The organism is Pusillimonas sp. ANT_WB101, assembly GCF_008369125.1.
In the GTDB taxonomy this organism is placed as follows: Bacteria; Pseudomonadota; Gammaproteobacteria; order Burkholderiales; family Burkholderiaceae_B; genus Allopusillimonas.
Window position 1 is genome coordinate 402,752 of sequence record NZ_VOAY01000005.1, and the last position, 112,500, is coordinate 515,251.

Consider the following 112,500-nt stretch of genomic DNA (forward strand, 5'->3'; position numbering starts at 1 on the left):
GCCATTCAACCATGCCGATTGTAATTCCGCTGGCGCAGATAATACCTATGCCCAGCCACGAAAACGCGTCTGGAAACTGCCCCCAAACCCACCAGCCCAATACGGCCGCGCTGACGATCTGCAGATAAACAAAAGGCGCCAGCAGCGAAGCCGCCGCATGACGATAGGCCTGAATCTGAAGCAAATGCCCCAAAGCCCCCCAGAAGCCCGTGCTGATCAGAATCAGCCAGTGCCAGGCATCAAGCTGGGCCAACATGGGCAACGCATCGGGCAAAATAAATGGAAGCGCCAGCGTCAGGCAAATACTACCCACACCGCCACTCCAGATCAGGGTGGTAAAGGAGTCGTCGACGGCTACGCGGCGTGTTGTCAAAAACTGCGCCGCAAAAAGACAGGCTGTGAGCAGACCAAACAATGTACCTACCGGATCAAGACCAGCACCCGGACGGATCACAATCAACACCCCGGCAAAACCCACACCGGCGGCTACCCAACGCGACGTACGCGCCGCCTCTTTAAGCAGCCAGGGTGCGAGCGACAGCACGATAAGTGGCGCCAGAAAATTGATGGCAGTCGCTTCTGCCTGCGGTAAATAATGCAGCGTGGTAAAAAACGACATGGTCGCAAGCAGCATGACCGCGCCTCGTGCTATCTGCGCGCGCGGCCTGACACTGCGCAAGACACGTAGCCCGCGCACAGGCAATACCAAGCCCAGTACCAGCAGCAAGTGCACCACATAGCGCACCCAGCACAGCATGAGCAGCGAAACACCGCCCGCCATGACCCACTTACCGCTGGCATCCAGGCCAGACAGCGCCCAGGTAGAAAGCACCAGAAGAACAATACCGGCCAATGGCCGTGTGACGGCTGCCTTCACGGACGCAGCCGCCTGGCCGCGTTTGAGGTCACCACTCGCCACCCTGGCCCCAGCACTCATATTAAAGCTTGACCAGTTCTGTCTTGAAACGCGCAGCCCGATCCACGTAGGTACTCGAATTACGACGCAAGCCTTCAACCTCTTCATCACTGAGTGTGCGTATGGCTTTGGCCGGTGCACCAACAATAAGCGATCGCTCGGGGAATACCTTGCCTTCAGTAACCAATGCGCCCGCACCCACCAGACTGTCGCGACCGATAACTGCCTTGTTAAGCACGACTGCCTGGATGCCGATCAGCGAGCCATCTTCGATAGTGCAACCATGCAGCATTGCCTGATGGCCTATGGTGACGTTTTTGCCGATGGTCAGAGGACAGCCCGGGTCGGTATGCAGCACGGCGCCTTCCTGAACATTTGAACCCTCGCCAACCACGATAGGCTCATTGTCGCCACGGATGACCGCACCGGGCCAAACGCTGGTGCGTGCCTGAAGCTCAGCCTGGCCAATGATGGTGGCTTCATTTGCGATGAAGGCAGAATCGTGGATTTTGGGCGTTACATCATTCAATCTATAAAGTGGCATACCCGAGTCTCTCATTTTTAAAAAAGTTGCAACAAAATCTGCTTAAATCGTTCGCGAGAAACCCGTCAGGGAAGCAGTCTCTGGGACGTCGCGAATATATTACCCAATTGCGTGCTTCCGTAAACATTCAAATGATTGTCGTCGAAATACACGGGGACACCCTTATAAAGGCTGCGTTGATCGAATTCATCGAAAGCGGCTGTCAAGTCTACCCATTTAACACCCGGAATGTCAGTCACGACACTTTTCACGAGTAGGTTTGCTTTGGCTGCTTCGTCTGAGGTGTGGCGCTTCACATCAAGCCCCAGGCTTTCAAAATGAGCTAGCCTGAAAGGCGATATTGTCAGTCGTGGAACATCAGACAGAACATAAACAGGCACCTTCTGCGCAATCGTACGCAAAGTATTGCTGAACTTTTCGAGGTATCGTGGATCCGCCTTGTCTTCGGTCCATCCTAGTTGATACGCCCAGAACGAAGTAAACACTATGACATCATAGTTAATGTAATTTGACTGAAGGTAAACCTTTAGACGCTCACAGGGCTCCCGGGAGGAAGAAGGCAAGACATTTACATCTAATCCAAAAACGGGCGAGCAGGAGCTACCTGTTAGCACTCTTGAGGCCCATCCCTCCTTACGTCCCACTACATCCATGAACGCATTTAGCGAGGCGGCGTGGGAATCGCCCGTAACGAGTACCCGAACTTGCTTGGTGGCATCTCCCCTGACACAATGCTTATCAAACGTGCCGTGGCAAACGTCAACGCCGTAACTTCTCAGGATGATCTCAGCATTATTGGGTTCGGCCTTCGCCGGAAATAACATATGCGGAACTATGTAACCGACCAGCGGCAGCGTCACCGCGCCTGGCAAAAAATAAAACACCGACACTGCGTGTATAAACGACACATGTCGGCGGCGCGTTTTTTGCTCTACAAAAATGTAGTTTAACCCAGCGAGAAAAAACGCTGTAATTACAGCCAAAAGTAACCAGCTGATCGGTAATTCGTAACGCCCATAGACATAGCGCATGTATGCCAATATAGGCCAGTGCCAAAGGTAAAGTGAATAGGAAATTAAGCCAATACCTACCAACCCTTTGAGACTAAGCAGCTTATTTGCCCATGTGTTCGAGTAATTATCACACTGCCCCATGTACAGAATCAAGCCTGTACCCACACATGGAAGAACCGCGTTATAACCCGGATACAGAGAATCCTTGCTCAATAAGAACATTGGAGCTATTACTAATACCATGCCAGCTATAGATGCCGCCCCAGTCCATCGTGTGCTCCTGGGCTTATCCAATGAGCACACAAGTCCACCCATCAACAGCTCGCCAGCCCTGGCCTGCAACAAGAAATAAAGTCGCTGGTAGTTATCAGCATGACTCAACGCATACTGTGTCCAGACGAAACAGATAACAATCAAACTCGCAATTAAACCTGCCAACAGTCTGCGGCGAGTAATGTAACGCGAGATCGCTGTGCGCCGTACTATCAAGAAAAAAAGACCGACTGCCAAAGGCCAGAGCAAATAAAACTGTTCCTCCACGGACAGCGACCACGTGTGAAGTAGCGGAAACTCGTCGGAAGAGGCGTCGAAATATCCTTTTGCTCGCGAGAAGAAAATATTGGAAATGAAGAGCGTCGCGTACTTTGCCGACGCAGTCATTTCACGACTATCTTCCGGTAACAACAACACACAACCCACCGTTACCGAAATCAGCATGACAACGAAGAATGGCGGCAAGATACGCATTATTCGTCTGGCATAAAATGATCGCAAGGAAAATGTGCGATTCTCAAAATCACGTATTAAGATTCGTGTGATTAGATAACCAGATATAACAAAAAAGACGTCTACCCCAACGTATCCCGCCGGAACAAGACTGAAATTAATGTGAAAAAGAAACACTGTAACCACAGCAAAGGCCCTTAGCCCATCTATGTCGCTGCGGTACTCGTTAACTTTTATGAACATTTTTTTCTTCAATGAAGTGCGAGTGACAACAGTGCACCGAACCTAAAGATGTTGACTACAATGACGACTTTCAGAACACCCTACCCTGAAATGCTATAACGCATATAAAAAAATTTTGCCTACTGACTGCGTATAGATTCCTAAAAGGAACTGCCTCGTGGCTAAAAATATACAAACTACCCAAGCGCCGTGGCGGGCCCGTACAATTCGCCGATCTTATGCCAATCAGTTTTCCTGAATTTCGGTAGCGAGATACCCGTCGACTGAAAAACGAGAACTAAATTCGTGCAAATCTGTTAACTGCAATGCGCGAGTATACTGTCAACAAAAAGTGGGGCCGATCGGCGCACTTCCAAAACTACGTTAGCTGTTGTCCGGAGATAAAGTGGCAGACAAACGATCGAACCTTCGCGATTCCAGAAGTGGTGACGTTGACCTCGCTGTTCTGGTCTTGGGTCTGTGGCGTGGCAAAAGATTAATCACCGCATTTACGATCGCTGCGGCGGTAATTTCTTTGCTCTACATATATTTCGCCACGCCCACATATGAAGCCACTAGCAGAGTGATGCCTCCGACCGCTAGCGACCTAATCAGCTACAACGCCGCCAGTCAATTGACAGGTACGGCCATCAACGACATGATGGGGTCATCGAGCGACGCAGCGATTGCCAGCATCAAGATAATTACACCTGAAGATGCGTATGCCGCGTTTATCGTGCAACTGCGGTCCAGAGCGGTCATGCAAAAATTCTTTAACGAATACTACTCCCCGACTTTATCGGACAAATTAAAACTTAGCGAGCAGCGCTTATGGAAACGGTTGCAAAATGACGTCACCGTTACGCCCCCGCAGCAGGGAGATGTCAGCACCACGGTCACCGTAATGGCAGACGACCCTCGTCTGGCTGCAGACTGGGCAAATGCTTATACTCAGCTTGGTATGCAAGCCACCAAAAGCAATCTGATTGCTAACCTGGCAGGCGAAGTGGAAGTGCGCAAAAATGGCGTCAGACAGCAGATCGCGACGCTAAAACGTGTCGCAAAAGAGACACGCGCAACAAGAATAGTCAGGCTGAACAACGCCCTGGAAATCGCAGAGAAGATAGGTCTAGAAGAGCCATCACCCAGAGCGCTGAACATCACGATCAACGAAGCCAGCGTCAACGCCAACGGTGAAGGTTTGCTCTATCTGCGAGGCTCCAAGGCCTTACGTTCCGAACTCGCTGTACTTGAAAGGCGCAAGACCGACGACGCATACATCGAGGAACTTCCAGACTTACTCAAGAAACAGAGCTTGTTGGACAGCATCAAGCTGGACGCCAGCCAGTTGAAGGTCGCTCGCGTCGACTATGCCGCCAGGCCACCCGAGGATCCATCACGCCCGCGAAAGCTGCTTGTGCTGGCATTGGGGACGATCACAGGTCTGATGATGGGACTATTCGCTGCTCTAGCGGCTCAATTTTTCTCGCGAAGCTCTCGCGCAGCTAGCATGTAAACCCACCGGTAGATATTTATCCATGAGTGACCTGCCTACTCGCCGATTTCATCGAATTTACGAGCAAATCCTTCTATCGCCTTGGTTTCTCTTGGTTTTAGGATGGGCTACATCTGTCCTTGTGCCTCTCAGCCTACATGTGAGCTTGCAAGATACGCCAATGTCCACCCAAGGTCAGCGAACTGCCCTTGCAGTTACGACCCTTTCATTTGTAACCTGTCACTTCGCAGTCGAGAGACTGCGCAGGGCATACCCCGGGGGGCGGTCGGGCTTCTTCATCGCGCCACAAGTTATCATAATCTACATGTTGCTCGCATTAATTGTATTACTGATGCGAGCCGATATATCTAGACTTATTCTTGTAACATCGGGAGTATTCGCATTAATCTGGTTTTACCTCGAATACCTGATCACATCTCCGTATCGGCGGCCAAAGCTTGCGTTGGTAGGTTCTGGGGTTACAAGTAATCTGTTGACTATAGCGGACCTGGACGTTCGGATAATAAAAGATTTCAATTTAGGCAGCGTCCGTTATGACGCAGTCGTTGCCGATTTCGAAAATCTAGATGAAGCCACTGAACGATTTCTTACCCAGTGCGCCCTTAGACGTATCGCCGTGTATGATGCAAAAAGAATTTTTGAATCATTTACTGGACGCGTCCGTATCAACCAAATGTCAGAAAACAATATTGGGTCACTGCTTCCAAGCATAAGTTATGAAAGAATAAAATTCGCGATGGACATAGCCATCGTCTTATTGACGTTACCCATAGTTCTTCCCGTCTGTGTCATAACGGCCTTGTTAATTAAGATTGAAAGTCCGGGGCCGATCATTTTTACCCAACAGCGAGTAGGGTTGGGCAACAAAATATTCACAATCTACAAATTCCGCAGCATGCGCTTCGACGGAGTTGTCACGCAGCAATTCGCAGACGAAGAAGATCCACGTATCACGAGAGTAGGACGCGTCATACGTAAAATGAGAATAGACGAATTGCCGCAATTTATAAATGTGCTGAAAAACCAAATGAGTATTATTGGCCCTCGTCCTGAGCAGCCGGAATTCGTCGCACGATTCGATACGCTGATCCCGTTTTACAGTTACCGACATGTAGTAAAGCCAGGGATAACCGGCTGGGCTCAGGTTCGTCAAGGATACACAGCGGACGCCGATGCGACGCGAATTAAGATCGAGTACGACTTTTATTACATAAAAAACTGCTCAATCTACTTGGATATTCTCGTCGTTTTTCTGACCGTTAAAATCATGTTAACGGGCTTTGGAGCGCGATGAGCGCGTTGTGATTCCAACTCAGCGTAAGAATTTCAAATAAACGAACTCCCGCAAAGCGGCGGGCAAAAGTCGCGTTGGAATACGCTGCAGACAATTCAGCAACATACGGCCCGGGCCGATGAATCCAAGCTTAAAGAAACTGTACTGCACGGCTAATTCCTGCCTGGCGTATCGTAGCCCCCCACGGCGCTTGTACATATTTGCTGCAGTACGCATACGCACCAGAGGTTCACGAATATTTGCCGCCTGTGCCCCCCCTGCCAACATTCTGACCCACAGCGCATAATCTTCATAGAAATATTCGTTGCCGTACCCACCAAACCGCAGCACTGTTTCTTTGCGAAACATGACAGTCATATGATTGAAGGGATTTCTTTTCTTCGCGAACTTTAATATTGCGTCATGTGTTTCAGGAACGTTCTTGATAGCCCGCACCACGTCTGGCTCTTCAACGAACTCTACAACCGAAGAGCCAAAAACATCAACTGCGGGAAACTTCTCTATCAATTCCAGTTGCACTTCAAATCGATGAGGTTCATTGAGATCATCGGTATCAAAACGCGCAATCCAATCATAAGAGCAATGACGCAAGCCTTCGCTCAACGCTTTGCCCAACCCGACATTCGAGGACAGCGCCACGATCTTCAGGTTTAGCCCCGCCGCGTGCTTTTCAATAACATCTTTCAGCTCAGCCCGAACAGGACCATCCAACACCATTACAACCTCTGTTGGCAATACGGTGGATGCAGCTACGCTCTGCAACGCCTGGTCTAGGTTGGATGCGCTTTCGCCTTCATAGAGCGACATAAGCAAAGAAAACATCATAAACGCTCGCTCCTGGAGGGATACCTGGAATACACAGATGCCATCGCCGCCAACCCAAACCAAATATAGGGATAGAGATAACTGCGAGCCGCTATGATCCCGAGCAATGAAAATATCATCATTGCATACGCCGCCTCGAAATGATTATTACGTCCGCCTTGAATCAAGCCCTTTAATACGAAACTTAATAACAGAAATATCAGCACGATCGCTGGCCCAATTCCATAGGCACTTAGAAACGAAAGGTAATTATGCGCATAGTTTCCGGTGCCACCTGTAGCGACGACATCATACATATAATGCCCCAGCACCCAGTTTTCCCTCAGAAAATTAAGCTCCTGATATAACAGCACAACGCGTTCAGACATCGATGAGTCGTGATGAAAAAGAAATAATCGAACCATGCGGTGATCCGGCCCCAGAACCGACACGATAGTAGGCCCGAGAGCCGCCAGCAGCAAGACCGCAATACACGCCAACACCACTGCCTGAAGCTTATTTCGACAGGCCATAATAAAAAAACATGTCAGAATAAATGCTATAAATGAGAAGCGAGAATTAAGAAAAAACAATACCCATAAACTCACAGCGAATATCGCTAACGATTCTATCTTCTGACGTCTGCCGAGTAAAAAAAGAATGGACACGATAGCATAACAGTCAGAAAGTGTCAGATAAATGCTCGCATCAACTATGGCGGTGTGAAAATTGGGACCAATATAAAAAAAGCTTCCTATATATAACGATGTCGAAAACACCCATGACAGAGTGATTGCAGTGCTGAAACCAGTGGGGTCTTCCGCATACTCTTTGCCTATCAGAACTAATAATAGGGGTGCGACAGCAGTGTTGGACAGGTACCGGCCGAGCGTCCACCAGCTGACGTCCTCGGTCAAGACGAAGAGATAGAGACCCTGAACAGTTAGGATCCAAATTAACAAAAAGACAACTGACGTGAACGAAATACTAAATCTGATCCGTCTAGGAATCACGCAGGCTTTTATCAGGAACAAGAAAATCAGGGCCAAGGTGACGCACAAATAGATAGCGCTCACGTTGATCCGCCTGATGCCGAACATCGTTTCGGCGAATTTCCAGCTCGGGCCGAATGCGAAGAACAAAAAGAACCCAAGCTTTGATATCGTGGAGTAACTGCGACTGAGCGAATAATAATTATTGTTATCGTCCAACTGGAACCTCACCCATCAAATTGAAAGTTTTTTGGCCAATTTTGAGAGAATAATTCCTTTATCGATATACGGACGCGCCGATGCGCTCACGGTCTCACGAGAAGTGCCACGAACTGAGTCGGCATATTCTACTATCGCGCTAAGCTGTGCTGGCCCCTTTCGATAGTGGGGGTATTCTGCCGGGAAAACGTCCTGATGACCACTGTAAACGGGCAACCCTAGCATCAAGTATTCACGCACCTTGAGTGTACAGGCCTCTTGCATTCCTTTGCGAAACAGGGCGAAAGAGGTGAGACCCAACCAGCAGCGGCCTGCAATATCTCGTATATCTTCGGGGCTCCTCAAGCCATGTATGATTACTCGGCTGTCGGCCAGACAAAGCCCCAAGTCGGATGGAAACACGTTACCAACCAAGTGAAGACGAAAGTTTCTTGAGGTATTTTCCAGGTCATCCAGCAAGTAATCAAGGCCATGCCACGATTCAAAATCATTGGCTACGAACAGTAATTCTGGTATTTCGCCCCGTGTGTCAAGTAACGCATTATCTTGATACCTTACGCCATTTGGATAAACGAACGTTGGCTTATCGACGGCAGGTATCCTGGATTTTTCGTACTCACATAACTCCTGCGTTACTCCAACAATGCCAGCTGCCCTTCGAAGCGCCTGCTTTCCTATCAACGTGTCGGCGGCAGCCCTTAGCCTTCCTAACAAAGTGCCCTTACTCTGTAACTCAGCGATTTCCATTGTGTGATGCACCAGATAAACAGGCTTGCGACTGAGCATAATGAAGAAAAGCTGAAAAGGATCATGAACGCTATAGCGTAAGACATACACATCGACATCTGTCTGAGCTCTCAACCATCGCAAGTATGCAATCCTGATGCTGATCCACGTAATCCCCATGGAAAACACATTGTTTTTGGGTGCCTTACTGGAGTTACCAACGAAGATTTCTCCTGAAACAAAATTTGAGTTATTGGTCATTATTCTGCTTTGCCAGCTAAGGCCAATATCCTGGGCCGCCTGTTGTTCCCAGAGCATCTGTTGCACTATTCCCGCCATTGGGCGCAAGAGTAGCGCTGCATGTAGATATCGCATATGTCTCAGAAAATTTATGTCAATTTCAAAGTATTATTTTGCGCCGGTCATGCGTTTATACATTTTCGCTAACATCTGCCAACGCTCGTAGTTGCTGGGATAGTGATCGTGCGCGACCCGAGGCGCATCAAGATACGCATCCAGCTGGGCTCTGGTCCATCCCATCTTCTTCAGGAAATAATTCATATCCAGGTCGAGATCAGCTCGATTAGGGTAAGGGCTATTCTCCAGATCTCTCAACGCATGTTCGCGATCCATCTGCCCTGACATGATTAATGTACTGAGGTGCACTCGACGCTTATCAACGTTGAATTTTCGAGGCAAAATATAGCCTTGATAAAACCGAGTAAAGATTGACTCATAATGCTTGTACGGATATGGCTTATACCCAAATCTGGACTGGAGCTCACTCATAGCATCAAATTTATTAAACTCCATCAAGTCTAGAAATGAAATCCATTTAATCTTTTTAATAATTGCGAACTTAATATAATCTTTAATACCAAACAAAGGAAATGTCGTGATCTTTACCGAGGAGAACTGACTCGCAATACTTTTTATGTTCTTCTCGTCGAATTTAAACCAGTTCCATTCGGAAGGTATATCCAGACCCTCAGTAGCGTGATTCGTGCCGGCCAAGATATGCTTCAAGCCGTACTTGGCTGCTTGCTGATAATTTACAGCAGTCATTGCGTTATCATAAAGAAGTTCCACATCGATAACATTAGCGTCGAAAAAAGACTGCATTAGTTGCCGATACTCATGCCATTCAATAACGTGCGTATATAAATCAACATTCAATCCGTTGATCAGATTTTCAATATTATTTTGTGCGAGCTCCGAATTCCAACCGTTATCCATGTGTACGGCAAGAGGCCTAAGCCCATGCTCCACCGCTTTTACCAATACCCAGGAACTATCTACCCCGCCCGACACGCCTATAATGCAATCGTATCGCTTTCCTCTCCCTTGATGTTTCACTTCAGAGATAAGTTTATTCAGCCTCTGCTGTTTTTGCTCCGCATCAAGATGCTCGACAGTTTCCGACTTTAATTCGAATGATCTACAGTAATTGCATACCCCATGCTCATTGAACTCAATATCATTAGCGCTTTCATCCATCACGCACCGGCTGCAGACTTGCATTGTAGTCACCATCAAATAATTACTGGAGTTCGAAAAATATTTCTTTTGGATAATTAATTAATACCGCTCGATGAGGCCCCTTGAAAACAAAAAGAGCGCCGGCGGCGGCGGCAGACGCTCCGACGCGCAGGGCATTTTTCAGGTGTTCGGCGGAGCCGGCCCCGCCTAAGGCTATCAATGGTACTGCGACAGATGACGCTACGGATTTGATCAAATCCAGATCATAGCCATCCATCACGCCGTCATGATCCACGGAGTTAAGCAATATTTCCCCTGCTCCCGCATCGATTCTTGCCTGGATGTACTCGGAAAGGTTGGCGGTTAACAATTTTCGAGTTCGCGCACAATAAACCCAAGGTTTACGGCGCCAATCTCTTTTGATATCTACAGACAATACAACACTTTGTTGTCCGTATTTACGCGCAAGCGCAGATATTAAAGAAAGATCGTCGAGCGCAGCCGTCTGCAGACTCACCTTCTCGATTCCAAGATCGAATATCCTGGTGGCTTGAGAAAGTGTTCTGATGCCTCCGCCATAAGTAAGCGGCATAAAGCATTCTTCGGCAAATAGTCTTATTACTTCAAAATCCGGCTCCGAGCCGTTTTTTGATGCGGTTATGTCTACAACTATTAGCTCGTCAACTTCTTTATCATTAAATATCCTGATAGCGTTAGTGGGGTCGCCCACATACTTCGGATTTTTGAACTTGGTGGTTTTTACCAATCCGCCATTGCTAAGAGAGAGAACGGGAATGATACGAGGTCTCATGCTGGTATATCCATAAAGTTCTTCAAAAGCATGAAACCGAAACGATGACTTTTTTCGGGGTGAAACTGTACTCCCATGACGTTATCTCGTTCGAATGCCGCCACGAAATCTTCTCCGTGAGTAGCAGTGGCGATCACATCCGACGTACACGTTGCCTCCACTTTGTAAGCATGCACAAAATAGAAACGCACTTTCGCTTCACCCAAAGGCAGGAGATGATTGGCTCTTATAACTTTCAGATCTGCCCATCCCATGTGCGGCACTTTTAGCTCCGGTGTTTTTCGAGTATCGAAACGACGAACGTGAGCGCTGATCCACCCCAGCCCCTGCTGCTCCCCCTCTTCGCTGTCCAGACACATCAGTTGCATACCCAGACAAATGCCGAGCACCGGTTTCTTTCGCTGATGAGCAAAAACGTCCAACGGTTTCAGTAGATCTCTGTCTTTTAGCTCGTGCATGCCATGATCAAACGCACCCACGCCGGGAATAATCAATTTATCAATTTCGGATAGCTGCGCTGCAGTGCCAACTTTTCTTGCTTGCCCTCCATTTTTCTCGATCATCCGGATGACGGAATTTATATTTCCGCACCCATAATCCAAAACTCCGATCATTGCAGTTCGTTCCTTAAGGGTTGATTCCCCTTACTATATATATACGATATTATTAAATACACTATATATAAAACTGAATATCCCCATGAGTAAAGCAGAATGGCGCCATGAACACTCGATGAGTAACTTAAACTCACCACAGTTACCAACAAGAGGGCGATCTGCCAAAACAGATCAACCTGCTGTTTATTAACTATATAAATGATATAACTCAGGGGACTAGCGACGAATCTGAATGCAAACATTGGCAACAATAGAACGCTGTAAGTACCAGCTGTCAGCCATTCAGCTCCGAATGCCAGACCAAAAGCTGGTTCAGAAAGAAAATAAGCAGAAAGCACAAAAATCAGACTACCCCCAGACAATACGAAGAAAGTACGCATATACTCCGAGCGGCACTCTCCTCTATCCCTGTATGCGACAGAGGCTTGGCGCTTAAACACATCCAAAACGGCCTTCCCCAAGAACGACAGTGGCATCCCTAGCACACGGATCGCTAACGCCAGGAAACCAGCACTCTCCGCCCCAAAACGGGAGGCAACTATCAATACAGGAAGCTGTATAGCTAGTGCGTTAATTGTGTCGGCAGGAAGCGAATATATCGGAAACTTTTTATGTCGCCTCCAATAACCGACCGTCAGCTTTTTCCATTTACGCAGAGGGGGTATCGACAGGGTCATAATCTTTACAGCGACTATCTGGCTTGCCAACAACCCTATTCCGAACGCGAAAGCAAGCGAGCTTGCTGAAGCTATTAATTCACCGGCGATTATTTGGGGAACAACTACGCATACTGCTTGCGTAACCCGCAATATGTTTAGTTCTCGATAACGACCATCTGCAGCTGCCCAAGATTGCCATATCTGATTTAATGAAAACAGTATAGAACAGGGAATCAATAACCCAAGCAGATAAATGTTGTTGAAGTATTCGTTCTCGATCAAAAAGTAGTAAATGGCAACGCTACCTGCGCCTAACAAGCCTAATAGAAAAGTAGTAATCAAGACAACGAATGCGGCGATATTTCTAAATCGTCCATCTCTTTCAAGAACCAAAGAGATTTCAAGACGGGCGGTTAACATTGTCGACGCGACGACCACTACACCCAGCCATGCTGAAAATTTACCAAACTCTTCAGGACCATATTGGCGTGCAATGATTAACGCGCCGAGTACCGGTATAAGCTGTGCAACAGCAGAGCCAGTGAACACGGAGAGAACGTTCCGCCAGTAATTAGGCATCATTGGCGTCACCTGAGTCCGCAGCCATATTCAGATAGCCATCTCATTAGAAATGCGAAGCAATGTTTCAGCGATCTCTCGCATATCGCGCGATGTGAGGTAAGGGCTCATCGGAAGACTCAGCACTTCACCCGCAGCCCCGTCACCCTGAGGCAGATGCGCAGTAAGATCCTCCACCGCGGGCTGTTTATTCAGCGGCGTTGGGTAATGAATGGCATAAGGTATGCTGGCGCGCTTCAAGCCCTTCTCAAATTGCTCACGGTCTTTAACACGCACGGTGTATTGTGCATATACGGAAACATTGTTAGCTGAAACATGAGGAAGGCCGAGCAACTGGTTGTCCTTCAGAGTTTCAGCATAACTACGTGCCACTTCATTTCTCAGTTCAATTTCCTCAGGAAATATCTCCAACTTAGGCAGCAAAATGGCCGCCTGCAATGTATCGAGCCGGCTGTTCACGCCCACGCGAATATGATGATAACGGCGATCCTGCCCGTGACGTGCCACCTGGCGTATCACCTTGGCCAGCTCTTCGTCATTGGTAAAAATCGCCCCGCCGTCCCCGTAGCAACCCAGCGGCTTGCTGGGAAAAAAGCTGGTACAGGCGACGGTGGTCAGGTTGCACGAGTTGCGCCCCTTGTAGGTCGCGCCAAAGCTCTGGGCCGCATCTTCGATGACAGGTATACCGTGACGCGCGGCAATTTCATTGATGGCGTCGTAGTCGGCACACTGGCCGTAAAGCGAGACCGGGATAATGGCCTTGGTGCGCGGGGTAATGGCGGCTTCGAGCAGCGCAGGGTCCAGGTTATAGGTGCGTGGATCAATATCCACGTACACGGGCTTGGCGCCCAGCACCGCCACCGTCTCGGCAGTCGCAATGTAAGTAAACCCGGGCGTAATAACTTCATCGCCCGGCCCTATGCCCAGTGCCATTTGCACAATTTGCAGCGCATCGGTGCCATTGGCACAGCTAATGCAGTATTTGGCACCCACAAAGGCGGCCAGTTTTTCTTCGAGCTCAGCAACCTCTGGCCCAAGTATGTATTTGCCATGGGCCAGCACGCGCGCAATGCCCGCGTCGATCTTGCCCTTAATGCGGTCTTGCTGCGCTTTCAGATCAACAAATTCAATCATGGTTCAGGCTTCCTGCTTGTGGAGTTGTTTGCCCTTAAGCACATACTGGGCGCTGGTATGCTGGCACTGCACCTGGCCTTCGCCTTCAATGGGCAGGTTTAGCTGCTCGCCAAATTCGCTCATCCAGCCGATTTGGCGTGCCGGCACCCCGACCATCAGAGCATAATCAGGCACGTCTTTATTTACGACGGCGCCAGCGCCCACAAAGGCGAACTGGCCTATGGTCACGCCGCACACAATGGTGCAGTTGGCCCCCAGCGTGGCACCTTTTCTGACCAGCGTATCGCGGTACTGATCTTTACGCTCGATGAGCGAGCGTGGGTTGTAGACATTGGTAAACACCATGCTGGGGCCACAGAACACGCCTTCTTCCAGCGTAACGTTGTCGTACACCGACACGTTGTTCTGCACCTTGCACTGGTCGCCGATGACGACCTTGTTGCCAACGAATACGTTTTGGCCCAGCGACACGCCTTTGCCGATACGCGCGCCCGGGCATACATGCACAAAGTGCCAGACGCGTGAGCCTTCACCTATCTGCGCGCCTTCGTCCACAATGGCGCTCTCGTGTTGGTAGTAGCTCATTTCTTCAGAAATGGATGGTAGTCGCCCTGCAGCGGGGCAATGGTCGCATTGCGGATGGCGGCCACGGTGGTGATCGCCGTGCGGTTCTCTTCCAGCCCAAACCCGCGCCCGGCCAGAATCTCTTCGTAGCTGCGGTTGTGCAGATCGGTAAAGCCACCGGAAAACTCGATTTCTTCGCCATCGACGGTGATGGAGCGGTAGGTGCGCTGGCCGTTGTCGCGCGCGGCCTGAGGCACGTCTTCGATGTCTACCGACAAGAACCAGCGTACGCGGGCGTTTTCGTATTCGAGGTAGCCGGCCGCTTTGGTGTCGCTGGAGTGATGCACCACATTTTGCTGCAGCTCGCCAAAGATGAAGTGCAGCATGTCAAAAAAGTGAACGCCTATGTTGGTGGCGATACCGCCGGCCTTTTTGGCATCGCCCTTCCACGACTGCATATACCAGGCACCACGCGACGTTATATACGTTAAGTCTACTTCGTGTTTGGTGTCTTTTGCAGCAGCACGCACCTTGTCGCGCAAGGCCACGATGGATGGATGCACGCGCAGCTGAAGTATGGTGTTGATCTTGTGCCCTGTATCGCGCTCGATATCCATCAGCCCATCGATGTTCCAGGGGTTGAGCACTAACGGCTTTTCGCAGATGGCGTCTGCACCCGAGCGCAGCGCAAAGCGCATGTGCGAGTCGTGCAAATAGTTGGGCGAACAGATTGAAACGTAATCAACCCGTCTGTTATCAGTCGATCGACGAATTTTATCGAGATGGCGATCAAAACGCTCAAACTCGGTAAAAAACGACGCCGTCGGAAAATAGCTGTCTATGATGCCTACCGAATCGTTGGGATCAAACGCCGCAACAAGGTTGTTGCCAGTGGCCTTGATGGCTTGCATGTGGCGTGGTGCGATGTATCCAGCCGCACCGATAAGCGCAAAGTTTTTCATTTTTAGTGTCTATGTAAAAAAAGGCAGATAACTAGAACAGGCATGTTGTCACTGTGTGCTTGCTTTAGCGATGCCTCTCGTATTCATCGGTCACATCGTTTTTTGACATGGCTTCGTTTCTTAACAGCTCAATATCTGCCTTCAAAACTTCATATTCATACATTTTTTGCTTAAGGAATCGGGCTGTAAGCTCGGCTTTGGCAGCAATGCCTGCCGGTGTCAACAAATAGGCATAGGCAACCTTGTTGCGGCTGTTGCGAAAGTTGTTGATCTTGAGCAGGCCTTTGTCGAGCAGATGCCTTACGCAATAATTGGTTTTTCCCAGGCTAACTCCCAACCGCTCTGCCAGCTCGCGCTGGCTTAGTTCTGGATGAGCCTCGAGCAGCCGCAATACCTTCAGGTGGCTCTCTTCGTACAGGTCTGAATGGGGCACCATTACACTCATGTTCAATCAATGAACGGATCGTAGCATGTCATAGTGGAGCCGTAAGCACAGAAATGTTACAAAGCGTGGGCATTGTGTACGGGCTGGGTTTTGATTTGCCAGCGCAACGCGCCCCAAAATGTAATCAGCGAAATGATGAAAAACAATAACGTGTTATTGCGGCCAAGCATGATCTGCGTCTGGCTAAAAATCACGAAACAGCCCACCAATGACACACCACACACAGCAAGATACTGTGCAACTGGGTCTGCCGACCTCAATTGGCGTACGAAATACACCAGCGACAAGGCCAGCAGCGCCAGCACAGGTACCAGTCCCAACATGCCCTGAAGCACCCAAAGTTCCAGAAACGTATTGTGTGTATTCGCGAGTTTTGTTACTGAAGAGGTGAACGCGCCGCTCGTCACTAAACGCTCTTTCTCTTCTTTGTAGCCTGCCTCACTCCACCCCATGTAGGGTTTCTGCGGGATGATGACCGTGAGGGCACGCCATACCTCAAAACGAGCCCCCAGCGACGACTCTGTGTTTCCCCGTTGGTACATTTGTACGTCTTTGACGGCCAGCTCGAACCTGGACTCGACCATCGGTACCGTATACACGGCGATCACACTAGCTGCAATAATGCCCACAAATGTGGCTGCGACCCATTTCATATTGGATCGTCGCATGTAGGCTGCACAGAACACCAACATTACGAACGGGATCGCAACCCAGCCACCACGTGCGCCTGACATGATGGAGGCATAGCTTCCGCCAGCGACACCCAACAGCGACGCAGCCCGCCACAAAGCGGGCTTGCGGAACAACCAGTCGCTAGCCACAAAGGCTGCGACACAGAACACAGCCATCATGAGGGCGAGATCACCAAACTGTATGCCGCCGGTAAACCCAGCGGCTCGCTCTGCGCCAAGTGAGTATCTTTCCCACGCTGCAACCGTTCCGGCCGCTATTCCGCCCACAATAAACCCGGCGTTCAGCCAGGACAGCTTTACCGGATGGGCCAGCATCAGCAAAAAAATGGGAATCGCCAACAGATAACGGCTGGGCAGATCCAAGCTCTGCAGATCATTGCCGTGATAGCGCCAGCTGATGGCCCCGACCACAAATATGACCAACATGAGGGCGACCAAGATTTTGTCATCGCGCGTTAGCGAAATGGCTGGGCGCGTGGCTAGGTAATAGATACTGCCCACGATCAGCAATACAGCACCGAGCGCATAGCCTCGAGGGGTACCCAGCATAAACGCGAAAAACAAAAAAACTGAATACGACGCCCACGACGAAAGAGGCGTAGCACCGTCGGAATATGGCGTTAAAGGCTGCATAGGTGAAGGCATGGGCGCGGAGACGAACGAATAACTAAAGACAGCCGGATAATAGCACCGAGATTAATCGCAAAAGTTCAGATTACACTCTGTCATGGCGTGAGGCCTTCGGGCTGTTCAGCGACAATAAGCGAGTGTGGCCCATTGCCCTGCCGAGTTTGCTGCTCGTGCGGGCCCGTTGCTTAATATTATGAACAACCCTGCAGATGGTCCGACGCAATTAGGCGTTTGTAAACGGTAACGCAGTGTATGGCCCGAAGCGGCTCTTTATGAACCCGTCTGTGCCCATGGCGCACCAGAGCTTATGCAGCCTAAGATTATAAAAAGCTAACTCAACGGCTCAAGCACACTTCTGAAGGCCCCAGGTAAAGCAACAGGCCGTCGGGTCTGGCGATCGACATACACATGTATAAAGTGGCCCTGCGCCGCCGCGCTTGATGCCCCTTGCCTGAAAACCGCCAGTTCGTACCGAACGCTGCTGTTGCCAAGATGGGCAACGCGAAACCCGACCTCAATGTTTTCAGGAAAGGATACAGGCTCAAAATACTGACAGCCCGTTTCCACAACCAGGCCAATGACTGCACCGACTTCGATATTGAGTGCACCCTGATCAATCAGATAGGTGTTGACGGCGGTATCGAAGTAAGAGTAGTAGGTAACATTGTTGACGTGGCCGTACACATCATTGTCCATCCATCGCGTCGTGATCGGAACGAACACCTGAAACGCCGAACGCGGTAATGGTTGTGGTCTGCTCATGGTTACTCTTCCTTCTGCGCTGTAAAGTTAAGCCGATGCTCGCACCAATCACGGTTAGCCAGGTACCACTTTACTGTTTTTCGCAGGCCCGTCTGAAAGGTCTCGTGCGGCGTCCAGCCTAGCTCATTATGGATTTTTGACGCGTCAATGCTGTAACGCCTGTCATGGCCGGGGCGGTCATCGACGGATCGGATCAGGTCTTTATAATGCCGTACGCCTGCTGGCCGGGCGGGGGTCAACTCTTGCAGCAGCTCGCAAAGCGTGTGTACAACGTCGATATTGCGCTGCCCGCTATCACCGCCAATATTCCATGACGTGCCTGGTCCTGCATGTGAAATAACGGTGTGCAGGGCGCGCGCATGGTCTTCGACATAAAGCCAGTCGCGCTCATGCAGGCCATCGCCATAAAGCGATAGTGGCCTGCCTTCCAGTGCGTGAGCAATCATCACAGGAATGAGTTTTTCGGGAAACTGGTAAGGCCCATAGTTATTCGAGCAGTGCGTAATCAACGTGGGCAGACCATAGGTGCGATGCCAGGCCCGCACCAGATGATCAGCGCCGGCCTTGCTGGCAGAATAGGGCGAGCTGGGCGCATAAGCACTGGTTTCCGTAAACTGCGCCGTTGATGACCCAAGATCGCCAAACACTTCATCGGTGGATACCTGAAGAAATTGGAACTTCGCCTGGGCGGAGGTATCAAGGCGACGCCAATAGGCATAGGTGGCCTCAAGCAATGTATAGGTGCCGACGACGTTTGTTTCAATAAAGGCAGCCGGGCCAGCAATCGATTTATCCACATGCGACTCTGCTGCCAGATGCATGACGGCATCTGGTTGGTGTTTCTGAAATACACGATCAAGCCCGGCCCTGTTGCAGATATCAAGGCGTTCAAACTGGTAGCGCGGGTTGTCACTGGCGTCTTCGAGCGCCTCAAGGCTGCCTGCATACGTCAGCTTGTCTACATTGATCACGCTGTCGTGGCTGTGGCGGATAATATGCCGGATCAGCGCAGAACCAATAAAGCCAGCGCCACCGGTAACCAGAATTTTCATGCCCATGCTCTATAAGCGCTAACTGTATCGAGGCGCAATAGTGTCTCTGGCCAGCCGCGTTTTCCACAAAAAATATTGCGATGCAGCGAAATTGCACCGCGCCCAAAGCCAGCAGTATAAACTTCTGGTATATCGATACGCCACGTGTTACCATATAGAGGCTAAGCATTTGTTTGCTTTGTGTTTTTAGCAGCCCTACCAAGACCAGTACATAATTAGTCGGGCCACACCTGCATCATATGCCCGCTAGCTTTCGCGTCTAATTCAGATGCCACCGCATTTCAGCTGCAGGTATACCTTTTATGGTCTTGCATGCTGCCTGGTTTTAGTTCCATACACGTTTCTCACGAAACGCAGCACACAGCGCTCCCAGGCGCTAACGAAGCAATCACCATCCTCTAGCCACTTATAGGCGACAGGTATCGCTTGCTGCAGAATAGGCCCCTTCTCTTTGCTTTTTTTCTGCGCGCTTGCAAGATTGCCACGCTGTACATGATGGTCGAGCTTCCACTGGTGGCTCCCACATATCAGCGTGAACCTATTGTTTTTTTGCAGGAGTACACATGGCCAAAGAAGAATTAATTGAAATGGGCGGGCTCGTCACCGAAGTATTGCCCGACTCACGTTTCCGCGTCACCCTCGACAATGGGCACCCCATTGTTGCTTACACCGGCGGCAAAATGCGCAAGCATCACATTCGCATACTGGCCGGTGACAAAGTCTCGCTCGAGATGTCCCCGTACGACCTGAGCAAAGGCCGTATCACTTTCCGTCATATCGCCGGCCGTACACCTGTAGCTCGTACACCGCGCCGCCGCTGATCTGACCTGACGCACACACGTCTGGCGGCGCCGGACGATGCGCGCTCATGCGCTGTAGCCCACACCTTTAGTCGCGGGCCACCTTTGGCACATACTTCGCTATTTTCTTTCGGGCTATACAATGAACCCCCTTCATCTGTGCCCGAAAGGAGTTGTCGTGGCCGACTCATCTATCTTCACTGGCCCGTCCGGGTTTCAACCGCTGCGTCTGCTCCCTGAGTGGGCCGTATTTGAAACTGCGGCGCGCAATTCCCCAATACACGATCACAGCCTGCGCATTATCAATGCAGCCGGGTTGCATGTCGATGTAAGTGGACAAGGTTATTCTGACGCGCTTGCCGAGGCTACCGACGCGTTGCTACGGGCACGCGATTTTGGGCTAATGCGCGACCGCCTGCTGCAGGGCGGCATGGCCAATGTTACCGAGGAGCGTGCGGCCTGGCATACTGCGCTGCGCGAACCCGACCCTATTGATGAGGTCGCTGCTGAACGTCAGCGACTTACTGAATTCGTACGCCAGGCCGACTCTGAACGGCGCTGGCGTAATGTTGTGCATATTGGCATAGGCGGCAGTGACTGGGGCGTAAGGCTGGCCGTCGACGCGTTTGGCTATGCCGGCGCATGGCGTACCGTGCATTTTGTGGCCAATATCGATGGCCATGCCATACAGGGTGGGCTGGCAGGCCTGGACGCCCACGACACGCTTATTGTGCTGGCCTCCAAATCGTTTACCACGGCCGAAACGCTTGAAAATGGCCAGCGTGCGCTCGAATGGCTGAAGGCGGCCGGCGTTGAAAACCCCTATGACCAGATCGTAGCAATCACTGCGCGACCCGAGGTTGCGTACAAATGGGGTATCCCCCGAAATCATGTGTTCACGTTCTGGGACTGGGTGGGCGGCAGGTTTTCGCTGTGGTCTTCGGTAAGCCTTACCACTGCGCTATCGGTGGACACCGATGTGGTTGCCGGCATGCAGGCCGGTGCCTCGGCCATGGATGCCCATTTTGCCGAAGCGCCCGTCCACCTGAACGCACCTGTTCAGCTGGCCATGTCTGGCATCGTCAATCGCAGCGTGCTCGGCTACGGCTCACTGAACATTGCACCCTATGATTTTCGTCTTTCCAGCCTGGTGCCCTACATACAGCAAATGGAAATGGAATCATTGGGCAAGTCTACAGACCTTGCCGGCGGTGCCGTCGAAATACCAACTGGGCCTGCTGTGTGGGGTATGCCGGGCACTGACGCGCAACACACCTTTTTTCAGTGGCTGCATCAGGGCAGCGATGGTGCACCGGTCGACTTTATTGTTTGCCAGCAGGCTGACCATGGCTGGCCAGAACACCACAAACGCCTGCTCGCCAACTGCCTCGCCCAGCGCGAGGCGTTGCTCAAAGGTAAAAGCTACGAGGCAGCGCTGCAGCAATGCCTTGACGAGGGCATGGACAACGACAAGGCACACTGGCTGGCTCATCACAAAGTGCATGCAGGGGGCCGCCCTTCAACGCTAATCGTATTGCCGCGTCTGTCCCCCTATGCGCTCGGAGCACTGCTGGCGCTTTATGAGCACAAGGTGTTTGTACAAGGGCTGGTGTGGGGCATTAATCCCTTTGATCAATGGGGGGTGGAGTATGGCAAAGTGCTGGCCAAAGGTATTTTGGACGAGCTTTCGGGCGCACCCGTCGACGCAAGGCATGATGCATCAACGGCGCACTGGGTGGAACAATTTCGGGGCTGACCGTAAACACAAAATAGAACGTTAGTCAGCCCGGAGAAATAGACCTTCACCGCAAACATGTTGGCATCGGGGCAGCGGGCGTAGTTTGATAGTTGGCTGTCCGGACATGTGCGAATCCGGGCATGTGCTATCTGCGCATCTGGCCATCTGCGTATCTTGGGATTTGAGTATCTGGGCATCTGCGTATACGCGTATTTTGCGCTGCCACGCGCCCTAAAAGCCCGTACCCCAAGAAGCCCTCAAGCCCGCTGTTGTTGCAGTAACTGACACACCACCCGCTGCAAGGCGACGCGCCACGTTCGACTCAGCAATGGCGGCAAGGTTTGCTGACCTGTCAGCCCAACTGCGGCTAACTTCTCGCAAGACAGTGCCGAAAACATCGGGCGTCTGGCTGCAGTTGGGTAAGCGCTGGTATCGATGGGCAACAACACGGGCAGTTGCAGACACGGGCTCACACGGTCTGCGCAGTCAAAAATTGCGCGGGCAAACTCGCACCAGGAAACCGGCGTGGTGTCGTTGCCTGCACCACAATAATGGTAAAGGCCTGCGGCAACATTAGGCATGCGACCAGCAAGGGCAATAAGCACATCTGCCAGGTCGCCGGCATACGTCGGAAACCCAAGCTGGTCGTCAACCACCTGCACCTGCTCTGCGCCATTGACCACCAACCGCAGCATGGTGCGCACAAAATTATTGCCGTATTCGCTAAACAGCCAAGAACTGCGAACAACAATCGCCTGAGGCAGCGCCTGCAACACCGCCATTTCGCCTGCACGCTTGCTGTGACCGTACACGTTAAGGGGCATGGCGGCATCTGTTTCAACGTAAGGCCTGTCACTGCCACCATCAAACACATAATCCGTAGAAACATGCAGCAGGCCGGCACCACTACGGGCTGCCGCCCGGGCAAGGCTCTCGGCGCCGTGGGCATTAACGTCGTAGACCGCCTGCACGTCATCCTCTGCATTGTCGACAGCGGTATACGCTGCCGCATTAATGATAAGTGCCGGCCGCAAGTCAGCCACATAGGCCTGGACGGCCTGCTCGTTAACGATGTCGAGCTCATGCTGCGCGGGTGCCGCAACGCGCCAGGTTGAGGGCATACGATCCAGCAGGCAGCGCCCCAGTTGCCCGCCGCCACCCGTAAGCAGCACAATCACGGCAACCGACCCGTCGCACGCAAGGTTTTCAGGCTAAGGCCGCGCTGGTCTTTTTCTGAGAGTATGGGCTGGCAAGATGGCCACGCGATGCCAACTTCATCATCATCCCACTTAAGACAGGCCTCATCGTCGGGCTGGTAGGTCTGCGTGCATTTGTATTCGACCATGGCATGATCAGAAAGCACCAGAAACCCATGCGCAAAGCCTGGCGGTATCCACAATTGGGTTTCGACGGATGGCTGTGCTGTGGCAGCGGGGGTTTGAGCATTGCCGCCGATGGTGCCGTCTTGCCTGGCTGCGCAGGCAGACAGGTTGATACCATGCCATTGCCCAAACGTGGGCGACGCTGGCCGCATATCAACCACCACATCAAATACCTGCCCATACACGACGCGTACCAGCTTGCCTTGGGGCTGCTTTACCTGGTAGTGCATGCCGCGCAGCACGCCGTGACGTGAATAGCTGAAGTTATCCTGGACGAACGCCACACCAGAACCAAGCAGGCTGGCATAGCTTGATGCACGAAAGGTTTCCAGGAAGAAGCCACGATCATCATGAAACACGGGCGTTTCGATGCGCTTCAAACCTGGCAGCGGGGTGTCAAGCACCATCATTACGGAAAAATCCTGTACGCGGGCAGCAGAAAGCCACCTTACAGGCTTATTTTACGCGGCGGCCGATACCCAACCACTAAGGCCACGTCGTCTGGCCTCAAAGTCGCCCGCGCCTGGCTTCATGCCCTGCAAGCCGACCGGCCCGCCAGCAGTCATTTCTTTCTGTTTTCTGCGCCTTGATGCGTCAGCACGAGCACATCGCTTTCGCCTTCCTGGACCACTTCCCCATGCTGGTTAATCAACTGAAAGCGACGGCCCAGCTTGCCGCTATTACCGCTTTTGCCGAGGTCGACCGAGGTAATGGTTAGCTTTAGATGTATGGTGTCATTCACAAACAAGGGGGCGAGAAAGTTCCAGTTGCGCAAACCCAGCATGGCAATGACGGAATCATGAAAAATGCCCAACTCATGCAACATGCCTGTGCTGATCGCGATGCCCAATGCGCCATGTACAACGCGTTGCCCGAATCGCGTCGTTTTGGCAAACTCGGCATCGACATGCAGCGGGTTCCAGTCGCCTGACACCATAGAGAAAAACGTAAGGTCTGCCTCTGTAATGGTGCGGCCGCCGCTTTGGAAGGCTTGGTCCACGGCAAAATCTTCAAGATAATAAGAGCTCATACTGTTTCCTTGATGCGTTGCGCTGCCATTTCGCGCAGCTTGCCTCGCTGAATCTTCGACCCGTTTGAGCTTTGCGTAACCGGAAACTCCGCCACCGACCAGATACGCACGGGCACCTTGAAGGGCGCAAGCGTCGCCGCTACAGCGGCTTTCAGTGCGGCCTCTTGCAGCACCTCGCCGTGCTCTGCAATCACGAACGCCGCGCAGCGCACCTGGCCGTCAACCTCTACCGACACCACCTGGGCATTGGCGACACCCAGCTGCGCTTTCAGAACGTCTTCGATTTCGGTAGGGCTCACCAGATACCCCGACAGCCGAATGGCGTCGCCCTGACGCGCCACATAGACGAAGCTGCCATCTTCCCGCAGATAGCCTATGTCTCCGGTGTGGAAAAACCCATCTTCGTCGATGACTTTGCGTGTTTCATCCGGATTGTCGAGGTATCCAGTGAAATTGGTGTCAGATTTGATCTCAATTGCGCCACTTTGGCCCACTGGCAGAATCTCGCCCGTATCGATGTCGCGAATCCGGATCTGCGCCGCGCTATTGGCCGGCAGGCCTCCGCCCTTGAGCCGCTCGCTCATTGCGGTGGATTCCCGGCCTATTGAAAACAGCGCCTGCACTTCACTTGAGCCGTACAAACCATATAAAGGGACACCACGACGCCATGCCTCACGCCCGAACTCTTCCATGCGGGGATGGAACGAGGCAAAGCCGAAAACACGCGCTGACGGAAACGGCGTATCGCCGACGCCATAGTCCAGAATGCGCCGAAACATTTCATCACTGCCAAACAAATGCGTAATGCCATGCTGGTTTATCAATCGCGCGGCCTCGGGCCCGTCGAAGGTATCCATCATGACCGAGGGCTTGCCTGCAGCGAAGGCAGCAAACACCGCGTTAAAGCCGAACACGCCACAAAACGGCAACGACGCAAGCAGGCAGGCGCCTGGCTGTTCAAAACCATAGGCCTGCGCAACCCGTTGGCTGTGAAGCGCAACCGTGCGTTGCGAATGCATGACAAGCTTGGGGCCGCTGGTCGTACCCGAGGTTGTAAAAAGAATGTTGAGCGAGTCTGCCGTGCCGGTGACGGGTACGCTATGTGGCGGCAACGAAGCCAGACGGAATGCAACCGTTGGCTTGCCCAGTATGGTTTGGGGTATAGGCTCTTCGGGGTTGAGCACCACGACACGCCGCACCGTCTTTGCGGCCTGGGGGTCAACCCCGGCCAGAACGCCTGCAAAATCAATCTTGCGAAAGTTAAGCTCGAGCACCAGCATGCTGGCCCGGGAGCGCTCCAGGATGTATTCCAGCTCATGTGAACGGTAGCGGGTATTGACGGTTACCAGCGTGGCGCCAATATGCGACAAGCCAATATACAGCGCCAACCACTCTATGCGATTAACCAGCCATACTGCCACCCTGTCGTCTGGCTCTATGCCCTGTGCAGTAAGCCAGGCGGCCGTACGACTGCACAACTGGCTGAACTGCTCAAAGGTAACCGTCTCATCGCCATCAATAAAGGCAACGTCATGGGGCCGGATGGCCACATGGTGCGCGAGCACGTCCGGCAGGGTATTTAGCAGCTGCATATCAATACAGCTCCATCAATTTGGCGTTGTCAGACAGTTCTTCTGGCAAGGCTTCACTAATAATGGCGCCCGACTTCATCACTAGAACCCGGTCTGAAATTTTCAGTGCTTCTTTAACGTTTTGTTCGACCAGCAAAATAGACATCCCGGTTTTTTGCTGCAGCTCGCGTATGGGCAGCACAAGATCCTGGAACAGTTTGGGTGCAAGCCCGATAGAAGGCTCATCCATCAGCAGGCAACGCGGCTGGCTTAATAGCGACCGCCCAATTGACACAATTTGCTGTTGGCCGCCAGAAAGCGTTCCGGCTCTTTGCTGGTAAAAACTGCCCATGGCCGGCAGCACCGACATCACCCAGTCGAGGCGCTGCGATTGCAGTGCTTTCGGAATGCCGGCAGCCCACATGGCCATTTTCATGGTTTCTGCGACGGTTAACCCGGGGAAAACACCCCTGCCTTCGGGCACCAGAGACAAGCCTGCTGCCGTAAGCAACCGGGGTTCTAGCTTGCCTTGGCGCTTGCCGTCAAGAAAGACGGCACCACCCTGATGCGGAATCAGACCAAACAGTGATTTAAGCAGCGTAGACTTACCCGCCCCGTTGTGACCGATCAAACACAAGACTTCATTCTGACGTAATTCAAAATTGAAGTTGTTCAGCACCGGCCGCCCGCCGTACCCCACCACCAGGCCTTCCGTCTTGAGCACGGTATTGGTCATGCTGCCTGATCTCCAAAATAAATGGCCGCCAGATGCGGATCGTTCAACACCGTATCGGGGTCTCCATCGGCCAGCAGCTTGCCTTGATCGAGAAATGCAATGCGGTCGGAAATGCCGATAACGATATCCAGATTGTGCTCGATAATGCAGACGGTGACCCCGTTACGCACTTCGGAGCGCAACAGTTCGAGAAACAGTTCATATGAACCCCGATCAAGACCGGACGCCGGTTCATCCAGCAGCCACAGTTTGGCGTCGGTCGCCATGATGCGGGCCAGGCTCAGAAACTTGCGTTCTGCATACGCCAGGTCTACGGCTCGCACATTGGCCTTGTCCGCCAGCCGTGTGCGTTCGAGAATATGCATGACCTTATCCTGACGCGCCTTGCGCCCTGCTCGGCCTCCCGGCTGCCACAGCCAGGATACGGGCTCGGTGACAGTAAGTACGTTTTCGTAAACCGTCATCTGGTCAAACAGGCGTAAATCCTGAAACGTACGTGCCACGCCTTTGCGGGCGATCTTCCAGTGCGGTTGCCCCACAATAGACTCGCCCTGCCAGAGTATGTCTCCGCCCGATGGGGTGAGATGGCCGGTAATAAGGTTAAACAATGTCGTTTTGCCAGCACCATTGGGGCCCACCAGCGTGGTGACAATGCCGGCCCGCATATCGAGGGTGACGTCATTGGTAACGTGCAGGCCTCCGAAGTGCTTTTGCAAATGGGTAATACGCAGCAACACATCTTGCGTAGAAGAGTCCGTCATTTTGTCACCGCCTTTGCTTTATCAGCGCCAACAATACCGCCAGGGCGAAAAATCATCAGCAGCACCATGGCTGCACCATAGGCGATCTGCTGTATGGACCCGATCTCGGTCTGCGGCAAAAACCACATATAGCTGAACAGGCTGGGCAGCAGCATCAACAGCACGGTACCCACAATAGGCCCCGCGAGCGTGCCCGTACCGCCTATGATCACCATTGCCATCAGCAGTATGGACGTATCAAGCATGAAGCTTTCTACGTTGATAAAACCCAGGTAAAAGGCGTATAGCGCCCCCGCAATAGCGGCCAGCGACGATGAAACCACCACCGACAGCGTCTTGATGATCGCCACGTTTTTGCCAAAAGCGTGAGCCGCTGACTCACTGTCTCGAATCGCCTTGAGATTGCGCCCGAAACTGGACCGTAACAGCGCCGTGGTTATGAATATGACCAGGGCAAGACACGCCAGCGCCAGGAACATGAAGTGCGTTGGATCGCCCACCACAAAGCCAAAAATATCGACCGGGGGAATGCCGATAATGCCTCCCAGGCCCCCGGTAAACGATTTCCATTCGGCAAATATGGTCACGCCCAGTACCTGCAAACCCAGCGATGCCGCCACAAAATACTCGCCACGCACACGCAGTGCCGGCAATGCAAGAATGAGCGACAGTACGCCCGCCACCACCATGGCCACCGGAACCGCCAGAAAAAACGAAGCGCTAAAGTGCAGCGCCATGTACGCTGCCGTGTAGGCACCCACGCCAAAGAAAATTGCGTGAGCAATCGAAAATATCCCCGCATACCCCATGATGAAATTCAGGGTAATAGCCAGTACCGCGTTGATGGATATCAGCGTAACGAGGTTAAGTATGTAAGCCAGCATCTACTCGTTACCTCAGGTAGCAATGGCACGGCCGAAGAAACCGGACGGCCTGAACAATATGAACAAGAACAGCACAATAAATGTGACGGCTTCACTCCACTGAGGGCCCAGATACATCAATGCGATGTTCTCACTTAAGCCCAACAGCAAGCCTGCGCAGGCGGCACCGCGCAGGCTGCCTACGCCGCCCACTATGGTCGCTGCCAGACTGATCAACATGACATGATGCGCCATGGCCGGGTTCAGGCCTGAACTGGCTGCGGTAAGAATGGCAGCCGGTATGACCAGCACCGATCCCAACGCAAAGACAATGGTGGAGAGACGGCGTGGGCTTAACCCATACACACGAATAAGTTCAGGGTTTTCTGCCAGGGCGCGCAGGGCGGTCCCCACATTGGTGCGTGACAGAAACAGACCCAGGCCCCCAAAGAACACCAGCGCACAAACAATGGCAATGCCTGACAATGGCGACACGTACAGGCCGGAAATAACCTCTATGCTGTTGGACAGCGGGGTATTAACCGAAACGAAACCACGGCCAAACACCATGCCGATCACGTTCTGCACAACAATACCCGCCCCCAGCGAGGCAACGAACACCGTAAAAAATGAACCCTCATGGCGCTGGATGGGGGCATACACCCAGCGGTCCATGATGACACCAAAGATAACGGCGCTCGCAGAAGCCGCCAGCACCGCAAACAGCCAATGTGCCTGCGACACTGAATAAACGTAATAAAAAATGTACGCGGCAATGGTAAACGTTGAACCGTGGGCAAAGTGGAAAACCCGGGTCGAGCCGAAAATAAGCGAAAAACCGACGGCGATGAGCGCGTACAACGCGCCCACCTGCACGCCGTTAATCAACAGCTGTAGCAATAACATGACGCAGGGCCTTCCAGGTTATTCAGAAACCACTTTTACGGCCTTGGTACCGCCCTTGGTGATCTCGTTGACCTGCATGGGGCTAACCACCGTGCCCTTTTCAGTAAAGGAAATCTTGCCACCTACCAGATCGAAGACTTTGGTTTCCAGGCGCTGATTCAGCAAGGCCTCACCGGTAACGGGTACTTTTTTTGCCTCTAGCTCGTGTGCCAGCAGACCAAACAGACGCACCGCGTTGTAGTAGTTTGCGACGTAAGCCGTGGGCATTTTGTTGTGCTTGGCTTTGTAATCATCGACAAAACGCTTGGTCACGGGGTCATTGGACTGCCAGTCGACGCTCTGGGTAGTAAACAGAGCGCCCTCTGCTTCCTGCAAGGTCAGCATCTCAGGAATGGCGAATGCAGAGTAGCTGACAATTTGCTGCTTTACGCCATTGTCACGAAACTGCTTTACCATCTGCGCCTGCTGCGCACCATAAGAGGCGATATACACCACGTCAGGTTTGGCTGCCCGCACCCTGGCCGCAATGCCACTAAACTGCTGTGACGTGACGGGTACCGAAAGCGACTCGACCAGCTCCCCACCCAGCTTGGGTACACCTGCGGCAAGCTCTTTATTCACGCTTTCGCCCAGCGGGTCATCCACATAGACCAGCACAAAACGCTTCAAATTACGCTCATTGATAAGGTACGGCAAAACAGCCCTGACCTCATCGTTGACCAATGGGATCACGTTCCAGAAATACGGGCCCAGATCGGCCAGATCGGGGCCAACTCCGCCGCCATTGATTGCTACCGTCTTGGTACGGGTGGCAGTCGTGGATATGGCCTTGGACACGCCCGTAAAGGCAGAAAGCACATACGGCACTTTGGAGACGTTAACCAGTTTGTTCATGGCAATCACCCCTTGCTGGGGCAGCGCCTGGCTGTCTTCGTACTGAATGCTGAGCTTGCCGTTAATGAGGTTATCGGCGTTGATGTGTTCGACAGCGAGGTTTGATCCGCCACCAAAGATATCGCCATAACTTGCATTAGGCCCGCTCATAGGAAACACAGCGCCAATGGTCAGGTCGGCAGCGAAAGCTGTAGCTGTGGCCATAGACGCCAAAGACAGCAGGCCGATCGAAAATACGCGTTTTACAGTCATTTTGCTTGTCTCCTGGGGCCCGTGGCAGTCAGGCTGAAAAGCCCGTCAGTCTGCCACTGACATATTATTTATAGGTATGGGTCGTACAGTATGCCTTTGGCATTCTGCATCATGCCATTTTGTTTTTAGAAAGTGCGGGTTAGCCGCTGACGAATGCGGGTAAACACCATTATGTTCTTATAAAAAGTGGCCAGTCATGGCTGGCCACGCCTGTTCTACACGCGCTCAAAGATTCCAGCGGCGCCCATGCCTGTGCCCACGCACATGGTGACCATGCCGTAATCCAGCTTGCGGCGTCGCAGGCCATGAATAACCGTTGCCGCACGTATGGCGCCCGTTGCCCCCAAAGGATGCCCCAGGGCGATGGCACCGCCCAGCGGGTTGACGACATCGGGGTTCAGGCCCAGATCACGGATAACCGCCAGCGACTGGGCCGCAAAGGCTTCGTTCAGTTCTATCCAGCCCATTTGATCCAGCGTCAGGCCAGCCAGCTTCAGCGCATGCGGTATGGCCTCTTTGGGGCCTATGCCCATGATTTCGGGTGGTACGCCTTTGACGGCAAAGCAGACGAAACGAGCGATTGGCGTCAGGTTGTGCTCCTTCAGGGCACGCTCAGACACCACCAGCAGCGCGCCGGCGCCATCTGACATTTGCGAACTGTTGCCGGCCGTCACCGTGCCTTTTGCCGCGAACACTGGCCGAAGTCGGGCCAGGGCTTCCATGCTGGTGTCTGCACGCGCGCCTTCGTCCAGTGTGACTGTGGTGTGTTGTTCGATGACGTTGTCGCCGGGTACGCCGGCCGCCGCTGCTGCCAGATCAGGCATACGCCGCACGATATCCACAGGCAGTATTTCGTCCGCGAATTCGCCGGCCTTCTGGCCGGCTATAGCCCGCTGGTGTGACCGCAGCGCAAAGGCGTCCTGGTCTTCGCGTGACACTTTCCATTGCTGCGCCACTTGCTCGCCCGTCAGACCCATGCCGTAAGCAATGCCCAAGTTTTCATCATGCGTAAAAATTTCCGGATTAAACGATGTGCTGACGCCCATGGTGGGCACCAGACTCATGGATTCAGTGCCGGCGGCGATCAGCACGTCGGCCTCACCGACGCGAATGCGATCAGCAGCCATGGCGATGGCGGTAAGGCCCGACGCGCAGAAACGATTGACCGTCACGCCCGCGACTGAAGTGGGCAAGCCAGCCAGCAATGCCCCTAATCGCGCCACATTCAGCCCTTGTGGGCCTTCTGGAATGGCGCACCCTACGATGGCATCTTCAATGGCCGCAGGATCCAGCCCGGGTACTTGGGCCAGTAAGCCCTTGATCACGGTGGCGAGCAGGTCGTCGGGTCGAGTGTGAGAAAACATGCCGCGCGGCGCCTTGCCGATGGGAGTGCGGGTCGCCGCGACGATGTATGCGTGTTGCAGTAGTGCCATGTCGGTTTCCTTAATCTTGTACACAATGCAGGACGCCGTTCTGGGCGTCCCTTCCAGGTGAAAGACTTACGCCTGTAGGCGAGAGCCGATCAGTTGCGCACTGGCTTGCCAGTTTTCAGCATGCCGGTGATACGCTCCTGGGTTTTTGGATGGACGAGCAGCTCAAGAAAGGCATCGCGCTCGTGTTTGAGCATCCAGGCCTCATCCACCATCGAGCCTGGGTCTATATCGCCCCCGCACATAACATGCGCCACCTTCCCGGCCACCAGGTAATCGTGGTCTGAAATAAAGCCGCCTACACGCATATTGAGCAGCTGAGCCTTGAGCGTGGCAATGCCGTCGCGCCCCGCTACAGGGAAACGCCGCGCTAGAGGTGGACGCCAGCCTGACTGCGCCATGGTGCGTGCCACACGCGTAGCGACATACAACAACTCGTGGCGGTTCATGACAATGGAATCAGACGGCAGCAAATAACCGATTTCTTTGGCTTCAAGTGCCGAAGCAGAAACCCGCGCCGTGGCGACGGTCAGTGCAAAACGTTTCAGGTAAGCCAGTAAAGGCGCGTCAGGCGCACCCAGCGCCTGCAGCTCGGCGGCCCGCCGTGCACAATAGGTAAGCCCCCCGGCTCCCGGCACCAGACCTATGCCTGCTTCAACCAGCCCGATATAGGTTTCAAAATGCGCCACACGGGCCGCACAATGTACCGAGAGCTCGCAGCCTCCGCCAAGCGCCATGCCCGCAACCGCCGCGACCACAGGCACTTGCGCATAGCGCACACGCATGACCATGTCTTGCATTTCTTGCTCTACAGGCTCTACCGCCTTCGCGCCGCCTTGCTCAAACACCGGCAGCAGCGCCTTGAGATCTGCACCTGCGGAGAAGGGGTCGCCAGACTGACCAATAACCAGGGCACTGTATGACGCTTCGGCAAGATCGACCGCGTGCATCACACCCCGGACCACGTCGGGGCTAAGCGTATGCATTTTGGTCTTGAAGGAAACAATTAGCACATCTTGAGGATGCGGCTGAACCAGCGTCCAGCAGCGCACGGCATCGTTCTCATAAACCACAGTTTGTGCGACATCGTCGTTTTCACCCACCAGACGGGGCGCGCCGATCTGCCGTGCATATACCGGCAGCTCACTGCGCCCCTGGAAGCGCTCTGTGCGTGGGTTCCATGAGCCTTGCGGCGTGTGCACGCCTTGCGCTTCCCACACGGGCCCCTGAGTAACCCATTGCGGCAAAGCTTGGCTGGAAAGTGCTTTGCCCGCCTTGATGTCGTCCGCGATCCAGCCCGCAACCTGGCGCCAGCCCGCGGCCTGCCAGATTTCGAAGGGGCCTTGGGCGTGACCAAAACCCCACTTCATGGCAAGGTCTATATGTGCGGCGGTGTCGGCGATATCGGCCAAATGAACGGCGCTGTAATGAAAGCTGTCACGCAAAATAGCCCACAGAAACTGCGCTTCGGGGTCGCTGGAGTCGTGCAGCGCCTTGAGCTTTTTGGCGGTGTCGCGCTCGGCCAGTAGGGCGGCAACGGCGTCACTGGCGTGGGCGCCGCCCTGCACATACTCCTGTTTGGCGGGATCAAGCCGCAAAATGGCCTTGCCCTCTTTGCGGTAAAAGCCTGCCCCCGTCTTTTGACCAAGTGCGCCGTTTGCGATGAGCGCTGTCAGTACCGCTGGTTCGCCAAAGTGGGCGTGAAAAGAGTCGTTGGGCAACTGGTCGCGCATGGTACCGATGACATGCGCCAGAGTATCCAGACCAACCACGTCAGCCGTGCGGAAGGTGCCCGATTTTGCGCGACCCAGCCGTGTGCCCGTGAGGTCATCAACCAAGTCATACGAAAGCCCATACTTATCGGCCTGTATGAACGTGGACAGCATGCCAAACACACCGATACGATTCCCAACAAAGTTGGGCGTGTCTTTGGCCCGCACCACGCTTTTACCCAGCTGCGAGACCAGAAAGGTTTCAAGCACGTCGAGCAATGCCGGGTCTGTCGCATCGGTAGGTATCAGTTCAACCAGCGGCATGTAGCGCGGTGGGTTAAAAAAGTGAACGCCGCAATATCGACGCCGCTCGCCCTCAGGCAATGAGTTGGAAAGATCGGTAATCGACAACCCTGATGTATTGCTGGCAATCATGGTGTCTGGGCCGATGGCAGGGGCCAGTTTTTTGTATAAATCGCGCTTCCAGTCCAGGCGCTCGGCAATGGCCTCGATAACCAGGTCGCACCCGGCCAGCAGGCCCAGATCCTCATCGTAATTAGCAGGCGTAATCAAGTCTGCCAGGTCTGGCGCCCCCAGTGGCGCAGGCTTGAGCTTTTTCAGCTGGGCAATCGCCCGCAACACAATGGCGTTTTTATCGCCTTCTTTGGCGGCCAGGTCAAACAGCACCACGGGCACGCCCGCATTTACGCAATGGGCGGCGATTTGTGCGCCCATGACACCTGCGCCACACACGGCGACCTTACGTATATGCAGGCGCGCTTTGTGCGGTGTGCCTGACGTCGAATTAATGCTGGACTGCATAGAGCTTTCTCCATAGGATGTTGATCTATGTTGCTTGAGCCATACCGCTATCACTGCATGGCAGGGCTTGTATCCCGCCCTGGGCAGCTGGCCCGGCAGCGAAGCCTGCCGTGGCACGCCATCGTGCCCGGAAAAAGGCATGGGCGCGCATACACTCAGGATAGTGGATGTAGACATACGCTGCACGCGTTAAAATACACGTTCAACTACATAGATCAAACTATTCATGGCGCGTTTGCCTCGACTTTATGCACCCGATGTCCCACAACTCGTGCAGGCAGAGTTCGCACGGCCCCTTGCAGCGGCTTCAGACCCAACGCCCCTTACTCAACTGAACAGGCTGCAAGAATGGCTGCAGCGCGACGCGCGCGAACAGCAGGTGGCATTGCATGGGTGGCTGCTTTTAAATGACCGCATCACCCTGCTCGCTACGCCACCTGACCGTCAGGCACTGTCACGGCTTATGCAAGCCCTGGGGCGACGCATGGCTGCTGGCATACGCCACGGGCGCGTATATAAAGGCCGCTATCGCAGTGCACTCATTGAGCCCGGGCGCTGGGTGTTGCCTAGCTTGGTATGGCTTGAAACCTTGCCCGTTCAGTTGCACGTCGTAGACAAGCCCAGTTCATGGCCATGGTCGTCCGCCGCCGCGCACACTGGCAGCGCCACAGCCCTGGCCTATCTGCTCTCCGACCACCCCGACTACTGGCATACCGGCAACACGCCTTTTGACCGTCAGGCCAATTACCGCAAACTTCTGGAGCATGGGCTCGCCTCATCGCAAATTGAGCGCATTGAGCAGGCCCTTTTTGGCCAGTGGGCACTGGCCGACGATGATTTTCTTCACTCCCTGAAAACACGCGCTACACGGCGCACCTCGCCCGCCCCTCGCGGACGGCCCCGAAAAACACCACTCGTTTCTGACACTGCAGAGTCCGCACCCTGACCAGGCTACTTGCCAGGCGAACCCAGCCCGACTATCCGGTATGGCCCTAGAGCGTCCTGCATGGCCTTGTGGCCCACCTTTAAAGCTGCCCGAATAGCCCTGACGCGTCATTAAGGCTTGCTGCCCACGCGTCAAAAATGCTGCCACGCAACAACAATGACGAATTTCCGCGAAGAAAAACTGCCATGTCTTTGTAGCGAAATATCGTCTTACGGCAATAGGGACATGTTTATCTTTACGTAATATCAATATCTTGAATGCGTCCCGATTTATAAAAAATAAAAGACCACTTAATTAAAATTAGGGTCATACCCTTATATTTTCCTCTTGCGCATCGGGCCTGTGAGCGCTATTTTTCTATTCTTGCTTACGCTTTTTTCACACGAGCCCGCCATGACAGACGTCGCCATCCACAGCGCCCACCCCCAGCCCTGTCCGCCCTCTGATCAGCCCCCTCGCACGCGGGCTCCAGAGGCCCAGGGCCTTTACCACCCCAGTAACGAGCACGACGCCTGTGGCGTAGGCTTTGTCGCCCATATCAAAGGTGGCAAAAGCCACGCTGTCATTCAGCAAGGCCTGAAAATCCTTGAAAACCTCGATCACCGCGGGGCCGTAGGCGCTGATGAGCTCATGGGCGATGGGGCCGGCATTCTTATACAAATTCCTGACGCGCTTTATCGTGAAGACCTCGCTACACAGGGCGTACACCTTCCACCGCCCGACGAGTATGGCGTGGCCATGGTTTTTCTGCCCAAAGAAACGGCTTCCCGCCTGGCCTGTCAGCTAGAGCTCGAACGCGCCGTGCGCGACGAAGGGCAAGTTGTACTGGGCTGGCGCGACGTGCCTGTTGATCACGACATGCCCATGTCGCCCACGGTACGGGCCTGTGCACCGGTTATACGGCAGCTTTTCATAGGCCGCGGGCCCGACATCATGGTGCCCGACGCACTTGAGCGTAAACTGTATGTCATCCGCAAAACAGCCAGCCATGCCATACAGCGCATGCAACTGGCCCATGGCCAAGAGTATTTCGTACCTTCTATCTCGGTACGCACGGTGGTCTACAAAGGCCTGCTGCTCGCCAACCAGGTTGGCTGCTACTACCGTGATCTGGCCGATAGCCGCGCCATCTCGGCCCTGGCCCTGGTACACCAGCGGTTTTCCACCAACACCTTCCCTGCCTGGCCGCTGGCCCACCCCTACCGCATGATCGCCCACAATGGCGAGATCAACACCGTCAAGGGCAATTTCAACTGGCTGCGCGCCCGTGAGGGCGCAATGCACTCGGCCGTACTGGGCGAAGACCTGGCCAAGCTCTACCCCATCGTCTACGAAGGGCAATCAGACACTGCCACCTTCGACAACTGCCTTGAGCTGTTGGTAATGTCTGGGTACTCACTGGCTCACGCCATGATGATGATGATCCCCGAAGCCTGGGAACAGCACACCACCATGGACGAAACCCGGCGTGCATTTTATGAATACCATGCTGCCATGATGGAGCCCTGGGATGGCCCGGCCGCCGTCGTCTTTACCGATGGCCGCCAGATCGGCGCCACGCTTGACCGCAACGGCCTGCGCCCCGCCCGCTATCTGATCACTGACGATGACATGGTTGTTCTGGCGTCTGAAGCCGGCACACTGCAAATACCCGAACACCGCATTGTAAAAAAATGGCGTTTGCAGCCGGGCAAAATGTTTCTTATCGATCTGGAGCAGGCGCGCATTATTGATGACGCCGAGATCAAGTCGCAACTGGCCAATGAGCGCCCGTACAGGCAATGGATTGAACGCCTGCGCTTAAAGCTCGAATCGCTGCCTTCGCACCATCTGGACGAGCCACCCCGCAAACAGGTAGCGCTGCTCGACCGCCAGCAGGCATTCGGCTGGACTGAAGAAGATTTCAAATTCGTGCTGCAGCCCATGGCCACCAATGGCGAAGAAGCCATTGGGTCTATGGGCAACGACGCGCCCATGGCCGTGCTTTCTGACAAGGCCAAACCTTTTTACAACTACTTTCGCCAGCTTTTTGCCCAGGTCACCAACCCGCCCATAGACTCCATACGCGAACAAATGGTGATGTCACTGGTGTCGTTTATTGGGCCCAAGCCCAATTTGCTGGACATCAACAACGTCAACCCGCCAATGCGCATAGAGATGTCTCAGCCGGTGCTCGACTTTGGTGCCATGGCGCAGATTCGTCATATCGCAAAAATAACGTCTGACAAATTTCGCAGTTTTGAACTCGATATTACCTACCCCGTATGCTGGGGCCCCGAGGGCATAGAAGCCTGTATTGCGGCGCTATGCTCTCAGGCTGCCGACGCCGTACGCAGTGGCTACAACATCCTGATCATCACTGACCGTAATGTGGATGCCGATCATGTGGCCATACCCGCACTGCTGGCCACTTCGGCCATACACCTGCATCTGATCCGTGCAGGGCTGCGCACACGCGGCGGCCTGGTGGTGGAAACCGGGTCGGCCCGCGAAGTACACCACTTCGCGCTGCTGGGCGGTTACGGGGCCGAAGCGGTACACCCCTACCTGGCGCTTGAATCACTTTCTAACCTGCCTCAACCTGACAAAGCCATTAGCAATTACATCAAGGCCATCGGCAAGGGTCTGAACAAGGTCATGTCGAAAATGGGCATTTCGACATATATGTCGTATACCGGTGCGCAAATTTTCGAGGCCGTGGGTCTGAACTCAAGCCTGATCAATAAGTACTTTACCGGTACGCCCAGCAACATTGAAGGCATCGGCATTTTCCAGGTTGCCGAAGAGGCGTTGGCAACACATAAAACCGCATTCGGCGACGACCCTGTGCTGGAACATGCCCTAGACACAGGCGGCGACTATGCCTGGCGCGTGCGCGGAGAAGCCCATATGTGGACGCCCGACTCCATCGCCAAGCTGCAGCACTCCACCCGCGCCAACAGCTACAGCACTTATAAAGAATACGCACAACTCATCAATGATCAATCACGCCGTCACATGACCTTGCGCGGGCTGTTTGCGTTCCAGGTAGACCCGACGCAAGCCATTGCGCTCAGCGAAGTCGAACCTGCCAGCGAAATCGTCAAGCGCTTCGCTACCGGTGCGATGTCACTGGGCTCGATTTCCACCGAAGCACATACCGTGCTGGCCGTGGCCATGAACCGGATCGGTGGTAAATCCAATACCGGCGAGGGTGGCGAAGACGAGCTGCGCTATCGTGATGAATTGCGCACCGGCAAACCCACCGTACGCAAAGGCGACACCCTGGCCAAAGTGCTGGGTGCCGACCGCATCGAGGCAGACATCCCCCTGGCCGAGGGCGATTCACTGCGATCGCGCATCAAGCAGGTTGCATCGGGGCGTTTTGGCGTGTCGGCCGAATACCTGAGCAGTGCCGACCAGATCCAGATCAAAATGGCGCAAGGCGCCAAACCCGGCGAAGGTGGCCAGCTTCCCGGTCACAAAGTGTCCGAATACATTGCCAAGCTGCGCTACTCGGTGCCGGGCGTGGGCCTGATTTCGCCCCCACCGCATCATGACATCTACTCCATCGAGGATCTGGCGCAACTCATTCATGACCTGAAAAACGTCAACCCCAAGGCGTCCATTTCGGTCAAGCTGGTGTCCGAAGTGGGTGTGGGCACGGTTGCAACCGGCGTGGCCAAAGCCAAGGCCGATCATGTGGTTATTGCCGGCCATGACGGTGGTACAGGCGCCTCGCCCGTTTCATCCATCAAGCACGCCGGTACGCCATGGGAGCTCGGCCTGGCCGAGGCCCAACAAACCTTGTTGCTCAACAACCTGCGCAGCCGCATACGCGTACAGGCCGACGGCCAGATGAAAACCGGCCGCGATGTGGTTATCGCAGCGCTGCTGGGTGCCGATGAGGTTGGCTTTGCCACCGCGCCACTGGTCGTGGAAGGCTGCATCATGATGCGCAAATGCCATCTGAACACCTGCCCGGTCGGGGTAGCCACCCAAGACCCCGTGCTGCGAAAGAAATTTCAGGGCAAGCCTGAATACGTGGTCAACTTTTTCTTCTTTGTGGCCGAAGAAGTGCGTGAAATCATGGCGCAACTGGGCATCCGCCGCTTTGATGACCTGATAGGCCGTACTGATCTGCTGGACACCCGCCAGGGTATCGAGCACTGGAAGGCGCGCGGGCTAGACTTTAGCCGTATCTTTCACGCGGTCGATTCCGCCGACGACCGACGTCAGACCGCCACCCAAGATCATGGCCTGACCCACGCCCTTGATCATCAGTTAATCGAACGCTGCAGACCCGCCATCGATCATGGTGAAAACGTGTCGTTTATTACCCCGGTGCGCAACCGCAACCGCACCATCGGGGCCATGCTGTCTGGCGCCATTGCGACCCGATACGGCCATCAGGGCTTGCCTGACGACACCATACACATTCAGTGCAACGGGTCGGCCGGCCAGAGCTTTGCAGCCTTTCTTGCCCACGGCATCACGCTCGACCTCGTGGGTGAAGCCAATGACTATGTCGGCAAAGGCCTGTCGGGTGGGCGCATTATTGTGCGCTCTCCCAATGACTTCCGCGGCTATGGCCCAGACCACATCATCATCGGCAACACGGCACTCTACGGTGCCCTGTCCGGAGAAGCCTACTTCAGCGGCGTGGCAGGCGAACGCTTTGCGGTACGCAATTCGGGCGCAGTGACTGTCGTCGAAGGCACCGGCGATCACGGCTGCGAATACATGACAGGCGGTACTGTGGTGGTACTGGGCGCCACAGGTCGCAATTTTGCTGCCGGCATGTCGGGCGGCGTGGCGTATGTCTGGGACCCAGACAATACCTTCAAGCATCACTGCAATCTGTCCATGGTGGAGCTCGAACGGGTTGTTTCTGAAGAGCAGCAGCGCGAGGAAGACAACATGGCCACATGGCACAGCCGCGTACGCGGCAGGGAGCCCGAAACCGACGAAGCCATTTTGCGCGCCCTCATTGAAAACCACTACCGCCACACCGGAAGCTTCCGTGCGCGTGACATTCTGGGCAACTGGAACGCCGCCCGGGCCACCTTCGTCAAAGTGATGCCTGTCGAGTACCGACGCGCACTTGGCGAGCTGTGGCGCGCAAACCATTCACAACAAATTGCTGCCTGAGGACAAGAACATGGGCAAAATCACCGGTTTTATGGAATTTGAACGCGTCAGCGAGAGCTATGAGGCGCCCAAAGCCCGCCTCAAGCACTGGCGCGAATTCGTCGCCCCGCTGACCGACAGCGAGGCCAAACAACAAGGGGCGCGCTGCATGGACTGCGGCATACCTTTTTGCAGCAACGGCTGCCCGGTTAACAACATCATCCCCGACTGGAATGACCTGGTTTACCGGCAAGACTGGCAGCAGGCACTGGCTGTGCTGCATTCCACCAACAATTTCCCCGAATTTACCGGCCGGGTGTGCCCCGCTCCCTGCGAAACCGCCTGTACGCTCAACATCAACAGTGATGCGGTCGGCATTAAATCAATTGAGCACGCCATCATCGACAAGGGGTGGCAGCAAGGCTGGGTGATCCCCCGGCCCCCACGCCGCAAAACGGGCAAAAAAGTCGCCGTGGTAGGTTCCGGCCCGTCTGGTCTGGCCTGCGCACAGCAACTGGCACGCGCTGGTCACGCCGTGACCGTGTTCGAGAAAAGCAACCGTGTCGGAGGCCTGTTGCGTTACGGCATTCCTGATTTCAAGCTGGAAAAATCCCACATTGACCGCAGGTTGGCGCAGATGGAAGCCGAGGGCGTCACGTTCTGCCCTTCCACGTATGTGGGCGAGGCCAAACACGCCTCTGATGGGCTCACCGTCCGCACCGCCGCCTCGCTGCATGAAGAATTCGACGCCATCGTGCTGGCGGGCGGCGCCGAAACACCCCGTGATCTACCCGTACCGGGGCGCGAGTTGTCAGGCGTGCATTTCGCCATGGATTTTCTCACCCAGCAGAACAAGGCCAGCAATGGCGACCGACTGGCCAGCCAGCTCACGGCCAAAGGCAAACATGTCATTGTGATCGGCGGTGGTGATACGGGTTCAGACTGCGTCGGCACCAGCAACCGACAGGGCGCTGCTTCCGTTACACAGTTCGAGCTCATGTCACGCCTGCCCGATGTCGAGAACAAAGCCCTTACCTGGCCCTACTGGCCCGCCAAACTGCGCACCTCGTCTTCTCACGTAGAAGGCTGCGAACGTGACTGGGCGGTCATGACCAAATCATTCGAGGGCACGAAAGGCCAGATACAGAAGCTGATTGCATGCCGTGTAGAGTGGTATTGCGACAAAGTAACCGGCCAGCTCAAGATGCGTGAGGTCGAGGGCTCGCAATTCGAGCTGCAGGCAGATCTCGTTCTTTTGGCCATGGGTTTTGTGTCACCGGTAAAGCAGGTGCTGGACGCCTTCGGCATTGACATTGATGCGCGGGGCAACGCACGGGCCAACACGGATGACTACCACTGCAGCGCCAACAAGGTGTTTGCAGCCGGAGACATTCGCCGCGGACAGTCTTTAGTCGTGTGGGCCATACGCGAAGGCAGGCAGTGCGCCCGCTCGGTAGACGAGTTCTTGATGGGTAGCAGCGTACTTCCCCGCTAGCTAATCGAGCGTGAAAGGATACAATGCACGGCTTACCCTAGGATTTCCCGGCATATGGACACCCAGCCTGTCACCGACTCTCTCGTGAAGTTTACCGGCGTCTCCCTGGGCTACGGAGACTTCACTGTTGTACAAGGCATAGATCTCGAAGTGCGCCGTGGTCAGGTAGTTGCCATGATGGGTGGCTCTGGCTCTGGCAAAACAACGCTATTGCGTGCCATCACCGCACAAATCACACCCCAACAGGGCACTATTGATGTGTTCGGGCAAAGCATTGCCAGCCTGACCGGCGAGCGCCTGCGCCAGACGCGTCAGCGCATGGGCGTGCTGTTCCAGCAAGGCGCCTTGTTCACCGACCTTAACGTTTTCGAGAACGTGGCGTTTCCTTTGCGCGAACACACCCAGGTCTCAGAAGGCCAGATCACCGAACGTGTGCTCGACAAGCTCGAGGCCGTCGGTCTGCGAACCGCTGCCCACCTTAATATCTCCGAAATCTCGGGCGGCATGGCTAGACGGGTCGCGCTGGCGCGCGCGGTGGTACTTGAACCCGAGCTGCTGCTGTATGACGAGCCCTTCGCAGGCCTTGACCCCATATCGCTGGGCGTAACCGCGCAACTCATACGCAATCTTACTGATCGCCTGCAATGCGCGTCGGTGCTTATCACTCATGATGTGGCAGAATCATTCGCCATTGCCGATCAGGTTTATATGGTGGGTCAGGGCAAGCTCATTGCCAGCGGCACGCCGCAGCAACTGTCTGGCTCGCAAGACGCTTTTGTACGCCAGTTTCTTGATGGCAAGCCCGACGGCCCCATTGCGTTCAACTACCCCACGACGCCCGCCTTCAAAAAATGGCTGGGCGAACACACAGGACGCTCATGACATCTCCTGTCAACTCCATTACCAGGCTGGGCGCCCGGGTGCGCAATGGCCTTACCGGCTTGGGTGCCTTCATGCGGCTGGGGGGCGCTATTCTGGTCCGCAGCGGTATTGTGCTGCGCCGTCCGCGCCTGCTAACACAGCAAATCCATTTTATCGGCAACCATTCGCTGCTTATTATTGCCGTATCCGGGCTATTTGTCGGCTTTGTACTTGGGCTGCAAGGCTATTACACCCTCAATCGTTATGGTTCCGAAGAAGCACTGGGCTTGCTGGTGGCGCTTTCGCTTACCCGCGAACTGGGGCCCGTCGTAACCGCCCTGTTGTTTGCCGGTCGCGCCGGCACGTCGCTCACGGCCGAGATCGGCCTTATGAAAGCCGGCGAGCAACTGGCCGCCATGGAGGTTATGGCGGTAGACCCAATACGCCGCGTGCTTGTGCCCCGATTCTGGGCTGGCGTCATCGCCTTGCCGGTACTGGCTGCGGTGTTTTCCATGGTTGGTATTTTAGGTGGCTGGGTTGTAGGGGTACAGCTTATAGGCGTAGACCCCGGCGCATTCTGGTCGCAAATGCAAAATGGCGTTGATATTTTCAATGACATACTCAACGGTGTCATCAAAAGTGTGGTGTTCGGCGTGGCCGTAACGCTCATCGCCCTGTATGCGGGCTGGACAGCCAAGCCAACCCCCGAGGGCGTTTCGCGTGCCACTACCCGTACGGTTGTCAGCGGCTCGCTGGCTGTGCTGGGGCTAGACTTTATCCTGACCGCGCTGATGTTCAGCAATTAACGAATAACGGATCAACCATGAAGCGTGAAAAAACCGATTTTCTCGTAGGGCTGTTTGTGTTGCTAGGCATTATTGCCCTGGCATTTATGGCCTTGCAGGCTGGCAACATGAGCTCGTTCTCGTTTACCAGGTCTACGTATGCCGTACACGGGTATTTTGACAACCTTGGCGGCCTCAAGGTACGTGCACCCGTCAAGATCAGCGGCGTGGTGGTGGGCCGGGTCTCTGACATTGCTTTTGACAACAAACGTTTTCAGGCCAAGGTTACCCTCGACCTTGAAGAACCTTATCATTTCCCCAGCGACAGCTCCGCCTCCATACTTACTTCGGGGCTGCTCGGCGAGCAATATATCGGGCTAACCCCGGGCGGAGAAGATAAAATGCTGAAACAAGGCAGTGAAATCCCCTATACGCAAAGTGCGGTGGTACTTGAAGAGCTCATCAGTAAGTTTTTGTACAGCTCGGCAGGTAGCGAAGGCTCCGCCAAAAACGAGGCAGGCAACAAGTAAAATCAACGCCTTTCTCTATGGCAGATGTGTTCCTGAAACAGACACGGTTGCGCATGGCGACGGGTAATCGCTGACGCTGCAAAGCGAAGCAGCCTATACAATCAACCGATCGACACCCAACAACACTACGCCATTAATAAAATGAAAACATCCCACAACCAGACCTCGGCATACGGACGACGCGCTCTGCGGCTAACCTGCCTGCTTGGCGCGACCGCGCTGGCGACCGGCTGTGCAACCGTCAGCAACCCCAACCCCGACGACCCTTGGGAGAGCTACAACCGTGGCATGTTCAAGGTTAACGATACTGTCGACCGTGCCCTGCTCAAGCCCATAGCCATAGGCTATGACCAGCTTATGCCCAATCCGGCCCAAAACTGCGTCCGTAATGTGTTCAACAATCTGGGCGATGTGTGGTCAGCTGCCAACAGCTTTCTGCAAGCACGTGGCCACGACTTCTTCAACACCCTGGGCCGTGTTCTTTTCAACACGACCATGGGCTTGGGCGGTTGTATCGACGTCGCCTCCATGAACGGCGCCAAACGCATTCCCAATGACCTGGGCGTGACACTGGGTGTGTGGGGGCTCAATGCAGGCCCTTATGTCGTATTGCCCTTCCTGGGGCCCAGCACCGTGCGTGACGGCACGGGTACGGCAGTGTCTTTTGTTACTGACATATCCAACACCACCGCCATTCTGGCCATTGACAACATACCCGTGCGCAATGCCATTCTTGGTTTGCAGGTTGTTGATGCTCGCGCCAACCTGCTTGACGCCGACCAACTGGTCAACGAAATTGCACTCGACCGCTACAGCTTTATTCGCGACGCTTACCTGCAGCGACGCAAGGCCATGGTCAACAGCCGGCGCAACGGCATCTCTGCACCTGACTATTCAGATGACAAGCTGCCTGATTACTCAGACGACGACCTGCCCGATTATTCCGACCCTGCCGACCAGCCTGCCAAACCGGCAAATTAACGGAGAACACATGTCAGCATTTTTTTCATCGCTCAACACCTACCCTCTTATGCGCCGCCTGGCGGCTGTCAGCGTATTTGCCGTGGCCGGGCTGTTCGCCGGGCAAGCCGGGGCCAGCGTAGCCGTCAACCCAAAAGCGGCTCCTAATGAATTCGTGCAGGCCGCGGCTGACAACGCGCTGGCCGCCATCAAGAACGACGAAAAGGCCAAGACAGGCGATACCAAGCGCATCAACCAGCTGGTTGATGAGTACATTTTGCCTTACGTCGACTTTCAGAAAACCACGCGTCTGGCCGCAGGCCGATACTGGCGGCAGGCTACGCCCGACCAGCAAACTGGCCTGGTCGACGCGTTCAAAAACACACTGATCCGCACATACAGCGGCGCACTCAAGCGCGTTGATGACGTGTCCGCCATCAAAATGGAGCCTTTCAGAGGCGATCCCAACGCAGACGACGTTGTTGTGCGCTCCACCCTTTCGCAGCGCAACGGCCCCGCAGTGGCCATTGACTACCGGCTCGAACAAACACCTCAAGGCTGGAAAATCTACGACCTTAATGTAGAAAACATCTGGCTTATTCAAAACTACCGCAATCAGTTTGCGCAGCAAATTTCACAAAACGGCGTCGACGGCCTGATCGACGCGCTTAACCGCAGCAACAGCCAGTAAGCAGCCCGGCCCCCGATACGGTGGCCGGCACAATGCCAAGACCCATCGCCGTTTGGGCGTACCGGGTCACAGGCATGTGCAACGACTATAATGCAAGGCTTGGCTCATCGTGGGCCGAGCTTTTTTTTGTGTGCCAATGTCAGCCCTCAGTCTAGAACACATCAGCAAAACCTATGCCCCCATGCCCCGTACCCTCAAACACTGGGTAACGGGTGCGCCGCGCAGCGCGGGCTTCCAGGCATTGCGAGACGTCAGCTTTACCGTTGAACATGGTGAATTTTTCGGCCTGCTCGGGCCAAACGGTGCGGGCAAAACCACACTTATATCCATTTTGGCGGGCCTGGCGCGAGCCACAGAGGGCCATGCGCGCGTATGCGGCTATGACGTTATCGATGACTTTCGCGGATCACGCCGGTCGCTGGGCGTCGTACCCCAAGAAATAGTTTACGACCCGTTTTTCACGGTACGCGAAACCCTGCGCATTCAGTCAGGCTATTTTGGCCTGCGCCACAATGACGACTGGATCGACGAAATTCTGTTCAACCTGGGGCTTTCCGACAAGGCCGATACCAATATGCGGGCACTATCGGGCGGCATGAAGCGACGCGTGCTGGTCGCCCAGGCACTGGTGCACCGCCCGCCCGTCATTATTCTCGACGAGCCCACGGCGGGGGTCGACGTCGACCTGCGCCGTACCTTGTGGGAATTTATCTCCAGGCTGAACAAAGAAGGGCATACCATTTTACTCACAACGCATTACCTCGAAGAGGCCGAGGCCCTGTGCAAGCGTATTGCCATGCTCAAAGGGGGCCGCGTTGTGGCGCTTGACACCACCCAGGCGTTAATGGCTCGCGTCGGCGGAACCGACCTTGAAGATGCATTCGTGCGCATCATGCACGACGATGACTACCTGGGAGTAACGGCATGAGCTCCAATTCGCGGCTAAAACCACAAGAGGGCCTGGGCTCAGGCTTTCCAACCTTGCTTCACAAAGAACTGTCGCGCTTCTGGAAGGTGGGCTTTCAAACCGTTGCAGCACCAGTGGTTACCGCGCTGCTGTACCTGCTGGTATTTGCTCACGTACTTGAAGGGCGCGTACAGGTGTATGGCTCTGTACCCTATACCTCGTTTCTCATTCCTGGCCTGATGATGATGAGCATGCTGCAAAACTCGTTTGCCAACCCCTCGTCGTCACTGATACAAAGCCGCATCACCGGCAACCTGGTGTTTGTGTTGCTGCCACCCCTGTCACACCGCGAAATATTCAGTGCTTATATTATCGCCGCCGTAACGCGTGGCCTGTGCGTAGGCGCCTGTATCTGGCTGGTTGCCCTGTTTTTTGTGCCGCTGCCCGCCGCCAACTTCCTGTGGGTGCTGGTCTTTGCCATACTATCGTGCGGCATCATGGCTGTGCTGGGCCTGGTTGCTGGCCTGTGGTCCGAAAAATTCGACCAGTTAGCCGCCTTCCAAAACTTTCTTATTATGCCCGCCACCTTTTTGTCGGGTGTGTTTTACTCCATACACAGTCTGCCGCCCTTCTGGCAGGCCGTTTCACGATTTAACCCCGTCTTTTACACAATTGACGGAATGCGTTACGGCTTTTTCGCCGTATCTGACGTTTCGCCATGGCATAGCCTGGCGGTCGTGGCAGCGGTTTTCGTTGCCCTCTGTATCTTTGCCCTGCGCCTGCTGGCCAGGGGCTATAAACTCAGGAATTGATTGTCATGTTGCCTACCCCCGACCAAGTCCGTGAATACATCGCTGCCAACCTGGCATGCGAACATCTCGAGGTTTACGGTGATGGTTCACACTTTGACGCCGTCATCGTCAGCCCCGCGTTTGAAGGCAAACGACTGATCGCGCGTCATCAGATTGTGTATGCCGCACTGGGTGACCGCATGAAAGCTGAAATTCATGCCCTGTCGATGCGCACACTGACTCCTGAAGAATATAAAGCGAACCCGAATGGATAAACTGCTAATCACTGGCGGCAACCGTCTGAGCGGCGAAATCTCCGTCTCAGGTGCCAAAAACGCCGCACTGCCCATTTTATGTGCCAGCCTGCTAACAGCCGATACCATTGCACTGCGCAATGTGCCGCATCTTAACGACATCGGTACTACGTTACGCTTGCTGGGGCAGATGGGGGTTAGTTCTGAACACCATGCCGACAACGCCATGGAGCTATGCGCGGCCCATGTAGAAAAGCTTGAGGCCCCCTACGAGCTGGTCAAGACCATGCGCGCGTCAATTCTGGTGCTCGGGCCTCTGCTCGCACGCTTCGGCGAGGCGCGCGTCAGCCTGCCCGGTGGCTGCGCCATCGGCCAGCGCCCGGTTGACCAGCACATCAAGGGGCTGGAGGCCATGGGCGCCGACATCCGCATTGAGCATGGCTATGTAGTGGCCAAGGCCACACGCCTGCAAGGCGCTTCCATCCGTACCGATATGGTTACCGTGACCGGCACCGAAAACCTGATGATGGCCGCCACGCTGGCAAAAGGGCGCACCACGCTCGAAAACGCCGCACGCGAGCCTGAAATCGTTGATCTTGCCGAGTTGCTCAATAAAATGGGCGCACGCATCAAGGGGCACGGCACAGACCAGATCATTATCGACGGCGTCGACAGCCTGCATGGTGCCGAACACAGCGTTGTGCCTGACCGCATCGAGGCCGGTACCTTTCTGTGCGCCGTTGGTGCCGCAGGCGGTGAGATCATGCTGCGCAATGCTGCCCCCCTGACCATGGGAGCCACGCTCGACAAACTGATCGAAGCGGGCATGACCATAGAACATGGCGATGACTGGATCCGCGGCATGATGAACAAACGGCCACGCGCAACCGGTTTTCGCACCAGCGAATATCCGGGCTTTCCTACCGATATGCAAGCTCAGCTGATGGCGCTCAACACCATCGCCGATGGCACAGCCATTATTGTCGAAAACATCTTTGAAAACCGCTACATGCACGTGCAAGAGTTAAGCCGCATGGGTGCTCAGATCGACATCGACGGCCATACTGCCGTCGTACTCGGTGTAGGGCAACTGTCGGGCACCACGGTCATGGCCACTGACCTGCGCGCTTCCGCCAGCCTGGTCATTGCCGGCCTGGCAGCCTGCGGCGACACCATCATTGAGCGCATTTACCATCTTGATCGTGGCTACGAGCGCATGGAAGAAAAGCTGCGCTCCGTGGGTGCCAATATTCAACGTCTCAAACGAGAAGCCGCATGAGCCCTGCAAGCCTCGACAAACCACTTACCCTTGCGCTGTCCAAAGGGCGTATTTTCGACGAAACCATGCCCTTGCTGGCTGCTGCCGGAATCCAGGTTACCGAAAACCCCGAAACATCACGCAAGCTCATTATCCCCACCAGCAGTGACAACCTGCAGCTTATTATTGTGCGGGCCTCTGACGTGCCCACCTATGTTCAGTACGGTGCCGCCGACTTCGGTATCGCCGGCAAAGACGTACTGCACGAGCATGTGGCCGAGCACCCTGGTGGTCTGTATCAGCCTGTTGACCTCAATATTGCACGATGCCGCCTGTGCGTCGCGGTACGCCGCGGCTTTGACTACGAAGCGGCTGTCCACAAGGGCGCACGGCTACGCGTGGCCACCAAGTATGTACAGGCCGCACGCGAGCATTTTGCAGCCAAAGGCGTCTATGTCGACCTGATCAAGCTTTATGGCTCGATGGAACTTGCGCCATTGGTAGGCCTGGCAGATGCCATTGTTGATCTGGTATCGACAGGCGGCACGCTCAAGGCCAATAATCTGGTTGCCGTGGAAGAAGTTGCGCAAATCTCATCGCGGCTTATCGTCAACCAGGCTTCGCTAAAAACACGCTCTGCCGAGTTACAACCCCTTATGGATGCATTTTCACGTGCTTCGGCCAGCCTCGCCTGAACAAACTGCCCCGGGCAACCCATCTGTGATGGCCACTGCCACCGTGTCGACACACTTAGGTATACACTCAGGCTTATAGATAAAATTTACCGGTTCGCAACATGTCATTGATTAAACGCCTCAATTCGCAGTCAGGCGACTTCGACGCCTGTCTACGCACGTTGTTGGCCTTCGACGCATCGCAAGATGAATCGATCGAGCAGGCAACAGCCGCCATACTCAAAGACGTCGCTCAACGAGGCGACGATGCCGTGCTGGAGTACACCGCACGCTTTGACCGCGTTAGCGCCGACTCTGTCGCCGCGCTAGAGATCCCGCGCCATGAGTGGCAGGCCGCACTGGCGGCCTTGCCCGCCGCACAGCGCAGCGCCCTTGAGAGCGCCGCACAGCGTGTGCGCAGCTACCATGAACGCCAGCGCGCAGAAACCTGGACATACACCGACGAAGACGGCACCCTGCTGGGGCAAAAAATTACGCCACTAGACCGCGTGGGCCTGTATGTGCCGGGCGGCAAAGCCGCTTACCCCTCTTCAGTGCTCATGAACGCCATACCGGCCAAAGTCGCGGGCGTGCAAGAGGTAATTATGGTCACGCCTACCCCCGATGGGGTTCATAACCCCATTGTGCTGGCCGCAGCGGCCCTGGGTGGCGTCGATCGCGTGTGGGGCATTGGTGGCGCCCAGGCCGTGGCGGCACTGGCCTATGGCACGTCAACCATTAAGCCCGTTGACAAAATCGTAGGGCCGGGCAACGCCTATGTGGCCGCAGCCAAGCGCCGGGTATTTGGCGTTGTGGGCATTGACATGATCGCCGGGCCCAGCGAGATCCTCATCATTGCCGATGGCACCACGCCGCCCGACTGGGTTGCCATGGACCTGTTCTCGCAGGCCGAGCATGACGAACTGGCGCAGGCTATTTTGCTGTGCCCCGACGCCGCCTACCTGGATCAGGTCGAGGCTGCCATGGAGCGCCTGCTACCCACCATGCCGCGCGCCAAAATCATACGCACCAGCCTGGGTGACCGGGGTGCCTTGATCCATACGCAGAGTATGGAAGAAGCCTGCGAAATCGCCAATCACATTGCGCCCGAGCATCTGGAGATTTCAACCGAAAACCCCATGCAATGGGTAGATCTCATACGCCATGCCGGCGCCATTTTTCTGGGACGCTACAGTTCCGAATCACTGGGCGACTACTGCGCCGGCCCCAACCACGTGCTGCCCACATCGCGCACAGCCCGTTTTTCTTCGCCACTGGGCGTTTATGATTTTCAGAAACGATCCAGTCTCATCCAGGTATCGCAACACGGCGCACAGCTACTGGGCCCGATTGCATCCACGCTTGCCCATGGCGAAGGGCTTTACGCCCACGCTGCCAGCGCCGAATACCGCCTGACAACCTCTGATTCCGAACACTGAACATGCGTACAGCTGACATTACCCGCAACACCAACGAGACGCGCGTACGCGCGGCCATCAATTTAGATGGCACTGGCCGCCAAACCATTAACACGGGTGTGCCCTTTCTCGACCACATGCTTGACCAGATCGCCCGGCATGGCCTGATCGACCTCGACATTCATTGTGATGGCGACACCCATATTGACGACCACCATACTGTTGAAGACGTCGGTATTACGCTGGGCCAGGCCTTTGCCGCCGCCGTCGGCGACAAAGCCGGCATGCGTCGCTATGGCCATTCGTATGTTCCGCTAGACGAAGCACTATCGCGCGTTGTCATCGATTTCTCGGGCCGGCCCGGGCTGTTTTACTTTGTACCCTACACCCGTTCACACATCGGCCGTTTTGATGTCGACCTGGCACGTGAGTTTTTTCAAGGCTTTTCCAACCACGCCCTGGTCACCATGCACATCGACAACCTTCGCGGTGAGAACGCACACCATCAATGCGAAACTGTCTTCAAGGCCTTTGGTCGTGCCCTGCGCATGGCGACAGAGCTTGATCCTCGCAGTGTGGGTGTTATTCCATCGACCAAAGGTGTGCTTTAAAGCATTTGCACTAAAAAGCCCACAGCCATTCCTTTTAACCTCCTGACGGCTGACTACCGTGAATACAATCGCCATTGTTGATTACGGCATGGGCAACTTCCATTCGGTGGCGCGCGCCTTGAGGGCAGCTGCGCCGCATGCTGATGTACGCATCTGCCGTGACGCCGCCGCCATCGATCAAGCCAGCCGGGTGGTGTTTCCCGGCCAGGGTGCCATGCCTGACTGCATGCGCACCCTTGATGCCTCGGGCCTGCGTGAGGCTGTGCTGCGGGCAGCCCGCAGCAAGCCATTGCTGGGCGTATGCGTGGGCGAGCAAATGCTGTTTGAACACAGCGAAGAGGGCAATGTGCCCTGCCTGGGGCTGCTTCCCGGAACGGTAAAGCGCTTTACGGGCCCGCAGTATGCCACCCTCAGCAGCGAACCGGCTGGTGCAACAGCAAACGCCCAGGCCGCCGCTCAAAACCACGCAACAGACAGCCCAGCCCCTTATTCGCATGCGCAAGAGTTGCTCAAAGTGCCCCATATGGGCTGGAACCGCGTAAAGCAGACGCGGCAGCACCCGCTATGGACGGGCATTCCCGACCTGACGCATTTTTATTTTGTGCACAGCTACTATGCAGAACCGACAGATTCTTCGCTTGCCGTTGGGGTAAGCCACTACGGTCTGGACTTTACCTGCGCTGTCGCAAAGGCTAACATTTTCGCGGTACAGTTCCATCCCGAGAAAAGTGCGGGCACCGGCCTGCAGCTGTACCGGAATTTCGTAGACTGGAATCCATAACATCATGCTACTCATACCCGCCATCGACCTTCAAGACGGGCACTGCGTGCGCCTGCGCCAGGGTGACCTGAACAACGCCACCGTATTCTCTGAAGACCCTGCCGCCATGGCCTTGCAATGGCTCGATCAGGGTGCCCGTCGTCTGCATCTGGTCGATTTAAACGGCGCCGTCGCCGGCAAACCCAAAAATGGCGCTGCCATCAAGGCTATTGTCAAAGCGGTTGCTGATGACATCCCGGTACAGATTGGCGGCGGAATTCGCGATCTGACCACTATCGAGCACTATCTTGATGCCGGCCTGTCTTACGTCATTATCGGCACCGCTGCCATCAAAGACCCGGGGTTTCTGCGCGATGCATGCAGCGCCTTTCCGGGCAACATCATCGTGGGTCTTGATGCACGCGACGGCAAAATCGCCACCGACGGCTGGAGCAAACTCACCCGCCACGACGTGTTCGATATTGCGCGCAAGTTCGAAGACTACGGCTGCGAAGCCATCGTGTACACCGACATCGGCCGAGATGGCATGCTGTCGGGGGTAAACATCGAGGCCACGGTAAACCTGGCCCGCCATGTCAGCATCCCCATTATCGCCTCGGGCGGCGTCACCGACCTTGAAGACATCAAGGCGTTGTGCGCCGTCGAAGACGAAGGCATAGAAGGCGCCATATTGGGGCGTAGTCTGTACGAAGGCACGCTTGATTTCACCCAGGCGCAAGACCTGGCTGACGAGATGGGATCCTGATGACTTCAAGCTCTGTTGCTAACGAAGACATGGCGCTGACGCGCCGCATCATACCGTGCCTTGACGTCACCGCCGGGCGGGTAGTCAAAGGCATTAATTTCGTCAACCTGGTCGATGCCGGCGATCCTGTCGAAATAGCCCGGCGCTATAACGAGCAAGGTGCCGATGAGCTCACCTTTCTCGACATTACCGCCACCAGCGACGAGCGCGACCTGATTCTGCCCATTATTGAGGCCGTGGCCAGCGAAATATTCATCCCCCTTACCGTTGGGGGTGGGGTGCGCAAGGTTGCCGATATACAGCGTCTGCTCAATGCCGGCGCCGATAAGGTGTCAATCAACAGCGCCGCAGTTGCCACCCCTGAACTCGTGCGGGACGCCGCCAATTACCATGGGTCTCAATGCATAGTCGTTGCCATTGATGCGCGGCGCGTCAGCGCGCCCGGCGAGCCTCCCCGCTGGGAGGTCTTCACCCACGGTGGCCGCAAGGGCACGGGGCTGGACGCCATCGAGTGGGCCCGCAAAATGGCCAGCTATGGCGCTGGCGAACTACTGGTCACCAGCATGGATCGTGACGGTACCAAATCGGGCTTTGATCTTGATCTGACCCGTGCCATTTCTGACGCAACACCTGTGCCAGTTATTGCATCGGGCGGCGTCGGAACCTTGCAGCACCTGGCTGACGGCGTAACCAAAGGTCGTGCCAGCGCGGTGCTTGCGGCCAGTATTTTCCACTACGGGGAATATACTGTCAGAGAGGCCAAAGAATTTATGGCAGCCCAAGGAATCAAGGTACGACTACTCGCATGAAGACATCACCCAGCTGGCTGGAAGCCGTTCTGTTTGACGAAAAGGGGCTAATTCCAGCCATTGCCCAAGATGCCCATACAGGCACCATTTTGATGGTGGCCTGGATGAACGCCGACGCCCTGCAAGAAACCGTCGCCACCGGGCGCGCGGTCTACTGGTCACGCTCACGCAACCGGCTGTGGCGCAAGGGCGAAGAGTCAGGCCATGTACAGCAGGTACATGAAACCCGTCTCGATTGCGACGGCGATGTTATTCTGCTCAAGGTTACACAACAAGGCGGCATCGCATGCCATACTGGGCGTGAAAGCTGCTTTTTCCGCCGACTTGACGATACCTCTGGTGAGACGGCATGGTCTGCGGTAGACCCGGTACTAAAAGACCCTGATCTCATATACAAATGAACGTAAGCGATACCTCCACCATACTGGCACGACTGGCCGACACGCTTGAATCGCGGCTCCCCGCAAACGGAGGCGATCCGTCGTCGTCGTATACGGCCAAGCTGCTGGCGCGCGGCCCAGACGCCTTTTTAAAGAAAATCGGCGAAGAAGCCACTGAGCTGGTCATGGCGGCCAAAGACAATACGCCGGACCGCATCATCAGCGAAACCGCCGATTTATGGTTTCACAGCCTGGTCGTACTTACGCATTACGGCCTGCGCCCCGAGCAAGTGCTCGAAGAGCTGGCACGGCGTGAGGGCGTATCTGGCCTGGCTGAAAAAGCCAGCCGTGAACCCCACTGATACACATGAGTCAACTATGAGCGACAATTGCCTTTTCTGTAAGATCGCCCGTGGCGAGATCCCGGCCAAAAAAGTTTACGAAGACGACGAATTCATCGCCTTCCACGATATAAACCCGGCGGCACCTCTGCATCTGCTGGTCGTGCCCAAGCACCACATTACTTCGCTGCTCGACGTTCAGCCTGAAGATGAGCAATGGTTGGGTAGAATGATGACCCTGGCGCCGAAGCTGGCCCAGGAAAACGGCTGTACCCCTGGTTATGAGGGCGGCTTTCGCACAGTCGTCAATACTGGAAAAGAAGGTGGGCAAGAGATCGCCCATCTACACTTACATATACTCGGGGGCCCCCGCCCCTGGAACAAACGCGCGGCACCCGCCGCTTAATCGGAGAAACCTGTCATGGGTAGTTTCAGCATTTGGCACTGGCTTATCGTTCTGGTGATCGTGGCCCTTGTGTTCGGTACCAAAAAGTTGCGTAATATGGGTGAAGACCTTGGCGGCGCCGTCAAAGGCTTCAAGAAGGGCATGCACGATGCCGAGCAAGAAGGCAAAGCACCCGAATCAGTCACTCAGCAGCGTACACAAAACGATGACACCATCGACGTACAGGCCAAAGAGAAAAAAGACGTCTAAGTTTATAGTGCAACACCCGATGCGCGACGCCCCGGCTGGTCTACTTAGCCAGGCACGCGCAAACGGGCTTTTCCATACATATTAAGCCTGAGCGTATCGCCACCTAATGTTTGACATCAGCTTTAGCGAACTTATGCTGATCGGCCTCATTGCGCTGATCGTCATTGGCCCCGAACGCCTCCCCAAGGTGGCGCGCACGGTCGGGCATCTGCTGGGCCGCGCGCAGCGGTACGTCGGCGATGTCAAATCTGATATCCAGCGCGAGATGGATCTCGACGAACTTGATAACCTCAAAGGTCAAATGGAAGAAGCCGCCAAATCGGTCAAATCGTCCATGGAAAACGCGCGCGACAGCCTGAAAGAACCTCTGAAGGAAGCCGAACAGGCACTGGGCGAGGCCTCGGCCTCACTTGAATCTGTCGTCGACCATGTAAAGGCACGTACCGAAGACAACGCCGCCCGCCAAGCGGCAGCGATTGACGCCCCTTCAGACGCAACGGCCACCCCAGCCATCGCATCAACCTCTACAGACAGCCTACCTCAGCGCCCGGTTCAAAGCCCCTCAACAGCAGGACCAGCAGCGCAAGATGCGCCGCAACCCGACAACGACACATTGCCGCTACCGGGCATCAATAACCCGGTCAGCCCAACGAAATCAGAGACCTCAACGTGACGCAGCCGGAAGAAAAGCAAGACACCTTTATGTCGCACCTGATCGAGCTTCGCACGCGACTCATGAAGGCAGTCGCAGCGATACTGGTCGTTTTTGTGGTGCTGTTTATTTACCCTGGCCCATCCGCCATCTACGATTTGCTGGCTCAGCCCATGCTGGCCTCGCTGCCCGCCGGTACGCGCATGATTGCCACCGGCGTCATTACGCCCTTTATGGTGCCTGTAAAGGTCACATTGCTTGCTTCGTTCGTGGTGGCACTGCCTGTGGTGCTGTATCAGGCCTGGTCGTTTGTCGCCCCGGGCCTGTACAAGCATGAGCAGCGCCTGGCTTTGCCGCTTATCGCCTCAAGCACACTGCTGTTTTTGCTGGGTATGGCATTTTGTTATTTTGTGGTGTTTCGCACAGTCTTTCAGTTTATTGCCAACTTTGCGCCTCATTCGATTACGCCAGCGCCTGACATCGAAGCCTATGTAGGCTTTGTCATGACCATGTTCCTGGCATTCGGCATTACCTTTGAAGTGCCAATCGCCGTAATTCTGCTGGTCAAGACAGGCATGGTGTCCGTTGCAAAGCTGCGGCACGCGCGCGGCTACGTTATTGTCGGCGCCTTCATTATTGCCGCCGTCATCACCCCTCCTGACGTGGTCAGCCAGTTTATGCTGGCCCTGCCTTTGTGCCTGCTCTACGAAATTGGTATTCTGGTCGCCGCGTTTCTTGAAAAAGCCCCCAAGGCCTCTGCCAGCACTGAAGTAGACTCTTCCTCGGACTAAACCAGCAACCTTAGCGTTTGCGAATCGGCGGGCGCACACCCACGTCAACTGATAATTTGCGTTTTTTCCCGTCGCGTATAACCGCAACGTCGACGGACTCGCCCGGCTTCAGTGGCGCGATCTGGTTCAGGAAACCGAAAGAGTCATAAACCGTCTGATCGTCAAGCGTCAGGATAATGTCGCCCACACGCAGGCCCGCGCGCCACGCCGGGCCATCGCGCAATACGCTTGCAATAATGACGCCGTGATCCTGCTTGAGCTTAAAGGCTTTTGCCAACTCAGGAGTGACGTCTTGCGGCTCAACGCCAAGCCAACCACGTGTCACTGTACCGGTTTCTATGATCTGGTCCATGATGACGTGGGCAGCCTTGGCCGGTATGGCAAAGCCTATGCCCAGCGAGCCGCCTGTTTCGGAATAGATGGCGGTATTAATGCCAAGTAACCGCCCTTCGGTATCGATAAGCGCACCGCCAGAGTTGCCGGGGTTGATGGCCGCATCGGTTTGTATGAAGTTCTCGTAAATATTGATGCCCAGCCTATTGCGGCCCTGGGCTGAAACAATGCCCATGGTGGTGGTCTGGCCCACGCCAAAGGGGTTGCCAATGGCCAGCACAATATCGCCGGTGCGCACCTGATGGGTATCATTGAAAGCTATCGGAGAGAGATCAGGCAACTTTATGCGCAGAACCGCCAGATCGCTTTCAGGGTCAGCGCCCACCAGCTCGGCAACGGCCTCGCGCCCGTCGCTTAAGGCCACTTCGATGGCATCGGCGGCCTCAATGACGTGAAAATTTGTCAAAATATGCCCATCTGCGCGTGCAATAACCCCCGAACCAAGGTTGGTCGATTCCCGACGACGACTAAAACCCGGGATTTCACGAAAAAGCCGCTCAAGCTCAGGATCGGCAGGAATAGGCAGCAGTGGCACGTTAACGTGCTTGCGGGTATAAATGTTCACAACGGACGGCTTGGCTTTTTCGACGGCGTCGGCAAACGACACAACCCCCAGCGCGGGCGGCGATGCCTGAGTACCGGCAGACGGAGCCTGACCAGCACCAGGCACAGGCGTCACAGCTGCCTCGTGAACAGCCCGTTCGCCCGAGAGCCAATCGGGGCGCAACGTCGCCACGATAAAAAGCATACCCAGGCATACGGTTACCGTCTGGGCAAAAAGCAACCACAATCGACGCATAAGGCTACAAAGGAAAAAAATAGTTCATGAATCAGATTTCTACCCGGCAACTGGCCGAATGGCTGGATGTAACGCTACAACCCCAGCGCTTCAGGGATTATTGCCCTAATGGGCTGCAAGTGGAAGGCAAACCTGTCGTTCAACGCATTATTACTGGCGTAACAGCCAGCCTTGCACTGCTTGAAGCCGCCGTAGAGCGCGGCGCCGATGCAGTGCTTGTACACCACGGGTGGTTCTGGAAGAACGAAAACCCGCGCATTTTCGGCCCCAAGCGCCAGCGGCTGGCCCTCGCGCTGAAACACAACCTTAACGTATTCGGCTTTCATCTGCCGCTAGACGCCCACCCTGTGCTGGGAAACAACGCCCAGCTTGCACGCGTGCTGGGGTTTGAGCCCGACCTTGATGATGAAGGCAATCCGATACTATGTGGCCCTGACAACCTGATCTGGTTGGGTCGTTGTCCGGGCGTTACAACTTTGGGCGACCTGAGCGAGCGAGTTAACAAAGCTTTGCATCGCCAACCGCTGATCGTGGGGAATACGCAACAGAATGTGGGCCGTATTGCGTGGTGTACCGGGGGGGCACAGGGCATGATGGATGCCGCCATTGAAGCCGGAGCCAATACTTATCTGACCGGCGAAGCCTCAGAACCTACTTATCACCTTGCCAACGAAACCGGCACAGGCTTTGTCGGTGCCGGGCACCATGCTACCGAACGCTATGGTGTGCAGGCCTTGGGGCAAGCCATCGCCGACGAATTCAACATAGAGGTTGAATTCATCGACATTGACAACCCGATTTGAGCGGCAGCGGTGTGTTGTGCACACGCGCCGCAATCAGACCGAGCGTTTAAGCAGGTCGCGGATCTCGCGCAGCAGCGCTACGTCTTCGGGTGTAGCAGCCGGTGCGGCGACCTCAACCACGGGCGGTTGCAGGCGGTTGCGCATGGCGTTAACGCCTTTAACCAGCATAAACACCACAAAAGCCAGCAGTATGAAGTTGATGGCTACAGTAACGAAATTACCCCATGACAGAACCACCGCTCCAGCCTTGGTTAAGGCGTCGTAGGTTTGCGGCCCGGCATAGCCTTCTGGTGTGCGCAAAAGCAAGAATTTACTGGCAAAATCGACTTGGCCACCCAATATAAAGTTGACCAAGGGCATAATGATGTCGCGCACCAGAGAATCGATGATCTTGCCAAACGCGGCGCCAATAATGACACCAACGGCAAGGTCTATCATGTTGCCTTTGACGGCGAACTCTTGGAACTCCTGTATAAAACCGCGGGCTTTGCTCATAATGTCCTCTTCTATTGATCTGTGTCGATTCACCCCGAAGTCGGGGTAACGCTATAATACGCGGTTGAAAAGATTGAATGTAGCCAAAATTGGTGAATTGTATGCCCGGCCTGGGCAAGAATTAAGGATACTAGAATGAGTCAGATAACGACACAGCTCGACGATTCCGGCGCGGTTGACCCTAACCTTCCGCCCGATGCGTCGCGCCGTCTCTGGGTTACGACTTGCTGTGCCGTCGGTGGCGCCGCAGGTGTCGCCACAGTTGTGCCATTCGTTTCTTCCTTCGCCCCGTCGGAGAAAGCCCGCGCTGCGGGTGCCCCCGTAGAGGTCGATATCAGTGGCATAACCCCGGGCCAGATGATCACCGTAGAGTGGCGTGGCAAGCCTGTCTGGATTATGCATCGCACCGAACAGCAGCTTAAAGATCTGCCTACGCTCGACAGTCAGCTGGCCGACCCAGAATCTGACCGCCCCGGCTTTACCCCTGAATTTGCCAAAAACGAATACCGCTCACGTCGACCTGAAATCTTCGTCTGTGTCGGCATCTGTACGCATCTTGGCTGTTCGCCAACAGCCGAGTTCACAACGGCACCCGGCCTTCCGGCCAACTGGAAAGGCGGTTTCTTTTGCCCTTGCCATGGTTCCACGTTCGATCTGGCCGGTCGAGTATTTGCCAACAAGCCCGCACCAGATAACCTCGAAATACCGCCTTATGTCTTCTCAGCCGACGGCAACACTGTCACTATCGGTGCAGACGACAAAGCCAAGGCTTAAACGAATACTTGTGGCGCCCGTCACCGGACGCCCAAAGAACTGAACCCGTTATACGCCTCGTACATAGAATAAAGGAGCCGTTTCATGGCTGGCGAGAAAACCGTCGACACGACAGGACTTTTAGGATGGATTGATAGGCGCTTCCCGCTTACCAAGTTGTTCAAAGAGCATATGTCGGAATACTATGCCCCAAAGAATTTCAACTTCTGGTATTTCTTTGGGTCACTGGCAATGCTGGTGCTGGTCATCCAGATCGTGACCGGTATTTTCCTGGTCATGAACTACAAACCCGATGCCAAGCTTGCATTCGAGTCTGTCGAATACATTATGCGCGAGGTGCCATGGGGCTGGCTGATCCGGTACATGCACTCTACCGGCGCATCCATGTTCTTTGTGGTCGTGTACCTGCACATGCTGCGCGGGCTGTTCTACGGCTCATACCGCAAGCCGCGCGAGCTGGTATGGATCTTCGGCGTTGCCATTTTCCTCTGTCTTATGGGCGAAGCCTTCTTTGGCTACCTGCTGCCCTGGGGCCAGATGTCATATTGGGGCGCACAGGTTATCGTCAACCTGTTCTCGGCCATACCGTTCATCGGGCCTGAGCTGGCTATCTGGATCCGCGGCGATTATGTCGTGTCTGATGCCACACTCAACCGCTTCTTCGCCTTCCACGTCATCGCCATCCCTCTTGCGCTGATTGGTCTGGTTGCCGCGCACATTATTGCGCTGCACGAAGTGGGCTCCAACAACCCCGACGGTGTCGAGATCAAAGAAGGCCCCAAAGACCGCTACGGTCGGCCTATGGACGGCATCCCCTTCCACCCCTACTACACGGTGCATGACATCGTGGGCGTGGCGGGCTTTCTCATCATATTTGCCGCCATTATCTTCTTTGCGCCTGAGATGGGTGGTTACTTTCTCGAATACAACAACTTCATCCCGGCTGACCCACTGAAGACACCACCGCATATTGCACCGGTCTGGTACTTCACGCCGTTTTACTCCATGCTGCGCGCCACCACGGCCGACTTCACCTGGGTGCTTGTGGGTGGAGCAGTCGTCGCCGCCCTTGCCTTGTTCGCCAAAGGCAATCTCAGAGGTATCTGGCGCATAGTCTGGCCAGTCGTTCTGCTGCTGGTCGCCGTGCTGCTGCGAGTCATTGACGCCAAGTTCTGGGGTGTAGTTGCCATGGGTGGCGCTGTCGTCATCCTGTTCTTCCTTCCCTGGCTTGATCACTCACCCGTCAAGTCGATCCGCTATCGCCCAACCTGGCACAAGTATCTGTACGCCATTTTCATCATCAACTTCCTGGTACTAGGGTATCTTGGCACCCAGCCAGTTAGCCCGATACATAACCTCATGAGCCAGATTGGGACGTTCATTTACCTGGCGTTCTTCTTTCTGATGCCGGTGTGGAGCCGTCTCGGAACCTTTAAACAGGTTCCCGACCGCATCACGTTCCATGCTCACTAAGGCAACCAATACGTAACGGAATGATCATGATTAAAAAGTTGCTCGGCGCTATCGCCCTCACCTTGGCCAGCTCGGTTACTCTGGCTGCCGGGGGGGCTCCGCTTGACACCGCTCCCAATCGCATCACTGACATGGCAGCGCTTCAGAACGGGGCCAAACTCTTCGTTAACTACTGTCTGGGCTGTCATAGCGCAAACTCCATGCGCTACAACAAGCTCACAGAGATCGGCCTTACCGACGAAATGATCCAGAAGAACCTTCTGTTCACGTCGGACAAGGTGGGTGATCTCATGAAGATCGCCATGCGGCCCGAAGACGCCAAAAAATGGTTTGGTACCACGCCGCCTGACCTGTCAGTCATCGCTCGCGCCAAGTCTGAAACTATGGGGCATTCCGGCGTAGATTACGTTTACACGCTGCTGCGCTCTTACTATCGCGACACATCAAAGGCCAGCGGCTGGAATAACATCGTCTTCCCTAACATTGCCATGCCCAACATCTTGTGGCAGCTTCAAGGCCCTCGCTCGCTCGAGCGCACTACCGTGCACTCCGTCGAGCAGGCCGATGGCAACTTGCAATGGGAGCGTATAGTAGCCAGCTACGACTCGCAGGGCTTTTCCGTAATCAAGACTGACCCATTGACTGACTACGCAGGCTCGGCGCTCGACAAACCGGTGTTCAGCTCACCTGACCGCAGCACGGTCGCCGTATTCGACAACAACGTGGCTGATCTGGCAAACTTCCTGGGTTGGATGGCCGAACCTGTGCAACTTCAGCGCAGAACCCTCGGTGTCTGGGTATTGCTGTTTCTGGGTCTGTTTTTGCTTGTCGCATGGCGTCTGAACTCTGCCTACTGGAAACACGTCAAGTAACCCGTGCGTGGCAGCGCTTGCCGACGGCGCTGCAATACGTTTTTGCGTCCGCAAATGTCGGCCCTGAAATAGGCGTAGGTTGTACGCCTATTTCCCTTTTCAGGCGCGCCCTGTGCGCGCGCCGCTCACGTTTTTACCTTCGATTGGAATCCGCGACATGATGGTGCTCTATTCTGGAACGACCTGCCCGTTCTCTCAACGCTGCCGTTTTGTGTTGTTCGAAAAAGGCATGGATTTTGAAATCCGCGACATCGACCTCTACAACAAGCCCGAAGACATTAGTGTCATGAACCCCTACGGGCAAGTTCCCATTTTGGTCGAGCGCGATCTGGTGCTGTACGAGTCCAACATTATCAACGAGTATATCGACGAGCGTTTCCCACACCCCCAGCTCATGCCCGCCGACCCGGTCATGCGCGCACGCACACGCCTTTTTCTGTACAACTTCGAAAAAGAACTGTTCGTGCATGTGTCAGCACTCGAAGACCGCAGCAGCACCGATACCAAGGCACAAGATACAGCTCGCCAGAACATCCGCGACCGCCTTGCGCAACTTGCTCCGCTGCTGTTAAAAAACAAGTTCATGTTGGGCGAAGACTTTTCTATGCTCGACGTGGCCATTGCCCCATTGCTCTGGCGCCTTGACCACTACGGTGTCGAGCTTCCAAAAAATGCGGCACCTATCCAAAAATACGCCGAGCGCATCTTTTCGCGGCCGGCTTACATAGAAGCGCTGACGCCATCCGAGAAAGTCATGCGCCGCTAAGTCACCATGCAAGAATCGTCGACCAAGCCTTACCTGATACGCGCGCTGCACGAATGGTGCACCGACAACGGTTACACACCACACATCGTGGTTACCGTTGACGCCAACACCACCGTGCCGCCAGCGCACATTCACGACGGCCAGATCACGCTGAATATCGGCACACTGGCTACCAACGGCCTAACACTTGGCAACGAATACATCGAGTTTCAGACCCGCTTCGGCGGGGTTACTGAACACATCTTTGTACCCGTGGCCACGGTATCGGCCATTTACGCCCGAGAAACAGGCCAGGGCATGGGTTTCGACGTGCTCGAATCCCAGCCTTACCCTGGCACCGAAACGGCTGACAGCAGCCCGCAAGAGGGGCCCAGGGCGGTTTCCGAGGGCAAGGACCACTTATCGTCCGATGCCAAGCCGGATCCGTCTGACGACGATCCTAAGCCTCCACGGCTAACGATCGTAAAGTAATCACGCACTTTTAGTCCGTCTGGCAAAAGCGCGCTGCCCATTATCAGGTTGCGCGCGCCAGTACGGCTGTATTCAAGGTTGCCGCAGTAAATCATGTACCTACCGTCCATGCAATAACGGGCTGTACCTGAAAAAAAAATACGAATACATCTAGCATCTTGTGCTGCGTGCGCTGAGGTATCCGACAGCTACCAAAACAATATCCACACACGCAAGGATCTCCACGCCTTAAAAAATAAGCAGAGGCACTACAATGCGTGAACTCCATTCTCACAGCGATCACTGATATGAAATCCATTAAACCATTTGGCGTACTTGCGCTGAGCGCACTGTTAATAACAGGCACGCCTGGAGTTTCAGCGGCTGCAGACTGGCCGGAAGGCAAACCCATTAGCTTGATTATTCCGTACGCAGCAGGGGGCTTTGCCGATACACGCATGCGCCTGCTCGGGCGAGAACTAGCGCAAGAACTTAATGCCAACGTCATTGTTGAAAACAAAGCCGGCGCAGGCGGCATTATCGGCACCGCCGATATTGCCAGATCCAAGCCCGACGGCTATACGATAGGCAGCGGCAATCTGGCCCCGCTATCAGTCAACCCGACCCTGATGCCCAAGAACGTTACCTATAACGTCCAGAAAGACATCGCGCCCGTCATTCTCATCGAAGAAAGTCCCTTGATTCTGAGCGTTAACAAAGACGTCCCTGTTAAGACACTCGCCGACCTTATCGCGCTGGCCAAAAAAGACCCTGGTGCATTGGCCTTCGGCTCTTCGGGTGTGGGCGGCGCCCACCATTTGTCGGGCGAACTCTTTGCCTCAGCTGCAGGTATCAAGCTTACTCACGTGCCCTACAAGGGTGGCGCGCCTGCAGCTACCGACCTTATCGCGGGTCATATCGATATGATGTTCGAAATGGGCTATGCCGCCATGCCAGCCATCCAGGCCAAGAAAGTACACCCTTTGGCGGTTACCAGCGCTCAACGTCTGCCGTTGTTGCCTGATGTGCCCACTGTTGCAGAATCAGGGTTGCCCGGTTTTGAGTCTTATAACTGGCAGGGCATTATTGCTCCGGCTGGTACGCCGGAACCCATCATTCAGAAGTTAAATGCAGCATTTAACAAGATTCTGCAAAAGCCAGAGATCAAAAAAGCGTTTGACCAGACCGGCGGCCAGATTGCTGGCGGTACACCTGAAGATTTCGCAAACTTCATTCAGAGCGAAACCAAAAAATGGGCTGAGGTCATAACAAAGGCCAATATTTCTGTGAACTAAACCACTATCAGGGGGACGGGTGGCGTGCCACCCGTCTTGACTGCACACATCAACTGAACAAAGGGTTAATCACTAGCCATGTAGCACTGGGCTATTACCAGCACTTCTTCTTGCTCCCGCATAATCATTACAAGACTATTGCACGGAGATGGCATGGCAAGACTGATACACACCATGATCCGGGTGGCCAACCTGGATGCCTCGATTGCGTTCTACCGCAAGGCCTTCGATCTAGACGAAAAACACAGGCTAGACTTTCCCTCCTTCACCCTCGTCTATCTGGCGAACGACGAAAGCCCTGCCGAAATAGAACTCACGTTCAACAAAAATCAAAGCGAACCGTACGAACACGGAACGGCCTACGGGCACGTTGCTTTCTCCGTCGAAGATCTGGAAGCCACCCATGCTGCCCTCCAGGCCAGCGGCATACACCCCACCGATTTGAAACAGATAGAACAGAACGGGCATGTGGCGCGTTTCTTCTTTGTGACCGACCCTGACGGCTACAAGATTGAGGTCCTGCAACGCGGAGGTCATTACTGAATTATTGAATGTTTTTAAACATCGCCGGAGACAAAAAGCATGAAACAGATTTCACAGATCACTTCCGTCCCCACGGTACGCCGGGCGGATCAGCCAGCGCGGCGTCAGTTCCTGAAAGGGTCCATCGTGCTGACCGGCATGCTGGCCAGTGGATCGATACTAGCCACGCTGGCGCCCTCCCGATCATGGGCCCTTGAGGCTCAGCATTTGGACAAGACGCAGGCCAACGCACTGCTGTTAATGGCCAAACGACTCTATCCAAACAAAGACATGCCCGACGCCATCTATGCACTGCTGGTAAAGGATATGGATGCTGCCTGTGCCGATGCCACCACCAAACAGCTCGTACTCGACGGAATAGCCAAGCTCAACGCCGCTACGCAAGGCGCCTGGGCAACGGCCAGTGAGGCAAAGCAAGTTGCGGCACTAAAAGCCATGGAATCCGAACCCTTTTTTCAGAAGGTACGTGGTCAGTGCATCCTCTCTCTTTATGACAACCAACTGGCCTACGCGCATTTTGGCTATGAAGGCGAAGTATGGTCCAAGGGTGGTTATCTGGGACGAGGATTCAATGATTTGACCTGGCTGCCAGATCCTCCAGAATCGGCCAGCCCTTCAGTGAAAAGCTGAGCTGTCCCTATAAAAGCACAAGTGAGGAGACACCATGACACACTATGAACACGCAGACGACAGTGTGGTCGTCATCATCGGATCGGGCGCTGGAGGCGGCACCCTGTCCAACGAGCTTTGTCAGCAGGGCATCAAGGTGGTGTTGCTGGAGGCAGGGGCGCGACAAAGTACAGAAAGCTTTATTCAGGATGAATGGAAGTCGTTTGAGCAACTGGCCTGGCTGGACAACCGCGTGAGCTCAGGCTCATTCCAGCTAACGAAGGATTTTCCCAACCTGCCCGCGTGGATATGCAAAACCGTGGGCGGTACAACCACGCACTGGGCGGGCGCAGCACTGCGTATACCAGAGCATGCGTTCAAGGCGCGCAGTACCTATGGCGAGGTCAAGGGCGCCAACCTGCTGGACTGGCCTATCGGCCTGTCGGACATCGCGCCTTATTACGAGCGCGCCGAGAAAAAAATGGGCGTGACCCGCACGAACGGTTTGCCAGGGCTGCCGGGCAACAACAACTTCAAGATTATGTACGATGGCGCCACGAAAATCGGTTACAAGAAGGTGAGTACCGGGCATATGGCGATCAATAGCGTCCCTTATGACGGGCGTGGTGCCTGTATCCAGCAGGGGTTCTGTTTCCAGGGCTGCAAGATGGGCGCCAAGTGGTCCACCCTCTACACGGAGATACCCAAGGCCGAAAGTACCGGAAAACTTGAACTGCGCACGCAATGCCATGTCACCCGCATCGAGCATAACGAGCAAGGTAAGGCCAGCGCTGTGGTGTATTTTGACAAAGATGGCAAAGAACAACGCCAGGCAGCCCGCATCGTCTGCGTAGCCGGAAACTCCATTGAAACGCCACGGTTGCTTTTGCTGTCAGAATCCGGCAAGTTTAAGAATGGCCTGGCCAATGGTTCTGGTCAGGTAGGGCGCAACTACATGCGCCACACCACGGGCTCGGTATACGCCGTGTTTGACAAGCCCGTACACATGTACCGCGGCACCACCATGGCAGGCATCGTGCAGGACGAGGCTGATCACGACCCCAGTCGCGGTTTCGTCAGCGGCTACGAGCTTGAAACGATTAGCCTGGGGCTACCTTTTTACGCCGCCTTCTTGAGCCCGGGCGCCTGGGGCGAAGAGTTTGCCTCTTACATGGATGACTACACACGCACCGCAGGCCTGTGGATAGTGGGTGAAGATATGCCACAGGAAACCAACCGAATCACGCTGGACGACCAGGCAAAGGATCAATTCGGTTTGCCGGCGGCGAACGTGCATTACGACGACCACCCCAACGACGTCGCCATGAGAGAGCATGCTTTCAAGCAAAGTGATGCCCTTTACAAGGCAGCAGGCGCGACACGGTCTTTTCGTACACCACCCTATCCTTCGACACACAACCTGGGCAGTTGCAGGATGAGCGGAAAAGCGGATGATGGGGTATGCAACAAGCACGGCCAGACACACGACATTGCCAATCTGTTCATTTCCGACGGCAGCCAGTTCACGTCCAGCGCCGCGCAAAACCCAACGCTTACCATCGTATCCTTGGCCATAAGGCAGGCGGAATTCATCAGGGACAGCATGGCGCGCAAGGAAATTTAATCCTCTGCAGACTGCAAGGTTTGCTAAGATAAGCATGCGCCCCCAACACGGCGCATGCGCGTATCTGTAACACGCCACCCGCCACGGCCTGCCATGACCACACGGGTACCCAAGGAGGCAATATGTGCAATCTTTACTCGCATACCGACCCGATTATGTACGAATGTCGTAATCGCTCCGTACGCATCGCCAAGGTTGTCACCAGCATCAAGCTTGAAAACCTGTTCTGGGATACGCTCGCCGAGCTGGCCAACGAAAGCAACATCACCACCAATCAGCTTATCGCGACCCTGCACGATGAGGTGTATGCATTTCGCGGCGAGACCACCAATTTCGCGTCGTTCCTGCGCGTAACCTGTATGCGCTATCTGGAAGAGAAAGCACGGTCTATGCAACATGTGCGTAAGGTGCTGCAGGGGCCAAACAAAGTGCTTACGCCCAACGTTGCTGCCCTGCCGTCGGCCGTCTCTGAACTGCAGGTAAAAGCGTAATGCGGGTGGGGTTTAAACCCCTACGGTAACAAGTCCCCCTGAGAGAGCGTGCATCGCAGTACCTCGCGGGTATTTGATTTTATTTTCAGATCTTGAGATACATTCAGGCCTGCACTGGCAGGTCGGCCGGGGTGAATCAACAGAAGCAAACGCACGATTGCCAGGCTCTGCGGCCTGTGATCTTCCGGCTTGAGCACGCCCTCAAACAGGCGTGATTGTGCCAGATTCAGGCCAATTGGCAGAGCATGAATTTTTCGAGTAGAATGGTGCCCTTGCCGGCTTAGCTCAGTTGGTAGAGCAGCGCACTTGTAATGCGAAGGTCGAGGGTTCAACTCCTTTAGCCGGCACCAATAGATTCAAGCATATACGCCAACCTTTCGGGGTTGGCGTTTTGCTTTTCTGGTTTCATCGTACGACATAGCCACTATCACCAAAATCAATTAAAAGGCTTGGCATTAGGATAGGACCACCGAGAATACAAATGAGAATTGTTGTTATTATATAAATCTTCCCACATTTAGCCCGCCCTACTTCTCTTAATGTCTCGTTCCGGCAAATTCCGTACAGACTGGCTCGCCCACTACAGCCAGTTGGTCGATACCTGGCGTCAACGCGCCGACGGGCGCGAAGATGCAGAAGATGCCATGCATGACACGGTTGTGGGTATGCTGGAAAACGGCATTGGCACCATCGACAACCCGCGCGCTTATATGGCGCGAGGCACAAGCAATCGCCTGATCAGTCGGTATCGTCACCTGAATGTGCTTGATTTCACGCCACTGGACGACGTCAGCGAAGCCCAACTACCCACAGCGCCGTCTGCAGACGACGGGCTACGATTTCAACAGCTGGCCGACGCACTTATGGAAGCGCTTGAGGCACTTCCGCCAAAATGCCGGCATGTGTATATTAAGCATCGCCTCGAAGGCTGTAGCCATACCGAAATCGCTAACGAAATGGGTCTGTCACGCAGCATGGTAGAAAAATACATGACGCGGGCCTTGCGTCATATACAGCAGCAGTTGCAATGCCATGCGCCGTACTGAAAACCTGTATTTCGCGGCACGGCCAGTAGTTCCCAGGCACGCAACGCTGCCATTCAACTTGTCAAAACATCTTTGTGACATGTCTGCTGCATAATGCCTCTGCCGACCAAACCTGATAGCCTGGAACACCCACATGATGCGGCGCATTGGTTTGCACGCATGCAGTCTGGTGAGGTGACTGAACAAGATCGAAAGGTGTTTGAAGCGTGGCGCAGTGCCGATCCCGAGCATGACCGCCAGTACCGCAACCTTGACTATATTTGGCAGGCCACGCTAAAGCTGCCAGAGCAAAGATTGCGCAGCATGATGATGACACCCAACACTGCCGGTAAACCACCGCACCACGACACATCCCGGCGACGGTTTGGTCTGGGGCTGGCAGGGGCGTGCGCAATGGCTGTAATCGGCGGGGTCGCCATCATGGCTGGCGGAAGCCAGCAACAGCCAGACACCTTGACGCTATCCACGCAAAAAGGTGAGCGTCGTCAAGCGCGGTTGCCTGATGGCTCTAGGGTGTTCCTTAACACCGACACCATTGCTGTAATGCAATTTTACGAGGATCGGCGTCAGATCGAGCTTCAACACGGAGAAGTCTTTTTCGAGGTCAGCACCGATGCCTCTCGGCCATTTATTGTCGACACGGGCCTGGGCCGCGTCACCGTCACGGGAACGCGCTTTAATGTGCGGCGCGATGCCCATGCCATGCATGTGAGCGTGGCCTCGGGCTCAGTGCGTGTACAGACGGGTCAGTGGTGGAACCCCCGAACACGCCCCCTGACGGCAGGTCAGCAGACCCATATTGGATCAGACCAAAGGCCAGGTAGCACCCGCCACACCAATGTTGATGATGTTGTTGCCTGGATGCGCGGTAAAGTGGTGTTTAACAATGCCCCGCTCGCGTACGTCATCGATGAAATGAACCGCTATCTTGATATGCCGGCACGCCTCGAGGCCCCGCAATTAGCGCAATTTCATGTTTCGGGCATATTCAGTTTGGACGACCCCCACGCCATGATAAATGCCCTGCCTGCCATTGCGCCAGTTCGCCTTGAACGCACACCCGATGGGCGGCTAAGCATTCAGTCGCGCTGATTTTTCCGCAAGCGCTTGCGCAGCCAATTGCAGCCAATAACAATAAATAGTGGTTAACGTCACTTTGCAGCGCCACAACCTGTTTTCAAATCGAAGGCCGCTCCATTGCTACGTGCGCCTTTCATCCTTGTTTTTCAATAAAAATCGAATTATCCATAAAATTACATAATAATAATGATAATTATTCCGGTGATAGCAGGTCTGGCGCGTCTATAGAGGTGTAAGGGTGGTTTCTCTCACTACCCCACCCGTTTCCCTGTCATCAGACAGCGAAACTTCTGTAACCCACAACAACCTCTCATTGGAAAACTGCATTGTGACTATTGCCAGACCACGTCGCGCCCAAGCGCCGACGGCTTACATTGCCCGCATCGGCATGACTTCGTTGGCGCTTTCCCTGGCTTTGGCATTCGGCATGGCGCCTGAAGTGGCCCGGGCTCAGGAAAACCCTGTCAGAGTCAGCATCCCCAGTCAACCGCTGGGCGACGCGCTGCTGCAACTGGGCGAACAGACTCCATTGCAGATTTTCTTTTCACAAAACGTAGTGGCTGGCTTGACCGCGCACAATGTAGCGGGAAACCTGCCGCCAGAAGAGGCGCTGCAGCAGTTGCTGCAGGGAACTGGCATCGAATATGCCAGAAGTGGCGATAACATTACGCTGACAAGCCCACAGTCAGTCGCAACGGCGACGGCAACTGCAACTGCAACTGCAACTGCACAGCTTGCGCCCGTCATGATCAAGGGCGGTATTCTGGGCGATCTGTCAGCCCCGTATGCAGGCGGGCAACTGGCTACTGGCGGAAGCCTGGGCCTGCTGGGCGCCGAAGACATCATGGACTCACCTTTCAGCACCGTCAATTACACCTCTGAATTGCTGTACGACCAGCAGGCGCGGACGCTGGCCGATGTGGTGGTCAATGATGCCTCTGTGCGAACGCTAACCTCGACCGGCGGCTTTGGCGAAGACTTCCAGATTCGTGGTTTCCCCGTGGGCAGCGGTGATGTCAGCGTCAATGGGCTGTACGGCCTGGTATCGTCCAGTCGCGTTCCGGTGCAGATTCTGGAGCGTGTCGAGGTATTAAAAGGCCCGGGCACTCTGATGCGCGGCATACCGCCAAACGGCAGTGTTGGCGGCAGTATTAATGTGGTAACCAAACGCGCCGATGACGAGCCGCTTACACGCGTTACCGGCAGCTATGCGAGCGAGAAAAACCTCACGGCACAGGTGGACTTGGGCCGCCGCTTTGGCGAAGACAATGCCTGGGGCGTGCGATTTAACGGCGTTGTGCGTGGCGGCGAGGCCACCACCCGCGACGGCGAGCAGAAGCTGGGCATGGCGGCACTGGGCGTGGACTATCGCGGCGACCGACTGCGCTGGTCTATGGATGCCATCCACCAGGAAGATGTGCTGGAAAATATACGTTCCCAGCTTGGTTTTGACAAGAGCGTGACTGAGCTGCCCGATCCGCCAGATGGCCGCACAAACTTTTACCCCGGTACCCGATTGACGCAGCGCGACAGCACTATTATGTCGCGGCTCGAATATGATTTTACCGACAACGTAACGGCCCACATCGGTATGGGGTACAGAGAAGGCAATAATCGGCAGATTTTTCCGGTGAACGTTGTGCCTGGCAGCCCACCAAATCGGCAATCCGCCGACGCAGATGGCAATTTTTCGGTCATGACCACGTACTACGATAGCTATTCCAAGACCTTTAGCAGTGATGCCGGGCTGACGGCAGACTTTGACACGGGCATCGTTGGTCATCGCGTAGCACTGGGCCTAACCTATATGGACCAGGAGCTTGGCAATGCCTATTCTGCAGGCACGATAGACGTGCCCTCCAATATCTATAACCCTACACCGCTACCGCCCGGCCCAGCCGAAAGGCTTTCTCCTAAGCGGGCTTCCCAGAGCACGCTGACCAGCTACGCAGTATCCGATACGCTGTCCTTTGCCGACGATCGGGTGCTGCTAACCCTGGGCGCACGCCATCAGACCGTGGATGTGAACAGCTACAGCACCAGCACGGGAGCAAGAACCAGTGGCTACCGGGCGAGTGCCGTGTCGCCGGTTGCCGGCATTGTGTTTAAACCGCTAGATTATGTGTCGATATACGGAAACTTTACCCAGGGGCTTACCCGCGGCACGATAGTGGGCCAGAGCTATGCCAACCAGGGCGAAGTGCTGGATCCGTACAAATCCAAGCAATATGAGACGGGCGTCAAGGTGGACTGGGGTGATATCACCACTACGCTGGCTTTCTGGCAGATCGCACGCCCGGCAGGCCAGGAAGATGATAATAATGTTTATGGCTACTTTGGCGAACAGCGCAACCGTGGCGTAGAGCTGACGGCCTTTGGTGAACTGTTGCCCGGTCTGCGCTTAATGGCCAGCGCTGCTTATACTCAGGGCAAACTTACCAAGACGCAAGATGGCATCAATGAGGGCAATCGTGCGCCCGGCGTGCCGACCAGCACGTACAACCTGGGCCTGGACTGGGATACCCCCTGGGTCGAGGGCTTGAGCCTTAACGGTCGCGTCTTGCGCACTTCATCCGTGTACCTTAACAATACCAACTCGCTGCGCCTGCCTGGCCTGACCCGCTTTGATGTTGGCGCGCGCTATCGCACCAAATTCGCCGGAAAATCTGTGGTGATACGCGCCAATATTGAAAACCTGACCGACAAACGCTATTGGCTTGCGTCCAACTCTTTCGCCACCAATGGAGCAGGCCGTACTTACATGCTGTCGGCGTCGGTTAATTTTTGATGAGCGGGGTTCAAATGTTTAGCCGGTACCCATAAACTCGGCTATTTACACCAACCCTTCGGGGTTGGTGTATTTTTCGCGTGGCGGCAGGAGCGTGCCGCGCAATGTACTCGCGAATCTCTCTGCGGTCAGCATGGGCGTACTTTGTCCACACTAACTTCACGAAGATGAAACGTCTACCTTTTTCCGCAGCAGTTCAGCTCGCCACGCCTGAGCTTCGGCTTCTACTTCGGCCGCAGAGACCAGATCACCTGCGTTAGCCGAATCTAGCCCGATTTGTACTTGACGGCGAAACCAGGCGTCATGCGCTGCGGTTTCTTCTTCCTGTCGCACGTAGTCCCGCATGAAGTCGCGCAGTAGCTGCGCGCCGCTGCGGTCACGGGCCTTGGCCGCCGTCGAGAACTCGGCCTTTAAAGCCTCGTCAACTCGAAATGTGAAAGTGGTGTCGCTCATGTAGATGCCTCTATTGTGTTGCAAACAAAGTGCAATATGACATGCGAAACAAAATGCCGAAACTGTCGTGGTAGAACATCTTATCGCCCAACGTAACCACGACAATCTTTTTCTACAGCAGCACGCCACATGGCCACCGACATGTGTTTTGTCTCTGGCAGAGCTGCGCCCGATCTCAACAAAACGTGACGAGCGCGGCTCCTTGGTCAGCCTTGAATATGCTTCGCAATAGCCTGCCCGACTTCTGTCGTCGATGCCTCGCCGCCCAGGTCAGGCGTACGTGGGCCATGTTCAAGGATTTGCTCGATGGAGTGCAACATGGTTTTTGCGGCGGCGTCGTAACGTTCGTCTATGGTGCCGAAAAACTCGAGCATTAGGGCTGCAGACCAGATCATTCCCACGGGGTTGGCGATATTGCGGCCGTATATGTCGGGTGCCGAACCGTGAACGGGTTCAAACAGCGAAGGGAACAGGCGCTCGGGATTCAGGTTGGCCGAAGGCGCAATGCCAATGGTACCCGCGCAGGCAGGCCCAAGGTCGGACAAGATATCGCCAAACAGGTTAGATGCCACCACCACATCAAAGCGCTCCGGGCTGAGCACAAAGCGTGCCGCGAGAATATCAATATGGTATTTGTCCCAGGTAATGTCTGGGTAGTTTTGCGCCATGGCTTCCATGCGCTGATCCCAATACGGCATGCTGACGGCGATGCCATTGGATTTGGTTGCAGACGTAACGTGCCTGGCAGGGCGTTTTTTGGCAAGCTCAAAGGCATACTTTAGAACACGGTCTACGCCTTTGCGTGAGAACACCGATTCTTGAATAACCATCTCGCGGTCGGTATCTTTGTACATAGTGCCGCCAAGGTCGGTGTATTCGCCCTCGGTGTTTTCACGAACTACCAAAAAGTCGATGTCGCCAGGTTTTTTATTGGCCAGCGGGCATGGCACGCCAGGCATAAGGCGAACAGGGCGCAGGTTAATGTATTGATCAAATTCGCGTCTGAATTTCAGCAAAGAACCCCACAGTGAAACGTGATCTGCAACAACCTCGGGCCAGCCGACTGCACCAAAGAGTATGGCGTCAAAACCCTTTAGTGTTTCAAACCAGTCTGACGGCATCATCTCGCCATTTTTCTGGTAATAATCGGCGCAGGCCCAGTCAAAATGCTGGTACGACAGATCAAGCTCATGCTTGGAGGCAACCGCTTCAAGCGCTTCTAGCGCCTGAGGCATAACTTCTTTGCCAATGCCGTCGCCAGGAATTACCGCGATTTTAAATTTAGCCATGTTCCGCTTCTTTAGTAACTTAAGTTGTTTATAAGATAACGCTGCCTGACATCAGGCTGTTGCGCCGAAGGCGCTGAGCAAAGATGCGCGATCCGTGCCGTTGCCGGCGGCCAGCGCCAGCGTAAGCCTGATGCGCGCCTTTCTTGCGGAAAGCCCGCTGATACCAACCGCACCTGCGGTTTCGAGATTGTGCAATGAGCCTGCAAATTCGTAGGCCTGAAACACCGGCCCATGCAAGGTCGATGAACAAACGATAACAGGCACGCCCTGTTCAATGGCACGTTCGATAGACGGCACCCAGGTTGGCGGCACATGCCCCCGCCCTACGGCGTCAATAACAATGCCTTTTGCGCTGCCCGAAACAGCCGCATCAAGCAGTAGCGGCCGCGCGTCAAGGTAAACAGGAATAATGTCCACGGCTGGCACAGCGCCAGAGGGCGTTAATACCGGCAGCCTGATCGGCTTCTGGTACAGCGTAATCGCCCCATTATCGATAAGGCCCAGAAAGCCATAGCCAGGCGCATCAAAGCCATTAAGCTGGTAGCTGCTTACCTTTCTGACAAAGCAGGCGCTGAAAATGGTTTCGTTAAACACCACCAGCACGCCCAAGCCGCGCGCCTGCTCACTGGCTGCGGTAAGAATGGCATTTTTTAGATTGACATAAGCGTCAGTGCCCATGGCGTGCGGGACGCGTTGCGACCCGGTCACCACGATGGCGACATCGGCCGCATCCAGCGAGCTTTCAAGATAGTAAGCCGTGTCTTCGAGGGTGTCTGTGCCATGCGTAATGACAATGCCGCAGACCTGCCCTTCTGCGATGATGCTCAAACACGCTTCACGCAACGCAGCCACGTCGGCAAGCGTAATGGCATTGCTGGGCTTCTGGAAAACCGAGCGTACCTCGACCTCAATATCTGCATGAAGCTCGATTTTGCTGACCAGTTCAGCACCCTGCAAAGCACCTGACACATTTCTGCCGCCTTCGGCTGGCGCACTTGCAATGGTGCCGCCCGTTGACAACACAACAACTTTTTTACGCATTGCTCAGTCCACCACGACAACGCGTTCGTTCAGAACACGACGACAGTCCATTTCGAATTCCATGTCGACAACGGGCGGCCTGACGTAGTGCCAGTTAAGCCCAAACCGCATGGCGCCACGGCGTGCAAACTCTTGAGCAAGAAACGGATGCGGGTTATGCACAATGTACAGCTGCGTTCCTGTGCAATGGCTCCAGTCGTAACCCAGAACAGCCAGACGCCTTTCCATTTCAGTTAGCACCCAGCGGGCTTTTTCAAGCAGGCCTTCGGGGGAAAGATCTTTATACCGTATGAGATGGTCTTTGTAGTTGGAGCGGCCTTCGGGCACTTCGCTGCTTCCGGCGACCACAAACGTATTTTCTGCCGTTTCGGATGGCACGGTATAACTGAAGGCATAAAACGAAGGTTGTGCAGGCGGGTCGACTTCTGGGCACACGTTGCTGCGTGCCACAGGGTTGTTTACGCCATCGCAAATACCCCAGTCTTTCAGCGTCTGCACATACAGCTCATTAAATGACGAGAAGCCGCTTTCCGTTGCCTGCGCAGGCGATCTTAGCTCGCAGCCACACAGTGCGGTAAGCGGCCTGCCTTCTTCCCGCAAAATATCGGCGATTCTGCGAAAGCCTTCCTCCACCGGCACGGGTTTCGAAAATACGACCCGGCGAATGGTGTAGCCTTCTTCGGCGGCTGCTCCGCCCGAGTACTGCAGAACGCCGCTAGGCACGAACCGGTAATTGCCAGCCTGAAATAAAACAGCTTCTATCATGTTGGGCTTCCTTTAATAGAGCGCATTAGGAATGACCATGCTTATCCATGGAATATAGGTAATCAGGATCAACGCCCCTACCATGAGCATGATGGTCGGCAAGGCGGCTCTGAATACCTCGAACAGTGACATTCTGGCGATACCCATGGCGACGAACAAGTTGAGCCCGACCGGCGGGGTCAGCATGCCCACCGACAGGTTAACCAGAGTGATGATGCCAAAATGAATGGGGTCTACGCCAACCTGAGCCGCAATAGGCTGCATGAGGGGTGCCAGCACAATAATTGCCGAGGCACTGTCCAGAACGGCACCCGCTACCAGCATGATCAGGTTGAACAGGCCCATGACAGCAACCGGCGATGTTGTGCCCGCCAAGACCTTGGTGGCCAGCATGGTGGGAGCGCCGGTACTGGCGAGTATCCAGGAAAAGGCCGCAGCGCCAGCCGTAATCAACAGCAACGTGCCTGACAACAAGCCGGTATTGCGCAGTATCTCGAACAGGCCTTTAACCGAAATGGTGCGATAGATGACGGTGCCGACAAACCATCCATACAGACAAGCAGCTGCTGCCGACTCTGTTGGCGTAAACATGCCCGAATAAATGCCACCGAGCAAAATGACAGGAAGCCCCAGCCCCCAGAGTGATCGTTTTACCGCAATCCATATTTCGCCCACAGTGGGAAATTTCTCGCGCGGATACCCCTTTTTCAAGGAATAGAGGCAGCAGTACAAAATGAGAATGGACGCAATCAAAATCGCCGGAATCAGGCCGGCCGCAAATAGCTTGCCCACTGATGAGCCTGTTACTGAGCCATAAATGATCAGTGCGATGCTGGGTGGAACAATCGGGCCCAGCGTACCCGCCGTGGCGATCAGACCGATGGAAAAATACTTGTCATACCCGGCAGCCACCAACGCCGGAAACATGATGGTGCCAATGGCGATGACGGTAGCGGGGCTTGAGCCTGAAATCGACCCAAAAAACAGGCATGACAGCACGGTAGCGGCTGCCAGCCCACCCGGCATCCAACCGATCAATGCACGAGCAAGGCCGATTAGTCGGTCAGACAGGCCCCCAATGCGCATCAACTCTGCTGCCAGAATGAAAAACGGGATGGACATGAGCGAAAAGTTGTTCATGCCCGAGAACATGCGCATGGGCACGACCAGCGGGTCGATCGCTCCGAAGAAATAAAGCGTGAGAGTTACGGTAAGAGCCAGTGCTGCAAAAATGGGAAGACCAAACAGCAGCACGCTGAAGAAGATGGGTACGAGTGCGGAAATCATGTGTTGTCCTTGCTCACGTCGAGCTGATATCCATGGTCAGAGGCTTGTATTCTTTGTGTTTTATGAGGCTTTCGACAATCCATAGATAACGCAGCAACATTGAAAAGCCAGACACAGGGATAATCAGATAGATGTACGCGACCGGGATCCGCATTGCGGGGGAGAGCTGTCCCATCTTCAGGGTATTTAAATAAAGCCGACCACCGTAATAAACCAGGGTCAGTGCAAAGGCCACCCCCAGAATGGCGGCGATGTATTTCAGCACCATCTGCAGGCGGGGGCCTACCACCAGGGGCAGTACTTCGACGCAAATATGCGCCGCGTACCGAACCCCCATGCTGCCGGCAACAAAACTCATAATGATCAGTGAATACAGTATTGTTTCTTCTGACCAGGACAGCGAGTTGTTGAACACATACCGGGCGATGACCTGCACGATGGCGACAACTGTCGCAACCAGCATCAGCACTATCATCGCGAATCCTTCTATGCGATCAATGATCTTATTTATTGATTCCAGCATTGGGAGCCCCTGTATTGCCTTTAGTTACCTGAAGCCGCCTTGATGGCTTTCTGCATCAGTTCAGGCGTCACTTCACGCTCAAACTGCTTGTAGATGGCCTTGGATTTCTCGACAAATTTGGCTTTGCCTTCGGGGGTAAGCTCGCGAATCTCAATCTGACCCTTGATGTTTTCGAGAATTTTTTTCTCGTCTTGTTCTGTCAGCTCACGTGCGTAATCACGACCCACATCAAACGCGTCGCGCATAACCTGTTGCAAGTCTGGTGGCAGTGATTCCCACGCCGCTTTGTTCACGACGGCGGCGTACGTGTGGTATGCATGACCTGTCAGCGTCATGTACTTCTGCACTTCGTAGAACTTCATCGAGTCAATATTGGCCAACGGGTTTTCCTGCCCCTCTACCACGCCCTGCTGCAAGCCGTTATACACCTCGGTATAGGCCATGGCGGTGGGGTTGGCACCGAAAGTGCGGTACGTAGCAAGAATTGTCGGAGCCTGAAGCGTGCGCATCTTGATGTTCTTGAGGCTGTCAGGCTCTTCGATGGGGCGAATGTTGTTGGTCATGTGACGGAAACCCGCACCCCAGTAGTTCACGCCGTAAAGATTGTTGTCAGACAGCGTATCCAGTAGCTCACGGCCAACATCACCGTCGAGCAGGCGTTTCATGGCAGCCGTGTCTTCCATCAAGTAGGGAAGGTCGAACAGAAACATTTTTGCCTGGAAGTTGGCCAGGTTGCCCGTGGGCGGTATGGCAATCTGCACCAGGTTCATTTGGGTCTGTTCAATAATCTCGACGTCACCACCAAGTTGTGCCGCAGGACGCACATTGATCTGAATACGGCCCTTCGAGTTTTTCTCGACTTCTTCCTTGAACTTGACCGCTGCCTTGGCATTAGGCGTGCTTTCCGTCAGCACGTGCGCAAACGTAAAGTTAAATTCTGCTGCATATGCCGAGCCGCCGGCCAGCATGCTGGCAATGGCTATGGTTCCGATTTTCTTGAGTGTTACTTTAAACATGGTTGCTCCCTTTTTATGGATCGTGTGCAGTTGTGATTACTGCGTCAAAGCGGGTGTACCCAATACATCAATGGGCTTGCCCAGCTTGTTTTCCAGCAAAATTGAAATGGCAAGCAGCTTGGCGTCCTGATCAGGCCCACCCATAAGCTGCATACCTATAGGCATGCCAAGCCCGTCTTTACCCACCGGCATACTGATTGCGCACAACCCCATAAGGTTGGCGATACTGGTATTGCGCAACGTCATCATGTTTGCGTGGCGATAGGCTTCACCGTCTGCCAGCTCGCTAATGCATGGCGGCGAGATGGCCACCGTAGGCGTTACGATGACGTCAACCTCTGTAAACAGGGCAGCGGCTTCGCGTGCGGCGGTATTCAGGGCCGTGCGACGACGCAAGTACTCCACAGACGAAACAGACTCTGCGGCTTCGACCCGCATTCTTACGACGGGATCAAGCTGCTCGAGTTTGTGAGGCATGGTGTCGGCAAGAAAAGCACAAAGCTCTGATGCGGCGAGCCCGCCACGACCGAAAATGCCATACACCTCATCGCAGCGCGGCAAGGTAATGCGGCTTACTTTTGCGCCTGCTGCTTCAAGCTTCGCGATGGCCGCTTCCACTTCGCGAATAATCACTGGATCAGCGCCATCCCAGAAAAAATGGTCGGGTACGCCTATGCGCAGGGCCGACATCGTTGGCAGGCTTAATGGCTCGGCCTGCTTACCTGTCAGCATGGCGTCGATCGCCGTAAAGGCAAACGCTACGTCATCAACAGACCGTGCCAGTATGCCCGGCGTATCGAGCGAGGAAGACAGCGGAACAATACCCGCGCCCGGCCAGCGCCCCCAGGTCGGCTTGAAGCCTACGGCACCCGTCAGTGAAGCTGGTATGCGCACCGACCCGGCGGTGTCCGTGCCAAACGCAACCAGCGCCGATCCTTGAGCAAGTGACACGCCTGCACCCGAACTTGATCCACCCGGAATGCGCGGTTCGCCGACACTCCAGGGGTTAACAGGGGTGCCCCAATGCGCATTAATGCCTATACCGCCAAAAGCAAACTCAACGGTGTGTGATTTGCCCATAACGAGTGCAAGCTGCCGCAGCGCGCTCTGCATGACAGGCCCTGGCTCCTCCCAGGATTTGGACAAGGCCTCGGGCGAGCCGGCAAATGTCGGAAATCCCGGCACGCCGTACAGATCCTTTACTGACACCGGTATGCCCATGAGCGGGCCCAGATCTATACCTGATGCGAAGAGTGTGTCGGCGGCGCGCGCATTTTTTAACGCAGCTTCACCACCCCATGATTTATAGGCATGCAGCGTGGGTTCGAGCCGTGCGTAGTTGGCTATGCAAGACTGCACCAGTGCCTCAGCCGTCAGTTCGCCAGAACGCAAACCGACATGGATGTCTTTGAGTGATTTAAATTTTGTCCCCATGGCTTCTTAAATAGTTTTAAACGTTGAGCCGAACGGCAAGTCTAGGGGGAAAATCACTACAATGCCAAGTTCTACAGGGAAAAACAGAATTTACCCATGGTTAATAATCAATTTTCGCTACAGAACCTGCGCATACTGTGCGAGGTCGCTGATTACCAGAGTTTTGCCAAAACAGCGCAAATGATGGGGGTGTCACCCGCTTTCGTTACCAAGCGCATACAGCAGCTTGAAACTGATCTGGGCACCAGGCTTTTTCATCGCACCACCAGACAGGTTTCACTTACTGAACAAGGCGAGCATGTGTACAGCCAGGCACAGCACATACTGCTGAGCGTGGACGGTCTGCAGAACCAGATTGACCTTATGAAGGGTGAGCCGCGCGGGATACTGCGGGTATCCACCAGTTTTGGATTTGGCCGACGTGTTGTCGCACAGAGCCTGGCACAGTACTCAAGAAATCACCCCGAAGTACAGATAAAGCTTGAGGTGTTCGATCGCCTGGTTGACCTTGCGAGAGACAAATTCGATCTTGACGTACGCATTGGCGACATCATTGACCCCAACTACATTGCCCGAAAGCTGGCCAGCAACCACCGAATTCTGTGCGCCTCACCCGAGTATCTGCAAACACACGGCACGCCGAGAAAAATCAGCGAACTTTCGGAACACAATTGCCTGGTGATCAGAGAGCGCGACCACCCCGTAGGCATCTGGAAACTCAGCAGACGAAACAAGAGCATTAACGTAAAAGTCGACGGCAGCCTGACGACCAACAACGGCGAGATCGCAGTGGCCTGGGCCCTGGCTGGGCATGGCATTATGCTCAGATCCATCTGGGATTCTCAAGAACATCTGCAGTCTGGCCAGCTGGTGCATATTCTTAAAGAGTACCGACAAGAGGCCAATGTGTGGGCGGTTTACCCCGAGCGCCTGAGCGCATCGGCCAAGATCAAGTCTTGCGTAAGCCATCTTGAAGAGTATTTCCACAATTGGGGCAAAGAAGGCGGGCAGCGCCCAGCTTTTTGATGGAGCAGGTCAGGTATGCTGTCCAAACAGCGACAAACGCCCGATAAAATCGGAGACACCTATGACGAAACCCTATCAAGTCCGAGCGATGCGCCGAGATGAGCTTGATTTTGCAGTAGCGCTGGCGGCCAACGAAGGTTGGAATCCAGGTACTCACGATGCCGATGCCTTCTATGCAACGGATCCGGGCGGCTTTTTGGTTGGTTTGTTAGATAACGAGCCGATAGGCTGTATCTCCGCAGTGCGTTACGGGCCAGGTTTCGGGTTTCTTGGCTTTTATATTGTGGCGCCAGCGTATCGTGGCCGGGGGTATGGCATGCAATTGTGGAGCAGTGCCCTCGAACAGTTCGGCACACGCAATATCGGGCTAGACGGTGTACAGGAACAGCAGGCCAATTATAGAAAGTCTGGGTTCAGTTTGGCCTATAGCAATATACGTTACGCATGGCAAAACCGTTTGCAAAATGGGGCTGCCACAACACCCAACATAGTTTCTGTAAAACATGTCGATGCAGACGGCATTGCACGCTACGATCGGCTGTGTTTTCCGGCATCACGCCCCACTTTTCTTGACGCCTGGCTCAACCAGCCCGATTCGGTGGCGCTCGCATGGTCGGAAAACAAGGCGATACGCGGTTATGGCGTTATTCGCCGTTGCCGTGATGGCTGGAAGGTTGGGCCATTATTTGCCGACAATCGCGGCATTGCAGAATCTTTACTGCTGGCGTTGGGCCGCAACACGGCACACCAAGAACCGGTTTATCTGGATGTACCTGAAACAAATACAGAAGGCATGCGTCTTGCCGCCGATCTGGGGATGCAAGAGGTGTTCGGCACGGCGCGCATGTACAACCATTACCTGCCCGATATCGTAACGGACCGTATATTCGGCGTGACGACCTTCGAACTGGGTTAATGGTCTTTTAGTGTGTCCGTTCGACCGCCACGAAGGCGCTCCCAGTTCATGCTGAACCACCACAGACTAATGCATAGCACTGCGCTGCAGCCCATACCCAGGGCCAGCAACAGCGCGCTGTGAAACAGCAGTGGCGCTAACAGGCCTGATACCAGCGCAAAAATAAACATTTGCACAAAGCTTTGCAATGACGAAGCCAGGCCGCGCATGCTTGGAAAACTGCCCAGGGTTACCACCGTCATGCCAGGCAGTGCCACCGACATGCCGACGGCATAGACAAAGATGGGTATTACGGCCCAGGGCACGGCGGCAACCGACATGGCGTTGTACAACACGTTCAGCACGGCACCCAGCGTCATGATGCCCAGGCCAGCGCGTATCAACAGCGCAGGCGCAATACGGCCCGCATTGCGCGAACTAAACATCGACCCGATGACCACCCCGCTGATAAACGGTAAAAACAGCCATGCAAACGCTGTGTCTGGCAGACCCAGTATATTCATGATGAAGCTTGCTGCCGACGAGATGTACAGGGCAAAACCCGAAAACGCAAAGCCTACGGCAAGTATGGCCAAAAGAAATGGCGGATGCATCAATGCCTTGATGTAGTTGCGAAATATATTGCCTACATGTAGTGGCTGTCGGTGCTCTGGCGTGAGGGTTTCGGGCAGCCAACGCACACACATGGCGATCAGTATGGCGACAATAATTACCATCAGGCCAAACGTGCCTCGCCAGCCGGTCAGCGAATTGGCATACCCGCCCACCACCGGGGCGATGGCCGGTGCAAGGCTGAACACCATGGTGATATTGGCAAACAGCCTCTGCGCCTCGGCGCCGTGATACTTGTCGCGCACAATCGCCATCCCAACAACCCGTCCCGCACCGGCAGAGGCGCCCTGCAGGCCTCTGAAGAACAGCAGCCAGCCAAAACTGGGGGCCAACATAGCGCCCACCGAGCCGATGGCAAACAGAATGAGCGAAAACAAAATCACGGGACGCCGCCCGAAACTGTCGGAGAAGGTGCCGTAAAACAAGCTCATGAAGGCAAACGTGGACAGATAAATACTGAGTGTTTGCTGCACCAGGGCCTGACTGATCTGAAAGTCTTCGCCTATGCTATGAAACGAAGGCAGATAGGTATCAGTAGCGAAAGGCCCCAGCATAGCCAGGCCGGCGAGCATCAGAGTAAGTGTACGAATATTCACGTGCGATCAGCCTCCGAGGGCCTGATATGTGGCAACCAGCGCCAAAAGAGCGCGGCGGCCAGAAAACCAAAGCTGCCGGTGACAACAATACCGGCGCCCAGCGACACCAGCGCTGTCATACCCGACAGCAGAAAAGGGCCGGCACTGGTGCCGACATCACTGATCAGGCGCCATATACCCAAAAATTCGGTACGGCCTGTTGGCGGTGAAGCATCGGCGCCCAGCGTCATGGCAATGCCCGAGCCAAAGCCGTTGCCAAACCCAAGCAGCATGGATGCCATGACAAAGGGAGCCAGGCTGGTCGTGAGTGGCATGAGAGCGAGCGCCAGGCCCATGAGCAGGGTACAGGGCAACGCCACCCACAAGCGCCCGTATTCGTCCATGATTTTGCCTGCCGGATAAAACATCAGCATATCAACGGCAGAAGTAACGCCAAAAATAAGCGCGGTCGCAGTCGGGCTCAGGCCAATGCTATCAGCCCACAAAGGGATGACAATTTGCCGGGCGGCTCGCATGGCGCTGATAAGCAAAATACCCACACCCAGTGTCAGGTACACCTTGGCATGCGTCACGGCCATGGTCGCCATTTTGGGCTTGATGGCAAGGCCCGCGCCTCGCCCGGGCGTCAGTTCAAGCTCGGGCACGGCAAATGAAAGTATGCCGGCGCCAATCAACGCCACAATGGCAACCCAATACGCACCCGACAGCCCCATAAAATGCATGGCACCCGCTGCGGCAAATGGCCCCACGAACATACCTATGCGATGCGTGCCACCCAGCGTCGACAGAGCGCGCGCGCGCAGCGCAAACGGAACCGCCTCAATGAGAAAAGTTTGACGGGCAAGATAAAACACCGACGTCGCCAGCCCTATCATCAATGTGCCCAGCGCCAGCATGGCGGGATGGACTGCGAACACACAGAGCAGCAATGCCACGATGGTAAGGATGGAAGCCCCGATGAGGGCTTTGCGCTCGCCAATGCGCGATGTGAGCAACGCGGCAGGGATGTTACCGGTAAGCGAACCCAGCCCGATGAGCGCCACAACCACGCCTGCCATGGCGGGCGATGCCCCCATATCACGCGCGCTCAGCGCAATGACAGGCAATACCGCACCGTTGCCCAGCCCGAACAGTACGGTAGGCCCAAATGCGGGGATGGCGATTTTCCTGAGACTAAATTGGGCATCGCCCATGTTTGACTGGCCTTGAAACGAATTTTGCACAAGCTGCCTGACAGATTTTATAGGAAGCAGAAAGACATGCCCCATCGTATAAGAACCCGCGATTCAGGGAGCAGATCAATCCGAGCAACATATAAACGCTGGTAAGCCTGGTCAGCTTATGGGGTGGCGCTGCCCCAGGCCCGCTGCCGGATATGTTCGTGCAGGTATTGCACAAACGCCTCTGCCGCTGGAGGCAAGCTGGCATGTTGCCGGTGATATACAAAAAACTGGCGGCGAACTTCTGGATCTGCCAGCGGACGCATTCTTAAGCCATACAGGTCTACCAGTGTCTGGGCATAAGGCAGACACGTGGTCACGCCCAGGCCCGAATTGACCATACTGAGGGCGGTACTCATAAAGGCGACTTCATGGGTGGGCCGTATGGGCGGCACGGCTGAAATGCCCTGCAAATCCATGGACAGGCGATCGGTAAACTGACCCTGTAATGAAATTAGAGGGTATCGAACCAGATCTGCCCAGGCGACACGGCTGTTGGCCTCCAGCGGGTGGCCAGGCGGGAAAACAGCCATAAAGGGTAAGTCGAACAGGGGATCTGCGACCAGTTCAGCCACCGCTTCACGCTGAGGGCCAATGCTGATGTCTACCTCACCGCGCAGTGCTTGCGCGATCACGGTTTCAACGGCACAGTCCACCAAATGAATGCGCACATCTGGATAAGCCTGCCGAAACCCTGCAATGACCTCGGGTACCAGCGTGCTGGACATAAGCTGTGGTGCGGCAATCCGGACAATACCGCGACGCAGGCGTTTAAGGTTGTCCACGTTTTCGACGGCAGCGTCCAGGTCGCGTAATACCTGGGTGGTCGCAGAATGAAATTCGCGCCCCACTTCCGATAAGCGGATGCGCCGCGTACTGCGATCCACCAGTCTTACACCCAGCTGGTTTTCCAGCTCTTTGATCAGACCGCTGAGGGCCGATTGCGTGATATGAAGCGATTCGGCAGCGCGCGTGAAGCCACCTGTGCGGGCCAGCGCAGCGAAGGCACGGAGTTGACGCAAAGTGACTTCCATCATAATTTCCTATAAATACATGGGAAAAAACTGTTTGAATGATATCTCGAATCTGGCTCTAATAGAAAAAAATCGCCAGAAGCCAGCCGACCGGAGACAAATCCATGCAGTATCTGACTTTGCGGGGCAATCATGCTTGAACGTATTGCTCGCCTGCTGACTCGCACCTTTGAAGTATTGATCGTCACCGCGCTCGTCATCATGGGCGTGCTGGTCTTTGGCAATGTGATCCTGCGCTATGGCTTTAATTCTGGCATTGCCATATCTGAGGAGTTGTCCCGCCTGCTGTTTGTCTGGCTGATCTTTATGGGTGCCGTCCTGGCATCGGCGCAACGCACCCATATCGGCTTTGATTCATTGCAGCGCCTGGCCGGCCCGCGATTGCGTCGCCTGCTGGTGGTCTTCACCGGTGTACTGATTTTGATCGGTTGCGGCATGTTTATCGTGGGCGGGTGGGCACAGATGCGCATCAACCTGGGCAACTTCTATCCGGTCATGGGAATTTCCTACGGCTGGCTGTATGCGGTTGCACTCGTGTTTGGGATCGCAATGATCTTTCCCGTGTGCAACAACATTCGACGTGCCTGGCTGGGAATGGACGACGCGTTAACTGAAGACCTGGCTGATCGTATCGAAAGCCAAGCCGACCGAATGTCCTCTAACCGCCCTGATCAACAGGCAGACAAGCCATGACCGCACTCGTGTTTCTGGCGACGTTGCTGGGCCTGATTATGATCGGCCTGCCGATTGCTTTTGCGTTGATGTATGCAGGCATCGCCCTCATGCTGGTAACAGGCCAGTTTGATTCGCAAATTGTGGTGCAAAATGCCATCGCCGGGGCTGACAACTTTGTGCTGATGGCCGTGCCATTCTTTATTTTGGCCGGTGAGTTCATGAATGCAGGCGGCTTGTCGAAACGCATTGTCGACATGGCCGGCGCCTTTGTGGGCCATTTGCGCGGCGGTCTTGGATACGTTGCCATTTTTGCCGGCATTTTGCTTGCCAGCCTTTCGGGCTCTGCCGTGGCCGACACAGCGGCGCTGGCGGCCATTTTGGTGCCCATGATGCGCCAGGCGGGCTATAACCCGGCCCGTGCTTGCGGGCTGATGGCGGCAAGCGGCATTATTGCGCCGGTCATACCCCCTTCCATCGGTTTTCTGATCTTCGGGGTAGTGGCCAACGTTTCTATTACGCGGCTGTTTCTGGCCGGTATTGTGCCTGGCGTGCTGATGGGGCTGTTTCTGATTACCGCCTGGTGGATAGTTTCGCATCGCCAGCAGGTTGCCGTGTCACCCCGCGTGCCCTGGAGTCATCGTCTGCCCTTGCTGGGCAAGGGTATCTGGGCCCTGATGCTGCCCGTTATCATCATCGGCGGCCTGCGCTTCGGTATCTTCACACCAACCGAGTCCGCTGTTGTGGCTGCGGCTTATGCGCTATTTGTGGGCCTGGTGGTGTATCGCGAACTGACATGGGGCACGATTTATGAATGCCTGCTGACCACCGCACGCACGACTTCGGTGGTGCTGTTGCTGGCCGCGCTGGCCATGATCGCGTCTTACATGATCACCATTACCGATATTTCGGGCCAGGTGGGCGATTGGCTCACCACGCTGTCCGATAACCCTATGGTTTTGATGGCAGCGATGATGGTGGTGGTGTTTTTTGCGGGGATGGTGCTGGACTTTATCCCCGTGGTTTTGATTTTCACGCCTGTGTTTATGCCCATCGTCAAGGCAGCCGATATTGACCCTGTTTATTTTGGTGTCGTGTTTATTATGAACTGCTCTATTGGCATGATTACACCGCCGGTTGGTGTCGTGCTAAACGTTATCAGCTCGATCGGCAAAGTCACACTGGCACAAGCAGCACGAGGCATCGCCCCTTTCTTATTGGCCCTGGTGTTGTTGCTGGTCGCCTTAATTGTGTACCCGCCACTGGTAACTGTGCCTGCCCAATGGTGGCGCTAATGCGCCCCCTGTTATTACACCCGAGGAGACTTCAATGAAAATACGTACTTCACTACTGGTTGGCCTGCTGGCCGCCACACTGTCCAGCTCTGCCTGGGCTGTTGTCACCGCCAAATTTGCGGTGACACTGCCCGAAAAATCTCATCAGGGCCAGGGCGTGGCCAAATTTGCTGAACTGGTCAAACAGAAAAGCAATGGTGAAATTGTGATCAAACCCTATTACAGCGGTGCACTGGGCAATGATGTTCAAGTGACATCAGCCTTGCAGGGCGGCACCATCGAATTTACCGTACCGCAAACCACTACACTCACGGGCATGGTGAAAGCCTATGAAATTCTTGATTTCCCTTTCCTGTTCAAGAACAGTGCCGAGGCGGATAAAGTACTGGACGGCCCGGTCGGCGATAAACTGCTGACCACCCTTCCCGCCCACGGTCTGGTGGGCCTGGCTTACTGGGAAAACGGTTTTTTCAATGCCACCAATAACAAGCATCCTATCGCCAAGGTCGAAGATTTTGAGGGGCTGAAGTTCCGCTCTATCCAGGCGCGCATCACCCAGGAAACCATCAAAGCCTTGGGTGCCAACCCAGTGCCTCTGGCTGTTCCCGAGCTTTATACAGCGCTGGAAACCCATACGATTGACGGTCAGGGAACCCCCAACGCGGTAATTGCTGCGCTCAAGCTTTATGAAGTGCAAAAGTTTCTGTCCATCACGCAACACAGCTACGGGGCGTTTATCCCACTGGCCTCCAAGGCATTCTGGGACAAGCTCACCCCCGAACAGCAAAAAATCGTCAAAGACTCCGCCTTTGAAGCGCGCGTGTACCAGCGCGAGGTTGCACGTGCGCAGTCAGACTCGGCCAGAGAGGCCATGGCCAAGCACGGCATGAAAATCAACGACGTCAGCGATGCCGAACGCGAGCGCATGCGTGAGCGTGTGCAGCCTGTATGGAAGATGTTCACGCCCGATGTGGGCCAAGACTTGTTTGACCAAGTGATGAACGAACTGAAATAAGCGATTGACTACGGGTTCCGCAGACGCGGGCCCGTATCCCCATACCCGGCCATGCAACCCGGGCGCACGAAGTTTGCATAGGCGTGACGACTGAAAACGAATAGTCGATCACGCCAACCATGCACGTCAAGAACCAAGCTCGTTTCCACATGAAAACGCGCAGGGTAGGGATTTTTTCGACGTAATTGCACTGACAATTACTCAACGCAAGGAAGCATGACATTATGCGAGAACTCTACACTTATTTTCGCAGCTCGGCCGCCTATCGGGTTCGGATTGCACTGGCTCTGAAAGAGCTGGAGTATCAGGTCGTGCCCATTCACCTGCTGCGTCATGGCGGCGAGCAGCATACGCCAGAATATCGACGCCGCAATCCCGAAGGCCTGGTGCCCGCATACGTTGAGAACAACCATGTGCTGACGCAGTCTCTGGCGATCATGGAATACCTGGACGAGGCCTACCCCGAGACAGCGCTATTGCCTGCGGACACACTGGCACGCGCTCGCGTGCGAGCACTGGCGCTGCACGTGGCCTGCGACATTCATCCACTGAACAATTTGCGGGTGCTGCGTTGGCTGGCAAACGAACTGCAGGTGGAACAGGCGGGGCGTGATCAATGGTATCGGCATTGGGTCGCGTTGGGCTTTGAGGCGCTCGAAGCCCAGCTTCAGTCTCCGGATACAGGGCTGTGCTGCCATGGTGACACGCCGGGCATGGCAGACTGCTGCCTGGTGCCGCAGGTCTATAACGCCAGACGTTTTGATGTGGACTTGACAGCGTATCCAACCATTGCACGTATCACCGAGTATTGCGAATCACTGCCGGCCTTTCAGACGGCTCATCCTGCCAGACAGCCAGACGCTGCATGAGAACAGGCCAGCCAACACACAAGAGCAAGGCCCATGGGTTATGCACCCATGGGCCTTCTTGTTATTCCTTCCAGGAATCCGCGTAGTTGGGGATTTTCACCCCGTCGGGCAGCGTGTCGACTTCAAGCGCATGACGGGAGTCGATCATGACTGCCACTTCATCTGTGTATTTGCGTTCGCCCTGGTTGTTGGCAGCAGCGGCAGCAAAGGCCTTGGGGTGTGGCCCGTGGTGAAAGCCCGAGGGGTGCAGCGTGAACATGCCGGGCTTGATATTGTCACGGCTGAAGAAATTGCCCTGATGATAAAAAATGGACTCGTCGAATTCATCATTATTGTGAAAGAAGGGTACCTTCAGAGCACCGGGGTCGCTTTCTATGGGGCGCGGCGCAAAGGTGCAGACAATAATGGTGCCGGACAGGAATGTGGCATGTACCGTGGGCGGCAAATGGTAACGATCAGACAGCAGTTCGCGAATGTCGCGCCAGTTCAGTTTTACGGGCACACAATCGCCGTGCCAGCCGACGGCATCCAGAAAGTTATACGGGAAGGTAACCGTCGTAACCTGCTGCAGGCGCTTTGCCCGTACGCGAGTTTCAAACTCGCCCTGCTGGTCCTTGAAGGCGTCATCAATTTTGGGCGTATCCAGAACCGCAAGATCAAACTGTGCATGGCGGCCTGTAATGCCGCGCTCAGGCAGCATGAACAAGTCATCGGTGGCTTCAATGGTTAGCACCTCATTAGGAATCTTGGTTTCCAGACGCCAGACCGTACCGCGCGGGATATTGATGTAGTCGCCCTCCCGATAGCTCATGTGACCGTAATCGCAGAAGAACTCGCCCTCACCCTTATGAAAGAACAGAATCATGTCGCCGTCGCCATTGCGGGCGAGGTCAGGCATGGAGGCCCCGAACTTCCAGAAGCAAACCTGAGTGTTGGCGTTGTGCATAAAGCGGCGAGCCTTCCACGGGCAGGCCTCGCCATTGTCAAGTCGGTTCAGGTTCAGCAGAGTCAGTTCAAAAGGGCCTTCCCAGTTTGTCCACCCTGTGGGCTTGTGCGCGTGCAGGATATGGCTGGCAGGGCCAAAAAAGCCGTTACGTCCATGCTCGCGTTCATACAGACCATCAGGGATGTCGCAGTGCGCCTGACGGGTATGGATGCCTTCTGCCAAGGGGAATGTGATGTAGTTCTTCATGCCTTTCTCCAAAGGGAAATGAAATTACCGTTACTCTATGCGTAACACTGTTATGATTCTGATAACACATTAAAGCAGGCTAGTTAAAGCGTCAAGCACTTTACGTCGCAAAAAATTGGGTTTACAAATTACTGTGCGTGGCGTTTCGGGTTAAAACAGAACACAGATGAAAAATGAAATAACGCACACCAAAAACAGCGAGCCCGGCCAGGGCGTCCAGTCGGTGGAAGTGGGCCTGGCCCTGTTCCATATCCTGGCGCAACAGGGCACGGCCGTGGGTCTGTCTGATCTTGCCAGGCAGGCGGGCATGCATCGCGCCAAGGCGTATCGATATCTGATCAGCCTGGCGCGGGCAGGATGGGTGGTGCAAGACCCACAAACCAGTATGTACAGCGTGGGGCCGGCCATGCGGGATATGGCGCTGTCGTGGCTGGCAAATCAAGATCCCATCCGTCTGGCCAGCGCAGAAGCGCAGGCGCTCGCCCTGTCGGTGGGTGAAACGTGTTTTGTTGCGGTCATGGGGCAAAACGGCGCGACGGCGGTGCGGGTCTGCCAGCCGGGCCGGGCCATGTCCATTAGCGTCAATGAGGGTGCCACATTTGATGCGCGTTCGTCCGCGACAGGACGTGTGTTTGCCGCCTGGGGCGATGAGGCAAACCGGCAGCTTCCGGCGGCTTTGCGTCGCGAAGTTCGTTCTCAGGGCCTGGCCGTGGTCGAAGGCGATCACGTGGTTGGTATTAATGCGGTCAGTGCGCCGGTGTTTGATGCACAAGGGCATCTGGTGCTGGCACTGACCCTGGTGGGGCCGGCGTCTTCGCTCGAGGCGAGCGCTGAGGGTACGGCGGCACAGGCCCTGCTGGCCGTGTGCCGCCGTATGTCGACAGCCCTGGGGTTTGACATCCTCACCACCCTACAGGCCAAAAACCCCTGCGGTGCCCACACACAAACCGTCTGAGGCACTTCGGCGGGTTCCTGCTGCTGGCGACATAAATGCATCACACACTTCACACGCAAGCCGGGTACCCGCAAGACGCTGTATAGCGATACGTTGTGGGCACCCTCCTATTACGCCGGCAGCTACGCGTTTTCGTGCGCAGACTACTTCGTTGACTGGCGTGAACCGGGCTCAGCCAGCGACCCATATCAGTCACGACAAATGTATAGAGCATGGCTTGCACACACGCTAGCTTTTGCCATGCCTAATCGTCCTCGTTGCCGCCATTGCGCTCGGGGTTGGGCGGAGTATGCGCCAGACCGGCCTTATCTTCTGACACGATACGATCCGCTTCGATATCGTCGTTCAGGGGCTCATCGCCCGTATTTTCCACTTGCGCGCGCCCACCTGTATTGGCGCGGTCACTGTCGGTATCCGGGCCCTCGCCGATTGCGTCACTGCCAGAGTCTGACGAATCGCTGGGGCCAAACGCCGGCTGTGTAAGGCCGGTTTTCAGCAACGTGCCCTCTTCATCAACTTCGCGATCTTGCTGCGCCCGCTCGAACTCTTTATGGGTAACCATGATGTGCTCCTGTTTGATGACCAACAGCACAGCAAGTGCAATGCCCGCCCCGTCAAACCAGGGGCACGCGAGCGATGACTTTATAGTAAGAACCTGTTTCATGGGGCTGCGAAGCTACCAGCACGCATTGCTCGGGCTTCCAGGTAAAAGCCGGACGATGCAGTGCGCCAAGGTCAGCCAGGCCTGCGCGACGCAGCAGTGAAACGTGGGGACGAAACCCCACAGCCGTGCCACGCGGTCGTGTGTTAGTCGGCGCCCCGCGTGTTTGTGCTCGGCCTGTCTGTGTATCGCTTGTCTGTGTCTGGCCTGTATGTGGACCGCGTGTCTGTGCTTCGCGTGCTTGCTCGCTGCCTGTCGATGCCCCGCTTACCGCATGACCATCCTGCTTTACGGCAATGGCAGGCTGCGGACGCTCCCACCCCAGAGTTTGAAGATTACGCCACAGCCCCTCGTACAGGGCATCGAGCCACTGCATGCATTCGACATCATCGGCGCCTGGCCCCGCCCACACAATGCGCGGCCCCTGAAAGCGGCCGAATCGGCTCAAGACGACCTGGCCTGAAGGTGCCTGCCATGTGGGCGCCGCCTGCACTAGCTGCTGAACCCTGTTTTGGGGCGTGCTACCCAGAAACGCCAGCGTAAGGTGCAGCGTATCTTCGCGCATCATGCGCCCGCCACAAAGTGCATGCGCGTCATGCACCCATGCCATCATGGTGCTGGCATCTTGCGGGGTGGGCCACAGGGCGAAAAAAAGACGTTGTGATTTCATACGCTGATTATCATGGGGATTACCCACCCTTTGCAATTCAGTTATCCCTCACTACACTGACCGCTTGCCGCAAGGCACGATGGCGGCGCAGCCTGCGCCTGTATTTGCGCCCAAAAGGCCATACCGCACCGGTGCCGCAATGCGGCTAAGCAGAAAAAGCAAAAAAAGCAAAAAAAGCCGGCCCGTATACACATAACTACGGAGAATCTCTGCAGTGAAGCCTCAATCGCTCGAAATGATCACCCGCCTTGTCGGGTTCGATACCGTATCCCGTAACTCCAACCTCGAGCTCATCCATTACGTTCGCGACTACCTCGCCACGCATGGCGTACAGAGCCATCTTGTGGCCAGCCCAGACGGTGCCAAAGCCAATTTGTTTGCCACAGTAGGCCCTCAAGTTGAAGGCGGCGTGGTCCTGTCAGGACACACAGACGTCGTACCCGTAGATGGCCAGCCCTGGACGACCGATCCCTTTACCGTTACCGAAAAAGACGGCCGCCTGTATGGCCGCGGCACGTGTGACATGAAGGCGTTTACGGCCGTTGGTCTGGCCATGGTGCCCGACTTTATCGCACGGGGACTGAAGCGGCCCATACACTTTGCGCTCAGCTACGACGAAGAGATAGGCTGCTTTGGCGCCCCCTCGATGATAGACAGGCTGGTCAGTGATATTCCCAAACCTTCGGCCGTAATCGTGGGCGAGCCTACCAGCATGCGTTCCATCGTGGCGCACAAAGGCATTGCAGTATTGCGCACCACCGTCATCGGCCATGAGGCGCATTCCAGCCAGGTACAGCGCGGGGTAAGCGCCGTCATGACTGCCGCACGACTGGTGGCCTTCATCGAAGACATGATGGCCGAGAACAAGGCAAACGCCGACCCAGGCTGCACCTTTGTGCCGCCTTACACCACGCTGCACGTAGGTGTCATGCAGGGCGGAACAGCCGTCAACATTATTTCGCGAGCATGTACGTTTAGCTGGGACATACGCACGTTGCCGGGCGACGACTGGCATACGTACCTGACCCGGTTTCAGGCGTTCGCCAACACCCTGTTGCCAGCCATGCAAGCCATATCGCCCCAGGCGTCCATTACGACGGAAGTGCTCGCCGATGCACCACCGCTTCAGGACCAGGGTGGTGAGGCACAGGAACTGGTCTTTGACCTGTGCGGACATCGCCACACCGATGTGGTGCCCTATGCCGCCGAGGCCGGCCAGTTTCAGGAACGCGGCTTTGATGTGGTGCTGTGCGGCCCGGGCTCTATAGACCAGGCGCATCAGCCCGACGAATACATCGATATAGAACAGGTAAGCGCCTGCGAACAGTTCATGGAGAAACTGGCAGACCGCCTGGCAAACTAATAACACACCGACGGCAACGTCTTATAAGGCAGGAGACAAACAATGAAACTGCAGAAACTTATCGGGCACACGGCAATCGCCGCCATGCTCGCACTGACCGCTGGCGCAGGCCACGCTGCTGAAGGCAAAACCTTCAAGTGGGCCTACCAGGGCGACATGATGTCGCTGGACCCCATGTCACTGAACGAAACCTTTACATTGGGCCTGCAAGGCTGGTTTTACGAAACCCTTGCGGGCTACGACAAAGACCTGAAGCTAGTGCCCCAACTGGCTGAAAGTTGGGAAAACACAGAGCCCACCAAATGGGTGTTTCACCTGCGTAAAGGGGTCACCTTTCATAACGGCAATGCGTTTACCGCTGATGATGTGATTTTTTCATGGAAGCGCAGCCTGACCCAAGGCTCCGACATGAAGGGCTATGGCGCCAAAGCCGCTGACATCAAGAAAATCGACGATCACACGATTGAAGTGAGCACGCCCACGCCCAACCCGATTTTGCCCCGTGACTGGACGTTTCTGTACATCATGGACAAAGAGTGGGCCGAAGCCAACAAAACGACCGAGGCCAGTAATGTGAAAGGTGGCGAAAGCGAATACGCCACCATGCATGCCAATGGTACAGGCCCCTTCATGGTCGTGGAGCGCCATCCCGACGTAAAGACAACACTCAAGCGTTATGACGGCTATTGGAACAAAGATATGCCGAGCAACGTCACAGACGTGATTTTTCAACCTATCACTCAGGAGTCCACGCGGGTCGCGGCGCTGATCTCGGGCGAGATGGACCTGGTCATGCCTGTTCCGGTGCAAGATTGGCCACGTCTTGAAAATGAGAAAGACGTCAAAGTACTGAACGAACCTGAGGCGCGCGCCATCTTCATCGGTATGGATCAAGATCGCGATGAACTGCTGTTTTCAAGTGTAAAAGGTAAAAATCCGTTCAAAGACAAGCGCGTGCGTGAGGCCGTCAACCTTGCCGTGGACACCAAGGTGATCAACCAGAAGATTATGCGCGGTGCTGCCAATCCGCTGGGCTCACTGGTTGCCAACAAAGTTAACGGCTACGACGATTCATACGGCAAGCCTTATGTCACCGATGTCGAAAAGGCCAAGAAGCTACTGGCCGATGCGGGCTACCCAGACGGTTTTAGCGTGCAACTCGATTGCCCCAATGATCGTTACGTTAACGACGAGAAGATCTGCCAGGCTGTCGCCAGCATGCTGGCCAAGGTAGGCATCAAGATTGACCTGTTGGCGCAGACCAAGTCTAAGTATTTTGCCAAGATCTTGCTGCAGGCCGGTAACGAAACCAGCATGTATATGCTGGGCTGGACACCAAGCTCGATCGACGCGGCCAACATACTTACCAACCTGGTCAACTGCCGTGACGCCAAGGCTGGCATGGGCCAGTTCAACCTGGGCGGCTACTGCAACAAAGAGATCGACGCACTGTCCGCCAGAATCGATGTCGAAACTGACCAGGCAGCACGTAACAACCTGATCAAAGAAGCCTTCACCATGCTGCGCAATGACTATGGCTATCTGCCGCTGCACCAGCAGCCGATGTCATGGGGTGTACGCTCAGGCATCAAGGTGTCTCAACGTGCCGATGACGTGCTGGATATCCGTAACGTAATCATGCCGTAAGCGTCATGTTGGGTTTTATTGGCCATAGGTTGCTGCAATCTGTTTTCGTGATGCTGGCCGTCGGCCTGATCGCGTTCAGCATGTTCCGTTATGTGGGAGACCCGATCAGCAACATGGTCGGGCAAGACACCACCATGGAACAGCGGGTCCAGCTGCGTGAGCAGCTGGGGCTGAACGACCCGTTTCTGGTGCAGTACGTTCGTTTCATCAAAAACGCCGCGCAGGGCGACTTTGGCATTTCGTATCGCCAGCGTCGCCCTGTAAGCGAGATGATACGCAGCCGCATGCCCGCCACATTAGAGCTATCGCTTGTTTCGGCAATGATGGCCTTGTTTCTGGGCATACCCATGGGTGTGTACACCGCCCTGCGCCGCAACGGGGTGTTGTCCCGATCATTCATGACGCTATCGCTGATCGGCATCTCTTTACCGACCTTTTTGATCGGCATACTGATGATTCTGTTGTTTGGCGTGATACTGCGCTGGCTGCCCAGCTTCGGGCGTGGCGAAGTGGTGCAGATTGGCTGGTGGTCTACCGGATTTTTGACAAAAAGCGGCTGGCAATCGCTGATTATGCCGGCCTTTACGCTAGCCTTATTTCAGATGACGCTGATTATGCGGCTGGTGCGCGCCGAAATGCTCGAAGTACTGCAAACTGATTTCATCAAGTTTGCACGCGCCCGCGGCCTGCCTGAACGCATGATTAACTTCAGGCATGCGTTGAAGAATACGCTGGTGCCTGTTATTACCATTACTGGCCTGCAGCTTGGCGCGATTATTGCGTTTTCCATTATTACCGAAACCGTCTTTCAATGGCCGGGCATGGGCCTGTTGTTCATCCAGTCTATCGGTGCGGTCGACATACCTGTCATGTCCGCCTATTTGCTGATGATCGCCCTGTTCTTTGTCGTTATCAACCTCATCGTCGATCTGCTTTATTTTGCCGTTGATCCGCGCTTGCGCGTACAAAAGAGCTGACTGCTGCGTATGTCTCAAAATGCCTTTTCTCGCGCCTTTCAAAGCGATCTGTTTTACAGTTTCAGCCACTCGCCAACCGCCATTATTTCGGCTGTTGTAGCACTTGCCATTTTTTTTGGTGCGCTGTTTGCCCCGCTGATTGCACCCCACCACCCGTTTGACCTTGCCTCACTCGATTTGCTCGACGCAAACCTGCCTCCTGCGTGGAACCCCGACGGCGAGGCGCGCTTTTTGCTCGGTACGGATGATCAGGGCCGTGACATGCTCTCGGCGATTTTGTATGGCGCGCGCATTTCACTGCTGGTGGGTTTTGCCTCGGTATTTTTTTCGCTGGTTGTGGGCGTGACGCTTGGTTTGATCAGCGGCTATGCAGGTGGCCGTATTGACGCCTTTATTATGCGCATCGCCGATGTACAACTTTCATTTCCAGCCATTCTCATCGCGCTGCTCATTGACGGCATCGCACGCGGGCTGTTGCCACGCGACCTACACGACACGCTGGCACTTTATGTGCTGATCTTTGCCATTGGCATTTCGGGGTGGGTGCAATACGCGCGCACCGTGCGCGGTGCCACCATGGTTGAACGCAATAAAGAATACGTGCAGGCGGCGCGACTGATCGGCATGCGCCCCTTCACCATTTTGCGCAGACACATTCTGCCCAATGTCATGGGGCCTGTGCTGGTGATTGCCACCATACATCTTGCCATTGCCATCATCACCGAAGCCACGTTGTCATTTCTGGGCGTCGGCATTCCCCCCACCACGCCGTCTCTGGGTACGCTGATTCGCATTGGCAACAGCTATCTGTTTTCGGGCGAGTGGTGGATCACAATTTTTCCGGGTGTTGCCCTGATCTTGCTGGCGCTATCGGTCAACCTGCTGGGCGACTGGCTGCGCGATGCACTCAACCCCAAGCTACGCTGAGTATTGCCCATGTCATTGCTCGATATTGAAAGCCTGCGCATTGAGTTTTTTAGCCGTCACGCACAACTTGTCGCGGTGCAGGATGTAAGCCTGTCGCTTGAAAAAGGCGAAATTCTGGGCGTAGTGGGTGAATCGGGCGCCGGTAAATCTACCATTGGCAATGCCGTCATCGGCCTGCTTGAACCCCCCGGAAAAATGACGGGCGGCAAGGTGCTGCTGGACGGCCAGCGTATAGACCAATTACCCAAACAGGCATTTCGCAAGATACGCGGGCGGCGTATTGGCATGATTTTTCAAGACCCGCTCACCTCGCTTGATCCATTGCAAACCATTGAGCAGCAACTGGTCGAAACCATGCAGGTGCATCTGGACATGACAGCGCATCAGGCCAGAGAAAAAGCGCTAATGCTGCTGGAGCAGGTCGGTATCGAGCATCCCGAGGCGCGCCTGCACCAATACCCGCATCAGTTCTCAGGGGGCATGCGTCAGCGCGTGGTGATTGCCCTGGCGCTGTGCTGCGAGCCCGAGGTGATTATTGCCGACGAACCGACGACAGCTCTTGATGTGTCCATACAGGCACAGATTCTCGACCTGTTGCGCAAACTGTGCAAAGACCATGATGTAGGCATGATTCTTATCACACACGATATGGGCGTGATTGCCGAGGTCACTGACCGGGTGGCCGTACTGTATCGCGGCAGGCTGGTGGAGCAAGGCCCGACACTCAAGGTACTTGGCGAACCAGAGCACCGCTATACAAAAAGCCTGATCTCGGCTGTACCTCGATCTAACATCAAGTTGCGCCGATTTCCGATGGTGACCTATATCGAAGACGTGCAGGCACCTGTCGACCATACACGGTCGGAGCAAGCCTTGCAGTGGCTGCGTGAACACCGTAATTTCGATCAACATGCCGGTCGCGCACTCATCGAGGTTAAAAATCTGGGCATGCGTTTTATTTTGCGCAATGCCTTCTTGCCGCGCAATCGGCTGTCGCTCGATGCCGTCAAAGACGTCAGCTTTAACATTCAAGAAGGAGAAGTGTTCGGCCTGGTGGGTGAGTCAGGCTCGGGCAAGTCTACGATTGCACGCCTTATCGCCGGCCTGTACCAGGCAAGCAGCGGCACGGTCAGCTTCGACGGCGTCAACATCACCGGGTTAAAAGATCACAAAGCGCTGAATGCCTTTCGGCGGCAGATCCAGATGGTGTTTCAGGACCCCTTTTCTTCTCTCAACCCACGCATGCGTATTCTGGACATCGTGGCAGAGCCCATTCGTTTCCATCGGCTTACCCACAGCGAGACCGAAACACGTCAGATTGTCACGGGCCTGCTCGACTACGTAGGGCTGGGCGCGCAGGCGCTTGCACGCTTTCCCCATGAGTTTTCAGGGGGGCAGCGCCAGCGTATAGGCATTGCCCGTGCATTGGCCACACGACCCCGTTTTCTGATTTGCGATGAGCCCACCTCGGCGCTTGATGTGTCGATACAGGCGCAGATACTGAACCTGCTGAAAGACCTGCAGGAAACACTGGGGTTGACCATTATGTTTATCAGCCATGACCTTCCGGTAATACGCCAGATGTGTGACCGTGTGGGAGTAATGCGACAGGGCAAGCTGCTTGAGGTGGCCGACACCGAAACGCTTTTTTCCAACCCGACGTCTGATTACACACGGCATTTGCTCTCGCTGATGCCCACCCTGGATTACCTGTCGCGAGAGGGGCTGGAGCTAGAGCCAGAGCCGGTTTCCTGAGCTACGTGGTGCGAAGGGGCATGGACGATGTGTGGTATTTATCGACGATGTGCTAACGCGTTCTTTAAGCTGAGCGCATACAAAAAGTAACGATTTGATGTTGCCCAAGGCGCACGAAATTATCGCCATCCCCCTATGATAAGCACGCAGGAAGCACTGCTGCGGTACGCAATGCCGCCGTGTTATTCGATTGACAATTTAGAAGAAGGAAAACGCTATGGGCTTTATCAGCATGATCGTGGTTGGCTTTATTGTGGGTCTGCTCGCACGCGCACTTATGCCGGGTGATCAGAAGCTTGGCATTATCATGACCATTATTCTCGGTATTGTCGGCGCAATAGTCGCTGGCTACCTCGGCGCCGCTCTTGGGTTTTACCAGGCCGGAGAAGGGGTAGGCTGGATAGCCTCTATAATCGGTGCGATCATTGTGCTTTTCATTTATGGCATGATCGTCAAGAAACGCTAAGTTTCGACTAAAAAACAAGGCTCGCCTAAACCGGCAATACGCTGCTTTCTGTTTGAGCTTTACGCCCCGCACACTTGGCACTGCCCGGTGTGCGGGGCGTTTTCTATAGGCCATGCGACGCTAGGCCACGTCGTTGGCCCATACACAGCGCAACACGATTCGTTCACGTATACCGTCTTGCAGTGCGTGTCGACCGGCCCTATTATTTGGCAGCTGTGATTTGGCTCAAATAATTTAGCTCAAATAATTTGGCTGCAGTCATTTATAGCCCGTGCGACCACCACGTGCAGGACAGATTTAACCCTATACAATAAGCCGGTACTTACTCCTGACGGAGATATCATGACCAACACCCATTACCAACGTGCCTATTCGCCGGCCCGGTTCTGGAAAAAGATAGGGCCTAAGGCAATTGGCATCGGCCGTGCCACCCTGGAAAAAGCGCTGTACCTGTTTTATGCGGCGCAAAGCCCGTCAACGCCCAAATGGGCCAGACGCGTTATGTATGGCGCACTGGGGTATTTTATTTTCCCCCTGGACGCCATCCCCGATCTGGCACCTCTTGTCGGGTACACCGACGACATTAGCGTAATGGCCGCAGCACTGGCCACGGTCGCCTTTTACATCACGCCCGAGATCAAACAACAGGCACATCAAACCCTGGACAAATGGTTCGGCAAACCTGCAAGCGCCCACATCACGGATGTCTGACACACCTCACGCACACCCCAACGCACGTCCACGATTCGGCCAACTCTGGCTGGCTGAATCGTTACGTCTGCGTGAAACCCTATGGGGGCCTCTTGAAGACACCAGTGAAGTAAGACGCGCACGCAGCGAAGGCCGCAACTTCACTGAAAGGCTGATTTTGCGAGCGCAATACCTGGCGCAGCGCGAAAAACTCGACCAACTTATCGCACGCTGGTCAGTCGCATCGCGGCTGACGCTTGGGGGCATGGCGTTAATCGCAATCTTTGCGGGCATAGCCGCGGCGCTGGGCGCACTCGGCGACGGCACACGGCCCGTTAACGTCAACCTGGCGCTGGCTGCCCTGCTGGGGCTCAATACACTCACCTTTGTCCTGTGGCTGCTCAGTTTTTTTATCTCTGGCGGCGGATCATGGCTGGGCGAGTGCTGGCTCTGGCTTACACGCAAGCTGGCACGCGGGCCTGATGTGGCGCTGGCCCCACGCGCGCTGGTTGAGGTGCTGGGCCGCAACAGTGCCATGCGATGGCTGTTTGGCACGATCAGCCATGGGCTATGGACCATCGGCCTCTCGGCCATGCTGCTAACCATGGCCACCGTACTCGCCACCCGACGCTACAGCTTTAACTGGGAAACCACCCTGCTTTCGCCCGATGCCTTTGTCACCCTCACCACGGTGTTGGGCTGGTTGCCATCAAAGCTGGGGTTTGCCATGCCTGCCGAGGACATCATCCGTGTCAGCGATGGCCTGCAAGCACTGCCACCCACGGCTTACGCCTACTGGTCCAGCTGGCTCATAGGCTGCGTGGTGGTTTACGGGCTGGTGCCGCGTGCCATTGCAATGATCGTAAGCGGGCTGATGGCACGCCGCAAGCTTGCCGCCATTACATTGGACCCCAGCCTGCCTGGCTACGCTGAACTGCGCGACCGCCTTGAGCCCTTCAGCGAGCATACTGGCATCGACAGCCCGTCCACACCTGGCTTTCAGGCACATGTCATACACCAAGAGCAGCCCGTCCACCGGCCAGGGCAATCTGTATTGGTCGGTATTGAGCTGGCACCCGACATGGTGTGGCCGCCTCCTGGGTTTCCCGGTCATGTCGCCGACCTGGGCATTATTGACAGTCGACAGCAGCGCAAGACACTGCTCGAACACTTGCAGGCCTGCCCACCCGGCCGGCTGCTAATGGTATGTGATGCCCGCCAAACGCCCGATCGCGGCACGATCGCATTGCTGGCCGATCTGGGCACCCTTTCTGACACGCCGCAAGTCGTGTTGTATACGGGTGGCGGGCAAAGCAGCCCTAACGAAACAAGACGCGTAGGCATGTGGCGCCAGCGCCTCGCCGCCGCCGACTTCCAGCCCGAACAAATACAAAACGACCTGCGCAGCGCCATCGAATGGCTTTCTGACACCACACCTGTCAGGCAGGAGCCCAGGCCATGACAACATCCGCCACCTCCTCCCGACGTGTATTGCGCCTCGCCGTGGTTGGGCACACCAATACCGGCAAAACCTCGCTGCTGCGCACCCTCACACGTGATGCCGGCTTCGGGCAAATTGAAGACAGTCCGGGCACCACCCGCCACGTTGAAGGCACCCGGCTTCTGGTCGAGGGCGCAGTCGCCATTGAGCTCTTCGACACACCCGGTATGGAAGACGGCATTGCCCTGCTCGATTACCTCGAACGGCTCACGCCACCGGGCCAGCGCATGGACGGCCCAGAACGCATACAGCGGTTTCTGCAAAGCCCCGAAAGTGAGCGCCGTTTTGAGCAAGAGGCCCGCGTGCTGCGGCGCCTGCTCGACTGCGACGCAGGCCTGTACGTCGTCGACGTTCGCGACCCGGTGCTGGGCAAACATAAAGACGAACTGGCACTGCTGGCCAGTTGTGGGCACCCGTTGCTGCCCGTGCTTAATTTCACCAATAGCCGCGAACAGCGTCTGGGCGCATGGCGGTCAGCGTTGGCCCGTCTCGGCCTGCACGCCATGGTCGAATTCGACACGGTGGCTCCTGCGCTTGATGGCGAGGCACAACTCTATGACAAGCTCGCATTGCTCATGGATGAACACGCTGGCTTGCTGGTGGAGCTAAAGCAAGACGTTACACGCCAAAAACAGGTACGCCATGAAGACGGCCTGCGCCTCATTGCCGAACTCATGGTTGACGTGGCGGCGTGGCGGGTGTCGGCCGAGCCCGGTGAAGAAGAGATCAAGGCCGCCACCCAGGCGTTGCGCCGCCAGATCCGCGATCGCGAAGCCGCCTGCGTCAGTGCCTTGCTCAAGCGCTATAACTTCAGCAGCCGCGACTTTCCCGCCCACACACTGCCACTGGAAGGCGAGCGCTGGGGCATGGACTTATTTCACCCGCAGGCCCTCAAAGACTACGGCGTCCAAATTGGCAAAGGTGTCGCAGCTGGCGCCATGGCGGGCGCAACCCTAGATGTGTTCACGGCAGGTCTTAGCCTGGGTGCAGCCACGTTGCTGGGCGCCGCCGCTGGCGGGCTCTGGCAGGGTGCCGACAGGCTAGGCAAGCGCATTATGGGGCGCATGCGTGGGTATCAAGAACTAAGCGTCGACGATGCTGTGCTGCGTTTGCTGGCCATACGGCAGCTTGCATTGCTGCACGCACTGGAACGGCGGGGGCATGCTGCACAAACACCGATAAACATTGAACTCGACCCGATGACAGCAGCCAGTGCAAAACCGGGAGCCAGCGAGTCTGATCTTGATTTAGCCCACGACAAAGATTTTCAGAGACAGCTTGAACGCTGGCGCAAGCAAGATCTGCCTGAGGTACTGGTAGAAGCCCGAAGCCAGCCGCAATGGTCAGCGCTGTCTGAGCACTATGAAAACCAGTCTCGGCGCAAACAGGCTGTACGCACATTGGCGCAAAAACTGGGGCAGGCGTGAGTGCGGGCGGCGTAACCCGGGATTCATTCACATACAGGTCGTGACGCTGCGCAATGCGGAGCGTCACTGCACACATATCGGCCCCGGCATCTGGGCTCGGTAACCTGGCGCCAGCTTCAGCAGCGTGGCGCGCAGCGAACAGGGCGCAGCATCGAGCACACCACACGGGCCTCAAGATCAGAGCAATACAGGTGTGTTGGGTAAGTCGTCGGTGTTGCGGCCGCCTTCAGGCACTGGCGGGCACGCAGACTTCAGAATAATTTCGATAGTGTCGATGGCGGCAAACAGACCAGCCTCGTAGCGCTGCTGCACAAAACATTGCTGCAGCCCCGCACACACAGCGGCCCACTGCGCGTCAGACGCCTTGACGCCGCGGTCAGCGATAATCTGCATATATTGTCGGTCAAGCGCCAGGTAAAGCAACACACCGGTGTTTAACGGCGTATCCCATACATGCAACTTGCCAAACACTTCGAGCGCGCGCTGTTCAGAATCTGCCTCATGAGACGGGCTGACGGCTTCAATTGCAACCACCAGCTCGCCCGTGTGGCTGATCTCGCTTTGCCGGATGCGCTCGGCCAGGCGATCGAGCATGGCCGCGTTGAAATGCTTGCGGCGCAGCCACTGCCCGGCCAGGCTGGACCAGCCCGTTAGTTTTTTCCAGTTGTCTCGTCTTGAGGACATTACGATTCCTTTACCTGCGCCTACCAACTGCCCGAGGCGCCGCCGCCGCCGCTGCTGCCGCCTCCACCGCCGCCGAAACCACCACCACCTCCAAAGCCACCACCCCCGCCAAAACCGCCTCCGCCACCAAAGCCACCGCCGAATCCACCACCACGTCGCGATGCGCGCCCCACTTTACTGGAACTGCGTCGGCTGCGCCCAACCAGGCTAAGTATCAGCCCGACGAAAGCAGCCACCATGGCCGCCAGCACATTGTTAAACAAAAAATAAACAAAAATACCGGCCATAAAAGGCGCGATAAAAGGCGGCATGAGCGTGGTCATGAAAGCAATGGGAAGCAGCATAAAGCTTGCTTCGGAGTCTGAGTCATTGCTGGCAGATGCAGGTGCGGGTGCTGGCAACGGCTCGCCGTCGATAAGTTTGGCCAGGCTTTCAACCCCGGCAGTAATACCGCCGGCATAATCGCCAGCCTTAAAGCGCGGTGTGACCTGTTCACGAATAATGCGGCCAGCCAGCAGATCGGGCACGGCGCCTTCCAGGCCATAGCCCACTTCTATGCGCAAATTACGATCATCTTTGGCCACCACAAGCAAAATGCCATCATCAACTTTTTCGCGCCCGATACGCCACTTATCAAAAGCACGCCGTGCGTAGCTTTCTATGGTGTCTTCACCCGTAGTGGGAACCATAAGCACGGCCAGCTGCGCGCCCTTGCGTTTTGCGACGTCTTCGCTGATCTGCTCAAGATGAGTGCAGGTGTTTGAATCTAGCGTGTTTGTTGTGTCGACAACCCAACTGGTGAAGTCGGGCACGGGTACCGGCGCTGCGAGCGCCGGCCTGAGCGTCAGAAACAGACAGGCCACACACACCAGTAGCCAGCTGGCTGACAACAGGGTCAGGCGACGAGCAGCGAACAATGGCGAAGTGGTGGCAGTCATCAGGGTTTGGCGGGGCTAGTGATATCAAACTTGACCTCGGGGTCACGCGTGATCTCGGCCTGCTTGGATACGCCGTAGTTTTCCATGGTGTGATAGCCAAAAATCTTGGCCGTAATAAGTGTGGGAAACTGCCGCACGATCAGGTTGTAGTCGCGCACAGCTTCTACATAGCGCCCGCGCTCGGTGGCAATACGGTTCTCGGTGCCTTCGAGCTGAGTCATCAGGTCTCGAAACAACCCATCGCTCTTGAGCTGGGGGTAGTTTTCGGATACCGCTATAAGACGCGACAACGCCGACGTCAGCTGAGCCTGTGCCTGCTCGAAGCGCGCCATAAGCGCGGGGTCCTGGAGATCATCGACATTGATCTGTATGCTGCCGACCTTGGCCCTCGCCTCGGTTACCTCGGTAAGTACGGTACGCTCGTTAACCATGTAGGCGTTTACCGAATTAACCAGCTTGGGTACCAACTCGGCCCGGCGTTCATACTGATTAAGGGTCTGCGACCAGGCTGCCTTGACCTGCTCATCAAGACGCTGAATGTCGTTATAGCCGCATCCTGTGAGCACCGCCGCAACAAAGGGAAACACAAGCAAGAGAAACAGTCTTTTCATCATTCGTAACTCACGAAAACGTATAATGTCCGAATTACAACATACATAGCGTCTGCTACGTAAAGCCTTTACGGAAAATGACGATCTAGGCTACAATTGTCGATTGTGCGTTGTGCCAATCAGCGCGCTGCCTGCAAGCTGTTCTAGTCTTGCCATTGGCTTTTTGCCATATCAACCTTTCACATCGTCTGCCTGATTGGTATCTCTCAACTCGAGCGATAGGCTGTCGCTGGAGTTATTCTTGACTACCCAAATTAAATTTGCCGACCTCGGTCTGGCTGCACCCCTTTTGCGTGCTGTCACCGATGCTGGCTATGAAATACCCACGCCTATTCAGGCACAAGCCATACCACAAGTACTCAAAGGCGGTGACCTGCTTGCCGCTGCACAAACAGGCACAGGCAAAACTGCTGGCTTTACCCTGCCCATTTTGCACCGCCTGCTAGAAACCCCTGCTCCTGCTGGTCGCAAGGCCGGCCAGCCCCGGGTGCTCATTCTTACCCCTACGCGCGAACTTACAGCCCAGGTTGAAGAGTCGGTGCGCACGTACGGCCAGCACACGTCCATACGGTCTATGGTGATGTTCGGCGGCGTCAATATCAACCCGCAAATATCCAGCCTGCGTAAGCCGCTCGATATTCTGGTAGCCACCCCGGGCCGTCTGCTTGACCATGCACAGCAAAAAACCGTTGATCTGTCTGCTGTCGAAATTCTGGTGCTCGACGAAGCCGACCGCATGCTCGACATGGGCTTTATTCGCGATATTCGCCGTATTCTGGCACTTTTGCCAAAGCAGCGTCAGAACCTGCTGTTTTCGGCCACGTTCTCTAATGAGATCCGTGAACTGTCGAAAGGCGTACTCACCAACCCCATCGAAATCTCGGTTGCACGACGCAATACTGCATCAGAACTGGTCGATCAAAACGTGGTGCTTACCGAGCAATCACAAAAACGCGACCTGCTCAGCTTCATGATTCGCGAAAGCGGCTGGCATCAAGTGCTGGTGTTCACACGCACTAAACATGGCGCCAACCGTCTGGCCGAAAAGCTGGTCAAAGATGGCCTGGCCGCCGCCGCCATACACGGCAACAAAAGCCAGGCTGCACGTACGCGCGCGCTGGCCGGCTTTAAAGATGGCAAGGTTGCTGTGCTGGTTGCCACCGACATCGCGGCGCGTGGCATCGACATCGATCAGCTCCCTTATGTGGTCAACTTTGAGTTGCCTAACGTACCCGAAGATTACGTACACCGCATCGGTCGCACAGGGCGTGCCGGCAGTACTGGTCTAGCCACTTCGCTAGTCGACCGCTCCGAGCTCAAACTGCTGAGCGCCATTGAAAAAGTCATCAAGCGCACCATTGATCGCACCACCATATCCGGTTGGTCGCCTGAAATGGCACAGGCAGCCGCCGCACGTGCAAGCGCCGAGCCCCGTGAAGTCGAACGTGACATGGGCCGCAACGCCGGCAACCGTGGCGGCAGCAGCCGCAGTACAAATGGCCGTGGCAACGCTGGCCGTACCACGGGCGCACGCACCAGCACCGACGATCGTCCGCGCCGTTCCTCCGCACCTGGCACGCCGCGCAGTGGCCCATCGACGGCCTCAGGCAGGCCTGGCCGCAGCGGCGCCGCTGCGGGCGGAAACGAAGGTGGTCGCGCCACTACGCGCACCAGCAATGCACCACGCAGCGGCACTGGCCGCACTGATTCCGGCCAGCGTCACACCGGGCAGCGCGCGGCCTTGCTGGGCAAATAAGGCGTATTATTCGACTCCCCCGCTCCTGACACGCTGAATCATGTCACTGTCCACCTGGCTCGCTTTTTTTGCTGCATCCTGGGCGATTTCATTTTCGCCCGGCCCGGGTGCAATCTCGGCCATGGCCTCGGGCTTGAAGCACGGCTTCCGGCGCGGGTACTGGACAACCATAGGGTTGCAAATCGGTCTGCTAATACAGTTTGTCGTCGTGGCCGTGGGCCTTGGCGCACTGCTTGCAGCGTCCGAAACAGCCTTTGGCATCATCAAGTGGCTGGGGGTCGCGTATCTTGTTTACCTGGGGTGGTGCCAGTTTCGCACCGACGCCGCACCTGTAGCGGTGTCTTCAGGTCGCCAGCCACATGTCAGGGTGCGCGAAATCGTAGCGCGAGGCATATTAATCAATGTCACCAACCCCAAGGGCACGGTGTTTCTGCTGGCTGTCGTGCCACAGTTTCTGGATCTGACCAAACCCATGGCCCTGCAATATGTCATTATTGCGGCCACACTCTGTTTTACCGACTTAATCGCCATGGGCTGCTACACCACGCTCGCTTCACGCATGCTTAAGGTGTTTCGCAGCCCTCGCCATGTACGCTGGCTAAATCGCGGCTTTGGCGCCCTGTTTATTCTTGCGGGTACAGTACTCGCCTCGTTCAGCCACCACCGATAACCGGGCTGGCGGCCCTTAAACGCTAAAAATAGTCTATGAGCATTAAACAAGAAGTCGAACGACGACGCACGTTTGCCATTATTTCTCACCCTGACGCGGGCAAAACCACGCTGACCGAAAAGCTGTTGCTTTTTGCAGGTGCCATCCAGATCGCGGGCAGTGTTAAGTCTCGCAAGGCGAGTCGTCACGCCTCGTCCGACTGGATGGAAATCGAAAAACAGCGTGGTATCTCGGTGGCGTCCTCCGTCATGCAGATGGAATATCGCGACTGTGTCATCAATTTGCTCGACACCCCGGGCCACCAGGACTTCTCCGAAGATACCTACCGTGTGCTGACTGCGGTGGACGCTGCGCTCATGGTCATCGACGCCGGCAACGGCGTCGAGCCACAGACCATACGCCTGTTGCAGGTATGCCGGGCACGCAATACGCCCATTATTACGTTCATCAACAAGCTTGACCGCGAAGTACAAGAACCGCTAAACCTGCTTTCAGAAATTGAGTCACATCTGGGCATGGACGCGGTGCCTTTCTCGTGGCCAGTCGGCATGGGCCGCTCATTTGGTGGTGTGTACGATATCCGTCGCAACCGCATGCGCGTATTTCGCGCCGGCCAGGAGCGTCGCGAGGACCACGATGAGTTTATCGATGGTCTCGACAACCCGGCCATTGCTGCACGGTTCGGTGACGCGTTTGCCAAAGCCCATGATGAAATCGAGCTTATCCAGGCAGCCGCCCCCGAATTTGATCTCGAAAAGTTTCTTGCAGGCAAGCAGACGCCGGTATTTTTTGGCTCGGCCATCAATAACTTCGGCGTGCAAGAAGTGCTGGATGCACTGGTCGACCTGGCTCCACGGCCCGGGCCCCGCACCGCACTGCAGCGCATCGTCCAGCCCGTTGAACCCAAATTCAGTGGCGTGGTCTTTAAGGTGCAGGCCAATATGGACCCAGCACACCGTGACCGCGTGGCATTTGTAAGGGTCAGCTCAGGCCGTTTCGAGCGAGGCATGCGGCTAAAAGTGTCCCGCACCGGCAAAGAGATACGACCCAATAACGTCGTGTCGTTTCTATCGCAGCGTCGCGAATTGCTTGATGAGGCCTATGCGGGCGATATCATCGGCATACCCAACCACGGCATATTGCAACTGGGTGATGTGCTTACAGAAGGCGAGCAGCTTCAGTTTACGGGTCTGCCGTTTTTCGCACCCGAATTGTTTCAGGGCGTCGAGGTCAAAGATCCATTACGCACTAAACAGTTGCGCGTAGGCCTGACACAGCTGGGTGAAGAGGGTGCCATACAGGTGTTTCGCCCCGAAATCGCCGGAGGCACATTGTTGCTTGGCGCAGTGGGCCAATTGCAGTTCGAGGTCGTGGCTCATCGCCTGAAAACCGAATACGGTGCCGATGCCCGAATGATGCCTTCCCGTTACAATCTGGCACGTTGGTTTACAGCCGAAGATCCCAAAATATTGCGAAAATTCATGAATGCCAACGCTGCCAACATCGCCTATGATGTCGTCGACGCGCCTGCATTCCTGGCCACTTCCCCGGCACAGCTGCGTGTGGCGCAAGAACTCTACCCCGATATCGCCTTCCATGCCATGCGCGAGCATGGCGGCCAGGTTTTTGGCCAGCATGGGTAAGCCCAGCGAGGCGCTGGTGCGCCCGCCGCTTATAGGCTTGTACACTTGGGGTTGTTTACCAGACCGAGAGCAATAATGTCCTGGCGTTTTATCTTAGCGATTTTACTGATTGCCGCAGGCGCATCTGCCTGGGGCGGTTTACATCTCGGCAACTGGCTTGTGGCTCACGGTCCGTCGTCTCCCGTTGAGTCTACCGATCTCCAGTTAGCCAACACGCCTGTGCTTGATGCCAATGGCCAGCCTTTCATGGCCATGCCGCCTCAGCCATTGGTCAACGGCCGACTGGGTGTGCCAGAGCTTCCCGATCAGGTCGCCTGGCAAATCCCAGAAGCGTCCGTGCGCCAATTGGAAGCCAGCTCTGCCATCCAGCTTTCCACAACAACCATTACTATGGACGTCGCGCGACAAATCGCCCAGGGCGATTTCGATGTGCCAGGCCTGAGTGGTATTGCCGATGTAGGCAATCTGGTCGGTGGCGGTAGTGGCAGGCAGCCATTGCAGCCGGTAGACATGGCACCGCCACCGCCAGCGCCGTCCACAGCTACGCCGCAAAACGATCAGGCATGGCAGGCCAGTCTCAGGCGAGAACTGCAGGCTTGCAGCGCAAAAAGCTTTTTTGATCGTCCCAGCTGTGCATGGGCGGCCCGCAACAAATACTGTGAGCCAAATAACGCTTGGGGCCGTGTAGGCAACTGCCCGGCCAAGACGTTCTAATACGTAAATGCATACAGGCCGTGCTACTTATGGCCTTTATAAGTTGTGGCGGTTAAAGGTTAAAGCCGTTGAAAGGTAAGACCGTTAAACGTCAAAGCCATCGAAAATTAAGACCGTTAAAAATCAAAGCTTTTGAACGTTAAGGCTGTTAAAAGTAAAGGCCTGGGTCCGGTGCAACACCGGACCCAGGCCTTTTAGTTTTTTACGCTCGCATTGACAGCATGAGGACGTATTCGCGAATACCGGTCAGGCCATATCTACACAGCAACCAGCGAAGTTTTCCGGCAATACATTAATGCGCGGCCCCGCAGCGCAGCACTGGGCAGCACGAGACGGGACGGGACAGCACGGCACGGCAAGTTACTTAAATACCCGCAGTCCTTACTCGCCCATTTGGGATTGCAGGTAATTTTGCAGGCCTACGTGTTCGATAAGTTCGATCTGGGTTTCCAGATAATCAATATGCTCCTCAGTGTCATCCAGTATGTGCTGGAACAGATCGCGCGATACATAATCACGCACTGCTTCACAATGCGCCATGGCTTCTTTTACGGTTTCTTGTGCGCCGGTTTCTAGTTTGAGATCACAGGAAAGGATTTCAGGCACGTTTTCGCCGATCAGCAGCTTGTGCAGATCTTGCAGATTAGGCAGTCCGTCAAGCATAAAAATGCGCTCTATCAACATGTCAGCGTGCTTCATCTCGCCAATAGATTCTTCATACTCATGCTTGCCCAGCTTCTTAAAGCCCCAGTGATTGAGCATGCGGGCATGCAAAAAATACTGGTTAATGGCTGTCAGCTCATTCTTGAGTTGCGCATTTAAAAACTGGATAACCTTGGTGTCGCCTTTCATGGCCTGCTCCCTTTATTCATTGATACACACTGCCGCCCGCGATGACACGCGTGCAGCAGCCCAAGACATTAAATGCCTAGACCGTAAGGCTACCATGCTTGCCCGTTAGGCTGACGATTAGCTTGTTGAAAATCAACACCTTATAAACAGGGCTGACAATGAGAATGACTCTGTCTACGAATACTGGGACAGTCTGAATCGCGGCCGTATTTGCTCGGGTATCTGCTCGGGTATCTGCTCGGGTATCTGCTCGGGTATCTGCTCGGGTATCTGCTCGGGTATCTGCTCGGGTATCTGCTCGGGTATCTGCTCGGGTATCTGCTCGGGTATCTGCTCGG

110 protein-coding genes and 1 tRNA gene (1 of these 111 running past the window's edge) are annotated in these 112,500 nt (G+C 55.2%); 63 read left to right on the plus strand and 48 right to left on the minus strand.

Annotated features, from left to right (window positions below):
* From FQ179_RS20410 to FQ179_RS20420, 3 genes are all read right to left on the minus strand, one after another.
* A protein-coding gene (locus FQ179_RS20410) for a DMT family transporter (RefSeq protein ID WP_149399228.1) crosses the window boundary here: on the minus strand, nucleotides 1-937 show its 5' portion. It extends 17 nt beyond the left edge of the window; only the first 937 of its 954 coding nucleotides appear in the window; it begins with the start codon at nucleotides 935-937; its stop codon lies off the left edge, out of view.
* A gap of 1 nt (nucleotide 938) precedes the next feature.
* A complete protein-coding gene (locus tag FQ179_RS20415) occupies nucleotides 939-1,460 on the minus strand; it encodes a gamma carbonic anhydrase family protein (protein ID WP_149399230.1) in 522 nt (173 codons plus the stop codon).
* Between the two features lie 65 nt (nucleotides 1,461-1,525).
* Nucleotides 1,526-3,442, minus strand: coding sequence for an acyltransferase family protein (locus FQ179_RS20420; RefSeq protein WP_149399232.1), 1,917 nt, complete (start codon nucleotides 3,440-3,442; stop codon nucleotides 1,526-1,528).
* Between the two features lie 385 nt (nucleotides 3,443-3,827).
* On the opposite strand from FQ179_RS20420, the gene FQ179_RS20425 reads away from it, so the two are divergent.
* Both FQ179_RS20425 and FQ179_RS20430 read left to right on the plus strand, forming a co-directional pair.
* Nucleotides 3,828-4,937 (plus strand): LPS O-antigen chain length determinant protein WzzB, encoded by a 1,110-nt coding sequence (locus FQ179_RS20425; RefSeq protein WP_188074673.1) that lies wholly within the window; start codon nucleotides 3,828-3,830, stop codon nucleotides 4,935-4,937.
* Nucleotides 4,938-5,097: 160 nt separating this feature from the next.
* Entirely contained in the window at nucleotides 5,098-6,231 is a 1,134-nt protein-coding gene (locus FQ179_RS20430; protein ID WP_188074674.1) for an exopolysaccharide biosynthesis polyprenyl glycosylphosphotransferase, read from the plus strand.
* 18 nt (nucleotides 6,232-6,249) lie between these two features.
* On the opposite strand, the gene FQ179_RS20435 is transcribed toward FQ179_RS20430, so the two are convergent.
* The 14 genes from FQ179_RS20435 to rfbB all read right to left on the minus strand — a co-directional run bounded on the left by FQ179_RS20435 (nucleotide 6,250) and on the right by rfbB (nucleotide 19,358).
* Nucleotides 6,250-7,056 (minus strand): glycosyltransferase, encoded by an 807-nt coding sequence (locus tag FQ179_RS20435; RefSeq protein ID WP_149399238.1) that lies wholly within the window; start codon nucleotides 7,054-7,056, stop codon nucleotides 6,250-6,252.
* Entirely contained in the window at nucleotides 7,053-8,111 is a 1,059-nt protein-coding gene (locus tag FQ179_RS20440; RefSeq protein WP_149399240.1) for an O-antigen ligase, read from the minus strand. Before FQ179_RS20440 ends, FQ179_RS20435 begins: the two co-directional genes overlap by 4 nt.
* A gap of 150 nt (nucleotides 8,112-8,261) precedes the next feature.
* The gene (locus tag FQ179_RS20445) at nucleotides 8,262-9,299 is read right to left on the minus strand and encodes a glycosyltransferase family 4 protein (protein ID WP_149399242.1); all 1,038 of its coding nucleotides are present in this window, start codon (nucleotides 9,297-9,299) and stop codon (nucleotides 8,262-8,264) included.
* Nucleotides 9,300-9,380: 81 nt separating this feature from the next.
* Nucleotides 9,381-10,493 (minus strand): N-acetyl sugar amidotransferase, encoded by a 1,113-nt coding sequence (locus FQ179_RS20450; protein ID WP_188074675.1) that lies wholly within the window; start codon nucleotides 10,491-10,493, stop codon nucleotides 9,381-9,383.
* Between the two features lie 19 nt (nucleotides 10,494-10,512).
* Entirely contained in the window at nucleotides 10,513-11,262 is a 750-nt protein-coding gene (locus FQ179_RS20455; RefSeq protein ID WP_149399246.1) for an AglZ/HisF2 family acetamidino modification protein, read from the minus strand.
* Nucleotides 11,259-11,876, minus strand: a complete 618-nt coding sequence (gene hisH, locus FQ179_RS20460) for an imidazole glycerol phosphate synthase subunit HisH (protein WP_149399248.1) — start codon at nucleotides 11,874-11,876, stop codon at nucleotides 11,259-11,261. Before hisH (FQ179_RS20460) ends, FQ179_RS20455 begins: the two co-directional genes overlap by 4 nt.
* On the minus strand, nucleotides 11,873-13,120 hold the full coding sequence (locus FQ179_RS20465; protein WP_149399250.1) for a lipopolysaccharide biosynthesis protein: 1,248 nt from the start codon (nucleotides 13,118-13,120) through the stop codon (nucleotides 11,873-11,875). The genes hisH (FQ179_RS20460) and FQ179_RS20465 overlap by 4 nt, the downstream gene beginning before the upstream one ends.
* Before the next feature lie 27 nt (nucleotides 13,121-13,147).
* On the minus strand, nucleotides 13,148-14,251 hold the full coding sequence (locus FQ179_RS20470) for a DegT/DnrJ/EryC1/StrS aminotransferase family protein (protein WP_149399252.1): 1,104 nt from the start codon (nucleotides 14,249-14,251) through the stop codon (nucleotides 13,148-13,150).
* A 3-nt stretch (nucleotides 14,252-14,254) separates the two neighbouring features.
* A complete protein-coding gene (gene wbpD, locus FQ179_RS20475) occupies nucleotides 14,255-14,836 on the minus strand; it encodes a UDP-2-acetamido-3-amino-2,3-dideoxy-D-glucuronate N-acetyltransferase (RefSeq protein WP_149396268.1) in 582 nt (193 codons plus the stop codon).
* Nucleotides 14,833-15,777: a Gfo/Idh/MocA family protein gene (locus tag FQ179_RS20480; protein ID WP_149399254.1), complete on the minus strand. Its 945-nt coding sequence runs from the start codon at nucleotides 15,775-15,777 to the stop codon at nucleotides 14,833-14,835. The genes wbpD and FQ179_RS20480 overlap by 4 nt, the downstream gene beginning before the upstream one ends.
* Before the next feature lie 64 nt (nucleotides 15,778-15,841).
* Nucleotides 15,842-16,222 carry a MarR family EPS-associated transcriptional regulator gene (locus tag FQ179_RS20485; protein WP_255475084.1) on the minus strand — a complete coding sequence of 127 codons (381 nt, stop codon included), beginning with the start codon at nucleotides 16,220-16,222 and terminating at the stop codon, nucleotides 15,842-15,844.
* 56 nt (nucleotides 16,223-16,278) lie between these two features.
* Nucleotides 16,279-17,463: an O-antigen ligase gene (locus FQ179_RS20490; protein ID WP_188074676.1), complete on the minus strand. Its 1,185-nt coding sequence runs from the start codon at nucleotides 17,461-17,463 to the stop codon at nucleotides 16,279-16,281.
* A 411-nt stretch (nucleotides 17,464-17,874) separates the two neighbouring features.
* Nucleotides 17,875-18,306, minus strand: a complete 432-nt coding sequence (locus FQ179_RS20495) for a thioesterase family protein (RefSeq protein ID WP_149399258.1) — start codon at nucleotides 18,304-18,306, stop codon at nucleotides 17,875-17,877.
* Nucleotides 18,307-18,308: 2 nt separating this feature from the next.
* Nucleotides 18,309-19,358, minus strand: a complete 1,050-nt coding sequence (rfbB, locus tag FQ179_RS20500; RefSeq protein ID WP_149399259.1) for a dTDP-glucose 4,6-dehydratase — start codon at nucleotides 19,356-19,358, stop codon at nucleotides 18,309-18,311.
* Between the two features lie 563 nt (nucleotides 19,359-19,921).
* Between rfbB and infA the strand changes: the two genes are divergently transcribed.
* Together infA and pgi are read left to right on the plus strand one after the other, a co-directional pair.
* Nucleotides 19,922-20,179: a translation initiation factor IF-1 gene (infA, locus tag FQ179_RS20505; protein WP_149399261.1), complete on the plus strand. Its 258-nt coding sequence runs from the start codon at nucleotides 19,922-19,924 to the stop codon at nucleotides 20,177-20,179.
* Between the two features lie 157 nt (nucleotides 20,180-20,336).
* Entirely contained in the window at nucleotides 20,337-21,914 is a 1,578-nt protein-coding gene (gene pgi / locus FQ179_RS20510; protein ID WP_255475085.1) for a glucose-6-phosphate isomerase, read from the plus strand.
* Nucleotides 21,915-22,153: 239 nt separating this feature from the next.
* Here pgi and rfbD read toward each other — a convergent pair whose 3' ends face one another.
* The 11 genes from rfbD to FQ179_RS20565 all read right to left on the minus strand — a co-directional run bounded on the left by rfbD (nucleotide 22,154) and on the right by FQ179_RS20565 (nucleotide 34,255).
* Entirely contained in the window at nucleotides 22,154-23,074 is a 921-nt protein-coding gene (gene rfbD / locus FQ179_RS20515) for a dTDP-4-dehydrorhamnose reductase (protein WP_149399265.1), read from the minus strand.
* Entirely contained in the window at nucleotides 23,071-23,688 is a 618-nt protein-coding gene (locus FQ179_RS20520) for a dTDP-4-dehydrorhamnose 3,5-epimerase family protein (RefSeq protein ID WP_149399267.1), read from the minus strand. Before FQ179_RS20520 ends, rfbD begins: the two co-directional genes overlap by 4 nt.
* A gap of 152 nt (nucleotides 23,689-23,840) precedes the next feature.
* A complete protein-coding gene (locus FQ179_RS20525; RefSeq protein ID WP_149399268.1) occupies nucleotides 23,841-24,308 on the minus strand; it encodes a MaoC/PaaZ C-terminal domain-containing protein in 468 nt (155 codons plus the stop codon).
* A complete protein-coding gene (locus FQ179_RS20530; RefSeq protein ID WP_149399270.1) occupies nucleotides 24,305-25,900 on the minus strand; it encodes an AMP-binding protein in 1,596 nt (531 codons plus the stop codon). The genes FQ179_RS20525 and FQ179_RS20530 overlap by 4 nt, the downstream gene beginning before the upstream one ends.
* 1 nt (nucleotide 25,901) lies before the next feature.
* Nucleotides 25,902-26,615, minus strand: a complete 714-nt coding sequence (locus FQ179_RS20535) for an ABC transporter ATP-binding protein (protein ID WP_149399272.1) — start codon at nucleotides 26,613-26,615, stop codon at nucleotides 25,902-25,904.
* The gene (locus tag FQ179_RS20540) at nucleotides 26,612-27,376 is read right to left on the minus strand and encodes an ABC transporter ATP-binding protein (RefSeq protein ID WP_149399274.1); all 765 of its coding nucleotides are present in this window, start codon (nucleotides 27,374-27,376) and stop codon (nucleotides 26,612-26,614) included. The genes FQ179_RS20535 and FQ179_RS20540 overlap by 4 nt, the downstream gene beginning before the upstream one ends.
* Nucleotides 27,373-28,260 carry a branched-chain amino acid ABC transporter permease gene (locus tag FQ179_RS20545; protein WP_149399276.1) on the minus strand — a complete coding sequence of 296 codons (888 nt, stop codon included), beginning with the start codon at nucleotides 28,258-28,260 and terminating at the stop codon, nucleotides 27,373-27,375. Before FQ179_RS20545 ends, FQ179_RS20540 begins: the two co-directional genes overlap by 4 nt.
* Nucleotides 28,261-28,272: 12 nt before the next feature.
* Nucleotides 28,273-29,145 carry a branched-chain amino acid ABC transporter permease gene (locus tag FQ179_RS20550; RefSeq protein ID WP_149399278.1) on the minus strand — a complete coding sequence of 291 codons (873 nt, stop codon included), beginning with the start codon at nucleotides 29,143-29,145 and terminating at the stop codon, nucleotides 28,273-28,275.
* An 18-nt stretch (nucleotides 29,146-29,163) separates the two neighbouring features.
* Nucleotides 29,164-30,291 (minus strand): ABC transporter substrate-binding protein, encoded by a 1,128-nt coding sequence (locus FQ179_RS20555; RefSeq protein WP_149399280.1) that lies wholly within the window; start codon nucleotides 30,289-30,291, stop codon nucleotides 29,164-29,166.
* Nucleotides 30,292-30,506: 215 nt separating this feature from the next.
* Nucleotides 30,507-31,724, minus strand: coding sequence for an acetyl-CoA C-acyltransferase (locus FQ179_RS20560; RefSeq protein ID WP_149399282.1), 1,218 nt, complete (start codon nucleotides 31,722-31,724; stop codon nucleotides 30,507-30,509).
* An 89-nt stretch (nucleotides 31,725-31,813) separates the two neighbouring features.
* Nucleotides 31,814-34,255 carry a 3-hydroxyacyl-CoA dehydrogenase/enoyl-CoA hydratase family protein gene (locus FQ179_RS20565; RefSeq protein ID WP_149399284.1) on the minus strand — a complete coding sequence of 814 codons (2,442 nt, stop codon included), beginning with the start codon at nucleotides 34,253-34,255 and terminating at the stop codon, nucleotides 31,814-31,816.
* 226 nt (nucleotides 34,256-34,481) lie between these two features.
* On the opposite strand from FQ179_RS20565, the gene FQ179_RS20570 reads away from it, so the two are divergent.
* The 24 genes from FQ179_RS20570 (at nucleotide 34,482) to tatC (ending at nucleotide 56,699) form a co-directional block, all read left to right on the plus strand.
* Nucleotides 34,482-35,201, plus strand: a complete 720-nt coding sequence (locus FQ179_RS20570) for a hypothetical protein (RefSeq protein ID WP_149399286.1) — start codon at nucleotides 34,482-34,484, stop codon at nucleotides 35,199-35,201.
* A 393-nt stretch (nucleotides 35,202-35,594) separates the two neighbouring features.
* On the plus strand, nucleotides 35,595-40,331 hold the full coding sequence (locus FQ179_RS20575; protein ID WP_149399288.1) for a glutamate synthase-related protein: 4,737 nt from the start codon (nucleotides 35,595-35,597) through the stop codon (nucleotides 40,329-40,331).
* A 10-nt stretch (nucleotides 40,332-40,341) separates the two neighbouring features.
* Nucleotides 40,342-41,805: a glutamate synthase subunit beta gene (locus FQ179_RS20580; protein ID WP_149399290.1), complete on the plus strand. Its 1,464-nt coding sequence runs from the start codon at nucleotides 40,342-40,344 to the stop codon at nucleotides 41,803-41,805.
* Between the two features lie 54 nt (nucleotides 41,806-41,859).
* Nucleotides 41,860-42,687 carry an ABC transporter ATP-binding protein gene (locus FQ179_RS20585; protein WP_149399292.1) on the plus strand — a complete coding sequence of 276 codons (828 nt, stop codon included), beginning with the start codon at nucleotides 41,860-41,862 and terminating at the stop codon, nucleotides 42,685-42,687.
* On the plus strand, nucleotides 42,684-43,472 hold the full coding sequence (gene mlaE, locus FQ179_RS20590; RefSeq protein ID WP_149399294.1) for a lipid asymmetry maintenance ABC transporter permease subunit MlaE: 789 nt from the start codon (nucleotides 42,684-42,686) through the stop codon (nucleotides 43,470-43,472). Before FQ179_RS20585 ends, mlaE begins: the two co-directional genes overlap by 4 nt.
* Before the next feature lie 17 nt (nucleotides 43,473-43,489).
* Nucleotides 43,490-43,981, plus strand: coding sequence for an outer membrane lipid asymmetry maintenance protein MlaD (gene mlaD, locus FQ179_RS20595; RefSeq protein WP_149399296.1), 492 nt, complete (start codon nucleotides 43,490-43,492; stop codon nucleotides 43,979-43,981).
* 141 nt (nucleotides 43,982-44,122) lie between these two features.
* Complete coding sequence (locus tag FQ179_RS20600; protein WP_149399298.1) at nucleotides 44,123-44,962, plus strand: VacJ family lipoprotein; 840 nt, start codon at nucleotides 44,123-44,125, stop codon at nucleotides 44,960-44,962.
* 49 nt (nucleotides 44,963-45,011) lie between these two features.
* Entirely contained in the window at nucleotides 45,012-45,632 is a 621-nt protein-coding gene (locus tag FQ179_RS20605; protein WP_149399497.1) for a phospholipid-binding protein MlaC, read from the plus strand.
* A gap of 136 nt (nucleotides 45,633-45,768) precedes the next feature.
* Complete coding sequence (locus FQ179_RS20610; protein ID WP_149399300.1) at nucleotides 45,769-46,560, plus strand: ABC transporter ATP-binding protein; 792 nt, start codon at nucleotides 45,769-45,771, stop codon at nucleotides 46,558-46,560.
* Nucleotides 46,557-47,351, plus strand: coding sequence for an ABC transporter permease (locus FQ179_RS20615; protein ID WP_149399302.1), 795 nt, complete (start codon nucleotides 46,557-46,559; stop codon nucleotides 47,349-47,351). The genes FQ179_RS20610 and FQ179_RS20615 overlap by 4 nt, the downstream gene beginning before the upstream one ends.
* A 5-nt stretch (nucleotides 47,352-47,356) precedes the next feature.
* Nucleotides 47,357-47,605, plus strand: coding sequence for a BolA family protein (locus FQ179_RS20620; RefSeq protein WP_170976982.1), 249 nt, complete (start codon nucleotides 47,357-47,359; stop codon nucleotides 47,603-47,605).
* The gene (gene murA, locus FQ179_RS20625) at nucleotides 47,598-48,863 is read left to right on the plus strand and encodes a UDP-N-acetylglucosamine 1-carboxyvinyltransferase (protein WP_149399304.1); all 1,266 of its coding nucleotides are present in this window, start codon (nucleotides 47,598-47,600) and stop codon (nucleotides 48,861-48,863) included. Before FQ179_RS20620 ends, murA begins: the two co-directional genes overlap by 8 nt.
* The gene (hisG, locus tag FQ179_RS20630; protein WP_149399306.1) at nucleotides 48,860-49,537 is read left to right on the plus strand and encodes an ATP phosphoribosyltransferase; all 678 of its coding nucleotides are present in this window, start codon (nucleotides 48,860-48,862) and stop codon (nucleotides 49,535-49,537) included. The genes murA and hisG overlap by 4 nt, the downstream gene beginning before the upstream one ends.
* A gap of 101 nt (nucleotides 49,538-49,638) precedes the next feature.
* Entirely contained in the window at nucleotides 49,639-50,955 is a 1,317-nt protein-coding gene (hisD, locus tag FQ179_RS20635) for a histidinol dehydrogenase (protein ID WP_149399308.1), read from the plus strand.
* Between the two features lie 2 nt (nucleotides 50,956-50,957).
* Nucleotides 50,958-51,545: an imidazoleglycerol-phosphate dehydratase HisB gene (hisB, locus tag FQ179_RS20640; RefSeq protein WP_149399309.1), complete on the plus strand. Its 588-nt coding sequence runs from the start codon at nucleotides 50,958-50,960 to the stop codon at nucleotides 51,543-51,545.
* 58 nt (nucleotides 51,546-51,603) lie between these two features.
* Complete coding sequence (gene hisH / locus FQ179_RS20645) at nucleotides 51,604-52,326, plus strand: imidazole glycerol phosphate synthase subunit HisH (RefSeq protein WP_149399311.1); 723 nt, start codon at nucleotides 51,604-51,606, stop codon at nucleotides 52,324-52,326.
* Nucleotides 52,327-52,330: 4 nt separating this feature from the next.
* Nucleotides 52,331-53,071, plus strand: coding sequence for a 1-(5-phosphoribosyl)-5-[(5-phosphoribosylamino)methylideneamino]imidazole-4-carboxamide isomerase (gene hisA, locus FQ179_RS20650; RefSeq protein WP_149399313.1), 741 nt, complete (start codon nucleotides 52,331-52,333; stop codon nucleotides 53,069-53,071).
* A complete protein-coding gene (gene hisF, locus FQ179_RS20655) occupies nucleotides 53,071-53,880 on the plus strand; it encodes an imidazole glycerol phosphate synthase subunit HisF (protein WP_149399315.1) in 810 nt (269 codons plus the stop codon). Before hisA ends, hisF begins: the two co-directional genes overlap by 1 nt.
* Nucleotides 53,877-54,281: a phosphoribosyl-AMP cyclohydrolase gene (hisI, locus tag FQ179_RS20660; RefSeq protein ID WP_149399317.1), complete on the plus strand. Its 405-nt coding sequence runs from the start codon at nucleotides 53,877-53,879 to the stop codon at nucleotides 54,279-54,281. The genes hisF and hisI overlap by 4 nt, the downstream gene beginning before the upstream one ends.
* Nucleotides 54,278-54,622, plus strand: coding sequence for a phosphoribosyl-ATP diphosphatase (locus tag FQ179_RS20665; RefSeq protein ID WP_149399319.1), 345 nt, complete (start codon nucleotides 54,278-54,280; stop codon nucleotides 54,620-54,622). Before hisI ends, FQ179_RS20665 begins: the two co-directional genes overlap by 4 nt.
* A 16-nt stretch (nucleotides 54,623-54,638) precedes the next feature.
* Nucleotides 54,639-55,007: a histidine triad nucleotide-binding protein gene (locus tag FQ179_RS20670; protein ID WP_149399321.1), complete on the plus strand. Its 369-nt coding sequence runs from the start codon at nucleotides 54,639-54,641 to the stop codon at nucleotides 55,005-55,007.
* 15 nt (nucleotides 55,008-55,022) lie between these two features.
* Nucleotides 55,023-55,256: a Sec-independent protein translocase subunit TatA gene (gene tatA, locus FQ179_RS20675; RefSeq protein ID WP_149399323.1), complete on the plus strand. Its 234-nt coding sequence runs from the start codon at nucleotides 55,023-55,025 to the stop codon at nucleotides 55,254-55,256.
* Nucleotides 55,257-55,362: 106 nt separating this feature from the next.
* A complete protein-coding gene (tatB, locus tag FQ179_RS20680) occupies nucleotides 55,363-55,929 on the plus strand; it encodes a Sec-independent protein translocase protein TatB (protein ID WP_149399325.1) in 567 nt (188 codons plus the stop codon).
* Between the two features lie 29 nt (nucleotides 55,930-55,958).
* Complete coding sequence (gene tatC / locus FQ179_RS20685; RefSeq protein WP_149399499.1) at nucleotides 55,959-56,699, plus strand: twin-arginine translocase subunit TatC; 741 nt, start codon at nucleotides 55,959-55,961, stop codon at nucleotides 56,697-56,699.
* Between the two features lie 10 nt (nucleotides 56,700-56,709).
* Here tatC and FQ179_RS20690 read toward each other — a convergent pair whose 3' ends face one another.
* Nucleotides 56,710-57,891, minus strand: coding sequence for a trypsin-like peptidase domain-containing protein (locus FQ179_RS20690; RefSeq protein WP_149399327.1), 1,182 nt, complete (start codon nucleotides 57,889-57,891; stop codon nucleotides 56,710-56,712).
* A 26-nt stretch (nucleotides 57,892-57,917) separates the two neighbouring features.
* Between FQ179_RS20690 and FQ179_RS20695 the strand changes: the two genes are divergently transcribed.
* Nucleotides 57,918-58,694, plus strand: coding sequence for a Nif3-like dinuclear metal center hexameric protein (locus FQ179_RS20695; RefSeq protein WP_149399329.1), 777 nt, complete (start codon nucleotides 57,918-57,920; stop codon nucleotides 58,692-58,694).
* Nucleotides 58,695-58,727: 33 nt separating this feature from the next.
* Here FQ179_RS20695 and mscL read toward each other — a convergent pair whose 3' ends face one another.
* Nucleotides 58,728-59,189: a large conductance mechanosensitive channel protein MscL gene (gene mscL, locus FQ179_RS20700; RefSeq protein WP_149399331.1), complete on the minus strand. Its 462-nt coding sequence runs from the start codon at nucleotides 59,187-59,189 to the stop codon at nucleotides 58,728-58,730.
* Nucleotides 59,190-59,324: 135 nt separating this feature from the next.
* Between mscL and petA the strand changes: the two genes are divergently transcribed.
* The 14 genes from petA (at nucleotide 59,325) to FQ179_RS20770 (ending at nucleotide 73,000) form a co-directional block, all read left to right on the plus strand.
* Complete coding sequence (petA, locus tag FQ179_RS20705; protein WP_149399333.1) at nucleotides 59,325-59,963, plus strand: ubiquinol-cytochrome c reductase iron-sulfur subunit; 639 nt, start codon at nucleotides 59,325-59,327, stop codon at nucleotides 59,961-59,963.
* 84 nt (nucleotides 59,964-60,047) lie between these two features.
* On the plus strand, nucleotides 60,048-61,436 hold the full coding sequence (locus FQ179_RS20710; RefSeq protein WP_149399335.1) for a cytochrome bc complex cytochrome b subunit: 1,389 nt from the start codon (nucleotides 60,048-60,050) through the stop codon (nucleotides 61,434-61,436).
* A 20-nt stretch (nucleotides 61,437-61,456) separates the two neighbouring features.
* Entirely contained in the window at nucleotides 61,457-62,308 is an 852-nt protein-coding gene (locus FQ179_RS20715) for a cytochrome c1 (RefSeq protein ID WP_180118127.1), read from the plus strand.
* A gap of 157 nt (nucleotides 62,309-62,465) precedes the next feature.
* On the plus strand, nucleotides 62,466-63,074 hold the full coding sequence (locus FQ179_RS20720) for a glutathione S-transferase N-terminal domain-containing protein (protein WP_149399339.1): 609 nt from the start codon (nucleotides 62,466-62,468) through the stop codon (nucleotides 63,072-63,074).
* Between the two features lie 6 nt (nucleotides 63,075-63,080).
* Nucleotides 63,081-63,545, plus strand: coding sequence for a ClpXP protease specificity-enhancing factor (locus FQ179_RS20725; protein ID WP_149399341.1), 465 nt, complete (start codon nucleotides 63,081-63,083; stop codon nucleotides 63,543-63,545).
* Nucleotides 63,546-63,832: 287 nt separating this feature from the next.
* Nucleotides 63,833-64,819, plus strand: coding sequence for a tripartite tricarboxylate transporter substrate binding protein (locus FQ179_RS20730; protein WP_149399343.1), 987 nt, complete (start codon nucleotides 63,833-63,835; stop codon nucleotides 64,817-64,819).
* 153 nt (nucleotides 64,820-64,972) lie between these two features.
* Nucleotides 64,973-65,362 (plus strand): VOC family protein, encoded by a 390-nt coding sequence (locus FQ179_RS20735; RefSeq protein ID WP_149399344.1) that lies wholly within the window; start codon nucleotides 64,973-64,975, stop codon nucleotides 65,360-65,362.
* Between the two features lie 39 nt (nucleotides 65,363-65,401).
* Nucleotides 65,402-65,992 (plus strand): gluconate 2-dehydrogenase subunit 3 family protein, encoded by a 591-nt coding sequence (locus tag FQ179_RS20740; RefSeq protein ID WP_149399346.1) that lies wholly within the window; start codon nucleotides 65,402-65,404, stop codon nucleotides 65,990-65,992.
* 34 nt (nucleotides 65,993-66,026) lie between these two features.
* Nucleotides 66,027-67,595: a GMC family oxidoreductase gene (locus FQ179_RS20745; protein ID WP_149399348.1), complete on the plus strand. Its 1,569-nt coding sequence runs from the start codon at nucleotides 66,027-66,029 to the stop codon at nucleotides 67,593-67,595.
* A gap of 122 nt (nucleotides 67,596-67,717) precedes the next feature.
* Complete coding sequence (locus FQ179_RS20750) at nucleotides 67,718-68,086, plus strand: ribbon-helix-helix domain-containing protein (protein WP_149399350.1); 369 nt, start codon at nucleotides 67,718-67,720, stop codon at nucleotides 68,084-68,086.
* 274 nt (nucleotides 68,087-68,360) lie between these two features.
* Nucleotides 68,361-68,436, plus strand: a tRNA-Thr gene (locus FQ179_RS20755).
* Nucleotides 68,437-68,625: 189 nt separating this feature from the next.
* Nucleotides 68,626-69,132, plus strand: a complete 507-nt coding sequence (locus tag FQ179_RS20760; protein ID WP_149399352.1) for an RNA polymerase sigma factor — start codon at nucleotides 68,626-68,628, stop codon at nucleotides 69,130-69,132.
* A 93-nt stretch (nucleotides 69,133-69,225) separates the two neighbouring features.
* Nucleotides 69,226-70,224, plus strand: a complete 999-nt coding sequence (locus FQ179_RS20765; RefSeq protein ID WP_149399354.1) for a FecR family protein — start codon at nucleotides 69,226-69,228, stop codon at nucleotides 70,222-70,224.
* A 316-nt stretch (nucleotides 70,225-70,540) separates the two neighbouring features.
* On the plus strand, nucleotides 70,541-73,000 hold the full coding sequence (locus FQ179_RS20770; RefSeq protein ID WP_255475086.1) for a TonB-dependent receptor: 2,460 nt from the start codon (nucleotides 70,541-70,543) through the stop codon (nucleotides 72,998-73,000).
* Nucleotides 73,001-73,159: 159 nt separating this feature from the next.
* On the opposite strand, the gene FQ179_RS20775 is transcribed toward FQ179_RS20770, so the two are convergent.
* The 8 genes from FQ179_RS20775 to FQ179_RS20810 form a co-directional block, all read right to left on the minus strand.
* On the minus strand, nucleotides 73,160-73,453 hold the full coding sequence (locus FQ179_RS20775) for a CopG family ribbon-helix-helix protein (RefSeq protein WP_149399356.1): 294 nt from the start codon (nucleotides 73,451-73,453) through the stop codon (nucleotides 73,160-73,162).
* Nucleotides 73,454-73,659: 206 nt separating this feature from the next.
* A complete protein-coding gene (locus FQ179_RS20780; RefSeq protein ID WP_149399358.1) occupies nucleotides 73,660-74,742 on the minus strand; it encodes a tartrate dehydrogenase in 1,083 nt (360 codons plus the stop codon).
* A gap of 51 nt (nucleotides 74,743-74,793) precedes the next feature.
* Nucleotides 74,794-75,783: an asparaginase gene (locus tag FQ179_RS20785; RefSeq protein WP_149399360.1), complete on the minus strand. Its 990-nt coding sequence runs from the start codon at nucleotides 75,781-75,783 to the stop codon at nucleotides 74,794-74,796.
* A gap of 3 nt (nucleotides 75,784-75,786) precedes the next feature.
* Nucleotides 75,787-76,548, minus strand: a complete 762-nt coding sequence (locus tag FQ179_RS20790) for a hypothetical protein (protein ID WP_149399362.1) — start codon at nucleotides 76,546-76,548, stop codon at nucleotides 75,787-75,789.
* A gap of 12 nt (nucleotides 76,549-76,560) precedes the next feature.
* Nucleotides 76,561-77,835 carry a TRAP transporter large permease gene (locus tag FQ179_RS20795; RefSeq protein ID WP_149399364.1) on the minus strand — a complete coding sequence of 425 codons (1,275 nt, stop codon included), beginning with the start codon at nucleotides 77,833-77,835 and terminating at the stop codon, nucleotides 76,561-76,563.
* Nucleotides 77,836-77,848: 13 nt separating this feature from the next.
* A complete protein-coding gene (locus tag FQ179_RS20800; protein ID WP_149399366.1) occupies nucleotides 77,849-78,358 on the minus strand; it encodes a TRAP transporter small permease in 510 nt (169 codons plus the stop codon).
* 20 nt (nucleotides 78,359-78,378) lie between these two features.
* Nucleotides 78,379-79,374 carry a TRAP transporter substrate-binding protein gene (locus FQ179_RS20805; protein WP_149399368.1) on the minus strand — a complete coding sequence of 332 codons (996 nt, stop codon included), beginning with the start codon at nucleotides 79,372-79,374 and terminating at the stop codon, nucleotides 78,379-78,381.
* Between the two features lie 36 nt (nucleotides 79,375-79,410).
* Nucleotides 79,411-80,808: an amidase gene (locus tag FQ179_RS20810; RefSeq protein WP_149399370.1), complete on the minus strand. Its 1,398-nt coding sequence runs from the start codon at nucleotides 80,806-80,808 to the stop codon at nucleotides 79,411-79,413.
* 96 nt (nucleotides 80,809-80,904) lie between these two features.
* Between FQ179_RS20810 and FQ179_RS20815 the strand changes: the two genes are divergently transcribed.
* Both FQ179_RS20815 and FQ179_RS20820 read left to right on the plus strand, forming a co-directional pair.
* A complete protein-coding gene (locus FQ179_RS20815; protein ID WP_149399372.1) occupies nucleotides 80,905-81,834 on the plus strand; it encodes a LysR substrate-binding domain-containing protein in 930 nt (309 codons plus the stop codon).
* A gap of 61 nt (nucleotides 81,835-81,895) precedes the next feature.
* A complete protein-coding gene (locus FQ179_RS20820) occupies nucleotides 81,896-82,750 on the plus strand; it encodes a GNAT family N-acetyltransferase (RefSeq protein ID WP_188074677.1) in 855 nt (284 codons plus the stop codon).
* On the opposite strand, the gene FQ179_RS20825 is transcribed toward FQ179_RS20820, so the two are convergent.
* From FQ179_RS20825 to FQ179_RS20835, 3 genes are all read right to left on the minus strand, one after another.
* Nucleotides 82,747-83,958: a multidrug effflux MFS transporter gene (locus FQ179_RS20825; RefSeq protein WP_149399374.1), complete on the minus strand. Its 1,212-nt coding sequence runs from the start codon at nucleotides 83,956-83,958 to the stop codon at nucleotides 82,747-82,749. The two genes, FQ179_RS20820 and FQ179_RS20825, sit on opposite strands and share 4 nt — an antisense overlap.
* Nucleotides 83,955-85,151, minus strand: a complete 1,197-nt coding sequence (locus FQ179_RS20830; protein ID WP_149399504.1) for an MFS transporter — start codon at nucleotides 85,149-85,151, stop codon at nucleotides 83,955-83,957. Before FQ179_RS20830 ends, FQ179_RS20825 begins: the two co-directional genes overlap by 4 nt.
* A 146-nt stretch (nucleotides 85,152-85,297) precedes the next feature.
* Nucleotides 85,298-86,215, minus strand: coding sequence for a LysR family transcriptional regulator (locus FQ179_RS20835; RefSeq protein WP_370459916.1), 918 nt, complete (start codon nucleotides 86,213-86,215; stop codon nucleotides 85,298-85,300).
* A 129-nt stretch (nucleotides 86,216-86,344) separates the two neighbouring features.
* On the opposite strand from FQ179_RS20835, the gene FQ179_RS20840 reads away from it, so the two are divergent.
* The 4 genes from FQ179_RS20840 (at nucleotide 86,345) to maiA (ending at nucleotide 90,063) form a co-directional block, all read left to right on the plus strand.
* Nucleotides 86,345-86,905 carry a TRAP transporter small permease gene (locus tag FQ179_RS20840; protein ID WP_149399376.1) on the plus strand — a complete coding sequence of 187 codons (561 nt, stop codon included), beginning with the start codon at nucleotides 86,345-86,347 and terminating at the stop codon, nucleotides 86,903-86,905.
* A complete protein-coding gene (locus FQ179_RS20845; RefSeq protein ID WP_149399378.1) occupies nucleotides 86,902-88,179 on the plus strand; it encodes a TRAP transporter large permease in 1,278 nt (425 codons plus the stop codon). The genes FQ179_RS20840 and FQ179_RS20845 overlap by 4 nt, the downstream gene beginning before the upstream one ends.
* Nucleotides 88,180-88,213: 34 nt before the next feature.
* Complete coding sequence (locus tag FQ179_RS20850) at nucleotides 88,214-89,194, plus strand: TRAP transporter substrate-binding protein (RefSeq protein ID WP_149399380.1); 981 nt, start codon at nucleotides 88,214-88,216, stop codon at nucleotides 89,192-89,194.
* A 224-nt stretch (nucleotides 89,195-89,418) separates the two neighbouring features.
* Nucleotides 89,419-90,063 (plus strand): maleylacetoacetate isomerase, encoded by a 645-nt coding sequence (gene maiA, locus FQ179_RS20855; RefSeq protein ID WP_149399382.1) that lies wholly within the window; start codon nucleotides 89,419-89,421, stop codon nucleotides 90,061-90,063.
* A gap of 61 nt (nucleotides 90,064-90,124) precedes the next feature.
* Here the strand turns inward: maiA and FQ179_RS20860 are convergent, their stop codons facing one another.
* The gene (locus tag FQ179_RS20860; RefSeq protein ID WP_149399384.1) at nucleotides 90,125-91,255 is read right to left on the minus strand and encodes a homogentisate 1,2-dioxygenase; all 1,131 of its coding nucleotides are present in this window, start codon (nucleotides 91,253-91,255) and stop codon (nucleotides 90,125-90,127) included.
* Nucleotides 91,256-91,421: 166 nt separating this feature from the next.
* On the opposite strand from FQ179_RS20860, the gene FQ179_RS20865 reads away from it, so the two are divergent.
* Nucleotides 91,422-92,210 (plus strand): IclR family transcriptional regulator, encoded by a 789-nt coding sequence (locus FQ179_RS20865; protein ID WP_149399386.1) that lies wholly within the window; start codon nucleotides 91,422-91,424, stop codon nucleotides 92,208-92,210.
* 244 nt (nucleotides 92,211-92,454) lie between these two features.
* On the opposite strand, the gene FQ179_RS20870 is transcribed toward FQ179_RS20865, so the two are convergent.
* Together FQ179_RS20870 and FQ179_RS20875 are read right to left on the minus strand one after the other, a co-directional pair.
* The gene (locus tag FQ179_RS20870; RefSeq protein WP_255475087.1) at nucleotides 92,455-92,772 is read right to left on the minus strand and encodes a hypothetical protein; all 318 of its coding nucleotides are present in this window, start codon (nucleotides 92,770-92,772) and stop codon (nucleotides 92,455-92,457) included.
* A 52-nt stretch (nucleotides 92,773-92,824) separates the two neighbouring features.
* Nucleotides 92,825-93,541 carry a 2'-5' RNA ligase family protein gene (locus FQ179_RS20875; protein WP_149399388.1) on the minus strand — a complete coding sequence of 239 codons (717 nt, stop codon included), beginning with the start codon at nucleotides 93,539-93,541 and terminating at the stop codon, nucleotides 92,825-92,827.
* Nucleotides 93,542-93,755: 214 nt separating this feature from the next.
* Here FQ179_RS20875 and argE point away from each other — a divergent pair, with 214 nt between their 5' ends.
* The 9 genes from argE to FQ179_RS20920 all read left to right on the plus strand — a co-directional run bounded on the left by argE (nucleotide 93,756) and on the right by FQ179_RS20920 (nucleotide 104,294).
* On the plus strand, nucleotides 93,756-94,904 hold the full coding sequence (gene argE / locus FQ179_RS20880) for an acetylornithine deacetylase (protein ID WP_149399390.1): 1,149 nt from the start codon (nucleotides 93,756-93,758) through the stop codon (nucleotides 94,902-94,904).
* A gap of 42 nt (nucleotides 94,905-94,946) precedes the next feature.
* A complete protein-coding gene (locus FQ179_RS20885) occupies nucleotides 94,947-96,551 on the plus strand; it encodes an ABC transporter substrate-binding protein (protein ID WP_149399392.1) in 1,605 nt (534 codons plus the stop codon).
* Between the two features lie 5 nt (nucleotides 96,552-96,556).
* Entirely contained in the window at nucleotides 96,557-97,528 is a 972-nt protein-coding gene (locus tag FQ179_RS20890) for an ABC transporter permease (RefSeq protein WP_149399394.1), read from the plus strand.
* A 9-nt stretch (nucleotides 97,529-97,537) separates the two neighbouring features.
* Entirely contained in the window at nucleotides 97,538-98,455 is a 918-nt protein-coding gene (locus tag FQ179_RS20895; RefSeq protein WP_149399396.1) for an ABC transporter permease, read from the plus strand.
* A gap of 9 nt (nucleotides 98,456-98,464) precedes the next feature.
* Nucleotides 98,465-100,210, plus strand: a complete 1,746-nt coding sequence (locus tag FQ179_RS20900) for an ABC transporter ATP-binding protein (RefSeq protein WP_149399398.1) — start codon at nucleotides 98,465-98,467, stop codon at nucleotides 100,208-100,210.
* Between the two features lie 217 nt (nucleotides 100,211-100,427).
* On the plus strand, nucleotides 100,428-100,676 hold the full coding sequence (locus tag FQ179_RS20905; protein WP_149399400.1) for a GlsB/YeaQ/YmgE family stress response membrane protein: 249 nt from the start codon (nucleotides 100,428-100,430) through the stop codon (nucleotides 100,674-100,676).
* 342 nt (nucleotides 100,677-101,018) lie between these two features.
* Nucleotides 101,019-101,387, plus strand: coding sequence for a YkvA family protein (locus FQ179_RS20910; RefSeq protein WP_149399402.1), 369 nt, complete (start codon nucleotides 101,019-101,021; stop codon nucleotides 101,385-101,387).
* Nucleotides 101,380-102,828 (plus strand): DUF2868 domain-containing protein, encoded by a 1,449-nt coding sequence (locus FQ179_RS20915; RefSeq protein WP_149399404.1) that lies wholly within the window; start codon nucleotides 101,380-101,382, stop codon nucleotides 102,826-102,828. The genes FQ179_RS20910 and FQ179_RS20915 overlap by 8 nt, the downstream gene beginning before the upstream one ends.
* Entirely contained in the window at nucleotides 102,825-104,294 is a 1,470-nt protein-coding gene (locus FQ179_RS20920) for a GTPase/DUF3482 domain-containing protein (protein WP_149399406.1), read from the plus strand. Before FQ179_RS20915 ends, FQ179_RS20920 begins: the two co-directional genes overlap by 4 nt.
* A 177-nt stretch (nucleotides 104,295-104,471) precedes the next feature.
* Here the strand turns inward: FQ179_RS20920 and FQ179_RS20925 are convergent, their stop codons facing one another.
* The 3 genes from FQ179_RS20925 to FQ179_RS20935 are packed head-to-tail and all read right to left on the minus strand — an operon-like array spanning nucleotide 104,472 to nucleotide 106,527.
* Nucleotides 104,472-104,978 carry a TPM domain-containing protein gene (locus tag FQ179_RS20925; RefSeq protein ID WP_149399407.1) on the minus strand — a complete coding sequence of 169 codons (507 nt, stop codon included), beginning with the start codon at nucleotides 104,976-104,978 and terminating at the stop codon, nucleotides 104,472-104,474.
* A gap of 20 nt (nucleotides 104,979-104,998) precedes the next feature.
* Nucleotides 104,999-105,916: a YgcG family protein gene (locus FQ179_RS20930; protein WP_149399409.1), complete on the minus strand. Its 918-nt coding sequence runs from the start codon at nucleotides 105,914-105,916 to the stop codon at nucleotides 104,999-105,001.
* A complete protein-coding gene (locus FQ179_RS20935; protein ID WP_149399509.1) occupies nucleotides 105,916-106,527 on the minus strand; it encodes a LemA family protein in 612 nt (203 codons plus the stop codon). Before FQ179_RS20935 ends, FQ179_RS20930 begins: the two co-directional genes overlap by 1 nt.
* 241 nt (nucleotides 106,528-106,768) lie before the next feature.
* On the opposite strand from FQ179_RS20935, the gene FQ179_RS20940 reads away from it, so the two are divergent.
* From FQ179_RS20940 to FQ179_RS20955, 4 genes are all read left to right on the plus strand, one after another.
* Nucleotides 106,769-108,283, plus strand: coding sequence for a DEAD/DEAH box helicase (locus tag FQ179_RS20940; RefSeq protein WP_188074678.1), 1,515 nt, complete (start codon nucleotides 106,769-106,771; stop codon nucleotides 108,281-108,283).
* A gap of 40 nt (nucleotides 108,284-108,323) precedes the next feature.
* Nucleotides 108,324-108,953 (plus strand): LysE family transporter, encoded by a 630-nt coding sequence (locus FQ179_RS20945; protein ID WP_149399411.1) that lies wholly within the window; start codon nucleotides 108,324-108,326, stop codon nucleotides 108,951-108,953.
* A gap of 35 nt (nucleotides 108,954-108,988) precedes the next feature.
* Complete coding sequence (locus FQ179_RS20950) at nucleotides 108,989-110,596, plus strand: peptide chain release factor 3 (RefSeq protein ID WP_149399413.1); 1,608 nt, start codon at nucleotides 108,989-108,991, stop codon at nucleotides 110,594-110,596.
* A 75-nt stretch (nucleotides 110,597-110,671) separates the two neighbouring features.
* Nucleotides 110,672-111,310, plus strand: coding sequence for a hypothetical protein (locus FQ179_RS20955; protein WP_149399415.1), 639 nt, complete (start codon nucleotides 110,672-110,674; stop codon nucleotides 111,308-111,310).
* A 381-nt stretch (nucleotides 111,311-111,691) separates the two neighbouring features.
* Here the strand turns inward: FQ179_RS20955 and bfr are convergent, their stop codons facing one another.
* A complete protein-coding gene (gene bfr, locus FQ179_RS20960; protein WP_149399417.1) occupies nucleotides 111,692-112,162 on the minus strand; it encodes a bacterioferritin in 471 nt (156 codons plus the stop codon).
* Between the last annotated feature and the right edge of the window lie 338 nt (nucleotides 112,163-112,500).

Excerpts from the sequence above, each read along its gene's own strand:
- FQ179_RS20415 (WP_149399230.1), bottom strand. The coding sequence starts at position 1,460 with ATGCCACTTTATAGATTGAATGATGTAACGCCCAAAATCCACGATTCT.
- FQ179_RS20420 (WP_149399232.1), bottom strand. The coding sequence starts at position 3,442 with ATGTTCATAAAAGTTAACGAGTACCGCAGCGACATAGATGGGCTAAGG.
- FQ179_RS20430 (WP_188074674.1), top strand. The coding sequence starts at position 5,098 with ATGTCCACCCAAGGTCAGCGAACTGCCCTTGCAGTTACGACCCTTTCA.
- FQ179_RS20435 (WP_149399238.1), bottom strand. The coding sequence starts at position 7,056 with ATGATGTTTTCTTTGCTTATGTCGCTCTATGAAGGCGAAAGCGCATCC.
- FQ179_RS20450 (WP_188074675.1), bottom strand. The coding sequence starts at position 10,493 with ATGCAAGTCTGCAGCCGGTGCGTGATGGATGAAAGCGCTAATGATATT.
- FQ179_RS20455 (WP_149399246.1), bottom strand. The coding sequence starts at position 11,262 with ATGAGACCTCGTATCATTCCCGTTCTCTCTCTTAGCAATGGCGGATTG.
- hisH (WP_149399248.1), bottom strand. The coding sequence starts at position 11,876 with ATGATCGGAGTTTTGGATTATGGGTGCGGAAATATAAATTCCGTCATC.
- FQ179_RS20465 (WP_149399250.1), bottom strand. The coding sequence starts at position 13,120 with ATGATGCCTAATTACTGGCGGAACGTTCTCTCCGTGTTCACTGGCTCT.
- FQ179_RS20470 (WP_149399252.1), bottom strand. The coding sequence starts at position 14,251 with ATGATTGAATTTGTTGATCTGAAAGCGCAGCAAGACCGCATTAAGGGC.
- wbpD (WP_149396268.1), bottom strand. The coding sequence starts at position 14,836 with ATGAGCTACTACCAACACGAGAGCGCCATTGTGGACGAAGGCGCGCAG.
- FQ179_RS20480 (WP_149399254.1), bottom strand. The coding sequence starts at position 15,777 with ATGAAAAACTTTGCGCTTATCGGTGCGGCTGGATACATCGCACCACGC.
- FQ179_RS20485 (WP_255475084.1), bottom strand. The coding sequence starts at position 16,222 with ATGAGTGTAATGGTGCCCCATTCAGACCTGTACGAAGAGAGCCACCTG.
- FQ179_RS20490 (WP_188074676.1), bottom strand. The coding sequence starts at position 17,463 with ATGCTGGGTACCCCTCGAGGCTATGCGCTCGGTGCTGTATTGCTGATC.
- FQ179_RS20495 (WP_149399258.1), bottom strand. The coding sequence starts at position 18,306 with ATGAGCAGACCACAACCATTACCGCGTTCGGCGTTTCAGGTGTTCGTT.
- rfbB (WP_149399259.1), bottom strand. The coding sequence starts at position 19,358 with ATGAAAATTCTGGTTACCGGTGGCGCTGGCTTTATTGGTTCTGCGCTG.
- infA (WP_149399261.1), top strand. The coding sequence starts at position 19,922 with ATGGCCAAAGAAGAATTAATTGAAATGGGCGGGCTCGTCACCGAAGTA.
- FQ179_RS20520 (WP_149399267.1), bottom strand. The coding sequence starts at position 23,688 with ATGATGGTGCTTGACACCCCGCTGCCAGGTTTGAAGCGCATCGAAACG.
- FQ179_RS20525 (WP_149399268.1), bottom strand. The coding sequence starts at position 24,308 with ATGAGCTCTTATTATCTTGAAGATTTTGCCGTGGACCAAGCCTTCCAA.
- FQ179_RS20530 (WP_149399270.1), bottom strand. The coding sequence starts at position 25,900 with ATGCAGCTGCTAAATACCCTGCCGGACGTGCTCGCGCACCATGTGGCC.
- FQ179_RS20535 (WP_149399272.1), bottom strand. The coding sequence starts at position 26,615 with ATGACCAATACCGTGCTCAAGACGGAAGGCCTGGTGGTGGGGTACGGC.
- FQ179_RS20540 (WP_149399274.1), bottom strand. The coding sequence starts at position 27,376 with ATGACGGACTCTTCTACGCAAGATGTGTTGCTGCGTATTACCCATTTG.
- FQ179_RS20545 (WP_149399276.1), bottom strand. The coding sequence starts at position 28,260 with ATGCTGGCTTACATACTTAACCTCGTTACGCTGATATCCATCAACGCG.
- FQ179_RS20550 (WP_149399278.1), bottom strand. The coding sequence starts at position 29,145 with ATGTTATTGCTACAGCTGTTGATTAACGGCGTGCAGGTGGGCGCGTTG.
- FQ179_RS20555 (WP_149399280.1), bottom strand. The coding sequence starts at position 30,291 with ATGACTGTAAAACGCGTATTTTCGATCGGCCTGCTGTCTTTGGCGTCT.
- FQ179_RS20560 (WP_149399282.1), bottom strand. The coding sequence starts at position 31,724 with ATGGCACTACTGCAACACGCATACATCGTCGCGGCGACCCGCACTCCC.
- FQ179_RS20565 (WP_149399284.1), bottom strand. The coding sequence starts at position 34,255 with ATGCAGTCCAGCATTAATTCGACGTCAGGCACACCGCACAAAGCGCGC.
- FQ179_RS20570 (WP_149399286.1), top strand. The coding sequence starts at position 34,482 with ATGGCGCGTTTGCCTCGACTTTATGCACCCGATGTCCCACAACTCGTG.
- FQ179_RS20575 (WP_149399288.1), top strand. The coding sequence starts at position 35,595 with ATGACAGACGTCGCCATCCACAGCGCCCACCCCCAGCCCTGTCCGCCC.
- FQ179_RS20580 (WP_149399290.1), top strand. The coding sequence starts at position 40,342 with ATGGGCAAAATCACCGGTTTTATGGAATTTGAACGCGTCAGCGAGAGC.
- FQ179_RS20585 (WP_149399292.1), top strand. The coding sequence starts at position 41,860 with ATGGACACCCAGCCTGTCACCGACTCTCTCGTGAAGTTTACCGGCGTC.
- mlaE (WP_149399294.1), top strand. The coding sequence starts at position 42,684 with ATGACATCTCCTGTCAACTCCATTACCAGGCTGGGCGCCCGGGTGCGC.
- mlaD (WP_149399296.1), top strand. The coding sequence starts at position 43,490 with ATGAAGCGTGAAAAAACCGATTTTCTCGTAGGGCTGTTTGTGTTGCTA.
- FQ179_RS20600 (WP_149399298.1), top strand. The coding sequence starts at position 44,123 with ATGAAAACATCCCACAACCAGACCTCGGCATACGGACGACGCGCTCTG.
- FQ179_RS20605 (WP_149399497.1), top strand. The coding sequence starts at position 45,012 with ATGCGCCGCCTGGCGGCTGTCAGCGTATTTGCCGTGGCCGGGCTGTTC.
- FQ179_RS20610 (WP_149399300.1), top strand. The coding sequence starts at position 45,769 with ATGTCAGCCCTCAGTCTAGAACACATCAGCAAAACCTATGCCCCCATG.
- FQ179_RS20615 (WP_149399302.1), top strand. The coding sequence starts at position 46,557 with ATGAGCTCCAATTCGCGGCTAAAACCACAAGAGGGCCTGGGCTCAGGC.
- FQ179_RS20620 (WP_170976982.1), top strand. The coding sequence starts at position 47,357 with ATGTTGCCTACCCCCGACCAAGTCCGTGAATACATCGCTGCCAACCTG.
- murA (WP_149399304.1), top strand. The coding sequence starts at position 47,598 with ATGGATAAACTGCTAATCACTGGCGGCAACCGTCTGAGCGGCGAAATC.
- hisG (WP_149399306.1), top strand. The coding sequence starts at position 48,860 with ATGAGCCCTGCAAGCCTCGACAAACCACTTACCCTTGCGCTGTCCAAA.
- hisD (WP_149399308.1), top strand. The coding sequence starts at position 49,639 with ATGTCATTGATTAAACGCCTCAATTCGCAGTCAGGCGACTTCGACGCC.
- hisB (WP_149399309.1), top strand. The coding sequence starts at position 50,958 with ATGCGTACAGCTGACATTACCCGCAACACCAACGAGACGCGCGTACGC.
- hisA (WP_149399313.1), top strand. The coding sequence starts at position 52,331 with ATGCTACTCATACCCGCCATCGACCTTCAAGACGGGCACTGCGTGCGC.
- hisF (WP_149399315.1), top strand. The coding sequence starts at position 53,071 with ATGACTTCAAGCTCTGTTGCTAACGAAGACATGGCGCTGACGCGCCGC.
- hisI (WP_149399317.1), top strand. The coding sequence starts at position 53,877 with ATGAAGACATCACCCAGCTGGCTGGAAGCCGTTCTGTTTGACGAAAAG.
- FQ179_RS20665 (WP_149399319.1), top strand. The coding sequence starts at position 54,278 with ATGAACGTAAGCGATACCTCCACCATACTGGCACGACTGGCCGACACG.
- FQ179_RS20670 (WP_149399321.1), top strand. The coding sequence starts at position 54,639 with ATGAGCGACAATTGCCTTTTCTGTAAGATCGCCCGTGGCGAGATCCCG.
- tatA (WP_149399323.1), top strand. The coding sequence starts at position 55,023 with ATGGGTAGTTTCAGCATTTGGCACTGGCTTATCGTTCTGGTGATCGTG.
- tatB (WP_149399325.1), top strand. The coding sequence starts at position 55,363 with ATGTTTGACATCAGCTTTAGCGAACTTATGCTGATCGGCCTCATTGCG.
- tatC (WP_149399499.1), top strand. The coding sequence starts at position 55,959 with ATGTCGCACCTGATCGAGCTTCGCACGCGACTCATGAAGGCAGTCGCA.
- FQ179_RS20690 (WP_149399327.1), bottom strand. The coding sequence starts at position 57,891 with ATGCGTCGATTGTGGTTGCTTTTTGCCCAGACGGTAACCGTATGCCTG.
- FQ179_RS20695 (WP_149399329.1), top strand. The coding sequence starts at position 57,918 with ATGAATCAGATTTCTACCCGGCAACTGGCCGAATGGCTGGATGTAACG.
- mscL (WP_149399331.1), bottom strand. The coding sequence starts at position 59,189 with ATGAGCAAAGCCCGCGGTTTTATACAGGAGTTCCAAGAGTTCGCCGTC.
- petA (WP_149399333.1), top strand. The coding sequence starts at position 59,325 with ATGAGTCAGATAACGACACAGCTCGACGATTCCGGCGCGGTTGACCCT.
- FQ179_RS20710 (WP_149399335.1), top strand. The coding sequence starts at position 60,048 with ATGGCTGGCGAGAAAACCGTCGACACGACAGGACTTTTAGGATGGATT.
- FQ179_RS20715 (WP_180118127.1), top strand. The coding sequence starts at position 61,457 with ATGATCATGATTAAAAAGTTGCTCGGCGCTATCGCCCTCACCTTGGCC.
- FQ179_RS20720 (WP_149399339.1), top strand. The coding sequence starts at position 62,466 with ATGATGGTGCTCTATTCTGGAACGACCTGCCCGTTCTCTCAACGCTGC.
- FQ179_RS20725 (WP_149399341.1), top strand. The coding sequence starts at position 63,081 with ATGCAAGAATCGTCGACCAAGCCTTACCTGATACGCGCGCTGCACGAA.
- FQ179_RS20730 (WP_149399343.1), top strand. The coding sequence starts at position 63,833 with ATGAAATCCATTAAACCATTTGGCGTACTTGCGCTGAGCGCACTGTTA.
- FQ179_RS20735 (WP_149399344.1), top strand. The coding sequence starts at position 64,973 with ATGGCAAGACTGATACACACCATGATCCGGGTGGCCAACCTGGATGCC.
- FQ179_RS20740 (WP_149399346.1), top strand. The coding sequence starts at position 65,402 with ATGAAACAGATTTCACAGATCACTTCCGTCCCCACGGTACGCCGGGCG.
- FQ179_RS20745 (WP_149399348.1), top strand. The coding sequence starts at position 66,027 with ATGACACACTATGAACACGCAGACGACAGTGTGGTCGTCATCATCGGA.
- FQ179_RS20750 (WP_149399350.1), top strand. The coding sequence starts at position 67,718 with ATGTGCAATCTTTACTCGCATACCGACCCGATTATGTACGAATGTCGT.
- FQ179_RS20760 (WP_149399352.1), top strand. The coding sequence starts at position 68,626 with ATGTCTCGTTCCGGCAAATTCCGTACAGACTGGCTCGCCCACTACAGC.
- FQ179_RS20765 (WP_149399354.1), top strand. The coding sequence starts at position 69,226 with ATGCCTCTGCCGACCAAACCTGATAGCCTGGAACACCCACATGATGCG.
- FQ179_RS20775 (WP_149399356.1), bottom strand. The coding sequence starts at position 73,453 with ATGAGCGACACCACTTTCACATTTCGAGTTGACGAGGCTTTAAAGGCC.
- FQ179_RS20780 (WP_149399358.1), bottom strand. The coding sequence starts at position 74,742 with ATGGCTAAATTTAAAATCGCGGTAATTCCTGGCGACGGCATTGGCAAA.
- FQ179_RS20785 (WP_149399360.1), bottom strand. The coding sequence starts at position 75,783 with ATGCGTAAAAAAGTTGTTGTGTTGTCAACGGGCGGCACCATTGCAAGT.
- FQ179_RS20790 (WP_149399362.1), bottom strand. The coding sequence starts at position 76,548 with ATGATAGAAGCTGTTTTATTTCAGGCTGGCAATTACCGGTTCGTGCCT.
- FQ179_RS20795 (WP_149399364.1), bottom strand. The coding sequence starts at position 77,835 with ATGATTTCCGCACTCGTACCCATCTTCTTCAGCGTGCTGCTGTTTGGT.
- FQ179_RS20800 (WP_149399366.1), bottom strand. The coding sequence starts at position 78,358 with ATGCTGGAATCAATAAATAAGATCATTGATCGCATAGAAGGATTCGCG.
- FQ179_RS20805 (WP_149399368.1), bottom strand. The coding sequence starts at position 79,374 with ATGTTTAAAGTAACACTCAAGAAAATCGGAACCATAGCCATTGCCAGC.
- FQ179_RS20810 (WP_149399370.1), bottom strand. The coding sequence starts at position 80,808 with ATGGGGACAAAATTTAAATCACTCAAAGACATCCATGTCGGTTTGCGT.
- FQ179_RS20815 (WP_149399372.1), top strand. The coding sequence starts at position 80,905 with ATGGTTAATAATCAATTTTCGCTACAGAACCTGCGCATACTGTGCGAG.
- FQ179_RS20820 (WP_188074677.1), top strand. The coding sequence starts at position 81,896 with ATGACGAAACCCTATCAAGTCCGAGCGATGCGCCGAGATGAGCTTGAT.
- FQ179_RS20830 (WP_149399504.1), bottom strand. The coding sequence starts at position 85,151 with ATGGGCGATGCCCAATTTAGTCTCAGGAAAATCGCCATCCCCGCATTT.
- FQ179_RS20835 (WP_370459916.1), bottom strand. The coding sequence starts at position 86,215 with ATGATGGAAGTCACTTTGCGTCAACTCCGTGCCTTCGCTGCGCTGGCC.
- FQ179_RS20840 (WP_149399376.1), top strand. The coding sequence starts at position 86,345 with ATGCTTGAACGTATTGCTCGCCTGCTGACTCGCACCTTTGAAGTATTG.
- FQ179_RS20845 (WP_149399378.1), top strand. The coding sequence starts at position 86,902 with ATGACCGCACTCGTGTTTCTGGCGACGTTGCTGGGCCTGATTATGATC.
- FQ179_RS20850 (WP_149399380.1), top strand. The coding sequence starts at position 88,214 with ATGAAAATACGTACTTCACTACTGGTTGGCCTGCTGGCCGCCACACTG.
- maiA (WP_149399382.1), top strand. The coding sequence starts at position 89,419 with ATGCGAGAACTCTACACTTATTTTCGCAGCTCGGCCGCCTATCGGGTT.
- FQ179_RS20860 (WP_149399384.1), bottom strand. The coding sequence starts at position 91,255 with ATGAAGAACTACATCACATTCCCCTTGGCAGAAGGCATCCATACCCGT.
- FQ179_RS20865 (WP_149399386.1), top strand. The coding sequence starts at position 91,422 with ATGAAAAATGAAATAACGCACACCAAAAACAGCGAGCCCGGCCAGGGC.
- FQ179_RS20870 (WP_255475087.1), bottom strand. The coding sequence starts at position 92,772 with ATGGTTACCCATAAAGAGTTCGAGCGGGCGCAGCAAGATCGCGAAGTT.
- FQ179_RS20875 (WP_149399388.1), bottom strand. The coding sequence starts at position 93,541 with ATGAAATCACAACGTCTTTTTTTCGCCCTGTGGCCCACCCCGCAAGAT.
- FQ179_RS20885 (WP_149399392.1), top strand. The coding sequence starts at position 94,947 with ATGAAACTGCAGAAACTTATCGGGCACACGGCAATCGCCGCCATGCTC.
- FQ179_RS20890 (WP_149399394.1), top strand. The coding sequence starts at position 96,557 with ATGTTGGGTTTTATTGGCCATAGGTTGCTGCAATCTGTTTTCGTGATG.
- FQ179_RS20895 (WP_149399396.1), top strand. The coding sequence starts at position 97,538 with ATGTCTCAAAATGCCTTTTCTCGCGCCTTTCAAAGCGATCTGTTTTAC.
- FQ179_RS20900 (WP_149399398.1), top strand. The coding sequence starts at position 98,465 with ATGTCATTGCTCGATATTGAAAGCCTGCGCATTGAGTTTTTTAGCCGT.
- FQ179_RS20905 (WP_149399400.1), top strand. The coding sequence starts at position 100,428 with ATGGGCTTTATCAGCATGATCGTGGTTGGCTTTATTGTGGGTCTGCTC.
- FQ179_RS20910 (WP_149399402.1), top strand. The coding sequence starts at position 101,019 with ATGACCAACACCCATTACCAACGTGCCTATTCGCCGGCCCGGTTCTGG.
- FQ179_RS20915 (WP_149399404.1), top strand. The coding sequence starts at position 101,380 with ATGTCTGACACACCTCACGCACACCCCAACGCACGTCCACGATTCGGC.
- FQ179_RS20920 (WP_149399406.1), top strand. The coding sequence starts at position 102,825 with ATGACAACATCCGCCACCTCCTCCCGACGTGTATTGCGCCTCGCCGTG.
- FQ179_RS20925 (WP_149399407.1), bottom strand. The coding sequence starts at position 104,978 with ATGTCCTCAAGACGAGACAACTGGAAAAAACTAACGGGCTGGTCCAGC.
- FQ179_RS20930 (WP_149399409.1), bottom strand. The coding sequence starts at position 105,916 with ATGACTGCCACCACTTCGCCATTGTTCGCTGCTCGTCGCCTGACCCTG.
- FQ179_RS20935 (WP_149399509.1), bottom strand. The coding sequence starts at position 106,527 with ATGAAAAGACTGTTTCTCTTGCTTGTGTTTCCCTTTGTTGCGGCGGTG.
- FQ179_RS20945 (WP_149399411.1), top strand. The coding sequence starts at position 108,324 with ATGTCACTGTCCACCTGGCTCGCTTTTTTTGCTGCATCCTGGGCGATT.
- FQ179_RS20950 (WP_149399413.1), top strand. The coding sequence starts at position 108,989 with ATGAGCATTAAACAAGAAGTCGAACGACGACGCACGTTTGCCATTATT.
- FQ179_RS20955 (WP_149399415.1), top strand. The coding sequence starts at position 110,672 with ATGTCCTGGCGTTTTATCTTAGCGATTTTACTGATTGCCGCAGGCGCA.
- bfr (WP_149399417.1), bottom strand. The coding sequence starts at position 112,162 with ATGAAAGGCGACACCAAGGTTATCCAGTTTTTAAATGCGCAACTCAAG.